The following is a 115,343-nucleotide window of genomic DNA, read 5'->3' on the forward strand; positions in this document are numbered from 1 at the left end:
TGCCCGGCCCAGAACCTGATCCACCCCACCCCACAAGAGCCATCAGAAACGACCTAGGCGGATCCGCCGGGCAGGGCCACGGTGAGATCCACCTCGACGAGCTGTCCCGTGAAGCCCAGCTGCGCGACGCCCAGGAGCGTGCTCGCGGTGGTGAACGCCGGGCCCAGGGCCGACGCGGTGAGCCGACTCCATGCGGCTCCGAGAAGGTCCCTCTCGTCGCTTCGCACGTAGATCACCGACCGCACCACATGTTCGGGCCGGGCACCCACCGCTGCCAGGGCCGTGAGCGCGTTCGCGACGACCTGGTCGACCTGCGAGTCGAGGGAACCGGGACCGACGAGGTCGCCGTTCCGGTCAAGCGGGCACTGCCCCGCCAGATAGGCGGTACGGCCCGCCTCCACCACGGTGATGTGGTGGTAGCCGGGTGTCTCGTGCAGCTGCTCGGGGTTGATGCGGGTGATCTGCTCAGTCATGTCAGCGAGTCTGACCAGCGTGGTGCCGGCCCGCACCGCATTTTCCCCACCGGCCCGGCCCCTTGGCAGCGGTCCGGGCCCGGCCCTCCGGTGCGAACCGAAGTCCCGGGCCCGGCCGACCGCGTCAGCCGCGTCCCTTACGACCCTTCGGGTCGACGAGCCCGGCCCGCCGCAACGCGTCCGCCATCGCGCTGTTCCCGGCCGGCGGCGCGGCCTGACGCGCCCCGGAGCCACCGGTGCCGCCACCACCCCCGGCACGCCCCCGCTGCTGAGGCGGCCGGCCGCCACCACCGCGCTGAGCACCGCCACCGCGCTGAGGCCGTCCGCCTGAGGCGGCCGCCCCCTCCTGCCCGGCGGCCGCCACCTCGTCGTCCAGCCGCAGCGTCAGCGAGATCCGCTTGCGCGGAATATCGATCTCGAGCACCTTCACCTTCACGATGTCGCCGGACTTCACCACGTCCCGCGGGTCCTTGACGAACGTCCTGGACATCGCGGAGACGTGCACCAGACCGTCCTGGTGCACCCCGACGTCCACGAACGCGCCGAACGCCGCCACGTTCGTGACGACCCCTTCGAGGACCATCCCGGAGACCAGGTCGGCGATCTTCTCGACGCCGTCCTTGAAGGTCGCCGTCTTGAAGGCGGGCCGCGGGTCGCGCCCCGGCTTCTCCAGCTCCCGCAGGATGTCCGACACCGTCGGCAGCCCGAACGTCTCGTCCACGAAGTCGGCCGGCCGCAGCGAGCGCAGCGCCCCCGTGTTGCCGATCAGCGAACCGACCTCGCTCCCCGCCGTCTTCACCATCCGCCGGACCACCGGGTACGCCTCGGGGTGCACGCTCGACGCGTCCAGCGGGTCGGTGCCGCCGCGGATGCGCAGGAAGCCCGCGCACTGCTCGTACGCCTTGGGGCCGAGCCTGGCCACCTTCTTCAGTGCGGTGCGCGACGTGAACGGGCCGTTCGCGTCACGGTGCGCCACGATGTTCTCGGCGAGCCCGGAGGTGATGCCGGAGACCCGGGAGAGCAGGGGCGTCGACGCCGTGTTCACGTCCACGCCGACGCCGTTCACACAGTCCTCGACGACCGCGTCGAGGGAGCGCGAGAGCTTCACCTCGGACAGGTCGTGCTGGTACTGGCCGACACCGATCGACTTCGGGTCGATCTTCACCAGCTCGGCGAGCGGGTCCTGCAGGCGGCGCGCGATGGAGACGGCGCCGCGCAGCGACACGTCCATGCCGGGCAGTTCCTGCGACGCGAACGCCGACGCCGAGTACACGGACGCGCCCGCCTCGGACACCATCACCTTGGTGAGGTTCAGCTCCGGGTGCTTGGCGATGAGCTCGCCGGCGAGCTTGTCCGTCTCGCGGGACGCCGTGCCGTTGCCGATCGCGATCAGCTCGACCGCGTGCTCCTTGGCCAGGCGCGCGAGCTTGGCGACGGCCTCGTCCCACCTGTTCGCCGGGACGTGCGGGTGGATGACGTCCGTGGCGACGGCCTTGCCGGTCGAGTCGACCACGGCCACCTTCACCCCCGTACGGAACCCGGGGTCCAGGCCCAGCGTCGAGCGGGTGCCCGCCGGGGCGGCGAGGAGCAGGTCGCGCAGGTTCGTCGCGAAGACGTCGACCGCCTCGTCCTCGGCGGTCGTGCGCAGCCGCAGCCGCAGATCGATGCCGAGGTGGACGAGCAGCCGGGTGCGCCACGCCCAGCGGACCGTGTCCGTCAGCCACTTGTCGCCGGGGCGGCCGCGCTCGGCGATCCCGAAGCGGTGCGCGACGATCCCCTCGTACGAGGACGGGCCGGGCTGCTCGGACGGCTCCTCGGGCTCCAGGACGAGGTCCAGGACCTCCTCCTTCTCGCCGCGCAGCATGGCGAGGACGCGGTGGGAGGGCAGCTCCTTGAAGGGCTCGGCGAAGTCGAAGTAGTCGGCGAACTTGGCGCCCGCCTCCTCCTTGCCCTCCTTCACCTTGGCGGCGAGCCGGCCCCGCACCCACATGCGCTCGCGCAGTTCGCCGATCAGGTCGGCGTCCTCCGAGAACCGCTCGGTGAGGATGGAGCGGGCGCCGTCCAGGGCCGCCTGCGGGTCGGCGACGCCCTTGTCGGCGTCGACGAAGGCCGTGGCGGCGGCGACCGGATCGACCGAAGGGTCTTTGAGGAGGCCCTCGGCGAGCGGCTCCAGACCGGCCTCACGCGCGATCTGCGCCTTCGTGCGCCGCTTCGGCTTGAACGGCAGGTAGATGTCCTCCAGCCGCGCCTTGGTCTCGGCGCCCCGGATCCGCTCCGCCAACTCGTCGGTGAGCTTGCCCTGCTCGCGCACCGAGTCGAGGATCGCCGAGCGCCGGTCCTCCAGCTCGCGCAGGTAGCGCAGCCGCTCCTCGAGCGTGCGCAGCTGCGCGTCGTCGAGCATCTCGGTCGCTTCCTTGCGGTAGCGGGCGATGAAGGGCACCGTCGAACCGCTGTCGAGCAGGTCGACGGCCGCCTTGACCTGCCGCTCCCGTACGCCGAGCTCCTCGGCGATCCTGGCTTCGATGGACCCTGCGAGGGGTGGCAGCTCTGTGGTCACGATTCCCGTACCGCCTTCTTGACTGAGGTTGCGCCGCAATTGTGGCAGGTGGCACCGACAACGGGGGATCAAGGGCGTCGGGACGTGCGAGAAGTCGGAAGCGTGCGGAGCCGGACACGCTCTCGGCGTGTCCGGCTCCGCACGGCACTCTTCACCGCTCGTCGGTCTTCACTCGTCGGTCTTCGGGTCCTGGGTCAGGCCCTGCGCGTCCGTCCGCCCCTGCGCGTCGAACTGGAGGCGCCGCCGAACAGCCGGGCCAGGGCCCGGAACGGAAGCGTCACCACGGTGGCGACGGCCCCGCCGATCTGTCGCAACACGTCTGCGATGGCACGGAACACGAGTTACCCCTTTCGTCTCCCGATCGGTACGGCCGGGAGAGACCCGGGTACCTCGGATCGGCCTCCCGAATCCCGTGGAGTCCCCGGGCCGTTGCGGAGGCGGGCGGTCAGCCCTTGCCGAACGCGTCCTGGGGGAACGCGCCGGCCGCCAGCGCCGCCGAGGTCAGCCCCGTGCCCAGCGCCGTGAGGCGCTCGACACCCGCGGCGCCCAGATGCTCGTACGGGGCCCGGTCGAGGTGGTCCGTGCGGGCCTCGACCTGCTTGCGGAGTGCGACCCCTTCGGGCGTCAACTCGCCCTCGGCGGTGAGCAGTCCGCGCTCGCGGAGCCGGGCGCAGGCCGCGTCCCAGTCCGTGCGGCGCCAGCCGCGGGTGGACATGACCCACTTCGGCGCCATGCCCCGGCCGGTGGCGGTGTGCGTCACCAGCGCTTCCATCGGGTCGAGCTCCGCGTCGAGCAGCACCGCGAGATGCCCGTCGCCGCGGTGCTCGCGCAGCAGCGTGGCCGCGTGCCAGAGCGCCATGTGCGGCGCCTCGGGCACCGGCAGGTCGGCGTGGGCCGCGTACAGCGGGCGGGCGGTCCTGGTGCACGCCTCGGTGGCGCGCAGCGCCAGCCCCGCGGCCTCGGCGACCTCCTCGGAGGCGATCGCCTCGTCCCCGAGGAGCCGTCGCAGCGTCGCGTCGGCGGCACGCTCGCGCGCCGCGAGCGCCACCTCGGGAGAGACGGTCCGCCACACCTCGGGCACGTGCCGCGCCACCAGCTCGTGGTGGAAGTTGTAGAACGTCGCGGTCACCGTGCCCGCGCCCACCGCGCCCATGGCCGCGGCCCGCACCGCGAAGTAGGCGGCGCTGCGGTCCGGCACCCCGACCGCGGCCAGCTCTCTGCCGAGGTCCGGCGAGAAGTACTGGCACGAGTGCAGCGGGTTGAGGACGTTGTGACATCGGCGTCCGGCGCGTTCCGGCAAGGCTGTGGTCATGGCCTGCACGTTACCGACTGGTTGGTACGTAGGGAAGCGGCGGGGAATGGCAGAGAAGGTGGGGTATTCGTCATTGCGGCCATCTCCGTACCCGCGAAGAATCGAGCGCATGGCCCACCGAACCGTCCTCGTCGTCCTCTTCGACGGCGTCCAGAGCCTCGACGTCACGGGCCCCGTGGAGGTCTTCGCGGGCGCCGACCTCCAGGCGGGTGAGCCCGGCGAGACGTACCGGATCCGCACCGCCTCCCTGGACGGCTGGCCGGTGCGTACCTCCAGCGGTCTGACCCTGGTCCCGGACCACGCCCTCGGTGAGGCCCCGGTGCCGCACACCCTGCTCGTCCCGGGCGGCCGCGGCACGCGCGGCCCCGAGCGGCGCGTGGTCGACTGGCTGCGCGAGCACGGCCCGCGCGCCGAGCGCCTGGTCTCCGTCTGCACCGGGGCGATCCTGCTGGCCGAGGCGGGCCTCCTGGACGGACACCGGGTGACGACCCACTGGGCGTACTGCGACCAGCTCGCCCGCGACCACCCGGCCGTCGAGGTGGACCCGGACCCCATCTACGTACGTGACGGCCGGGTGGCCACCTCGGCCGGGGTCACCGCCGGGATCGACCTCGCCCTGGCGCTCGTCGAGGAGGACGTCGGCCGGGAGGCGGCGCTCACCGTCGCCCGCCATCTCGTGGTCTTCCTCAGACGCCCGGGGAACCAGGCCCAGTTCAGCGCCCAGCTGTCCGCGCAGACGGCCCGGCGCGCACCTCTGAGGGACGTCCAGCAGTGGATCACCGAGCATCCGGGCGAGGACCTGTGCGTCGAGACACTCGCCGCCCGCGCCCGGCTGTCGCCCCGCCACTTCGCCCGCGCCTTCCAGGCCGAGACGGGCACGACTCCGGGTCGCTATGTCGACTCGGTACGCCTCGAACATGCCCGCCGCCTCCTGGAGGACACCGCGGACGGCATCGAACAGATCGCCAGAACCTGCGGCTACGGCACCCCGGAGGCGATGCGACGCGCCTTCGTGAAAACCCTGGGAACGGCCCCGGCGGAATACCGCCGCCGCTTCCACCCGACAACGGACACCCCGCAGGCGGCGCGGGAAACGGCACGCCGGCCCTCCACGACGCGCACGGCCCGCTGATCCGAACAGGGCTCCACGGACACCTGGCAAGGGGCGCGGGGAACGGCGCGCCCAGCCCACGACGACCGGCACGTGACCCACACCTCCGCTCCGGGCGTGGCCCGCTGATCCGAACAGGGCTCCACGGACACCTGGCAAGGGGCGCGGGGAACGGCGCGCCCAGCCCACGACGACCCGCACCCGACCCCACACCTCCGCACGCGGCACCCCGCACCCCGCACCGCAAACCCCCCGAACGAACGAAGGGTTCCCATGCAGATCGCCATCGTCATCTTCGACCGCTTCACCGCCCTGGACGCGGTAGGCCCCTACGAGACCCTCGGCCGCCTCCCCGACTCCGAGACCGTCTTCGTCGCCGAACACCGGGGACCGGTCCGCACCGAGAGCGGCAACCTCGCCATCACCGCCGACCAGGCCCTCGCAGAGATCCCGCACCCGGACATCGTGATGGTCGCGGGCGGCCCCGGCCAGACCGGGCAGATGGAGAACGAGGCGCTCCTCGACTGGCTGCGCACGGCCGACACGACGAGCACCTGGACGACGTCCGTGTGCACCGGCTCGCTCCTGCTGGCCGCCGCGGGCCTGCTCGGGGGACGCCGGGCGACCTCCCACTGGCTGGCCCTGGACCACCTGGAACGCTTCGGCGCCGAGCCGACACGGGAGCGGGTCGTGACCGACGGCAAGTACGTCACGGCCGCCGGAGTCTCGGCCGGCATCGACATGGGCCTCACCCTGCTCGGCAGGATCGCGGGCGACGAGTACGCCCAGAGCGTCCAGCTCGCGGTGGAGTACGACCCCCGGCCGCCCTACGACGCGGGCTCCCCGCAGAAGGCGCCGGCCCACGTCGTCGAGGCGCTGCGCTCCCGCAGCCGCTTCATCCTCTCCTAGCGCCCGCGGCGCCTGCGGCGCCCGAGGAGGTCCAGGTGAAGGCCGCCGGACGCCGCTCCAGGAACGCGGCGACCCCCTCGGCGGTGTCGTCGCTCTCCCGCGCCTGCCGCGCCCAGTACCCGTCCCGGTCGGTGCGGCCGTCCGCGAACTCCTTCGCCGCGGCCTGGGTCAGCTGCGAGCGCGACACGAGGACCCGGGCGAACTCCGCGACGCGCTCGTCCAGTGCGCCGCCGGACAGCACCTCGTCCACGAGACCCGTGCGCAGTGCCCGCCCCGCGTCGATCAACTCGCCCGAGAACAGCAGGTACTTCGCGGTGGCGGGCCCCACCAGGGACACCAGGCGCCGGGTGGAGGAGGCCGGGTAGACGATCCCCAGTTTCGCGGGGGTGACCCCGAACGACGCCTGCTCGTCGGCGAACCGCAGATCGCACGCCGCCGCGAGCTGGCACCCTCCGCCCACGCAGTGGCCGCGTACGGCCGCGAGCGTCGGCTTGGGGAACGCGGCGAGCGACTCCTCCGCCCGCACCGCGAGATCCTGTGTCCCTCCGGCGGAACCCCGCAGCGAGGAGATGTCGGCCCCCGCACAGAACGTCTCGCCCTCCCCGGTGAGCACGAGCACCCGTACGGCAGGGGCGGCGGCCAGCGTGTCGAGCAGCGGCGGCAGCGCCCGCCACATGTCCGCCGTCATGGCGTTGCGCTTGGCGGGGTGGTGGATGACGACGGTGGCGACCCCGTCGGCGACGCTGTGCGGCAGCTGCGGCTCCATGGCCGGATGCTATCCGTCCTCCTCGAACGTACGATCAAGGAGGGGGCGGGTAGTCGTGAGGGCACGAGGACACGGGGGCCGTCCGAGGAGGCGCCGATGGCCAGGTTCAGGCCGAGGTCCAGATCCACACCCGAGCCCGCATACGAGTCCGAACCCGAGACCGCCACCGGACCGGGACCAGGGAGCGGTCGCGGGGACGGGGACCGAAGCGACGAGGCCGCCAAACTCAGCCGCGGTTTCGGCTGGCTCGCCGCGCTGGGAGTGATCCTGGTGCTCGCGGGCCTGGTCGGCCTCGTCTACACCGGTGTCGCCACGCTGACCTCGATGCTGCTGTTCGGCTGGCTGCTGCTGATCGGCGGCGTGGTCGGACTGCTGCACGCGGTGCAGGCCCGCGCCTCCAACTTCTTCTGGCTCGGTGTCGTGGTCGCGGCCCTGAACATCGCGGCCGGTGTCGTGATCATCAGCAAGCCCGAAGCAGCCGCCGAGGCACTCACCATGTTCGCCGCGTTGCTGTTCCTGACCGGCGGTGTCTTCCGCCTGGTCGGCAGCCTGGTGGTGCGCGGCCCCCAGTTCGGCTGGTCGCTCGTGCAGGGCGCCTTCGGTCTGCTGCTGGGCATCCTCGTGCTCGCGTCCTGGCCGAGCAGCAGCAAGTACGTCATCGGTACGTTCTTCTCGCTGGCGCTGCTCTTCGACGGGCTGGGCCTCGTCGCGACCGGATACGGCGGCCGGCGCATCGTCAGTCTGGTCTCGGACCAAACCCGTACAACCCGAAGAGTTCCCAATTCGGCACGAGATCGACAAGATCGATCACACAGTTGACGATCTCCTGCGTCCGCGATCAGAAACCATCGATACTCGCTGACTTCTGTTCAGTTATCCGGTGGGGACCAGCGCGTTATCAACACTCGACGTGTGGTGACAATCGAGCGCAAGGGCGGCGACCGGACGATGGACGACCAGGGGCGGGGGCCCGGCCCACGTCCTGACGGCGGCGTGGAGGCGCCCCCGGACGGCAGACCGCACGGCCCACTGCCCTACGAGGGCGTCTGGCGGTTCACCGCTCCCGCCGTCGACGCCTCGGTGCCGCAGGCCCGGCACGCGGTGCGTGACCTGCTGGCCCGCCAGGGCGTACCCGTCTCGGACGACGTCGTGCACGGGCTGCTGCTGATCGTCTCCGAGCTGGTGACCAACGCCGTCCGGCACGCGGCGGTGGTCTCCCCGATGCTCGCCGTCGAGGTCGCCGTCGGCGCCGAGTGGGTGCGGGTCTCCGTGGAGGACGACCACCCCTACCGCCCGACGGCCCTGGAGGCCGACCACGCCCAGACCGGCGGCCGGGGCCTCCTGCTCGTGACCGAGATCACGCGAGAGGCGGGCGGTGTGTGCGACGTGGAGCACACGGCCACGGGAGGCAAGGTGATCTGGTCGGCGCTGCCCCTCGCCGTCACGCGGGCGGTCTGACCACCGACGTAGTGCACGGGCGGTCTGCAGGGGCGGTCTGACCGCCGTCGTGCGACAGGTCCGAGCCGGGCCCCAGACATTCCCCGATGACCCGTTCCGCGCCCCCGTGGGGGCGCGGAACCACGCGCGTGGCCCGCCCGCGTGGGCGGGACCCGGAGGTCACCAGCCCGCGGGGGTGCCCGTCAGTTCCCTGATCGCCGGCCGGGCCGCGTCCAGGACCGTCATGAACCACGCCGAGAACGGGTCCTTCGCGTGCCGCTCGGCGAGTTCCGCCGCGCTCACGAAGGCCGTCGACCCGACCTCCTCGGGGTCCGGCCGCAGTGTCGACTGCACCATCCCCACGAAGAGATGGTTGAACTCCTGCTCCACGAGACCCGACTCCGGGTCCGGGTGGTTGTAGCGGACCGTGCCCGCCTCGGCGAGGAGGGAGGGCGACACCCCCAGCTCCTCGAACGTCCGGCGCGCGGCCGCCGCGAAGGGCGCCTCGCCGGGGTACGGGTGGCCGCAGCACGTGTTGGACCAGACACCGGGGGAGTGGTACTTGCCCAGCGCGCGCTGCTGCAGCAGGAGCCGGCCCCGCTCGTCGAAGAGGAAGACGGAGAACGCCCGGTGCAGCTGGCCGGGTGGCTGATGGGCCGTGAGTTTCTCCGCCGTGCCGATCGTCGTGCCGTCCTCGTCGACCAGTTCGAGCAAGATGGCTTCAGCAGTGCCGTTCGACGAACTGTGCGTCGCGGTGGCAGGAGTGATCGGCATACCCGTCCTTCGCATCGGTCTTCGAGCCCCAAGTCTGCCGTACTGAACCGGCACTCCCGGCACCACGCGGGGTCCCGCACGTCCGGTTCCGTCGCGCGGCCGAACCGGACATCACGCCCAGTACCGGCCGGACGCCGAAAGGGGCCGGACACTGGATCGTTCCCACCGTTACCGGCATGGAACCGTCCAGAACGGTGGTGATCGCCACGTCCCCGGAGCGGGACACCGGGCCGTACGCCGTAGCGCGAAGTCCGTCCCCCGCGCCCGCCGACCGGACCGCACGCGGGCGCGCCCCCTCCACCACCGGGCGTACGCCCTTCCGTCCACGCCCGCCGCGGCGCGCACGTCCAGCGTGTACGCATGTCACGCGTGGTGCAACTGCCAGCCCCGCCAGGCCGACTCGACCATCTCGCGCACTCCGCGCCGCGCGCTCCAGCCCAGTTCCTCGGCGGCCGACGCGGCCGAGGCGACCGCGCGCGGGGCGTCACCCGGCCGGCGCGGCTCGACGCGCGCGGGGCGGGTGTCACCGGTGACCTCGCCGATGAGCGTGACGAGTTCACGCACCGAGACCCCCTCGCCGCGGCCGATGTTGACCGTCAGATCGCCCGGGGAATCCGCCGACACCAGTCGCCGGGCCGCCGCCAGATGTGCCTCGGCGAGGTCGGCGACATGGATGTAGTCGCGTACGCACGTGCCGTCCGGCGTCGGGTAGTCGTCGCCGAAGATCCGGGGAGCCTCGTCACGCGTGAGCCGGTCGAAGACCATCGGGACCACGTTGAAGACACCGGTGTCCGCCAGTTCCGGCGCGGCGGCGCCCGCCACGTTGAAGTAGCGCAGGCACACGGTGCCGATGCCGTGCGCGCGTCCGGCGGCCCGCACCAGCCACTCGCCCGCGAGCTTCGTCTCGCCGTAGGGGCTCATCGGGGCGCACGGGGTGTCCTCCGTGATGAGATCCACGTCCGGGTTGCCGTAGACGGCCGCGGACGAGGAGAAGAGGAAACGCCGCACACCCGCCCCGGCGACGGCGTCCAGGAGCGTCGCGAGCCCTCCGACGTTCTCCTGGTAGTAGCGCGTGGGCTGGGCCACGGACTCACCGACCTGCTTGCGCGCGGCCAGGTGCACCACACCCGTCACCGCGTGCTCGGCGAGGACCCGCTTGAGCAACTCCCCGTCGAGGGACGAACCCTGGACGAGCGGGATCCCGTCGGGCAGCCGCGAGGGAACCCCGGCCGACAGGTCGTCGAGCGCGAGCACACGCTCCCCGGCCTCGGCCATGGCCCGCGCCACATGCGCCCCGATGTATCCGGCCCCACCTGTGATCAGCCATGTCATGGGCGCCCACCCTATGCCGGTCGGCGCCCTGGGGAGGGCACCGGGGCTATGCCGTGAATTGCGCCGGAATGGGTCGCGGTTTGTGGGCCGGGCCCACCATCCACGATGATGATCGTGGCGGAAGCGATGGTCACATCGTGTTGATCGGGCCATGAACGGGCGGTGAACGGCCGCTTCCCGTCATCCGATAGCCTCTGCCGACACGCCGCCCGGCCGTACTCGGCCAGAGGCGCACCCCCACCACGCACATGCCCGGCGTCGTGCACGCCGGAACCCAGAGGAGTGAGTTCGTCTGTCGACCGCCATCCTCACCGGTCAGCCGGTCCCCGGGTCGTCGCTCGAGGGCGATCTGCGGTCGCTCGGCTTCGACGTGCGGGTCGCCACGGACGCGGCCGACGCCGAGACGCTCCTCGCCGGCGTCCCCCCGGACCAGCGGGTCGCCGTCGTCGACTCCCGTTTCGTCGGACACGTCCACGCGCTGCGGCTCGGTCTGACCGACCCCCGCTTCGAGGCCGCCGCGATCCCCGGTGCCGTCACCGCCAAGCCCGCGGCGCGCGCCGCCCTGGGCCGGGCCCTGCGCACCGCCTCCACGGACGCCTCCAACGGCTCCGTGGTGGTCGGCATCGTCACCGACCGGGTGTCGGAGGTCCTCGACACCGATCTGCACCGCCCGGTGCTGGGCGACCTCGTCGCCGAGGTACCGCGGGACCCGCAGGCCCGTAACGAGGCCCGGCAGGCCGTCTCCTCGGTGGACGAGGAGGCGATCCGGCTCCGTACGGCCGTGAAGTCCCGTGACGGCTTCTTCACCACGTACTGCATCAGCCCGTACTCCCGCTACCTCGCCCGCTGGTGCGCCCGCCGCGGTCTGACGCCGAACCAGGTCACCACGGCGTCGCTGCTCACCGCGCTGGTCGCGGCCGGCTGCGCGGCGACCGGCACCCGGGCCGGCTTCGTCGCCGCGGGCCTGCTGCTCCTCTTCTCCTTCGTCCTCGACTGCACGGACGGGCAGCTCGCCCGCTACTCCCTGCAGTACTCCACGCTCGGCGCCTGGCTCGACGCGACGTTCGACCGGGCCAAGGAGTACGCCTACTACGCGGGCCTCGCCCTCGGCGCGGCCCGCGGGGGCGACGACGTATGGGCGCTGGCCCTCGGCGCGATGATCCTGCAGACCTGCCGGCACGTGGTGGACTTCTCCTTCAACGAGGCGAACGCCGACAGCACGGCCGCCGACGGCAGCACCAGCCCCACCGCCGCCCTCTCCGGCAAGCTCGACAGCGTCGGCTGGACGGTCTGGCTGCGCCGGATGATCGTGCTGCCCATCGGCGAGCGCTGGGCGATGATCGCCGTGCTCACGGCGGTCACCACGCCCCGCGTCACCTTCTACGTGCTGCTCGTCGGCTGTGCCTTCGCCGCGCTGTACACGACGTCAGGCCGGGTGCTCAGGTCGCTGACCCGCAAGGCACGGCGCACCGACCGCGCCACGCGCGCACTGGCAGAGCTCACCGACTCCGGCCCGCTCGCCTCGCTGCTGGGAAAGCTGCCCGTGAAGCCGCCGTACGGTGCGCGTCTCCTGGTCGTGCTGCCGGGCGCCGTGCTGCTGGTCGCCGCCGCCCGGGCCGGCGGTTACGGCAGCTGGTGGCCCGTCCTCGCCGCCGCGCTGTACGTGCTGACCTCCGGCGCGGCCGTCGCGCTGCCGCTCAAGGGCGCCCTGGACTGGCTGGTCCCGCCGGTGCTGCGCGCCGCCGAGTACGGCACGGTGCTGATCCTGGCCGCCGAAGCCGATGTGAACGGCGCCCTTCCGGCAGCTTTCGGGCTGGTGGCCGCGGTCGCCTACCATCACTACGACACGGTGTACCGCATCCGCGGCGGCGCGGGCGCGCCGCCGCACTGGCTGGTGCGGGCGATCGGCGGGCACGAAGGCAGGGCGCTGCTGGTCACCGTCCTGGCCGCGCTGCTCGCCGCTGAAGATTTCAAGGTCGCGCTCGCGGTTCTCGCCGTGGCCGTGGCTCTGGTGGTGCTCTTCGAGAGCATCCGCTACTGGGTGACCGCGCACAGGCGCGGCGCACCCGCCGTACACGATGAAGGAGAACCCGCATGATCGGCCTCGTGCTGGCTGCCGGCGCCGGACGGCGTCTGCGTCCCTACACCGACGTCCTGCCCAAGGCCCTGGTGCCGGTGGGACCCGAAGGCGACGAGGACAGCATCACCGTGCTCGACCTCACCCTCGGCAACTTCGCCGAGATCGGTCTGACCGAGGTCGCGGTCATCGTCGGTTACCGCAAGGAAGCCGTCTACGAGCGCCGTGAGGCGCTGGAGCAGAAGTACGGCGTCAAGATCACCCTGATCGACAACGACAAGGCCGAGGAGTGGAACAACGCCTACTCCCTGTGGTGCGGCCGTGACGCCATCAAGCACTCGGTGATCCTCGCCAACGGCGACACCGTGCACCCGGTCTCCGTCGAGAAGACCCTGCTCGCCGCCCGCGGCGACGGCAAGAAGATCATCCTCGCCCTCGACACGGTGAAGTCGCTCGCCGACGAGGAGATGAAGGTCGTCGTCGGCCCCGAGGGCGGCATGACGAAGATCACCAAGCTGATGGACCCGGCCGAGGCGACCGGTGAGTACATCGGCGTCACCCTCATCGAGGGCGACGCGGCCGACGAGCTCGCCGACGCGTTGAAGACGGTCTTCGAGACGGACCCGCAGCAGTTCTACGAGCACGGCTACCAGGAGCTCGTGAACCGCGGCTTCCGCATCGACGTGGCCCCCATCGGCGACGTCAAGTGGGTCGAGATCGACAACCACGACGACCTCGCCAAGGGACGTGAGATCGCGTGCCAGTACTGACGAGGCTCATCCCCTCGCCGGTCGTCGTCGACATCCGTCCGGGTGCCCTGGACGACCTCGGGGCGGTCCTCGCCGACCAGCGCATCTCGCACTCCGGCAAGCTGGCCGTCGCGATCAGCGGCGGCTCGGGGGCCAAGCTGCGTGAGCGGCTGGCCCCGGCGCTGCCGGGCGCCGACTGGTTCGAGGTCGGCGGCGGCACCCTGGACGAGGCGATCAAGCTCGCCGACGCCATGAAGAAGGGCCGTTACGACGCGGTCGTGGGCCTCGGCGGCGGCAAGATCATCGACTGCGCGAAGTTCGCCGCGGCGCGTATCGGCCTCCCGCTGGTCGCCGTCGCCACGAACCTCTCGCACGACGGTCTGTGCTCGCCGGTCGCGACCCTCGACAACGACGCGGGCCGCGGCTCGTACGGTGTGCCGAACCCGATCGCCGTCGTCATCGACCTCGACGTGATCCGCGAGGCCCCGGTCCGCTTCGTGCGCTCCGGCATCGGCGACGCCCTGTCCAACATCTCCGCGATCGCGGACTGGGAGCTGGCCAACCGCGAGAAGGGCGAGCAGATCGACGGCCTGGCCGCCGCGATGGCCCGCCAGGCCGGCGAGGCCGTGCTGCGGCACCCGGGCGGCGTCGGCGACGACGCCTTCCTCCAGGTGCTCGCCGAAGGACTGGTCCTCACCGGCATCTCCATGTCGGTCGCGGGCGACTCCCGCCCCGCGTCCGGCGCCTGCCACGAGATCAACCACGCCTTCGACCTGCTCTTCCCCAAACGCGCCGCCAGCCACGGCGAGCAGTGCGGTCTGGGCGCGGCCTTCGCGATGCACCTGCGCGGTGCCCACGAGGAGTCGGCGTACATGGCCGAGGTCCTGCGGCGCCACGGACTGCCCGTGCTGCCGGAGGAGATCGGCTTCACCCTGGACGAGTTCGTCCAGGTCGTGGAGTTCGCCCCGTCGACCCGGCCGGGCCGCTACACCATCCTCGAACACCTCGCCCTCTCCACCGACCAGATCAGGGACGCATACGCCGACTATGCAAAAGCCATCGGTAGCTGAGCTCCGCCCGGTCGTCCACCCGCCGGGTGTGAAGGACCGCCGCAGCGGCGAGCACTGGGCCGGCCGGCTCTACATGCGCGAGCTCTCGCTGCGCATCGACCGGCACCTGGTGAACACACGGGTCACGCCCAACCAGCTGACCTATCTGATGACCGTCTTCGGCGTGCTCGCCGCCCCGGCCCTGCTGGTACCGGGCATCCCGGGCGCCGTGCTCGGCGTGCTGATGGTGCAGCTGTACCTGCTGTTCGACTGCGTCGACGGTGAGCTGGCCCGCTGGCGCAAGCAGTTCTCGATGGCCGGGGTCTACGTGGACCGCGTGGGTGCCTACCTGTGCGACGCCGCGGTCCTGGTCGGCTTCGGACTGCGCGCCGCCGATCTGTGGGGCACCGGGCGGATCGACTGGCTGTGGGCCTTCCTCGGCACCCTGGCCGCCCTCGGCGCCATCCTGATCAAGGCCGAGACCGACCTGGTCGGTGTCGCCCGCCACCAGACCGGCAAGGCCCCGGTCCAGGAGTCGGCGTCCGAGCCGCGCTCCTCCGGTGTGGCCCTGGCCCGCAGGGCCGCCGCCGCGCTGAAGTTCCACCGGCTGGTCCTCGGCGTCGAGGCGTCCTTGCTGATCCTGGTCCTCGCGGTCCTGGACACGGTCAGGGACGACCTGTTCTTCTCACGGCTCGGGGTCGCGGTCCTGGCCGGCATCGCGCTGCTGCAGACCCTGCTGCACCTGGTGTCCATCCTCGCTTCGAGCAGGCTGAAATGAGCGCGGCCACGAAGGTCGGCGCGGTGATCATCACCATGGGCAACCGCCCCGACGAACTCCGAGCCCTCCTCGACTCGGTCGCCAAGCAGGACGGCGACCCGGTCGAGGTGGTCGTGGTCGGCAACGGCTCGCCCGTACCGGACGTCACCGGGTCGGCGCCGGGTGTCCGCACGGTCGAGCTGCCGGAGAACCTCGGCATCCCCGGTGGGCGCAACGTCGGCATCGAGGCGTTCGGCCCCGGCGGCACCGACGTGGACGTCCTGCTCTTCCTGGACGACGACGGCCTCCTCGCCCACCACGACACGGCCGAGCTGTGCCGGCAGGCGTTCGGGGCCGACCCGTCGCTCGGCATCATCAGCTTCCGCATCGCCGACCCCGAGACGGGGGAGACCCAGCGCCGGCACGTGCCGCGGCTGCGCGCCTCCGACCCGATGCGCGACTCCCGCGTCACCACCTTCCTCGGCGGCGCCAACGCGGTCCGTACGAAGGTGCTCGCCGAGGTCGGCGCGCTGCCCGAGGAGTTCTTCTACGCCCACGAGGAGACCGACCTCGCCTGGCGGGCCATCGACGCGGGCTGGATGATCGACTACCGCTCGGACATGGTGCTCAACCATCCGACGACCGCGCCCTCGCGGCACGCGGTCTACCACCGGATGGTCGCCCGCAACCGCGTCTGGCTCGCCCGTCGCAACCTGCCCGCGCCGCTGGTCCCCGTCTACCTCGGCGTCTGGATGCTGCTCACGCTGGCGCGCCGCCCGTCCCGCCCCGCGCTGCGGGCCTGGTTCGGCGGCTTCAAGGAGGGCTGGACCAGTCCGTGCGGCCCCCGGCGCCCCATGAAGTGGCGTACGGTGTGGCGCCTGACCCGACTGGGCCGACCACCCGTCATCTGACAAGCTCGATGTCTGAGAGCATTCGGGCCGTACCCCGGTCCCTGTCTTTGGCCTACGCCCCACCAGGCCGCGCATCTTGAGGACGAAAGTTTCCACTGTGAGTGAGACAACGCATGACGGCGGCGTCGCGGTGAGCGCCCCTCCGTCCCCCGATGAAGGGCTTTCCGCGGCGGACCTCGCCGCCAAGTACGGGCTGGCCGTCAGCGGCGCCCGGCCCGGACTCGTCGAGTACGTCCACCAGCTCTGGGGGCGGCGTCACTTCATCCTCGCCTTCTCGCAGGCGAAGCTCACGGCCCAGTACAGCCAGGCCAAGCTCGGCCAGCTGTGGCAGGTGGCCACACCGCTGCTGAACGCGGCCGTGTACTTCCTGATCTTCGGCCTGATCCTGAAGGCCGGCCGTGGCATGCCCCGTGACATCTACATCCCGTTCCTGGTGACGGGGGTCTTCACCTTCACCTTCACCCAGAGCTCGGTGATGGCGGGCGTGCGGGCGATCTCCGGCAACCTCGGTCTGGTCCGGGCGCTGCACTTCCCGCGCGCCGCGCTGCCGATCTCGTTCTCGTTGCAGCAGCTCCAGCAGCTGCTCTTCTCGATGATCGTGCTGTTCGTGGTGGCCAGCGGCTTCGGCAGCTATCCGCAGCTGTCCTGGCTGCTGATCTTCCCGGTGCTCGCGCTGCAGTTCCTCTTCAACACCGGCCTCGCGATGATCATGGCCAGGCTGGGTTCGAAGACCCCGGACCTGGCCCAGCTCATGCCGTTCGTGATGCGTACGTGGATGTACGCGTCCGGTGTCATGTTCTCCATCCCCGTGATGCTCGACGAGCACCCCAAGTGGATCGCCGACGTCCTCCAGTGGAATCCGGCCGCCATCTACATGGACCTGATGCGCTTCGCGCTCATCGACGGCTACGGCTCCGAGAACCTGCCGCCGCACGTGTGGGCGGTCGCGGGCGGCTGGGCCGTGCTCGTCGCCGTCGGCGGTTTCGTGTACTTCTGGAAGGCTGAGGAGCGTTACGGCCGTGGCTGAGCAGAACACCGGGAGCCCGATCCCGACCGTCATCGCGGACGAGCTGCACATCGTCTACCGCGTCAACGGCGCCAAGACCGGCAAGGGCAGCGCCACCGCCGCCCTCAGCCGCATCATCAAGCGCGGCGAGGAGCGCGGGGTGCGCAAGGTGCACGCCGTGCGCGGCGTCTCCTTCAACGCCTACCGCGGTGAGGCCATCGGCCTCATCGGCTCCAACGGCTCCGGCAAGTCCACCCTGCTGCGGGCCATCGCCGGACTGCTCCCCGCCGAGAAGGGCCACGTCTACACCGACGGCCAGCCCTCGCTCCTCGGCGTCAACGCGGCCTTGATGAACGACCTGACGGGCGAGCGGAACGTCATCCTCGGCGGACTGGCCATGGGCATGTCCCGGGAGCAGATCAAGGAACGCTACGAGGACATCGTCGACTTCTCCGGCATCAACGAGAAGGGCGACTTCATCACGCTGCCCATGCGCACCTACTCCTCCGGCATGGCCGCCCGGCTGCGCTTCTCCATCGCGGCCGCCAAGGACCACGACGTCCTCATGATTGACGAGGCCCTCGCCACCGGCGACCGCAAGTTCCAGAAGCGTTCCGAGGCCCGGATCCGCGAGCTCCGCAAGGAGGCCGGCACGGTGTTCCTCGTCAGCCACAACAACAAGTCGATCCGTGACACGTGCGACCGCGTCCTGTGGCTGGAGCGCGGTGAGCTGCGCCTGGACGGCCCGACCGACGAGGTCATCAAGGAGTACGAGAAGTTCACGGGCAAGTAGTCCACGGCCCACGAAAACGCGTACGGTCCCGTCGGAACGGTTCGACGGGGCCCTGCGTCTGCAAAGGAAACGCCAACTCTCGGCGTCCTTAGGAATCTTGACGCCAATCGGTGTGTTCTTGTGATGTGCAGGACACCCCGCCGGGGCGTGCCGGGTTGTACAACGTAAGCTGTACCGGTGCTGATTCGCGGCAAGTGGGGCGATAATGCGCGACACCCGGCATGCGCTTCGCCGCGCGGAAGGCCGGGCGGCGTGTCCGAAATGGGCGCAATTGGGTCAGCAGTGTAGAACGGGAGATGTGACGGCAATGGCTACGGAAACTCTCCAGCTCCGCTGTGTGCGTGCCGTATCCGGTCCGGGCAGCGAGCGATGACGACAGCCGGGACGGCGCGCGCCGGTGACCCGGAGCGCGGCACCCTCGACAAGGCCGCGGACGAGAACTTTCCCGTGGCGCCGTTCTTCCTGCCCAAGGCCTGGCGCGCCGACCTCATGGCCGTCTACGGCTTCGCCCGGCTCGTCGACGACATCGGCGACGGAGACCTGGCCCCGGGCGGCCAGGACGCCCGCCTCCTGGGCGTGGGCCCCGAGGAAGCCGAGGACCGGCTCGTCCTGCTCGACGCCTTAGAGGCGGACCTGCGCCGGGTCTTCGACTCGACCCCGGGCCACCCCCTCCTGCGCCGCCTCCAGCCGACGGTCCGCCGCACCGGAGCGACCCCCGAGCCCTTCCTCGCCCTGATCGCCGCGAACCGCCAGGACCAGGCCGTCAAGAGGTACGAGACCTACGACGACCTCCTCGCCTACTGCGAGCTGTCCGCCAACCCGGTCGGCCGTCTGGTCCTCTCCGTCACCGGCACCTCGACCCCCGAGCGGGTCCGCCGCTCCGACGCGGTCTGCACGGCCCTGCAGATCGTCGAGCATCTCCAGGACGTGACCGAGGACCTCGGCCGCGACCGCATCTACCTTCCCGCCGAGGACATGGCCCGTTTCCACGTCCAGGAGGCGGATCTGGCCACGGCCACAGCAGGCGCGTCGGTGCGCGCACTGGTTGCATATGAAACAGAACGCGCCGCGCACCTCCTGAATGAAGGCACCCCCCTGGTGGGTAGCGTCCACGGCAGGCTGAAGCTGCTGCTCGCGGGGTTCGTGGCAGGGGGCAGGGCGGCGATCCGGGCGATCGCCGCCGCCGAATACGACGTACTTCCCGGCCCGCCGAAGCCCGGCAAGATCCAGTTGCTGCGCGAGGTGGGAGTGACTCTGCGAGGAGAGGGGTGATCCGGACCGTGGAGTCGGAACCACACATGTCCGCACCGGTACTCGCCGCTTACGGCTACTGCGAGGCGGTCACCGGGCAGCAGGCCCGCAATTTCGCGTACGGCATCAGGCTGCTGCCGACGCCCAAGCGACGTGCCATGTCGGCGCTGTACGCGTTCTCACGGCGCGTCGACGACATCGGTGACGGCGCGCTCGCGCCCGAGGTCAAGGCGGCACGGCTGCAGGAGACCCGGGCGCTGCTCGCCCGGGTCCGGGACCGCGCGGTGGACGAGGACGACACCGATCCGGTGGCCGTCGCCCTGCGGCACACGGCGGACCACTTCCCGGTCCCGCTCGAAGGCCTCGACGAACTCATCGACGGCGTCCTCATGGACGTCCACGGCGAGACGTACGAGACCTGGGACGATCTGAAGGTCTACTGCCGCTGCGTCGCCGGTGCCATCGGCCGGCTCTCGCTCGGCGTCTTCGGTACGGAATCGGGGGCGCGCGGCGCCGACCGGGCGCCGGAGTACGCGGACACACTCGGGCTCGCGCTGCAACTGACCAACATCCTCAGGGACGTCCGTGAGGACGCCGAGGGCGGCCGGACCTATCTGCCCGCGGACGACCTCGCGAAGTTCGGCTGCTCGGCCGGGTTCGACGGGTCCCGTCCGCCGGAGGGCTCCGACTTCGCCGGTCTCGTGCACTTCGAGGTGCGCAGGGCCCGCGCGCTCTTCGCGGAGGGCTACCGGCTGCTGCCGATGCTGGACCGCCGCAGCGGTGCCTGTGTCGCCGCGATGGCCGGCATCTACCGCCGTCTCCTGGACCGCATCGAGCGCGAGCCGGAGGCCGTCCTGCGCGGCCGGGTCTCGCTGCCCGGACGCGAGAAGGCGTACGTCGCCGTGCGGGGCCTGTCCGGCCTCGACGCCCGGCATGTCTCCCGGCGGACCATCAGGAGGCGCGCTTGATGGACACTTCTGCCCGAGATGACGCGAGTGTCTGGAAACGGCGCGCAACCCTCAGGCCCCGGACGGCGTCCCAGACTGCGACGGCCGCCCGCGCCCCGTTCCACCGGCACGGCGAGGCCGCGGGGGAAGGTGCACGATGAACGACACCACGCAGGACGAGGGGCTCGACACCGACTCATCGGACCGCCCCGCGACGGCCGTAGTGGTCGGCGGGGGGCTCGCCGGGATCACCGCGGCACTCGCGCTGGCCGACGCGGGCGTCCGCGTGACACTGCTCGAAGGACGGCCCCGCCTCGGCGGGCTCGCCTTCTCCTTCCAGCGCGACGGACTCACCGTGGACAACGGCCAGCATGTGTATCTGCGCTGCTGCACGGCCTACCGCTGGCTCCTCGACCGCCTCGACGCGACGGACCTCGCACCGCTGCAGGACCGCCTCGACGTGCCGGTCCTGGACGCGGCGGCGAAACCCGGCCGGCGGCTCGGCAGAATCGGCCGAACGGCACTGCCCGTCCCGCTCCATCTGGCGCGCAGCCTCGCGACCTACCCGCATCTGTCGCTCGCCGAGCGCGCCAAGGTCGGCCGTGCCGCACTGGCGCTCAAGGGACTCGACCTCGCCGATCCGTCACTCGACGCGCAGAGCTTCGGCGGCTGGCTGGCCAGGCACGGTCAGTCGGACCGGGCCATCGAGGCACTGTGGGACCTGGTGGGGGTCGCCACCCTCAACGCGGTGGCCGGCGACGCCTCGCTCGGGCTCGCCGCGATGGTGTTCAAGACAGGTCTGCTCTCCGCCCCGGGCGCCGCCGACATCGGCTGGGCGCGCGTCCCGCTGGGCGAACTGCACGACCGGCTGGCGCGCAAGGCGCTCGACTCCGCGGGAGTCCGTACCGAAGTCCGTACACGAGTCACCTCCATCTCCCACCACGAGAACGGGCGTTGGAGCGTATCGGTTCCCGGCGAGACGCTCGACGCGGGCACGGTCGTCCTCGCCGTACCGCAGCGCGAGGCCCACGATCTGCTGCCCGCGGGCGCGCTCGACGCCCCTGAGCGGCTGCTGGACATCGGGACGGCGCCGATCCTCAACATCCACGTCGTGTACGACCGGAAGGTGCTCAGCCGGCCGTTCTTCGCCGCGCTCGGCTCCCCGGTGCAGTGGGTCTTCGACCGGACCGAGGCCTCCGGGCTCAAGGAGGGGCAGTACCTCGCGCTGTCCCAGTCGGTCGCGCAGGACGAGATCGACGAACCCGTCTCGGTGCTGCGCGAGCGGTACCTGCCGGAGCTGGAGCGGCTGCTGCCCCGCACCCGGGAGGCGGTGGTCCAGGACTTCTTCGTGACCAGGGAGCGCACGGCGACGTTCGCTCCGACGCCCGGCGTCGGACGGCTGCGGCCCGGCGCCCGCACCAAGGCACCCGGCCTGTACCTGGCCGGCGCGTGGACCGCCACAGGGTGGCCCGCGACCATGGAGAGTGCGGTCCGCAGCGGTGTGAGCGCGGCGTCCGCCGCGCTCGGCGCCCTGGGCCGGCCCCACGACCCTCTCTTCGAACTCTTCGAGGAGGCGGCGTGACGCTCGACCGGAGCGCGGCCGAGGCCGGCTCCCGCACCCCCCACATCGCAAATAGAGGAGAGACTGTGCCCACTGTGCCCCCGGCATCGAAGGCTGCCGACGCGGTGGACGTGACCGCGCTCCTGGAGCGCGGCCGGACCCTGGCCTCACCGGTGCTGCGGGCGGCCATCAACCGCCTCGCACCCCCCATGGACACCGTCGCCGCCTACCACTTCGGCTGGATCGACGCCGAGGGCAACCCCACCGAGGGCGACGGTGGCAAGGCCGTACGGCCCGCCCTCGCCGTGCTGTCCGCCCAGGCCGCCGGAGCCGCCCCCGAGGTGGGCGTGCCGGGCGCGGTCGCCGTCGAACTGGTGCACAACTTCTCGCTCCTGCACGACGACCTGATGGACGGCGACGAGCAGCGCCGCCACCGCGACACCGTCTGGAAGGTGCACGGCCCCGCCCAGGCGATCCTCGTCGGCGACGCCCTGTTCGCGCTGGCCAACGAGCTGCTCCTGGAGCTCGGCACGGTCGAGGCGGGCCGCGCCACCCGCCGCCTCACCACCGCCACCCGCGCGCTGATCGACGGCCAGGCCCAGGACATCTCCTACGAGCACCGCGACCGCGTCAGCGTCGAGGAGTGCCTGGAGATGGAGGGCAACAAGACCGGCGCCCTGCTCGCCTGCGCCTCCTCCATCGGCGCGGTCCTCGGCGGCGCCGACGACCGCACGGCCGACACGCTGGAGAAGTACGGCTACCACCTCGGCCTCGCCTTCCAGGCCGTCGACGACCTCCTCGGCATCTGGGGCGACCCGGAGTCCACCGGCAAGCAGACCTGGAGCGATCTGCGCCAGCGCAAGAAATCCCTGCCCGTCGTGGCCGCGCTCGCGGCGGGCGGCCCGGCCTCCGAGCGCCTGGGGGAACTGCTCGCCGCGGACGCCGGGAGCAGCGACTTCGAGAACTTCTCCGAGGAGGAGTTCGCCGCGCGCGCCGCGCTCATCGAGGAGGCGGGCGGCCGCGAGTGGACCGCCCAGGAGGCACGACGGCAGCACACCGTCGCCGTCGAGGCGCTCGACACGATCCATATGCCGGACCAGGTACGGGCTCAGTTCGTGGAGCTCGCCGACTTCGTCGTCGTACGGAAGAGATGATCACTATCGGTCGAATACACCTCGCGTAGTCGCCGGCCGGTGCCGCGCAGTGACGCGCACCGGCCGACGGCGGACCCAGCAGAGACACACCACTGCACGAAGGGGAAGCCATGACAGCGACGACCGACGGAAGCACCGGGGCCATGCCGCCCCGCGCTGCCTCGGCCAGCGACATCCGGACACAGTCGACTCCCGCGGCGGCCGGGACAGCCGATATTCGAGACACCGCAGCACGCGCCATACAACGTGCCACCGACTTCCTGCTCACCACGCAGGACGCCGAGGGCTGGTGGAAGGGCGACCTCGAGACCAACGTCACGATGGACGCCGAGGACCTGCTGCTCCGCCAGTTCCTGGGTATCCAGGACGAGAAGACCACCCACGCCGCCGCCCTGTTCATCCGGGGCGAGCAGCGCGAGGACGGCACCTGGGCCTCCTTCTACGGCGGACCGGGCGAACTCTCCACCACCGTCGAGGCGTACGTGGCCCTGCGCCTCGCCGGTGACGCGCCGGACGCTCCGCACATGGCACGGGCGTCCGCCTGGATCAGGGAGCGGGGCGGCATCGCCGCGGCCCGTGTCTTCACCCGGATCTGGCTCGCCCTGTTCGGCTGGTGGAAATGGGACGACCTCCCCGAACTCCCGCCGGAGATCATCTACTTCCCGAAGTGGATGCCGCTCAACATCTACGACTTCGGCTGCTGGGCCCGGCAGACCATCGTGCCGCTCACCGTCGTCTCGGCGAAGCGCCCGGTACGGCCCGCGCCCTTCTCGCTGGACGAGCTGCACACCGACCCGCGTAACCCCCGTCAGGTCAAACCCTTCGCACCGGTGGCGAGCTGGGACGGGGCGTTCCAGCGGATCGACCGGGCCCTGCATGCCTACCGCAAGGTGGTGCCGCGCAGGCTGCGCAGGGCCGCGATGAACACCGCGGCCCGCTGGATCATCGAACGCCAGGAGAACGACGGCTGCTGGGGCGGCATCCAGCCGCCCGCCGTCTACTCGGTCATCGCCCTGTACCTGCTGGGCTACGACCTCGAACACCCCGTGATGCGCGAGGGGCTGGCCTCCCTGGACCGGTTCGCCGTGTGGCGCGAGGACGGGGCCCGGATGATCGAGGCCTGTCAGTCGCCGGTGTGGGACACCTGTCTGGCGGCCATCGCGCTCGCCGACGCGGGCGTGCCGGCCGATCATCCGCAGCTGGTGAGGGCCGCGGACTGGATGCTCGGAGAGGAGATCGTCCGCCCCGGTGACTGGGCGGTCAAACGGCCCGGACTCCAGCCCGGTGGCTGGGCGTTCGAGTTCCACAACGACAACTACCCCGACATCGACGACACCGCCGAAGTGGTCCTGGCGCTGCGCCGGATCAAGCACCACGACCCGGAGCGCCTGGAGAAGGCCATCGGACGCGGGGTGCGCTGGAACCTCGGCATGCAGTCGAAGAACGGCGCGTGGGGCGCCTTCGACGTCGACAACACCAGCCCCTTCCCCAACCGGCTGCCGTTCTGCGACTTCGGGGAGGTCATCGACCCGCCGTCCGCCGACGTCACCGCGCATGTCGTGGAGATGCTCGCGGTCGAGGGATTCGCCCACGACCCGCGCACCCGCCGGGGCATCGAGTGGCTGCTCGCCGAACAGGAGGCGAACGGCTCCTGGTTCGGCCGCTGGGGCGTCAACTACGTCTACGGAACGGGCTCGGTGGTGCCCGCGCTGGTCGCCGCCGGACTGCCGGGATCGCACCCCGCGATCCGCCGCGCCGTGGCCTGGCTGGAGACCGTACAGAACGACAACGGCGGCTGGGGCGAGGATCTGCGCTCCTACGACGACGTCGCCGAGTGGAGCGGACGCGGTGAGTCGACCGCCTCCCAGACCGCGTGGGCGCTGCTGGCGCTGCTCGCGGCCGGGGAGCGGGAGTCCAAGGCTGTCGAGCGCGGGGTCGCCTGGCTCGCCCAGACGCAGTTGCCGGACGGCTCCTGGGACGAGCCGTACTTCACCGGCACCGGGTTCCCGTGGGACTTCTCCATCAACTACCACCTCTACCGGCAGGTGTTCCCGCTCACCGCACTGGGCCGGTACGTCAACGGCGAACCCTTCGCCGACCTGCAGGGCTCCTTCGGCAAGGCGAGCTGATGAGCCCGGCACCGGACGCCGCCCCGCTGCTGATCGCCTGCGCGCTCGGCATCGAGCGGCTCGCCCTGCGCACGGGCGGCGACCGGGGCGGCGCCCGGGGACCGGTCACCGTGCTGCGTACGGGCATGGGACCGCTGGCCGCCGAACGGGCGGTCGGCACGGCACTGGCCGCACCCGCGCTGAGCGGGGCGGCCGTGCTGGCCACGGGCTTCTGTGCCGGGCTGACCCCCGGTATGCACCCCGGAGACCTGGTCGTCGCCCAGGAGACCCGGGACCCGCGCGGCAGCACGCCGTGCGTGGGCACCGACCTGCTCGTGCGGGAACTCCGACGTGTCCTGCCCGGACGCACCGTCCACACGGGGCCGCTCGCCGGCTCCGATCACGTCGTGCGCGCTCACGAACGGCCGGAGCTGCTCGCTGCCGGCGCGATCGCGGTCGACATGGAATCGGCGGCCACGCTCCGCAGCGCCGTCCGCGCGGGAGAGCGCCCCGTTGCGGCCGTACGGGTGGTCGTGGACGCTCCAGAACATGAACTCGTCCGGATCGGCACGGTACGCGGTGGAATATCAGCCTTCCGTGTTCTTCGTGTCATCCTTCCTGTTTTTTTCGAATGGCACCGTTCTTTGCTGCTCCCTCGGAGGTGAGCCAGATGGCCATGCCGCTGCGCCAGACCATCAAGGTCGCGACGTATCTCGCTGAACAGAAGCTCCGCAAGCGGGACAAGTTCCCACTGATCGTCGAACTCGAACCGCTCTACGCCTGCAACCTCGCCTGCGAGGGCTGCGGCAAGATCCAGCACCCGGCCGGCGTGCTCAAGCAGCGCATGCCGGTGGCACAGGCCGTGGGAGCGGTGCTGGAGTCCGGGGCGCCGATGGTGTCCATCGCGGGCGGCGAGCCCCTGATGCACCCTCATATCGACGAGATCGTGCGGCAGTTGGTGGCCAAGAAGAAGTACATCTTCCTGTGCACCAACGCCATGCTGCTGCGCAAGAAGATGGACAAGTTCACCCCCTCGCCGTACTTCGCGTTCGCCGTGCACATCGACGGCCTGCGGGAGCGGCACGACGAGTCCGTCGCCAAGGAGGGCGTGTTCGACGAGGCGGTGGCGGCCATCAAGGAGGCCAAGAAGCGCGGCTTCCGGGTGACCACCAACTCGACCTTCTTCAACACCGACACCCCGCAGACGATCATCGAGGTGCTCAACTTCCTCAATGACGACCTGAAGGTGGACGAGATGATGATCTCGCCCGCCTACGCCTACGAGAAGGCCCCCGACCAGGAGCACTTCCTGGGCGTGGAGCAGACCCGCGAACTCTTCAAGAAGGCCTTCGCGGGCGGCAACCGGCTGCGCTGGCGGCTCAACCACTCCCCGCTCTTCCTGGACTTCCTGGAGGGCAAGGTCGACTTCCCCTGCACGGCGTGGGCCATCCCGAACTACTCGCTCTTCGGCTGGCAGAAACCCTGCTACCTGATGAGCGACGGGTACGTCACGACGTACAAGGACCTGATCGAGAAGACCGACTGGGACGCCTACGGCCGCGGCAAGGACCCCCGGTGCGCCAACTGCATGGCGCACTGCGGCTACGAGCCGACGGCCGTCATGGCCACCATGGGCTCCCTCAAGGAGTCCCTGCGGGCCGCCCGTGAGACCGTCTCGGGAAACCGCGGGTGACGTCATGACCGCCATCTCCTTGGGCCTCCCCGAGGTACCGGTCCGGCCGATCGCGGAGCGCCGCCTCTCGCGGCAGATCCAGGTCGGACCGGTGGCGGTCGGGGGCGGGGCGCCCGTGTCGGTGCAGTCGATGACGACGACCCGTACGTCGGACATCGGCGCCACGCTCCAGCAGATCGCCGAACTCACCGCGTCCGGCTGCCAGATCGTCCGCGTCGCCTGCCCCACGCAGGACGACGCGGACGCGCTGGCCGTCATCGCGAGCAAGTCGCAGATCCCGGTGATCGCGGACATCCATTTTCAGCCGAAGTACGTCTTCGCCGCGATCGACGCGGGCTGCGCCGCGGTGCGGGTGAACCCCGGCAACATCAAGCAGTTCGACGACCAGGTGAAGGAGATCGCGCGGGCCGCGAAGGACCACGGCACCCCGATCCGGATCGGGGTCAACGCCGGTTCCCTGGACCGGCGTCTCCTTCAGAAGTACGGCAAGGCGACGCCTGAGGCGCTGGTGGAGTCGGCGCTCTGGGAGGCGTCGCTCTTCGAGGAGCACGACTTCCGTGACATCAAGATCTCGGTCAAGCACAACGACCCGGTCGTGATGGTCAACGCCTACCGGCAGTTGGCCGCCCAGTGCGACTACCCGCTGCACCTCGGGGTGACGGAGGCGGGTCCCGCCTTCCAGGGCACCATCAAGTCGGCGGTGGCCTTCGGCGCGCTGCTCAGCGAGGGCATCGGCGACACCATCCGGGTGTCCCTGAGCGCGCCGCCCGCCGAGGAGTGCAAGGTCGGCATCCAGATCCTGGAGTCGCTGGGGCTGCGGCAGCGCCGCCTGGAGATCGTCTCCTGCCCGTCCTGCGGGCGGGCCCAGGTCGACGTCTACAAGCTCGCCGACGAGGTCAGTGCCGGTCTTGAGGGCATGGAGGTGCCCCTGCGGGTCGCGGTCATGGGCTGCGTCGTCAACGGACCGGGAGAAGCGCGGGAGGCCGACCTGGGTGTCGCCTCCGGCAACGGCAAGGGCCAGATCTTCGTCAAGGGCGAGGTCATCAAGACCGTTCCCGAGTCGAAGATCGTGGAGACCCTCATCGACGAGGCGATGAAGATCGCCGAGCAGATGGAGGCGGACGGCGTCGCATCGGGCGAGCCGGAGGGCACGGCGCCGGGGAAACCCGCCGTCACTGTGAGCTAGCTACAGCACGGACCGAGAGGGGGCCCGAGCGTGACGATTCTGGAGAGCATCCGGGGACCACGCGACCTGAAGGCGCTGTCCGAGACGGAGATAGGCCGGCTGACCGACGAGATCAGGGAGTTCCTGGTGCACGCGGTCGCCAGGACCGGGGGACACCTGGGACCCAACCTGGGAGTGGTGGAACTGTCCATCGCCCTCCACCGGGTCTTCGAGTCGCCCGTCGACCGGATCCTGTGGGACACCGGCCACCAGAGCTACGTACACAAGATGTTGACGGGTCGTCAGGACTTCTCCAAGCTGCGCGGCAAGGGCGGCCTCTCCGGCTACCCGTCACGCGAGGAGTCCGAGCACGACATCATCGAGAACAGCCACGCCTCGACCGTGCTCGGCTGGGCCGACGGACTCGCCAAGGCCCGGCAGGTGCAGGGCGAGAAGGGCCACGTCGTCGCGGTCATCGGCGACGGGGCACTCACCGGCGGCATGGCGTGGGAGGCGCTCAACAACATCGCGGCCGCCAAGGACCGGCCCCTGATCATCGTCGTCAACGACAACGAACGCTCCTACGCGCCGACCATCGGCGGCCTCGCCAACCACCTGGCGACGCTGCGCACCACCGACAGCTACGAGAAGGTCCTGGCCTGGGGCAAGGACGTCCTGCTGCGCACCCCGGTCGTCGGCGGCACGCTCTACGAGTCGCTGCACGGCGCGAAGAAGGGGTTCAAGGACGCGTTCGCCCCGCAGGGCATGTTCGAGGACCTGGGGCTGAAGTACGTCGGGCCGATCGACGGACACGACGTGGGCGCGGTCGAGTCGGCGCTGCGGCGCGCGAAACGTTTCCACGGGCCCGTCGTCATCCACTGCCTGACGGAGAAGGGGCGCGGTTACGAGCCCGCGCTCGCCCACGAGGAGGACCACTTCCACACCGTCGGCGTGATGGACCCGCTCACCTGCGAGCCGCTCGCGCCCTCGAACGGACCCTCCTGGACCTCGGTGTTCGGCGACGAGATCGTGAGCATCGGCGAGGAGCGCGCGGACGTCGTGGCGATCACGGCCGCCATGCTGCACCCGGTGGGGCTCGCCAAGTTCGCCGAGCGGTTCCCCGGCCGGGTGTGGGACGTCGGCATCGCCGAGCAGCACGCCACGGTGTCCGCGGCCGGACTCGCGACCGGTGGACTGCATCCGGTCGTCGCCGTGTACGCGACCTTCCTCAACCGCGCCTTCGACCAGCTCCTCATGGATGTCGCACTGCACCGCTGCGGAGTGACCTTCGTGCTGGACCGCGCCGGCGTCACCGGAGCCGACGGGGCCTCCCACAACGGCATGTGGGACATGTCGATCCTCCAGGTCGTGCCGGGCCTCAGGATCGCCGCGCCGCGCGACGCCGACCAGCTCCGTGCCCAGCTGCGCGAGGCGGTCGCCGTGGACGACGCCCCCACGCTGATCCGCTTCCCCAAGGAGTCGGTGGGACCCGGGATCCCCGCGGTCGACCGGGTGGGCGGAGTGGACGTGCTGCACCGCGGCGAGCGGCCGGACGTGCTGCTCGTGGCCGTCGGGGTGATGGCCCCGGTGTGCCTGCACGCGGCCGAACTCCTCGCGGCCAGGGGCATCGGCTGCACCGTGGTGGACCCGCGGTGGGTCAAGCCCGTCGATCCCGCGCTGCCCGGCCTGGCCGCCGGACACCGCATGGTCGCGGTCGTCGAGGACAACAGTCGGGCCGCGGGTGTGGGCGCCGCCGTCGCGCTCGCCCTGTCGGACGCCGAGGTCGACGTGCCCGTACGGCGGTTCGGCATCCCCGAGCAGTTCCTCCCGCACGCCAAGCGGAGCGAGGTGCTCGCCGACATCGGACTGACCCCCGTCGAGATCGCGGGCCGGATCAGCGCGAGCCTGGCCGTCCGGGAGGCAGCACACGGCGGCGGCCCGGACACCTCCCGCGGCGCCGGTCCCGACATCGGCGAGCAGTCCGGCCCCGAGCCAGGGGCACAGGCTCCCGACGGGCGGGGCGCCACGCCACGCCCCCGGAAGGCGCCGGCCGCCGGGGCGCGCGGAGCCGCCGGGAAGCGGGCGCCCGCCGCGAAACCGGCCGCGAAGAAGCACGCGCCCAAGGAGAAACCGGAATGACGACCAGCAAGTCCCAGCAGCCGCAGGGGTTCGACCTCGGCGCTCTCCTCGCCGAGCGCGGCGCCGAACGCTACGAGCTGCACGCGAAGTACCTGAACCACCAGCTGCCGCGCATGCTGCGCACCATCGGCTTCGACAAGGTCTACGAGCGGGCCGAGGGCGCGTACTTCTGGGACGCGGACGGCAACGACTACCTGGACATGCTCGCCGGGTTCGGGGTGATGGGCCTGGGCCGCCACCACCCCGTCGTCCGCAAGGCGCTGCACGACGTCCTCGACGCCGGCCTCGCCGACCTCACCCGCTTCGACTGCCAGCCGCTGCCCGGACTGCTGGCGGAGAGGCTGCTCACCCACAGCCCGCACCTGGACCGGGTGTTCTTCGGCAACAGCGGTACGGAGGCCGTCGAGACCGCGCTGAAGTTCGCCCGGTACGCCACCGGGAAGCCGCGCGTCCTGTACTGCGCGCACGCCTTCCACGGCCTGACCACCGGGTCCCTGTCCGTCAACGGCGAGGACGGTTTCCGGGACGGCTTCGCCCCGCTGCTGCCCGACACGGCGGTCCCGCTCGGCGACCTCGACGCGCTGGCGGCGGAGCTGCGCAAGGGCGACGTGGCCGCGCTGATCGTCGAGCCGATCCAGGGCAAGGGCGTGCACGAGTCGCCGCCGGGCTATCTGCGCGCCGCCCAGGAGCTGCTGCACCGGCACAAGGCGCTGCTCATCGCGGACGAGGTGCAGACCGGGCTCGGCCGGACCGGGGACTTCTACGCCTACCAGCACGAGGAGGGCGTGGAGCCGGACCTGGTCTGTGTGGCGAAGGCGCTGTCCGGCGGCTATGTACCCGTGGGCGCGACCCTCGGCAAGGACTGGATCTTCAAGAAGGTCTACTCGTCCATGGACCGGGTCCTCGTGCACTCCGCGAGCTTCGGGGCCAACGCGCAGGCCATGGCGGCCGGGCTCGCCGTCCTCGCGGTCATGGAGAACGAGCAGACCGTGGCGAACGCCCGTGCCACCGGAGAGCTGCTCAAGTCCCGGCTTGCGGCGCTCGTCGACAAGTACGAGCTGCTCAGCGACGTACGCGGCCGCGGTCTGATGATCGGTATCGAGTTCGGGCGACCCACGTCGCTGAAGCTGCGCAGTCGCTGGGCGATGCTCCAGGCCGCGCGCAAGGGGCTGTTCGCGCAGATGGTGGTCGTACCGCTGCTGCAGCGGCACCGGATTCTCACCCAGGTCTCCGGCGACCACCTGGAAGTGATCAAGCTGATCCCGCCGTTGGTGGTCGGCGAGGCGGACGTGGACCGGTTCGTCGAGGCCTTCACCGCCGTCATGGACGACGCGCACAGCGGCGGCGGGCTGATGTGGGACTTCGGGAAGACCCTGGTCAAGCAGGCGGTGGCCAACCGGTAGGGCTCGGCAGAGTCGCCGACCGCCGCGCTTTTTGCCTCTGAGGCAAGGGATTTGCCTCAGAGGCAAGACTGCGGCTCAATGGAACGTATGAACCCAGGCAAGGGTACGAGCCCTTCCGGGACTCCCGAGCCCGAGACGGCCGAGGAGCAGTCCCCGGAGCACCTGCCGGCCGTCGCTCCCCAGCTGCGCGCGCTCCGGCGCCGCGCGGCACTCACCCTGGAGTCCGCGGCCCGCGCCGCCGGACTCTCGCCCGCCCATCTCTCCCGGCTGGAGACCGGGCAGCGCCAGCCCTCGCTGCCGATGCTGCTCGCGCTGGCCCGGATCTACGGCACGACCGTGTCCGAGCTGCTCGGTGAGACGGTCACCGAGCGGGACGCCGTCGTGCGCTCCACCGACATGGAGCCCACGCGCGCGGGCGGCTGGACCTACTGGCAGGCCGGTGCGGCGGGACGCGGTATGCAGTCCCTGCGTGTGCACGTCCCGTACGGGGCGCAGGGCGACATCGTGCGGGTCCACCCCGGTGAGGAGTGGCTGTACGTCCTCCAGGGGCGGCTCCGGCTCCGGCTCGGCGACACCGCGCACGTGCTCGCGCCCGGTGACAGCGCGCACTTCGACTCGCTGACCCCGCACCGGATCGCCGCCGCCGACCGGGACGGCGCCGAGCTCCTCTTCGTGCACACCCTGCTGCAGAGCCCGACGGCCGCCCTGTGCCTCGGACCGACGACGACCCCAGGAGAAGGCTCATGAAGGACATGGAGGAGAAGCTCCCGCGCGCGCTGTGGGTGCGGCTCATCATCTACGTGGCGGTCGGGCATGTCTTCGCGGCCTTCATCTACCTGCTGTTCACGCTCGGCGCCCAGAACCAGTAGCCCGCCGGGCCGAGCCGAGCCCACTCAGTCGAGGAAGCGCTCCCGCAGCCGCTCCCGTATCTCCGGGGTCACGCCGAGCGCCTGCTCCAGATACGCGTCGACGCCGCCCCACGTCTCCTCGATCGTCCCGAACGCCGCCGCCAGGTACTCGGCGCGCGCGTCGAAGAGCGGGCTGAGCAGTTCCATCACCTCGGGTGTGTACACGGAGGCGGCGGAACCGGTGCGCTGGACCTTGTACCGCCGGTGCGCCGCGTTCGACTCCAGGTAGTCCGCCACGATGGCCTCGCGCTCCACGCCGACGGCGAGCAGCGTCACGGCGACGGAGAGGCCGGCCCGGTCCTTGCCGGCCGCGCAGTGCATCAGGGCCGGGACGCTGTCCTGCGCCATCGCGTGCAGCACCTGCCGGTGCTCGGCCGTGCGCTCCTTGATGATCGTGCGGTAGGACCTGATCATGCGGTTCGCCGCCCGGCCGTCCGAGAGCAGCTCGCGCAGCTGGTCCAGGTCGCCGTCGCGGACCATCTTCCAGAACTCGGCGCCGTCGGCCGGGTCCGTCAGCGGCAGATTAACGTTCCGCACGCCGGGCAGCTCGACGTCGGCGCCCTCCAGCTTCTGGTCCGCCGCGTTGCGGAAGTCGAAGATCGTGTGGAGGCCGAGCGAGGCGAGGAACGCGGCGTCCGACGCCGTCGCGTGCGCGAGGTGGCCGCTGCGGAACAGGCGCCCCTGCGCCACCCGGCGTCCGTCCACGGTCGGCAGGCCGCCCACATCGCGGAAATTGCGCACTCCGGCCAGTTCGGGCTCGGTCGACGGGACCTGCTGCGTCACGAGGGCTCCTCCCATCCACCGCCGACGCGACTCGTCGGCGAGGCGCTTCCGACGATACGACATGGGTTCGGGGGCCGATGAGTTGTCCACAGGCGTTGCCCGAAGGGTGGGCGGCCCCTGATGATGTTGTGACTTGAGCGTGCCTGTTCGAATATGTGAGGGCTTGATGGTAGAGATCGGCGCAGACGGTCGTACGTGGCTCCTTTCGGGGCTCACGAGCAGCTACGGCCTGCGGCTCGGGGACGAGGACGAGCTGCTCCATCTCCACTGGGGCCCGAGGATCGCGCTCGCCGACGCCGAGGCGCTCGCCGCGGGCCCGGGGCCCGAGTACTGGGCGTTCGAGGCCACCCTCGACGGCCACGAGGAGTATCCGGTCGAGGGCGGCCCCCGCTTCGTACGGCCCGCCCTTTCGGTGCGCACGCAGGAGCGGCGCGGCACCGAATGGCGCTTCGAGGCGTACGAGACGGGTGGGGCCGACGCCGACGAGCTGCGGCTGCGGTTCTCCGACTCCGGGCTCGGCATCACCCTGCACTACCGGATGCGGGCCGCCACCGACGTCGTCGAGCGGTGGGTGACGCTCACCAACGAAGGGCCCGCCCTTGAGGTGCTGCGCGCCGACTCCGCGACCTGGACGCTGCCACCGCGCGACGGGTGGCGGCTGTCCCAGCTGCACGGGCGCTGGGCTGCCGAGTCCCGTCTGGTGCGCTCCGAACTCACCTACGGCGAGAAGATCATCGGCAGCCGGCGCGGACACACCGGGCACCAGCACCTGCCGTGGGTCGCCCTGGACCCGGAGGGCACGGCGACCGAGGAGCTGGGCGAGGTCTACGGGTGCGCGCTCGCCTGGTCGGGCACCTGGCGGATCGCGGTGGCCCAGCTGCCGGACGCGCGCGTGCAGATCACCGGCGGCGCCGGGTACGACGACTCGGGGCTGCTCCGCCTGGAGCCGGGGGAGACCTTCGTCACCCCCGTCTTCGCGGGACTGTGGAGCGACGGCGGCTTCGGCGGGGCCAGCCGGGCCTGGCACGCGTACCAGCGCGCGTACGTGATCCCGGACGCTGACCGGGACCGGCCCGTGCTCTACAACTCCTGGGAGGCGACGGAGTTCGACATCTCCGAGGAGCAGCAGCGGGCGCTCGCCCGCCGGGCCGCCGACATGGGGGTCGAGCTGTTCGTGGTCGACGACGGCTGGTTCGGGGAGCGCACCAGCGACCGGGCCGGCCTCGGCGACTGGACGCCCAACCGGGACCGCTTCCCCGGCGGCCTCAAGCCGCTGGGCGACCACGTGCACGGGCTCGGGATGCGGTTCGGGATCTGGGTCGAGCCCGAGATGGTCAACCCGGACAGCGAGCTGTACCGCGCGCACCCGGAGTGGGCGCAGTTCCAGCCGGGACGAAAGCGGACGGAGCTGCGCAATCAGCTCGTCCTGAACCTCGCCCGCGAGGACGTCCGGGAGTACCTGTGGGAACAGCTCGACACGCTGCTCTCCAGCGCGCCGATCGACTACGTGAAATGGGACTTCAACCGCTGCTTCACCGACGCGGGATGGCCGGGTGAGGCCTACCCCCAGCGGCTGTGGGTGGACCATGTGCACGCCCTCTACGACCTGTTGGACCGGTTGCGGGCGGCCCACCCGACCGTCGCCTTCGAGTCCTGCTCCGGTGGCGGCGGCCGGATCGACCTGGGGATCATGGCGCGTACGGACCAGGTGTGGACCTCGGACAACACGGACCCGCTGGACCGGCTGGCCATCCAGCACGGGTTCAGCCAGGTGCATCCCGCGCGGGCCATGGCCGCCTGGGTCACGGACAGCCCGAACACGCAGCTGAACGGACGGGTCAGCTCGCTGCGGTTCCGCTTCGTGAGCGCGATGGCCGGGGTCCTCGGCGTCGGCGGCGACCTCACCCGGTGGACCGAGGAGGAACTGGCGGAGGCCCGGACCTGGGTGGAGCTCTACAAGGAGATCCGGCCGGTGGTGCAGGGCGGCGACCTCCATCGGCTGCGGGCGCCGGAGGGCGGACTGAGCGCCGTCCAGTACGTCAGGGGCGGCGAGGTCGTCGTCCTCGCCTGGCTCCAGGCCCAGCACTACGGCGAACCGGCTCCGGCGGTGAGGCTGAAGGGGCTCGACCCGTCGGCGTCGTACGAATGCCGCGAAACGGGTGAAGTCCACCGTGGTGCCGTGCTGCTGCACCACGGGATGCGGACGGGGCTGCGCGGAGATCTGGATGCGACGGTTATCCGCTTGCGTCGCATCTGACTGTTGTGTCCGTAATGGAGCCTTGGTTCCAACTCGCCAGGGAATAAAGGCTCCTGGAACACCGGTCCGTGAGCAGCGTCATATCCGTGACGTTCCGCTGTCGCCATGCTCACGCAATTCGGCCCCGCCCTATGGGATTTAACAATCGAGAAGATCCCCGGTCGACGCAGGGTGACCGGTATTTCGGTCGAGGATCAAGAAAACGGGACACACAGGAAACCCCCGAGGTTGTTTCCGCGTCTTCATGTCGCTTACGTTCGCCTCCAATCCGGACGGACGCCCAATCCTGCCGCCGCCCGGAATCCGCACTCACCCGTACGAGGCAGGAGCGGGGGACCCACAGGTAAGACGCCTGTTCCGGTCTCCGGAACGGCTTGGGGTTAAGCCGTGCGAAAGCACGGCCGGGCATCTCCAGCTCGCACCCGACAGCTCACCTCGCAGGCGCCGGAGAGGAATTCGTCATGCCCGCGAAGGGTAAGCACCGCCGTACCAAGACCCAGCGTTTCACTCGTTCCATAGCGGTCGCCGGAACCGGGGGCGCCGCACTGGCCCTCCCGCTTCTCGGCGCGGCCGGAGCGCACGCGGCCACACCGCAGTCCGCGGCCGATTCCGTGGCGAGCGCCTCGAATGTCGCGAAGGGGACCGTCGTCTCCGCGCCCGCCGCGGAGAAGAAGGCCGAAACGAAGAAGGCCGAAGCGAAGAAGGCCGGCACCAGGACGTACGCCGTGCGGTCGGGTGACTCCCTCTCGAAGATCGCCGACACGCAGGACGTCAGCGGCGGCTGGAAGAAGCTGTACTCGGACAACCGTAAGTCCATCGGCGGTGACCCGGCCCTCATCCACCCGGGCCTGAAGCTCACGATCGGCGGCAAGGCCGCGGCCACGCCGAGCTCCGACACCACCGCGTCGAAGTCCGGCAAGACCGACAACGCCGAGAAGCCCGCTGCGAAGAAGTCGACGACCACGGCGTCCAAGGCCGCGGACACCGCGCCCGCCACCGGCTTCACGCTGCCGGTCGACGGCGCGACGATCGGCACCGCGTACAAGATGTCGGGCAGCATGTGGTCCAGCGGCTACCACACCGGTGTCGACTTCGTGGTTCCCACCGGCACCGCGCTCAAGTCCGTCGGGGCCGGCACGGTCGTCTCCGCCGGCTGGGGCGGCGCGTACGGCAACCAGGTCGTCATCCAGCTCGCCGACGGCCACTACGCCCAGTACGCCCACCTGTCCTCCCTCGGTGTCACGGCCGGACAGACCGTGACCGGGGGCCAGCAGGTCGGCCTCTCCGGTGCGACGGGCAACGTCACGGGCCCGCACCTGCACTTCGAGATCCGCACCACCCCGGACTACGGCTCGGACGTGGACCCGCTGGCCTACCTGCGCGCCAACGGCGTCTCCGTCTGACCGGAGCCGTCCGAGCCCGCGCCCGCGGGCCGTACCGCCCGGCTCGTCTCCGAAGGCCGGACCCTGTGATCCCCGGGGTCCGGCCTTCGGTGCGCCAGGGCAACTCCCGGGCGGCTCCCCGCAACTGCCCGGTGAGCGGAACGTGTTCGGCGCGTTGCGGTCGTGTTGCGTGGCCGGGAGAAGCGTCGACACGGGTGCTCCGGGGCGCCACAGTGATCTCCGCAAGCGCTCTCCGCGACCAGCGAGATCACGACGCCCGAAGGAACCGCATCATGACGACCACACGCAGAGCGTTCGGAGCCCTGGCCGCCGGGGCCGGACTCGCCGCGCTCGTTCCCGGACCGTGGGCGAGCGCCTCGGACCGCCGGCGGCGGGGCCGGCTCGTCGCCCATGACGACTTCCGGCACGGCCTCGGCCGGTGGGCGGCCGAACTGCAGGACGGCGGCAGCGTCACCGCCGACCGCGGTGTCCTGGACATCGACGTGCCCAGCGGCGCGACGCTCTGGTTCCGCCGCGCGCTGCGCGGGCCGTACGTCATCGAGTACACCGCCACACCGGTCTCGGCGGGCGGCGCCAACGACCGCGTGTCGGACCTCAACAACTTCTGGAACGCCACCGACGCGCGCTCACCGCACGACCTCTTCGCCACGCCCCGCGGCGGTGCGCTGGAGGAGTACGACCACCTCAGGACGTACTACGTCGGCTACGGCGCGAACACGAACACCACGACCAGGCTGCGCCGTTACGTCGGCGAGGCGGGCGTACGGCCGTTGATCCTCGACTACACCGAACCCCTGCTCACGGCCAATCGGCCGCACCGGGTGCGGATCGTCTCGAACGGCTCGACGGTCCAGTGGTGGAACAACGGACGGCTCGTCCTCGACTACGCCGACCCGGAGCCGTACACGAGCGGGCACTTCGCCTTCCGGACCACCTGGAGTCACTTCGCCATCAGCGATTTCCGGGTCTGGGAGCTGCGGTAACGTCCCGGAACTCGACCCTTATTCCGCGGTTGACCAACACTTGACGAGTGGCTTATCTCACCGCGAGTCAACCCCTTCCTACGGTCGCGTAGCTCACACCTCCGGGTGAATCATGGGCCGATGTGGCAGACGATTCGAAGAACGACAACAGATCAGTGATCGGGTCGTACGTGGCGGTGGGTGACAGTTTCACCGAGGGCGTCGGCGACCCCGGCCCGGACGGAGCGTACGTCGGCTGGGCCGACCGGTTCGCGGTGCTGCTCGCGGACCGACGGCCCGAGGGCGACTTCGACTACACCAACCTCGCGGTACGCGGGAAGCTGCTCGACCAGATCGTCGAGGACCAGGTGCGGCGGGCCAAGGAGCTCCGGCCGGACCTGGTCTCCTTCTGCGCGGGCGGCAACGACATCATCCGGCCGGGCACCGACCCCGACGAGGTCGCGGAGCGCTACGAGCGCGCCGTCGCGGACCTCACGTCCGTCGTCGGCACGGTCCTCGTGGCCACCGGCTTCGACACCCGTGGCGTACCCGTTCTCAAGCACATGCGCGGCAAGATCGCCACGTACAACCTGCATCTGCGGGCCATCGCCGACCGGTACAACTGTCCGGTGCTCGACCTGTGGTCCCTCAGGACCATCCAGGACCGGCGGGCCTGGGACGGCGACCGGCTCCATCTGTCGCCCGAGGGGCACACCCGGGTCGCCCTGCGCGCCGGACAGATCCTGGGCCTCGAAGTGCCCGCGGACCCGGACCAGCCGTGGCCGCCGCTGCCGCCGCGCGGCACGATGGAGGTGCGGCGGGACAACATCCACTGGGCACGCGAGTACCTGGTGCCCTGGATCGGCCGGCGGCTGCGCGGGGAGTCCTCGGGCGACCGCGTGGAGGCGAAGGGGAATCTGTCGCTCCACGACATCAAGTCGTGGATCGAAGCCGTGGCCTGACGGTCCGGAAGGTCTGCGGCCGAGGGGTGGCCGGCGTGGCTCGACACATGTGTCGAGCCACGCCGGCCACCCCTCGTTCTTGTCCCGGACGGGTGTCCCGTCCCGGCCGCGTCCCGTGAACCCGTTCCAGGCTGTCGGTGTCCGTGCAGGTCAGAGGAGGTTCCAGCGTTCCAGCGTCCCGTAGTGATCGTCAGGTGTGGCGGACGGGACGGATCACGGAACAAGCTCTGGGTGTCCGAGCGGCCCGCCGGACGAACCGCTTCCACAGCATGGAGATCCCAATGCGTTCGCGTCTTGCCACCCGTTCCGCCCGCCTCGCCCTCGCCGTGGTCGCCGCGGCGGCCCTCACCGCCACCGCGGTCACGACCGCCACCGCCGTCAGCGGTGGCACGGGCCGCGCCGTGCAGGCCTGCGCAACGGACGACCTGGACTTCACGGTCGGCTCCGAGACGCAGGCGGGCGGCTACCTCCTCGTCACCGCCACGGCCAAGTCCGGCGTCACCTGCTACCTGGAGGGCGTCTTCCCCTCCGCGTCCTTCGGCTCCGCCGCCGACACCGAGGTGTCGCCCGCCGAGCAGAGCGTCAGCGACGACGTCATTCTCTCCGGCTCCACCGCCGCCTACGCCGGAATCAACCCCAAGAGCACCAACGACAACAACGGCAGGCAGTTCGACCTGCTCCACCTCGCCGTCACGGGCGACGAGCTCAACGCCGTCACCCTGGAACTCCCCGAGACGGTCACGGTCGACCGCCCCATCGCCACCAACTGGCACGCCGACCCGGCCGACGCGGTGCCCTTCTCCAGCTGACCCACGACCCCGGGCGACTCCCCCCTCGCCCGCGGCCCCGGCCGGCGGACACCCCGTCGGCCGGGGGTGGGGGCGAGGGGCCCAGGGCCTCGTCTCACTCCTTCGGCGACCTCACGGTCTCGCTGTCGAGGCCCAGCTCGCGGGCCAGCGCCTCGTCCACCCACTGCTGGGTGCGGGCGCGCGACACCGCGCCCGGGTACGCCGTCATCTGCACGGCGAGCCCGTCCAGCAGGGCGGTGAGGCGCAGCGCCGTGGCCGTCGGGTCCGGGCACCGGAACTCGCCCTGCGCCACCCCCTCGGCGATGACCTCGGTGAGCGTGGCCTTCCACCGCCGGTCCAGATCACGGGTGACGTCCCGCAGCGCGGGCTCGCGCAGTGCCACCGCCCAGCCCTCGATCCACAGCCGCCAGCCCTTGGCCTGCCCGGTCGGCGCGTACCACCGTACGGCGGCCCGCAGCCGTCGCAGGGCGGTCGTACGCCGGGTCAGCAGCTTGCGCAGATGGGCGAGGTCGTCCTCGGCCGCGTACGTGAACGCGGCGGCGACCAGCTTCTCCTTCGTGGAGAAGTGATAGAGCACCAGGGCGTTGCTCACCCCGAGGGCGTTCGCCACATCGGAGATCCGCACGGCGGACACACCGCGCTCCTCGATCTGCCCGATCGCGGCCCGCAGCAACTCCTCGCGCCGCTGCGCCACGCTCAACCGCACTCTCGCCACCGGGCAACCCTATGGCGCGACCGCGGGCGGCGTCGCCCGAAAGCGGGTGGCAGGCCGCACCGGGCCCGTCACCGGTACCAGCCGAACCGCTCCGCGATCGCCGGCAGCCGCTCCGCGGCGATGGCGTGCGCGGCCGCCCTCGGTGTCGAACCGTCGGCCTCCGCGCGCGCGAGCGTCCGGTCGACCAGGGCGCGCATCGAGCGCCGGACGTACGCGAACGCCTCGTCCGCGTCGGCCCCGATGTCACCGAACAGGGTCCACCACCACCAGGCGTTGGTCCCGGAGTTGACCACCACGTCCGGCAGGACGACGATCCCGCGCGCGGCGAGCAGTTCCTCCGCCTCCGGCAGGACCGGCATGTTGGCCGCCTCGACGACCCAGCGCGCCGTGATCCGCTCCTGGTCGGCGGTCCCGATGGCGTACGAGACCGCGGCCGGCACCAGCACGTCGGCCCCGGCGGACAGCCAGGCGCCGGCGGGCAGCTCCTGGTCGGCTGGGCGCAGGGCCGAGCGGTCGACCGTGCCGTACGCGTCACGCGCGGCGAGCAGCGCGTCGACGTCCAGCCCCTCGGGGTTGGCGATCGTGCCCGCCACGTCGGCGACCGCCACCAGGCTCAGCCCCGCGCGCGTGAGGAACCGGGCGGTGGCCCCGCCCATGGTGCCCAGACCCTGTACGGCGACACGTGTGCCCTGGTACGCCTTCCCGGCCCGGTCGAGGGCCGCGAGCACCGACTCGGCCACCCCGCAGCCGCCGACCAGTTCGTCGAGACCGATCCCGTCCACCTCGACCGCGAAGGCGTCCGCGAGGCGCCGGCGGGCCGCCCCCTCGTCGTCGAGCAGCGGATACACCGCCTGGATGGACGACACGAGCCCGGCCTCCACCATGGCCCGGTCGACGAGGTCCTGGCTGAGGCCCAGGTCCTCCCCGGTGGTCCAGTGGTTCTCGATGTACGGGCGCATGGCACGCAGGTAGCGCACGAGCAGGCCGTACGCACCGGGGTCCCGGGGATCGCAGTCGATGCCGCCCTTGGCGCCGCCCAGCGGGATGTAGCGGCCCTCCGGGTTGTAGTGCAGTGCCTCCTTCATGGTCATTCCCCTGGCCAGCCCCGTGACCTCGGCCAGCGTGCACCCGGCCCGCATCCGCAGCCCGCCGCTGGAGACACCGCGCACCAGCCGGTCCACGACCAAGTGCCCCTGACGGCCGGTGACATGGTCGGTCCAGGTGAGCGACATGAGGGGGACGCCGTGCGGATCGATCACAGGGGCTCCTCGGGAACAGGGATCGTCCTTGGAACGTTTGACCGGCTGGGAACCGGGTTCCAGAGACGTACTGGACGGATCTTGAGTGTGGGCGACGACGTACAGGGTGATCTCCGCCGTGTCCGGAGCGGTCACCGCGCTGTCACGCGCCCGACCCGGCATTGTCGGAGGCGGCGACCATAATGGATATTCAGACCGACCTTTCTGGAGGTGCCGTGACCGGCTCTCGTTCTCTGAGCTCCGGGCTCCGTGCTCTGCGCCCCGCCGCGTTCGGCGCGGATCCGACCGGTGAGCGCATGCAGCGCATCCGCAGATCTCCGAACTACGCGGACGGCGTCTTTCGCAACCCCGAGGGCGCCCCCCGTCCCGACGGGGCCATGCTCGAAGTCGCGAAGATCTACTTCCGCAAGGAGGAGCGCGTCCGGCGGGCCCCGGCAGGCGTCGTACCGGTGCACGCCACGACCCTCGCCGACCTCGCCTCGCCCCCGGCCGAGGGGCTGCGGCTGACCTGGATGGGCCACTCCAGCGTTCTCGCCGAGATCGACGGACACCGGGTGCTCTTCGACCCCGTCTGGGGCGAGCGGTGCTCGCCGTTCGCCTTCGCCGGGCCCAAGCGGCTGCACCCCGTGCCCGTGCCGCTGGCGGCGCTCGGCCCGGTCGACGTGGTCGTCATCTCCCACGACCACTACGACCACCTCGACCTGCCCACGATCAAGGCCCTGGCCGACACGGACACGGTGTTCGCGGTGCCCCTCGGCGTCGGCGCCCATCTGGAGCACTGGGGCGTATCGGCGGACCGGCTGCGCGAGCTGGACTGGCACGAGACGACGAAGGTCGGCGGCATCTCCCTGACCGCCACACCGGCCCGGCACTTCTGCGGCCGCGGCCTGCGCAACACCCAGCACACCCTCTGGGCCTCCTGGGTGGTGGCGGGCGACGAGCACCGGATCTACCACAGCGGCGACACCGGGTACTTCACCGGCTTCAAGGACATCGGCACCGAGTACGGCCCCTTCGACGCCACGATGATCCAGATCGGCGCGTACAGCGAGTACTGGCCGGACATCCACATGACGCCCGAGGAGGGCATGCGGGCCCACCTCGACCTCCAGGGCAGCAAGCCCTCCGGCGTGATGATGCCGATCCACTGGGCCACGTTCAACCTCGCCACGCACCCCTGGGCCGAGCCCGGCGAGGGCACCGTCACCGCCGCCCGCGCGGTCGGCGCCAGGATCGCGCTGCCCCGCCCCGGCGAACCCTTCGAGCCCACGGCCGAGACGGTTCCGGCCGAGCCCTGGTGGCGCGGTGTGGCCCTGGCGCCGCAGGGCGGCTGGCCCACTGCCGAGGAGACGGTCCACGACGCACCGCGTGACCGTGCGGAGGGCACCGGGGACCCGGAATCGGTACCGGCCGGATGAGCCGGATGAGCCGGCAGGTGAGCCACCGGGGGATCACCCGGTGATTCATCGGGTGGCTCACCTGATGAGGTGAAGCTGCCCAGGGCGGTCGGCGAGGGCCGAGGAGCACCGTGCTCCTCGGCCCTCGCTCTTTTTGTTGACCGCATCTGACCAGGTCTGATCGATTCACCGGGTGATGCGGGCACGTGTTCGATGGGCTTATCGGTCTGCTGTGCGAACGCTCATACCAGAGGGGCAAGTGAGCCGTCGGACTTTGTCAACTGCCCACCACACGTGACGCGGTGACAACTACTGTGAGTGGCCGCTGGGCGACACAGAGCCGTTTTTCTCGGCTCTGCCGACCGGCGCAGCGATGGCGTATGCCCCAGTCGGCGTAGGCCGTGGTCGCAGACCGGGGGAGCCCCCACAGCCCCGACACACCAGTACGAGGACGTCGATGTCTCACCTTCGCGCACCGGCCGGACGCGCAGACCGCCGCGAGGGCGGGCGACACGGGCGGCCCGTCGCCCGCACCACCCCCACGCTGCCCGAGACCCACATACGGCCCCAACTGCTCCGGATCGCGGTCCTGCCGCCCGTCGCGGTGGCGCTCAGCGCGAGTGCCGCCGTGATCTTCACGGTCCGCTCGACCGCCGCGCGCCCCGACCCCACGCTGTGGATCGTGCTGTCCGGAGCCCTCGCGGTCGCTCTCGCGGGCATCGTGATCGCCGCGGTGGCCGCCGGCCGTGCCGCCAGGTCCGTGCACGACCGCGTCGGGACGCTGCGCCGCACCACCGCACGCGGGCAGGCCGAACTGCAGACCCTCGTCGAGTCGCTGCGCCGCGGTGACGCGCCGCCGGCCCGCCGGATGCGGGGCGGGCCCGCCCCGGACGCCGACGACTTCGACCTGCTCGCCGACGATCTGGCGACCGCCCACGACGGCGCTGTCGGCGCGGTCGTCCAGGCCTCGCAGCTCTCCAGCCACGCGGGCAGCGAGCAGAAGGTCGAGGTCTTCGTCAATCTGGCCCGGCGCCTCCAGTCCCTCGTGCACCGCGAGATCTCGATCCTCGACGAGCTGGAGAACGAGATCGAGGACCCCGACCTCCTCAAGGGCCTCTTCCACGTCGACCACCTCGCCACCCGGATCCGGCGCCACGCGGAGAACCTCGCGGTGCTCGGCGGTGCCGTCTCGCGCCGGCAGTGGAGCAATCCGGTCTCGATGACCGAGGTGCTGCGTTCCGCGATCGCGGAGGTCGAGCAGTACTCACGGGTCAAGCTCGTACCGCCGGTCGACGGCACCGTGCGCGGGCACGCCGTGGCCGACGTGATCCATCTGCTGGCCGAACTCGTCGAGAACGCCACGGTGTTCTCGGCGCCGCACACCCAGGTGCTGCTGCGGGCCAACGTGGTCACGTCGGGCCTCGCCGTCGAGGTGGAGGACCGCGGTCTCGGCATGCCGCTGGCCGAGCAGCACAAGATGAACGCGCTCCTCGCCGACCCGGACCAGGTGAACGTCGCGAGCCTGCTGCAGGACGGCCGGATCGGGCTGTTCGTGGTCTCGCAGCTCGCCCGGCGGCACGGGATCGCGGTCCGGCTGCAGACCAACATCTACGGCGGCGTGCAGGCCGTCCTGGTCGTGCCGCAGGCTGTGCTGGGGGCGCCCGACGCGACGCCCCCGCACGGGACGGTCGTCCAGGACGTGCCGGGTCAGGGCATATCGGGGCAGCAACCCCGGTCGCAGCCCCCGTCCCAACCTCAGCTCCAGTCCCAACCCCAGTTCCCGTCCCAACCCCAACCTCAGCTCCAGCACCAGCCGTTGCCGCAGCGCGCCGGTTCGTCCGCCGGGCTGACGGTGGTGAACGGCGGAGGCGGCCCGGCCCCGCTTCCGGTACGCGGCGGCGGGACGAGGGCCAACCCCGCGGAGGCCGTTCCCGGTGTCCGGTACGACGACAGGCGGACCGTCGACAGGAACGTCCAGAACGCTCAGCACGCGGAGGGCGCGGAGGGCGCGGAGGGCGCGGAGGGTGGCGAGAGCACGGGCGTGTCGCCCACCACCCCGCGCAACGGCGCCGTGCACAGCGGTATGAGCCGGCCCCGACTGCCCAAGCGGCGGGCCCAGGAGCACATCGCGCCCGAACTGCGCGGCGGGCCCGCGCCCCGGCAGGAGTCCGAGTTCCCCGTGGCCCACGACCCCGGTCTGATGGCGGCGTTCCAGCGTGGCATCGGACTCGCCGAGGACGCGGAGCCGACGCCCACCGCACGTCCGGTGCCCGAACCGCCTGAACCACCCGAGGCGCCCGCCCCGCGTGAGAGCGCGCCCGCGCCCGGTCACGACCTCATCGCCCGGCACGACGGGAGCACACCAGCCGGATGAATCACGCCACCCCCACCCACGCGACGCCCACCCACTCGCCCCCCACCCACACCTCCGCTCCCGCAGACCTTCGTACTTCAAGGAGTCGATCCCCCATGGCGAGCGATGTGCCGACCGGCCATGCATCCGATCTCGACTGGCTGATGAGCGGCCTGGTGCAGCGCGTACCGCACACCAGAAGCGCGGTGCTGCTCTCCTGCGACGGCCTGGTCAAGTCGGTCCACGGCCTCGACCCCGACAGCGCCGACCACATGGCGGCCCTGGCCTCCGGGCTCTACTCCCTGGGGCGCAGCGCCGGCGTCCGCTTCGGCGACGGCGGCGAGGTGCGCCAGGTCGTCGTCGAACTGGACTCCACGCTGCTGTTCGTGTCCACCGCGGGCTCCGGCACGTGTCTGGCCGTGCTCGCCGGACGTGACGCCGACGCCGCCGTACTCGGTTACGAGATGGCGATGCTGGTCAAGAGCGTCCGCCCGTACCTGATGACCGCGCCGAGGCAGCACTCCGTCGAACCGTCGGCGATGAGGCCTTGAACGTGGCCGCGGCCGGCGACGGGCCCTGGCTCGACGGCGCTGCCGGACGCCTGGTCCGTCCCTACCAGGTCAGCAACGGCCGGACCCGGCCGAGCACCGAGCTCGACCTGCTGTCCCAGGTGATGGCTTCGGGTGTCACCCCGCTCGGCTACCTCGGCCCCGAGCACTCCCAGGCACTCGACCTGTGCCGGGAGCCCGTCTCGGTGGCCGAGGTCGCCGCGCAGCTGAAACTGCCGGCGGTGGTGACCAAGGTGTTGCTGTCCGACCTCGTCGACTGCGGGGCGCTGTCCACGAAGCCCCCTACGTTCCACCACAACCCCACTGACCGGTCTCTTCTGGAGGCAGTGCTCGATGGACTACGACGACAGCTCTGACCCTTTCCCCACCGCGCTGAAGATCCTGGTGGCGGGAGGCTTCGGGGTGGGCAAGACCACCTTCGTCGGCGCGGTGAGCGAGATCGCGCCGCTCAGCACGGAGGAACTACTGACCACGGTCAGCGCCGCGACCGACAATCTCGACGGCATCGAGAACAAGGTCGAGACGACCGTCGCGATGGACTTCGGGCGCATCACCCTCGACCCGGAACATGTGCTGTACCTGTTCGGCACACCCGGACAGGAACGGTTCTGGTTCATGTGGGACGAACTCTGCGAAGGCGCCCTCGGCGCGGTCGTCCTCGCGGACACCCGCCGTCTTGAGGACTGCTTCGCGGCCGTCGACTTCTTCGAGCAGCGTGGCCTCGGTTTCATCGTCGCCGTCAACGAGTTCGACGGCGGCTTCCGTTACGACCCCGAGGAGGTGCGGGCCGCCATCGACCTCGACCCGGACGTGCCGGTGGTCCGCTGCGACGCGCGGATCTCCAGCTCGGGAGTGCAGACGCTGCTCACCCTCGTCCGCCACCTGCTCGCCCACGCGCCCTCGCGCACCCCGAGCCACGGAGCACACACATGAGGTACGACCCGCCGAGCCCGGCCGGTCGGCTGCTGCTCACGCCCGAGGACAAGGAAGCCCCCGCCCGTACGAACCGACTGCGTGTGCTGGGGCTGGGGGAGCACGCGGAACCGTCCCTCGACGCGTTCGCCGCGCGGCTCGCCGAGGTGGCCGCGGCGCCGTACGCGATGGTCAACTTCGTCGGCGAGGAGCGGCAGTTCTTCGCGGGACTGCACACCCGACCCCGGCACGGCCACGGCGGTCGCAACGGCAACGGCAACGGCAACGGCAGCAGCGGCAACGGTCCGGCGGGGCCGCGGGCCGGCGGCGTCCGGCACCTGGCCCGCGACTACGGCTTCTGTCCCCATGTGGTGGTCCGGCGCAAGGCGCTCGTCCTGGAGGACGTCCGGGACTATCCGCGCTTCGCCGGGAACCCGGTGGTCGACGAGTTCGGCATCCGCTCCTACCTCGGCGCGCCTCTCCTGGACCGTACGGGGATCGCCCTCGGCACGGTGTGCGTCGCCGATGTCGAGCCCAGGCCGTGGGGCAGACCGGGCCTGGACACGATCAAGGCGATGGCGGCGGAGCTGGTCGAGCAGATCGAGCTGCGGGAGGGCGGCTTCTGACCGAGGCCGGCCGGTGAGCGGCCGGGCCCGGGGCGCGGTCGGCCGGTGGATCGGCCCGTCGGCATGTGGCCATACAGGGTCGTGCAGGGTCATATGTGGTCATGCGGAGACCGTGTCGCCCTCCGGGAAGGTGATCCGGACCGCGTCGCCTTCGACCTCGCAGGACACCGACTCCCGTAACGCCTGGGGGTGCACCCGGTCGCCGGTCAGCGCGAGCAGGGTGACGTACACACCGTGGTCGCCCGGATGGCCCGCCGCGCACCGCAGGTACGGTGTCGCCGAGTGCGGGCCGAAGGCGTTGGCCTCGACCTCGCGGGCGATGCCGGTGCCCTCGTCCCAGCCGTGGAGGGCGACGACCACGCTGGTCAGTCCGTCGTCGGTACGGGCCAGCGCCCACCCGTACCCCCGTTCGGTGCTGGGCCGGGTCCCGGCCGCGACCGCGTAGCCGCCCTCCCGGACCGTCACACCGGACGGTGCGAACACCCGGTGCACGCGTATCTCCCAGGGGCCGCGCAGCACACTGGTCGTCTCGATGGTGAACCCCTCCTCCCCGCCGGGCAGCCGGGCCTCGTGGCGGGAGGCCGCCGTCCGTCCGGAACAGCGCAGCGGAACGATCCCCCCTCTGCGTGAGGCGGTGCCGTCCGGGGCCACCAGGGCGACATGCCCGTCGGTGGCCCGCTGCCACGCGTGCGTCCCCGCCTCGGGGGCCGTCGCCGTCGAGTAGCCGAACTTCGCGGAGTGCGGATCGTCCTCGGCGGGCCCGGACGGCGAGACGTGCGGGCCGCCGTGGTTGATCAGGCGCACGATGCCGTCGTGCTTCGTACCGTGCAGCAGCCAGCCCGGGACGGGGAGCGCGGTGTACTGGTCCGACTCCTCGACCGGCAGGGGCAGTTCACGCGCGGTCCACACCGGGTGCTCAGCAGGAAGCAGCAGGCCCAGGAAGGCCGTGCTCGCCCAGTACGGCGAGGCCGGACCCGAGTGCGGCCGTGTCACCGGCAGGAACGTGTCGTACCAGCCGAGCGGCAGCAGCCCCCGCTCGTCGGGCACCCCGCGCTCGACGAAGTGCCGTACCGCGCCCGACGCCAGCCGACGGGTGAGGCCCGGCGCCAGCGGCGTACAGCCCGCGAGGGCGCCCAGCCACACGGGAGCGGTGGTGGCGAAACGGTACGTCAGGGAGCGGCCGTGGTGCACGGGAGCGCCGTCCGCGCCGAAGAACAGCGGGTGCACGGCGAGGAACCGGGAGAGCCGGTCCCGGTACGCGTGACCCCGGCCGCCGCCGTCGCCACCGGTCATCCGGGACCACAGCAGCGGGTACAGGTGCAGGGCCCAGGCGTTGTGGTAGTCGAAGGTCCGGCCCGCGCCGTCGTCGTACCAGCCGTCGCCGGCGTACCGGTCCTCCAGCCGGTCGAGCCCGGCGTCGATGTCGTCCTGCCGGTACGGCGCGCCGACCGAGGCGAGGAACTGCTCGGTCACCACCTGGTGGAGGCGCCCGTGGTCGTCCCGGGTGCGGCGGCCCACCAGTCCCCACAGCCAGTCCACGATCCGCTCCCGTGTCCCGGAGTCCAGGCGGTTCCAGACCCAGGGGCGGCTCTCGTGCAGACCGACGGCGATCGAGGCGGCCTCCGCCATCTGCCGGGAGCAGTCGGTCAGTTCCGGCCAGGCCTCGCCGCTGTCGCGGTCGGTGCCCGCTGTCAGACCCCGCGCGTAGCGTTCCACCAGACGAGGATCGACATCGCCCTGTGCTCCGGTGATCCGGAAGGAGGCCAGCAGGAAGGACCGCGCGAACCCCGCGAGGCCGTCCGCCACCACGCCCGAGGAGGAGGTCCGGCCGGGCAGCCGGTACTGCGCGCCGTGCGGCGTCGCGTACGGGACCAGGGCCTCCAACTGCCGGTCGGCGAGCGTCTCCCAGTGCGCCCGTGTCCAGCCGGTGTGCGGCGACAGGACGTGGTCGGTGGGCGGCAGGGACACGTGCGGTGCGGGCATGGCGGGGTTCTGACTCCTCGGTTGCCGGTGCGGCGTCCGCTTTCTGACGCGGTTTCCGAGGAGGGATACGGCTGTCGGGCGTCGGGAGATCAATGAGAAGGCGGTGAGGTGCGGGCCTCGGTGGTCCCGGTGGCCCGGCGTGAAGGAAAGCTGCGGCAGAGCTTAAGAAAACCTCGATGGACCCGGGACGCCCGCGTGCGGCAGATTGCTGATCGAATCCACTCCTCTCCCCGGTGCGGGTGCCCTTCGGCATGCCCGCATCCGGGACCTCACTCACGGGAGCCCCGTTGAAGGCGCTGGTCAAGGAGAAGGCGGAGCCCGGACTTCGGCTCATGGACGTACCGGAGCCGGTCGTCGGCCCCGGCGAGGTGCTGATCAAGGTCCTGCGGACCGGGATCTGCGGCACCGACCTGCACATCCGCAACTGGGACGGCTGGGCGCGGCAGACCGTCGAGGCCCCGCTCGTGCTCGGTCACGAGTTCGTCGGAGAGGTCGTGGAGACCGCCGGTGGCGTCGGTGACATCGCCGTGGGCGACCGGGTCAGCGGCGAGGGCCACCTCGTCTGCGGGAAGTGCCGCAACTGCCAGGCAGGACGGCGCCATCTGTGCCGCGCGACGGTGGGGCTGGGGGTCGGCCGCGACGGCGCGTTCGCCGAGTACGTCGTGCTGCCCGCGTCCAACGTCTGGGTGCACCGCGTCCCGGTCGACCTCGACATCGCCGCGATCTTCGACCCGTTCGGCAACGCGGTGCACACCGCGCTGTCGTTCCCGCTGGTCGGGGAGGACGTACTGATCACCGGCGCGGGCCCCATCGGCCTGATGGCGGCCGCCGTCGCCCAGCACGCCGGCGCCCGGCACGTCGTCGTCACCGACGTCAGCGAGGACCGCCTGGAACTGGCGCGCAAGATCGGCGTCACCCTCGCGCTGAACGTCGCCGAGTCGGACGTCGCCGACGGACAGCGCGCCCTGGGCCTGCGCGAGGGCTTCGACGTGGGCCTGGAGATGTCCGGCAACCCCGCCGCACTGCGGGACATGCTCGCCAACATGACGCACGGCGGGAAGATCGCCATGCTCGGACTGCCGTCCGAGGAGTTCCCCGTCGACTGGTCCCGGATCGTCACCTCCATGATCACGATCAAGGGCGTCTACGGCCGCGAGATGTTCGAGACCTGGTACGCGATGTCGGTCCTCCTCGAAGGCGGCCTCGACCTCGCGCCCGTCATCACCGGCCGCTACGGCCACCGTGACTTCGAGGCGGCCTTCGAGGACGCGGCGAGCGGCCGCGGCGGCAAGGTCATCCTCGACTGGACTCAGTAAGGCCCTGGGTAAAGGTTCCGGACTTTCTAAGGAAGACGATGTTCGACTCCGTACGCGACGACCTCCGCACCACCCTCGACGAGATCCGCGCCGCGGGACTGCACAAGCCCGAGCGTGTCATCGGCACCCCGCAGTCCGCGACCGTGACCGTCACCGCGGGCGGCCGCCCCGGTGAGGTCCTCAACTTCTGCGCCAACAACTACCTCGGCCTCGCCGACCACCCGGAGGTCGTCGCCGCCGCCCACGAGGCGCTCGACCGCTGGGGCTACGGCATGGCGTCCGTACGCTTCATCTGCGGTACGCAGGAGGTGCACAAGGAGCTGGAGAGCCGGCTCTCCGCGTTCCTCGGCCAGGAGGACACGGTCCTCTACTCGTCGTGCTTCGACGCCAACGGCGGAGTGTTCGAGACGCTGCTCGGCCCGGAGGACGCGGTGATCTCCGACGCCCTCAACCACGCGTCGATCATCGACGGCATCCGCCTGTCGAAGGCCCGCAGGTACCGATACGCGAACCGTGATCTCGCCGATCTGGAACAGCGGTTGAAGGACACGGCGGACGCCCGCCGCAGGCTGATCGTCACCGACGGCGTCTTCTCCATGGACGGCTACGTGGCCCCGCTGCGCGAGATCTGCGACCTCGCCGACCGTTACGACGCGATGGTCATGGTCGACGACTCGCACGCCGTCGGCTTCGTCGGCCCCGGCGGCCGGGGCACCCCCGAACTGCACGGCGTGATGGACCGCGTCGACATCGTCACGGGCACGCTCGGCAAGGCCCTCGGCGGCGCGTCGGGCGGTTACGTCGCCGCCCGCGCCGAGATCGTCGCGCTGCTGCGCCAGCGGTCACGCCCGTACCTCTTCTCGAACACCCTGGCGCCGGTGATCGCCGCCGCCTCGCTCAAGGTGCTCGACCTGCTGGAGGCGGCGGACGACCTGCGGGAGCGGCTGGCCGCGAACACCGCGCTGTTCCGGTCCCGGATGACGGAGGAGGGCTTCGACATCCTCCCCGGTGACCACGCCATCGCCCCGGTGATGATCGGCGACGCGACCGTCGCCGGACGGATGGCCGAGCTGCTCCTGGAACGCGGGGTGTATGTGATCGGCTTCTCCTACCCCGTGGTCCCGCAGGACCGGGCCAGGATCCGTGTCCAGCTGTCCGCCGCGCACTCCACGCAGGACGTCGACCGCGCGGTGGACGCGTTCGTGGCGGCGCGCGCGGAGCTGGCGGGCGAGGCGGGCGCCTGAGGGCGGGCAGGGCAGAGCAGGGCTGGGCCGAGTCGGGGCTGGGGCTGGGGCTGAAGGAGGCTGTTCGGGGAGGGGCAGCGGGCGGGGCCGGCGGGTGTGAACCTTTGAGAGAATCCGTCGTGTGATCGAAGCACGGCGGCTCCATATCCTCCGGGCGGTGGCGGACCACCGTACGGTGACGGCCGCTGCAGCCGCGCTCTACCTCACCCCCTCCGCGGTCTCCCAGCAGCTGACGGCGCTGGAACAGGAGACGGGCCACCGCCTGGTCGAGCGTGGGGCCCGGGGCGTACGGCTGACCCCCGCGGGCGAGATCCTGCTCAGCCACACCAACGCGGTCCTCGCCCAGCTGGAGCGGGCCGAGGCGGAGCTCGCCGCGTACAGCTCGGGTTCGGCAGGCACCGTCACCGTCGCCGCCTTCGCGACCGGTATCGGCCTCGTCGTCGCACCAGCGCTGGCCCGGCTGGCGCGAACGGCGCCCGGCATACACGTACGCGTCCAGGACGCCGAGGGTGACGCCAGCCTGCCGATGGTGCTCGACCGGCAGGTCGACGTGGCGGTCGCCGTCGAGTACCGGGGAGCCCCGGACGCCGATGACCCCAGGCTCGCGCACTTCCCGCTGTACGCCGAGCCGTTCGACGCGGTCGTGCCGCGGACCCACCGGCTCGCCGACCGTACGGAGGTGCCGCTCGCCGAGCTGGCCAAGGACCCGTGGATCGGCCCGTACCCGGGAAACCCCTGCCACGACGTGGTGGTCCTGGCCTGCGAGCACGCGGGCTTCCAGCCCCGGCTCGAACACTCCTCGGACGACTTCCGCGCGGTCGTCGCGCTCGCCTCGGCGGACGCGGGGGTCGCCCTCGTGCCGCGCTCGGCCCTGCACGGCATGGACCTCGCGGGCGTGGTCGTACGCCCCGTCGACGGCGCCGCCCCCACCCGCCGGGTCTTCGCCGCGGTACGCCGGGGAGCCGAGGCCCACCCGCTGATCCGGCCGGTGCTGGAGGCACTGGCGGACGTGGCGTCCGTGGGGTGAGGCCCCGGCGTCAGCCCGGCTCGCTCACGAACGAGTGAAGATCCACTCGTGGTTGTTCTGGCCCTCCGGAGCGCAGGGCCAGATGATCAGGTCGCGGGTGGCGTCGTCGTTCCCGTAGGAGTCGAGGCACTGGTTGTTGCTGGCGGCGTTGCGTATCCAGAACCTGCCGTCGGACTGCTTGTCCAGCCACCACAGCTGGTTGTCCGCGGTGGTGCCGTTGCACGGGAACTCCGTGACCTTGGTGGCCCCGCCGACGCCCTTGTAGCCGGGCAGGTCGAGGCACATGCTGTCCATGACGTTGCGGATCTGGAAGAGCGGTACTCCGCCGGGGCCTGCCGTCGCGTAACGCTTCTCGACGTTCCACAGCTGGTTGTCGTCCGTGTTGCTGTTGCACGTCGCGTGCGTGATCGGCCCGTCCTGCCGGCCGCTGGAGAAGCCGGGGATGTCCACGCAGGTGTGGTTGGTGTTGTTCTTGATCAGCACCCTGGTCAGGACGGCCGGCAGCGTGCTCGTCGCCTTCTTCGCGACGGCGGCCTTCTTCTTCTTGCTCGGCGAAGGGCTGGGCTTCGGGGCGGGGGCGACGGCCTCCTCGGCGACCGGCGGCGCGGCCACCGCCTTCTTCTCCTTTTTCTTCTCCGGCTCCGTCTTCGTGGGGGAGGGGGCCTGGGTCGCGAAGACGTCGGCCGGGTCGGTGGCGCTGTTCAGCACGGTGTCGGCGGACGCGTTGTCGACGTTCTTCTTGTCGTCGTCCTTGTCCGTCACCGTGATCAGCAGCGGCACGGCGACCAGAAGGGCACCCGCCAGGGCGGCACCGGCGAGCACCGGCTTGCGGGGCCGGCCGACCGCGGTCCGGGTCGAGGTGGCCGAGCCCTTGCCTGCCGCGGCGACCGCGATGGCCTCGTGCTGCTCCCTGGTGGCAGCGGCGGAGAGCGCTCGCGCGCTGTTCCCCTCCGCGGCGCCCTCGGCCGGGGGAGTCGGGGGCGGCTCGGAGGGGCTCGCCCCGTTCTCGCCGGCTGCGGCTGCGGCTGTACCTGTGGCTGAGGCTTCGGGGCCGGCTCCGGATTCGGGTTCGGCCTTGCCGGCCGCCGCCTCGGCGTTGCCGTTCTCGGCCTTGTCGCCCTCGGCGCCCTGAGTCTCCTTGGCGGCCTTTTCGGACGCTGCCCCGGTGCCGGCGGTGTCCCCGTCCCCGCTCTCGGCACCGTCATCGGCCGCCGATCGGCTCGCGGCGGCCTTTCCCGCGTCGGCGCCCTTCGGCTCGGAGGCGGTCCGGGGCTTCCCGGAGCCGGTCAGCTGGGCCTCGACGGACTCGGCGTCGGGTGAGGTGGCTGCCGCTTCGCGGGCGGAGGACTCTCCCGTCGCCTGCTGCTGGTCGGACATGTGTTTTTGTGCCTTTCCTCTGGGCCACCGGAAGCTGTTCCCGTAGGACTTTCATACCGGTCGGCTGCTCGCAGAAGCCTTGGGGGGAAGAGAGGAAACTGTTGTGTGGGTGGGGTCGGACCCGGGATGCGGGGCCACGGGTCGTACGGCTGAGGTCAGAGTAGTTGGTGTTTCGTCGGTGCCGGGGTCCCCCAGGAGGTGAATTCCTGGGAATCGGCCGCCGGTTGCGGTACCGGCTCGTGCGGCGGACCGCTCCGAACGTCGTTGTCAGTGGCATTGGCTACGGTGCGTTCCATGCAGGATGCCGATGACGTACGCCGAATCTGTCTCTCTCTGCCGGACACGGTGGAGAAGACCGCCTGGAGCATGCCCACCTTCAGGGTGGCGGGGAAGATGTTCGTCACGCTGCCCGAGGAGGAGACCTCCATGGCTGTGCGCTGTCCGAAGGTGGAGCGCGACGAACTGGTCCTCGCGGAACCGGAGAAGTTCTGGGTCGCCGATCACGAGGCCGGATCCGCCTGGGTGCGTGTGCGGCTCGCCGCGCTGGAGAGCCCGGACGAGCTGCGTGACATCCTCGCGGACTCCTGGCGGCAGGCGGCTCCGCCCCGGTTGCTGGATTCCTACCCGGAGTTGGGCCTCCCGGCGGGCGGTTGAGGGGCGTTCGCACGGGCGATCGAGGACGTTCTCGATGGTCAGGGGGCGTTGTCAGTGGCGGGTGGCATGATCCGAGGCAGGTGGGAGCGCGGCACACGGGGGTCGTGATCCCACCGAAGTCACCGGGGGCGGCCGGGGGCGCTCGGGGGAGCGGGTGGGTGATGGCGGGGCGGGCGGGTGACGGTGTGACCGTCCGCCCCGCCGTCACACCGTCACCCGCCCGTCCGTCACACCGCCGCCCTCCCGTTCAGGAACCCGCTGATCCGCGACCGCAGGGTCGCCGAGTCCAGTCCGTGCGCGGCCACATGTTCCTCGACGAGGCCGTAGCGGCGCAGCTCACGGCGGCCGACACCGAGGCCGAGCACGCGGTGCGGCAGGTCCACGAGGGCGTCGTTCACGGCGGCCGCCGAGGTCCCGGCCAGATAGGGCTCGACCAGCACCACGTCGGTGCCGGCTGTTTCCGTGGCACGGCGCAGCGCGGCCGAGTCGAAGGGGCGCACGGTGGTCGCGTACAGCACGGTGACATCGAGCCCCTCCGCGGCGTCGAGCACCGCGTCGAGCATGGGCCCGACCGCCACGACCACACCGGCCCGCCCCTCGCGGAGCGTGTGGAACCGGCTGCCGTCGACGGGGAGAGCGTGGGTGTTGGCCTGCTCGGACAGGCGTACGTACACCTTGTCGTCGCCCGCCGCGACGGCGTGCCGCAGCAGGGTCTCGGCCTCGTCCGGGTGCCCCGGCACGTGCACGGTCCAGCCGTCCAGGGTGCCGAGCAGGGCGACGTCGCCGGGAGACATATGGGTGTAGCCGCCCGCCGGCCAGTCGAACGACGCGGCGGCGCTGACCAGCACCGCGCCCACGTCCTGGTGCCCGAGATCGAGCTTCACCTGCTCGAAGGGCCGCTCGACGAGGAAGCTGGCGAACGTGTGCACCACGGGCCGAAGACCGGCGAGCGCCAGGCCCGCGCCCGCTCCGATCAGCAGCTGCTCGCGGATACCGACGTTGATCACACGGTCCGGATGCCGGTGCCGGGTCTCCTCGAAGCCGGCCAGTCCGATCTCGGCGAGCACGACGGCGACGCGCGGGTCCTCGTCGAGCAGTCGCGACACGACGGGGGCGAACCGTTCACGCATCGAGTCCATGGGCGAAGGCCTTTCAGGAGAGAAGAGATCAGGAGAGAAGAGCAGGAGAGAAGCGGACGGACGGGTGTGATGTCTCAGAGGTCCTTCGGCTCGACCCGGGCGACGACCGCATGGGGCCGCCCCGGGTGAGGCGCGGTGAACGCGGCGTACAGCGCCTCGTGGTCCCGGCCGTCGACGGTCGCGGTGGACCAGCCCGCGGCCTCGAACCGCGCGGCGATCCCGCCGGGCAGCGCCCAGCTCGCGGAGGAGTTGTCGATCACGACGGTGTGCAGCCGGTCGAGACCGGCGGGCCCGGCGTAGGCGATGGCCTCGTGGTTGCTGCCCTCGTCCAGCTCGGCGTCCCCGACGAGCACCCACACCCGCGGGTCGTGGAGTCCTTGGGCCCGCAGTCCCAGTGCCGTGCCGACTGCGATCGGCAGCCCGTGTCCCAGCGAACCGCTGCCGATCTCGGCGCCGGGCACGAGCACGCGGTCCGGATGGTGGCCGAGCGGGGAGTCGTACGACCCGAATCCCGGCAGCAGTCCGACCGGTACGAACCCCTTGGCGGCGAGCACCGCGTAGTACGCCATCGGCCCATGGCCCTTGGAGAGCAGGAACCTGTCCCGCCCCGGGTCGTCCGTCCGCTCGGGGCCGACCCGCAGGACCCGGTCGTAGAGCACCCAGAGCGCGTCGAGTGTGGATGTCGCCGCGGGCCCGTGCTTCTCGTCCCCGCTCATCAGCCGCATCAGACCGGGCAGCTCCTCGTACCGGTGCCCGTGGGGGTGTTCCTCCGCTGTTGTCGTCATACGGACGATCGTGCAACCTCAAGGAAGGTTGAGGTCAAGCGACGGCTGCGGGACGCTGCGCGGAGCACTGCGCGGAACAAAAGGTGTGCGCGACCACCGACCCGAGTGCGGTATTGTTTCGATGCACGTTCAGCCAGGGGAAACCCCAGGTCACAACGGGCATCGGGACGTGGCGCAGCTTGGTAGCGCACTTGACTGGGGGTCAAGGGGTCGCAGGTTCAAATCCTGTCGTCCCGACTGGAGACAGTCGTAGTCGAGGGCCGGTTTCGGGAGTATCCGAAACCGGCCCTCGGTCGTTGCCGGGGTTTTCCGCAGGGCTCCGGCGGTCGAGGCAGTGGCCGAGTGGTGACGGAGAATGCCTCGATTTGAGTGTGTGTCCGCTGTGTCCCGTACGCAGACTGTGTGTCATGAATCCACTGATGCTCCGTCATGCCGCTGTTGGTGCAGGACGCGTCGGCGGCCCGGTCCGTCGCGTCGCGACCGTGCTGCTGACCTTGCTCTTCCTGTCCGCGCTCCTCGTCGGCGGTGGGGGAGCCGCGCAGGCGGCCGACCCGGACACCCACCGGGTGGCGACCTGGAACATGCAGGTCGGCAGTGACCGCTGGCAGGGCGCCGCGGCGATCGCACGGGACAACACCGTGCTGGCCCTGCAGGAAGTGCCCAACGTGGCCCCCGCCTCGGCGACCTATTTAGGCACCACGGGCAACATCGACAGATACTTCTGGGACATCGGGGGCGGCAACTTCCGCAACCTCTACATCCTGCGCCAGGCATCGCGCAATCTGGCCATCGCCACCACCTTCGACCCCGGTGAAGTGGTGGAGGTGCCCGGCTACTACCGCTCGGCGCTGATGGTCACCGACCCCGCCGACGACGTCGTGTTCGCCTCCATCCACGCCGCCTCGGGAACCGGTTTCGACGTCCGCGCACTCGTGCAGGACGTCGCCGACGAGGCCGTCGGCCGCGGCATCAACCACTGGGCGGTACTGGGCGACTTCAACCTCCCGCCGGCGCTCGCCGCCGCTCTCAACCTCCCCCCGGACGCCCGGGTCTACAACGCCGGCCAGGCCACCCACCAGGGCGGCGGCGAACTCGACTACCTCGTCACGAACGTGGAGACCGACAACTGGCAGGCCACGGTCGGTATCAACCGCGGCAGCGACCACTGGCCGGTCTACTTCCTGGCCATGCGCGCCGGTGCCGAACCCGCGCAACTCACCGTCCACGCGGACAACAGCGAACGGCTCCTGGACGTCTACGAGGCCCAGGACGCCAATGGCACCCATGTGATCCAGTACCACGCGAACGGCGGGACCAACCAGCGCTGGCGGCTCCAGCCGATCGGCACGTCCACCAGTACCGGGCACATCATGTACCGCTTCATGAGCGTCGACAACGACAAGTGCCTCGACGTGGCGAACGGCCAGTCCTCCGGCGCGGGCGACTACCTCAACATCTGGGACTGCCACGACATCGACGGCCTGCCCGACCCCGGCGGCAACCAGCGCGACACCCAGAACTTCACTCTCGAACACCCGGTGCCGCGGATGCCGAACCTGACCCTGATCCGCAACAACGCCACCGGCCTGTACGCCAACATCCGCGGCAACGACAACGGTGACGGCACCTGGGTCATCCAGTGGCCCGACCAACTGTCGAACCTGCCCGTCGCGAACGAGACCTTCTACCTCCACCCCGTCGTGGCGGAGCAGTAGGCCCGCGGCGGCCGGCCGTCGTTCCGGCAGCGCGAAGGGGCTTCGCGGGCGAGAGCCTGTGGAGCCCCTTTCGCGGAGTGCCCGTCCGATGTCATTCCGCCGGGAGGGCCGAGGCCCACTCGGTCAGCAGCTTCACGTAGAGCGCCGGGTCGAAGCGGTGCATCATGTGGTGCGCGTCGGGATACGACGCGTAGTGGACCTCGACGCCCGCGGACTCCATGAGGTCCTGAGCCTTCCGGGCCTGCTCGTCGGAGAGCGACCCGACGACATCGCCCGTCTGCGGATCGACGGCCCGGTGGTGATGGGTGATCAGGACGGGTGTCCTGACCTGCGCCAGCATCCGGTCGTGGGGGGAGTTCAGGCCGACGGTCCCCTCGAAGAACGCCCGTGCCCATTCGGGGTCGTATTCCTTGAGGTTCTGGGGCGGCTCCGCGTCCGCCGGGAAGAAGCGCGCGAGTTGCGACGACGAGGCCTCGGCGGCGGCGCCGAAGGCGGCCCAGTCGCCGACGGACCACTGATCGCCGAGGTGTCTGCTGAGCAGCTCGAAGAGCGGGCCCGCCCCCTGACGTATGTTGTGCCCCACCGCGGGGACGAGCTCGGAGGCGAAGAACGGCGCGTCCTCGCAGAGCGCGCCGCGGATCTGGCCGGGGAGCGAATACGCCGACAGCCAGGCGGCCAGGACCCCACCGGACGAGTTCCCCGACACGATGACCGGACGCCGGATCACCAGCGAGATGAAGCGCACCAGGTCGTTCCCGAAGTTGTCGAGGCTGTACCGCTTCGGCGTCCAGGTGCTCCGTCCCTGCCCGCGCAGGTCGACGGCGAACACGTGGAAGTCCTCGGCGAGGAGCTCGATCGCCGGCTCGTAGCTCCACCAGGAGCCCGTCTGCTCGGGAACGAGCAGGAGCGCCGGCTTGTCGGGTGACCCCGCTTCCGCGTAGTTCATCACGATCTCCCCGAGGTCCACCTGCTGCTCGGGACAGGCGTGGGAAACGAAGACGTCGCGGTGCGCGGGCCGGGGAACGGTGACCACCTTGTCGGTCATGCATGGCTCCTCGTATCAGGGCATGGCGCTTCCGCGCCGTGATCGCCTGGCGGCTGCTTGATATCCCTTGTATACCTAGTAGCAGAAGTACACTGCAACGAAATCAGGTATCGCCGAGGAGACCGACGTGAACCCAGCAGAGCTCGATGACGACGGCCGCCGTCTGCTCAACCAGTTGTTCGGCAAGTGGTCTCTGCTGGTGCTGGACGCGTTGTGCGAGCGCCCCCGGCGCTTCAACGAACTTCGGCAGCAACTCCCGGCCGTCACACCGAAGTCCCTGACGGCGTGCCTGCGGCGGCTGGAGCGCGACGGCATGGTCGAGCGCGTGGTCGTGTCCACGGAGCCGGTGGCGATCGAGTACGGGGTCACCCGCCTGGGCCGGACACTGAGGCCCCCGCTGGAAGCCATGATGGAGTGGTTCGTCGACCACCTCGGAGATGTCGAAGCCGCCCGCTCCGGCTACGACGAGCAGCGCCCGTCCAGCTGACACGTCCGTCCGCAGGTGCGGGGTCGGGTCACGCCGCCCACGCCGATCGCGTGCACGCATGCCCATCTGAACGCACGCCTGCCCGAACGCAAACCGCCCGAACGCACGCCCCGGTGGCGCACGTCCGGGCAGCGGACAGCGGGGCGGCGCCCGCCAGGGTTCAGAACAGGCAGCCCACATGGGCGAGGGCCTGCTTGAGCAGGGCGCCGTGGCCGCCGTTCATCTCGTTGAGGACCATGGCGGACGAAGCCTCCTCGGGGCTGAACCAGACCAGGTCGAGCGCGTCCTGACGAGGGCGGCAGTCGCCGGTCACCGGGACGATGTAGGCGAGGGACACCGCGTGCTGGCGGGGGTCGTGGAACGGCGTGTCGCCCAGTGTGGGGAAGTACTCGGCGACGGTGAAGGGCTGCAGCGAGGCCGGGACCCGGGGCAGTGCGACCGGTCCGAGGTCCTTCTCCAGATGGCGCAGCAGTGCGTCCCTGACCCGCTCGTGGTGCAGCACCCGGCCCGAGACGAGTGCGCGGCTGACGCCACCGCCCGAGCCCATGCGGAGCAGTAGTCCGATGCTGGTCACCGCGCCACTGTCGTCGACGCGCACCGGCACGGCCTCGACGTACAGGATCGGCATGCGGGCGCGGGCCTGCTCCAGGTCGTCGCGAGTCAGCCAGCCGGGCGTGGTTTCGGTCATGTCAGACATTGGTTGATCATACTTTCAGCGTCTGGTGTCGCGAGCGTGTCGCCCGACACAACGGGGTCCGGGGGCGGACGTCCGGGCCGGACGTCCGTGGTCCGGGGTCGAGGTCCGGGGCCACGGAAGGTCCGTGCCCCCGGATCTTGTATCCGCTGGTCCCCGCCGTAACCGCGAGGTGACCTTAGGAAGTCGGTTCGGTCACCTTCGTGGCGGTGTCGCCGTCCACGGCCGCGGCCAGCTGCGGGACCAGGCGCTCCAGCATGTACGGCAGGCTCAGCACGGAGACGAAGGACACCGAGTTGCCGTAGTCGCTGGACTCCTCGACCAGCACCTCACGGCCCTGCTTCACCACGTCGAGATCGGCGTAGAGCGCGTTCTTGTGGAGTTTGGCCTCGTCCTTCGCCCGGTCCGTGACGATCCAGACGACGGCGTCGGTGTCCAGCAGGTCGGTGCGTTCCTTGCTGATGTTGGCGCCGAACTTGTCCCCGATGACCTTGTCGAGGTCCGTCGGCAGTTCGAAGCCGAGGTCCGTCAGGACCCGCGAGCGGGAGTCCTGGCTGCCGAAGACGAAGGTGCCCTCGTACGGCGTCGCCATCACGGCGCTGGCCCCCGCGAAGTCCGGATGGTCCTTGGCGGCGGTCGCGAAGTCGGACTGGACGCCCTTCACCAGGTCCTTCGCCTCGGACTCCTTGCCGAGCGCCTTGCCGATGATCTCGGTCTGCTGCTGCCACGGCACCCCGAAGTCGTTGTACTGCTTCGGCTGGGCCACGACCGGGGCGAACTTCGAGAGGGTCGTGTACTGGTCCTTCGTGAGACCGCCGTAGACGGCGAGAATCAGGTCGGGCCTGAGCTCGGCGATCTTCTCGGTCTGCGGACCCGTGCCGGTGTCCTTGAGCACGGTCGGGACCTTCCCGCTGCCCAGTTTGTCGGTGGCCCAGGGGCCGATGGCGCCCTTGTAGCCGCCGAGCCACTCGGTGGTCCCCACGGGCACCTTGCCGAGAGCCAGTACGGCGTCCTGGTCGGTCAGCCCGACCGTGACGATCCGCTTCGGCTCGGACTTGACGGTGGTACTGCCGTATTTGTGGGCCAGGGTCACCGGGAAGGCGCTGTTCGAGGACACGGACTTGTCCGAACCGGCCGCGTCGGAGTCGTCGTCATCGGAGCCGCAGGCCGCTGCGGTGCTGAACAGGAGGAGCGCGGAGGCGAGCGCCGCGACAAGGCGTGCGCCTCTGGAGGAGCCGGGCATCAGTGGTCCTTCACGGTGGTGGTGTCAGGGCTGGTGGTGTCGGGGCGGTGATGGTGCGTGGGGGTCCGGTCGGCCGGGCCGCGGGTCCCGGACCACGCCGCCCACAGGGAGGCGTAGGGGCCGGCCGCGGCGCACAGCTCGTCATGGGTGCCGCTCTCCACGATCCGGCCGTCGTGCATGACGACGATCCGGTCCGCGGTGGCGGCCTGGGTGAGGCGGTGCGCGACGATCAGCGCCGTGCGGCCCTCGACCGCCCGGTCGGCGGCCTGCTCCAGGAGGCGGGCGCCGGTGCTTCCCGCTTCCGCCGTGGCCTCGTCCAGTACGGCCACCGGCGGGTCGGCGAGGACCAGGCGTGCCAGGGCGAGCTGCTGGACCTGGGCGGAGGTGAGGCGGTGCCCGCCGTCGCCGACGACCGTGTCCAGGCCCTCGGGCAGCGCGTCGGCCCAGTCGAGGGCGTCCACCGTGGCCAGCGCCGTACGCAGCTCGTCGTCACCGGCGTCGGACCGCGCGAGACGCAGATCGTCCGCGAGCGGTCCGGCGAAGACATGCGTCTCCTGGGTGACGAGGGCGACGGGCAGGCCCTTCCCGGACGCGCCCTTCCCGGACGCGCCCTTCCCGGACGCGCCCTTCCCGGACGCGCCGGTGCCGGTGCCGGTGTCGGAGTTGGTCTCGGGGCCGGTGGTCACGTGTACCGCGCCGGATGTCGGACGGTGCACGCCCGCGATGAGCTTGGCCAGTGTGGTCTTGCCCGCGCCGCTCACGCCGACCAGGGCGACCCGTTCGCCCGCCCGGAGTGTGAGGTCCACGTCGTGCAGGACGGGGCGGCCGGGCTCGTAGGAGTGGTGGATGCCCGTCACGGTGACGGTGCCGGGGCCGTCACCGGCGGCGGTGGCAGGGGCGGTGGTTTGCGCGTCCGTGGACGACGGCTCGTGCGACGGCTGATCGGCCACCCCGACGAGCCGGGCGAGTGCCGCGGTGGCCGACTGCGCGTCGTCCAGGAGGACCAGCGCCGAGTTGACCGGCGTGAACAGGCTGTGGAAGTAGAGCGCGGCGGCGGTGGCCGTGCCGATGGACACCGACCCGCCGCGCACCAGCAGGAACCCGGTGACGAGGACCGCCGCGAGTCCTGCGTACTCGGCCACGTGCAGCCGGTTGTAGAAGTCGAGCACCAGCCGTACGCCACGCAGTGTCAGCTCGACCGCCGCCGCCGACCGCCGGGTCACCCGCGCGGTGTGCTCCTCCTCCAGGCGGAACGCCCGTACGGTGCCGGCGCCCGCGACGGTGTCCAGCAACTGCTGCTGCTGTGCCCCCGTCGCGATCCGCTGCTCGGCGTAGAGGGGCACGGCGTTGCGTACGTACCAGCGGGCGGTAGTGGCCTGGACGGGCACCGCGACGAGCGCCGCGAGGAAGAACCGCCAGTCCAGCGCGGCCATCGCCACCAGGGTCAGCGCGATGGCCAGCAGCGAGCGGGCCAGTTCGGGCAGGGCCGAGCGCACCGCCTCGCCCACCACCGAGACGTCCCGGGTGACCCGGGCGGTGAGGTCGCCGGCGCCCGCCTTCTCCACCTGTTCCAGGGGCAGCCGCAGGGCCTTCTCGACGAACCGCTCGCGCAGTTGGGCGAGGACGGTCTCGCCGAGCCGGGACACGAGGGACAGCCCCAGCACGGTGGTGCCGCCCTGCGCGAGGGCGACGAGGACCAGCAGGACGACCGGCAGGGTGATGCTGCCCGGCGGACGGTGGTCGGCGACCAGGTCCACGATGCGGCCCAGCAGCGGCTGGACCAGCAGGCCGACGGCGGTCGCCACGACCATCATGGCGAAGCCGCCGAGGGCCGACCTCCGGTGCGGGCCCATCAGTTCACGTACCGCCGCACGGGTACGGGCCTGGGTCGCCGTGGGCAGCAACTCCCGCCGGTCGGCGCCCTGTTCGCGGGAGGCCGGAAAGTCGTGGGTGGTGCCGCTCATGACAGTACCGCCGCTCGGTAGGTCTCGTGACGGGCCGTCAGCTCCGCGTGCGGGGCCGTGTCGGTGATCCGGCCGTCGACGAGCAGCACCACCCGGTCGGTCACGGAGAGCAGCGCGGGGCTGGTGGTCACCAGCACGGTGGTGCGGCCCTTGCGGGCCTCGCGCAGTCCGGCCGCGATGCCCGCCTCGGTCACCGCGTCGACCGCCGTGGTCGGATCGTGGACCACCAGGACGGCCCGGTCGGCCGCCAACGCGCGGGCGAGGGCCACCCGTTGGCGCTGACCGCCCGAGAGGGAGCGGCCGCGCTCGCTGACCGCGGTGTCCTCGCCCTCGGGCAGGGTCTGCGCGACCTGGGCCACCCCGGCCGCCGTCATGGCGGGTTCGGGGTCGCCCGACTCGGGGGCGGCGGCTGTGACGTTGTCGCGGACGGTGCCTTCGAAGAGGTCCGCGTCGTGCTCGGCCACCAGCATCACCGTACGCATCTCGGCCGGGTCCAGGTCCCGCAGGGACACGCCGTCCAGTTCCACCGTGCCGGCGTCGGGGTCGCAGCGCCGGGCCAGACAGCGCAGCAGATCGATGGCGTGGGCGGGGTCGGTCGCGACCACGCCCAGCAGTTCGCCGGGCTCGATGTCCAGGTCCACCTCGCGCAGCCCGCCATGGCTGAGGCCGGCCAGTCGCACGGCGCCGCGCACCGGCTGGGGCAGGCCGCGGCCGCCGGCCGTGACGCCGTGCGCGGTGGCCAGGACCTCCGCGACCCGCCCGGCCGAGGCGCGGCCCTGGGCGAGTTCGGCGTTGACCCAGGCGAGCACTTCGAGCGGGCCGACCAGGAAGAGCGCGAGCCCGACCGCCGACACCAACTGGCCCAGGCTGATGGTTCCTTCGGCGGCCAGCCGTCCGCCGACCAGTGCGACGACGGCGATCAGGCAGCCGGTCAAGGACAGCACCATGCCGCTCTGGAAGGCCTGTGCGCGGGCGGCCTTCAGCGTGGCCTGCAGGGAGTCGCGGCTGGTGGTGCGGTAGCGGGCGATGGCCGCCGACTCGCCGCCGATGCCCTTGAGGATCCTGAGGCCGGCCACCAGATCGGCGGCCACAGCGGAGGCGTGAGCAGCCCGCTCCTGCTCGGCCTCGCTGCGGGTCTCCAGGGGCTTGCTCAGCAGGTGTCCGAGCCAGAGCAGTACGGGCGTGCCCAGCAGGACCACGAGGCCGAGCAGGACCGACGTGCGCAGCAGGACGAAGGCGCAGGTGAGGATGCCCACCAGGGAGGCGATCCCGTACATCACGGCCGTGTTGACGCTGCCGACCCGCTTGGCGTCCTCGGTCGCGATGTTGGCGAGGGCCCCGGGCAGCCGGCCGTCCTCGGCGCCACCGCCGGGGTGCAGGACCCGTCGTACGAGGGCGATGCGCAGGGAGTGTTCGGCCCGTGCCGCGGACCGGTCGCCGGCCCAGGCGCCGAGGCGGAAGGAGAGCGCCAGGGCGACGTAGACCACGGCGAGTACACCGAGCCAGAGGAACAGGGCGCCGGTGTCGGAGCCGGTGACGGCCCGGTCGATCACGACCCCGATCAGGACGGGGACGAGGGCTTCCCCTACTTGGTGTCCGGAGCCGAGCAGCGAGCCGAGAGCGACATCGCGGCGCTGCTCCCTGACGGACTCCCGCAGGACGTCACGTCCCGACGGATATGTAGGACTCACCCGCAACCCCTCCGGGATCGGACGAAGAAAACTTAGGTGAGGCTACTCTAAGTTGCTGACCATGGCACTGCCCAGTGAGGGCCGCGGTGTACGTGTGCGGTGGTGCGGGAGCCGCCCGCCCGGGGCGACGGCACGTGGATCCGTGACGCCGCACCCGGGCCGGGCGATCGACCCCCGTGGCCGATCCCCGTGGCCGGCCTGTGTCGACCGGTCGGTGTCAGCCGGTCCGCGCCGCCAAGTCGTCCGTGCGGTGGGCGATCAGGGAGTCGAGGATCTCCCCGGACCGCACCGCCGTGGTGGACAGCAGGGTCGAGGTGAGACCGTGCGTGTGCTCGGTCGCACCTTGCAGATAGATGCCCGCGGAGATGTCCGGAGTGAGCTCGACACGGTGGTCGCGCCCGACGCGTACGGCGTCCTTGTCGTCCCGCAGGCAGAGCTTCGCGGTTCTCCCCAGGAGGCTGTCGAGGTCTCTGGGGCGGTAGCCGGTCGCGTGGACCAGCACGTCCGCGGAGATCACCTCCCGTTCCCCGGTGGGGAGATACTCGACGGTGACCTCCAGATGGTCGTCGAAACCGCGTACGTCCCTGATGCGGGACACGTTGCGCAGCTGGAGCCGCTCCCTGCCCTGGACCTTCTCGCGGTACATCGTCGCGTACAGCGACTCGATGAGGTCCATGTCGACCACCGAGTAGTTGGTGGAGCGGTGGTAGTCGACCAGGGACTGTTTCACCTCCGGCGTGGACCGGAAGTACACGTCCACGGCCTCCGGGTCGAAGATCCGGTTGGCGAACGGGCTGTCGTCGGCCGGCGTGTACCCGTACTTGGCGAAGATCGCGCAGATCTCCGCCTCGGGGAAGGAGCGGTGCAGGTGGTCGAGCGCCTCGGCGGCGCTCTGGCCCGCGCCGAGCACCAGGACGCGGCCGACCGAATCGCCGGAGGCGTTCAACTCCTTCACGCGTGGGACGAGTTGGCTGTTGTGCCAGATGCGGTCCGACAGGGCGGTGTCGGGCGGCAGGTGCGGCTCCAGGCCGACGGCCACCGAGATGTTCCGGGCCCGTCGGGTGATGGTCCGCCCGGGTGTGCCGGGTGCCCCGGGTACGCGGCTGACGACGTCCAGCCAGCGGATCTCGCCGTCCGGCCCCGTCACCGGCTCGACGGACACGACCTCGTCGGAGTAGTCGACGAGATGCGCGACCCTGGCGGCGGCCCACTCGAAGTACTCGTGGAACTCGATCCGCAGCGGGAACAGCGTCTTCGCGTTGAGGAAGTCCACCATCCTGCCCCGCTCCCGCAGGAAGCACAGGAAGCTGAAGTCGCTGGTCGGGTCGCGCATGGTGACCAGGTCCTTGAGAAAGGAGACCTGCATCGTGGCGTCTTCGATGAGCATTCCCCGGTGCCAGCCGAAGGACGGCTGACGCTCCAGGAATCCCGCGCGGATCCGCTCCTCCGGTGCGGCTTGGGCGTTGTGTTCCTCAACCGCGATGGCCAGTGCGAGATTTGACGGCCCGAACCCTATACCGAGCACGTCAAGGACGGCGTCCGGCTCGTCGTGCAGTGCGTTCACCGCAACTTTTCCTTCCCCTAGACGCCACTGATGTTAAATAAGGTTAGCCTTACCTTGCAATGGTGTGTCCTAAGAGAGGATCGACTATGCGGGTCGTCATGTTCGGGTACCAGACCTGGGGGCATCGCACCCTCCAGGCTCTGCTGGAGTCGGACCACGAAGTGGTCCTGGCCGTCACCCACCCCAAGAGCGACCACGTGTACGAGAAGATCTGGGACGACTCGGTGGCCGACCTGGCCGCGAAGCACGGTGTGCCGGTGCTGCTGCGCAACCGGCCCGACGACGCCGAGCTGCTCACCGCTCTCAAGGACGCGGAGCCGGACCTGATCGTCGCCAACAACTGGCGTACCGTGCTGCCCCCGGAGGTCTTCGACCTGCCGCCGCACGGCACGCTCAACATCCATGACTCGCTGCTCCCGGCGTACGCGGGCTTCTCCCCGCTGATCTGGGCGCTGATCAACGGCGAGCGGGAGGTCGGTGTCACCGCCCACCGGATGAACGCCGAACTCGACGCGGGTGACGTCCTGTTGCAGCGCGCCGTGCCGGTCGGCGCGGCCGACACCGTCGCCGACCTGTTCCACCGCACGGTCGACCTGATCGGCCCGGTCGTGAACGAGTCGCTCGACCTCATCGCCTCGGGCCGCGCCCGGTGGATACCGCAGGACCGCAGCAGGGCCAGCTTCTTCCACAAGCGGTCCCTGGAGGACAGCCGGATCGACTGGACCTGGCCGGCCGAGGACATCGAGCGGCTCGTACGGGCCCAGTGCGACCCGTACCCGAACGCGTTCACCCACCACCGCGGGCAGCGGATCAGGATCGTCGAGTCCGCGGTGTCCGAGGGCCGTTACGGCGGTACACCGGGGCGGATCTTCATCCGGGAGGGCGACGGAGTGGTCATCGTCGCGGGCGCGGAGGCGAGGAACGGCCGGCTGCGCGGGCTGGTCGTCAGGCGCGTACGCACCGAGGACGGGGCGGAGCACGCGGCGACCGACTACTTCCGCACGATGGGCGGCTACTTGACGGCCCGCGCGTGAGCGACACGGCGGTGAGCGAGGCCGCCGTCGCCTCGGCGGACCTGACCGACGCGCCCGGCGCGGCCGAGCGCCTCGCGTCGTTGGAGCCCCTGCGCGGTCACACGGTCGTCGTCAAGTACGGCGGCCACGCGATGACCGACGACACGCTCCGGCGGGCCTTCGCGCAGGACGTCCTCACCCTGCGCGGAGCGGGAGTCCGGCCGGTCGTGGTGCACGGCGGCGGCCCGCAGATCGCCGCCCACCTGGACCGGCTGGGGCTCACGTCCCGCTTCCTGAACGGGCTGCGGGTCACCACTCCCGAGACCATGGAGGTCGTACGGATGGTGCTGTCGGGCAAGGTCCAGAAGGACCTGGTCGGCCTGCTGAACGAGCACGGGCCGCACGCGGTCGGTCTCAGCGGCGAGGACGGACACACCCTCACCGCCGTCAAGCGGTACGCCGAAGTGGCCGGTGAGCGCGTGGACATCGGGCTGGTCGGGGATGTGGTGAAGGTCAACACCGCGGTCGTACGCGTCCTGTTGGAGAGCGGCCACATCCCGGTGGTCTCCTCCGTCGGCCGGGGCGAGGACGGGCAGGTCTACAACGTCAACGCGGACACGGCGGCCGGCGCGCTGGCCGCCGCGCTGGGGACGCGCGCCCTGGTCGTCCTCACCGACGTACCGGGGCTGTACGCCGACTGGCCGGGCAGCGAGCGGGTCGTCGACCGGATCGGTGCGGGGGAGCTGGCGCGGCTGCTGCCGGGGCTGAACGGCGGTATGGGTCCCAAGATGGAGGCGTGTCTGCGGGCCGTGCGGGGCGGGGTGGGGGTGGCCCGGGTGCTCGACGGACGGGCGCCGCACGCGCTCCTCGACGGGCTGGTCGGCGGCGGGACCGGCACGACGGTCCTGCCGGATGCCGGCGCCTGCGGCGGCTGAACGGTCCTCGTTCGTCTGCGGGTGCGTCGTGGCTGGGCGCGCGGTTCCTCGCGCCCCTTTGGGGGGCGCCCCTTTCGGGGCGGCCCCCGAATTCAGTCGGTTGCCGCCACTTCCAGCGGGGCGCCGTGGTGGCGGCCCATCGGGATGACCAGGGGGGTGCCGCTGACCGGGTCCATCGTGATGCGGCAGGTCAGGTCGAAGACGTCCGCGACCGTCTCGGCGGTGATGACCTCGGCCGGGCTCCCCTCGGCGACGACCTTCCCCGCCTTCATGGCGACGACGTGATCGGCGTACCGGCAGGCCTGGTTGAGGTCGTGGAGCACCATGACGACCGTACGGTTCTCTCGGCGGTTGAGGTCGGTGACCAGGTCCAGGACGTCGATCTGATGGGCCAGGTCGAGATATGTCGTCGGCTCGTCGAGGAGCAGGACGGGCGTGCCCTGGGCGACGGCCATGGCGATCCAGGCGCGCTGGCGCTGACCGCCGGAGAGTTCGTCCACGGGCCGGTCGGCGAGGTCCGTCATGTTGGTGGCGGCCAGCGCCTCGTGCACGGCCTGCTCGTCGGCCTTCGACCACTGCCGCCACCAGGTCTGGTGCGGTGAGCGCCCGCGGTTCACCAGGTCGACCACGGTCAGGCCCTCGGGCGCGACCGGACTCTGCGGCAGGATGCCGAGACGCTGGGCGAGTTCCCTGCTCGGGATGGACTGCAGGGCCCGGCCGTCGAGGTGGACGGCGCCCGCCTTCGGCGCAAGGAGCCGGGCCAGCGCCCGCAACAGGGTGGACTTCCCACAGGCGTTGGCGCCGACTATCGCGGTGATCCGGCCGGGCGGGACCGCCAGGTCGAGGCCGTCGACCACCACGCGGTTGTCGTACGCCAGCCGCAGCCCGCTCGCCCGCAGATCGGGGTCCGGGTCGGGGGCCGACAGGGGGCCGGGGGACACGGGGTCGTCCGACGCGCGGTCGGTCGACAGGGGCTCGGCCGACGTGGGATCTGCCGACATGGGATCAACCTCCTGAGCCCGCGCGGTTGGCGCGGACGAGCAGCCAGAGCAGGACCGGTGCGCCGAGCACGCCGGTGACGATGCCGACCGGCAGTTCCGTGCCGGAGACGAGGGTACGGGCGATGAGGTCGCCGCCCAGGACCACGAGCGCCCCGGTCAGTCCGGAGGCGACGGTGGGCGGCCAGGCCGTGCCGGCCAGCCGTTGCGCGATCTGCGGTGCGGCGAGCGCCACGAAGGCGACGGGCCCCGCGGACGCGGTGGCGAAGGCGATCAGACCGACACCGGTGAGCAGGATGGCGAGGCGTACGGGCTGTACGCGCGTCCCGAGGCCGGTGGCCACGTCGTCGCCGAGCTGGAGGGTGCGCAGCAGCCGGCCGAGCAGCAGTGCCGTCGGCAGCAGCACGAGCAGCGCGAAGGCGAGCGGGCCGACCTGCCCCCAGGTGCGGTTGTTGAGGTTGCCGACCAGCCAGCCGAGCGCCGCCTGCGCCTGGAAGCGGCCGCCCCTGGCCACGAGGAAGTCGGTGGCGCTGGTACAGATCCAGGCCACGCCGATGCCGACCAGGATGATGCGGTAGCCGGTGGTGCCGCGCCGCCAGGCCAGCGCGTACACGGTCAGGGCCGTGACCAGGGCGCCGAAGAGGCCGAGGGCCTGGGTGCCCAGGCCGCCGTCCCAGCCGAGGACGATGCCCGCGACCACCGCGGTGCCCGCGCCCTGGGTGAGTCCGATCATGTCGGGGCTGGCCAGCGGATTGCGGGTCATGGTCTGGAACAGCGCGCCGGAGACCCCGAACGCGATGCCGGCGAGCAGCCCCACCAGGGCGCGGGGCAGGCGCAGTTCGCGCACCACGAGGACGGTGCCGGGGTCGCCGGAGCCCACCAGGGCCCGTACGACGTCGCTGAAGCCGATCGGGTAGTCACCGGTGGTCAGGCCCCAGCAGAACAGGACGAACGCACCGGCGGCGAGCACCAGGGACAGGGCCACCAGCCGGGGCCGGAAGACCCCGGAGACGGGCGGCAGGGTCATCCGGAAGGTGCGGAAGCGCACGGAGCCGGCCGTACGCACCGTGCCGGAGACGCCGGTGGGGCCGGTGGAAGGGGACTTGAGGGGGGTCTCGGGGTTCGGCACGCTCATACCTCCGCCAGGTTGCGCCGGCGGACCATGGCGATGAAGAACGGACCGCCGATGAAGGCGACCAGCACGCCCGCCTGGATCTCGGTGGGCCGGGCCACCAGGCGTCCCAGGATGTCCGCGGTGAGCAGCAGGATGGGCGCGAGCACCGCCGACAGGGGCAGCAGCCAGCGCTGGTCGGGGCCGATGCCCGCCGACTGGGCGAGCACCCGGGCCACATGGGGCACCACCAGGCCGATGAAGACGACCGGGCCGATGACCGCGACGGCGCCCCCCGTCAGCAGGGTGATCGCGGCGACGCCGGCCAGCCTGACCAGTCCCAGGCGTCGGCCGAGCGAGGCCGCGACGTCGTCGCCGAGGGCCAGGCTGTTGAGGGCCGGGGCGCAGGCCAGCGCCAGCACCGCGCCGACGACGAGGAACGGCAGCACCCGCGCGACCATGCCGTTGTCCGCCTCCGCGAGCGAACCGGCGGACCAGAAGCGGTACTTGTTCAGCGCGTCCACATCGGTGAGCACGATGGCCTGGGTGAACGACCACAGCATCGAGGTGACGGCGATCCCCGCGAGCGCCAGTTTGACCGGGGTCATCCCGGACCGCCCGAGACCGCCCAGCAGATAGACGGCCACCGTGGCGATCAGCGCTCCGGCGAACGCGAACCACACATACCCGTACAACGAGTTGACGCCGAGCACGCCGACGGCCAGCACGATGGCGAAGGACGCGCCGGCGCTGACCCCGAGGACTCCGGGGTCGGCGAGCGGATTGCGGGTCAGGGCCTGCATCAGTGCCCCGGCCAGCCCGAGCGCCGCGCCCGCGGTGAGCCCGAGCGCGGTGCGGGGCATCCGCGCCGACCAGACGACGTTGTCCACGAAGCGGCTGGGCGCGTCACCGAACAGGGCCCGGATCACCTGGTCCGGCGGGACGTTGGCCGCGCCGAGCGCCAGTGAGAGCAGGCAGAGCACGGCCAGGACGGCGCCCAGCAGTGTCACGAGAAGGACAGGGCGCACTCTCTTGCCCGTCACCTTGCGGTCTCCAACGGCCAGCTCCCTTAGGTTAGGCAGACCTTAATCGTAGTGCGGAGGGCGAGTCCGCAGAGACGGGGCCTTTTGGTTAGGTAATCCTTACCTTAGTATGACCTGCGGTCCTCCGGCTGAGCCGGTTCCGCACACTCTGGAGGCACGGTCAGCTGTGTCCGGTTCTGAAACGCGTGTGTCCGGTGTCGACGACGGTGACGTGACGGCGTACTGGCGTCGACGGCTCGACCCCCTCCCGCAGGAGGCGGTCCTGCCCGTCGACTTCCCCTACCCGCCCGAGCCCGGCGGCGAGCCGCGCACGATCAGTCGCCCCCTGGACGCGACGGCCGACGAGGTCACCCTCCTGTCCGCCTTCGTGGCGCTGCTGCACCGCTACGGCGGCGCGCACGACATCACCGTCGGGTACGGCGGGCTCCCGGTCCGCGTGGCTCTCGACGGCGGCACCGGGTTCACCGAACTGGTCCGCCGGGTCGGTGAGGCGTGCGCGGCCGCCGAGGCGCATCGGGTCGAACCGGCCGTACTGGCCGCCCAGTTGCGACCGGAACCGACCCGGGGCGGCGGGCTGCTGTTCAACACGGCCTTCGGGGCGGCGGGCGACGACACGGCGGCCGGTTCGCTGGACCTCGCTCTCGAAGTCCGCGCCGGGACCGTCCGGGTGACGTACCGGCAGGACCTCTTCCAGGACGACACCGCGCTGCGGACGGCGGGCCACTACGCCACCCTCCTGGCCGACGCGCTCGCCCGGCCGCACACCCCCGTCGGTGAACTGGACCTGCTGGACGCCGAGGAACTGCACCGCGTCCTGACCCGGTGGAACGACACCGACCACGGCGTCCCCCCGCGGACCTGGCCGGAGATGTTCGCCGAGCAGGTGAGGCAGCGGCCCGACGAGATCGCGCTGGTCTTCGAGGACACCCGGCTGACCTACGCCGAACTGGACGCCCGCGCGGACCGGTTGGCCCACGCCCTCGTCGCGCGCGGCGCCGGACCCGAACGCGTGGTGGCCCTCGCGGTGCCCCGCTCCGCCGAACTCGTCGTGGCGGAGGTGGCCGTGCTGAAGTCCGGCGCCGCCTATCTGCCGGTGGACACCGACTACCCGGCCGACCGCATCTCGTACATGCTCGCCGACGCGCGACCCGCCTGCCTCGTCACCACCGTCGAGGTCGCGGGGGACATCCCGCCGTGCGAGGGCATGGACGTGGTGGTGCTCGACGCGCCCGAGACGGTACGGGAGCTGACGGAGCGTCCGCACTCCGCCGACACGTCCGGGTCCGCGCCCGGCCGCGGCCCCGGCCCGCTCTCCGTCGGCAACGCCGCCTATGTCATCTACACCTCCGGCTCCACCGGCCGCCCCAAGGGCGTGGTGCTCTCCCACGCGGGCGTCGCCAAGCTGGTCGCCACGCAGAGCGAACGGTTCGGCATCGGGCCGCACAGCCGGGTCCTGCAGTTCGCCTCGCCGAGCTTCGACGTGGCCTTCTGGGACCTGTGCCTCGGACTGCTCTCCGGCGGCCGACTCGTCGTCGTGCCCTCCGAGTTGAGGGTGCCCGGGGCGCCGCTCGCCGACTACGCACACGCCCACGGCATCACCTTCATGATCCTCCCGCCGGCGCTGCTCGCGGCCATGCCCGAGGACGTCGAGCTGCCGCCCGCGACCCTGCTCGCCGGCACCGAGAGGGTCTCACCCGAACTGGTCGGCCGGTACGCGCGCGGCCGGATGATGTTCAACGCGTACGGTCCCACCGAGGCGACCACCAACTCCACCCTCGGCCTGTGCGACCCGGACACCCCCGCCGGCACGATCGTGCCGATCGGCGTCCCCGACCCCGGCACCCGGGCCTATGTGCTCGACGCCCGGCTGCGGCCCGTACCGGCCGGTGTCCCGGGCGAGCTGTACCTCGGCGGGGCCGGCCTGGCCCGCGGCTACCTCGGGCGGCCCGACCTGACGGCGGAGCGGTTCGTCGCCGACCCGTTCGGCGCGCCGGGCGAGCGGCTGTACCGCACCGGCGACCTGGTGCGCTGGAAGGCCGACGGGAGGCTGGAGTTCCTGGGCCGCGCCGACGCACAGGTGAAGATCCGCGGCTTCCGCATCGAACCCGGCGAGATCGAGTCCGTGCTGCGCGCCCACCCGGCCGTGGAACAGGCCGCGGTCCTGGTCCGCGAGGACCGGCCGGGCGACCGCAGGCTCGCCGCCTACGTGGTCCCCTCGCTGGACGCGGACGGCGACTTCGGCGAGCAGGTCCAGGAGTGGAAGGACCTGCACGAACTACTCTACTCGGCGGCGGGAGCCGAGGGCGGACGGGACGAGTCCCCCGGGTTCCGGAACGGGTCCGAGGGGTTCCGGAACGGGTCCGTGGGGTTCCGTGAGAACTTCGCCGGCTGGAACAGCATGTACGACGGACTGCCCATCCCCGTCGCGGAGATGCGGGAGTGGCGCGAGGCGACCGTAGCCCGCATCGAGGAACTCGCTCCGCGCCGCGTGCTGGAGATCGGTGTCGGCAGCGGTCTGATCCTCTCCAGGATCGCCCCCGGCTGTGAGACGTACTGGGGCACCGACCTCTCCGAGGAGGCGGTACGGGCCCTGCGCGCCCAGGTCGACCGGGTGCCGGAACTGGCCGGCCGGGTCCACCTGAGCGCCCGCCCCGCCCACGACACCGCCGGGCTGCCCCGTGCCCACTTCGACACGGTCGTCCTCAACTCCGTCGCCCAGTACTTCCCCGACGCCGGCTACCTCACCGACGTGATCGAGGCCGCCACCGGGCTACTGGCCCCCGGGGGACGGCTGTTCATCGGCGACGTGCGCAACGCCCGTCTGCTGCGCTGCCTGCGCGCCGCCGTGGAGACGCGCCGCGCGGCCGACCCGGAGGACAAGCAGGCACTGCGGGCGGCCGTGGAGCGATCCGTCGCCTGGGAGGGCGAACTCCTCCTGGACCCGGACTACTTCGCGGCCCTGGACGGCTTCGACGTCGACATCCGCGTCAAGCGCGGCGGCCACCACAACGAACTGACCCGCTACCGCTACGACGTGGTGCTGCGCCGCCGGACACCGGCCACGGCCCGGGTCGACGGCGACGAGATCGCCTGGGCCGACCTGGCCGGCGGCGGCACGCTCACGGACGCCCCTCACGGCACTCAAGGTCTACAAGGTCTACAAGGTCCTCAGGATCCTCGACATCCGCAGGACCCTCGCGGTTCGGCAGCCCTCGACGCCCTGCTCGCCGGGCGTCGGACCCCGCTCCGGGTCACCGGTCTGCCCAACACCCGGCTCGCCGAGGACCTGGCGGCGCTGTCCGCCCTCGACGACAGCAGCCGCACCGCGGTGTCGGCCGACGCGCCCGACCCGGAGGCCCTCCACGCCCTCGCCGCCCACCACGGCATGACGGCCGCAGTCACCTGGAACGGGCTCGCCGACGACGGCAGCCTCGACGTGGTCTTCGGCCCCGGCGGCACCGTGCCCGACGCGTCGCGCCTGCTGTACCGCCCGGCCGGCACCGTCCCGCACGCCAACCGCCCCGCGCCCTTCCGTGACGTGAACTCCCTCATGAAAGCCCTGCGTTCGTACGCGGCCGAGCACCTGCCGGAGTACATGGTCCCGTCCGCCGTCGTCCCCCTGGACCGGCTGCCGGTCACCCCCAGCGGAAAGCTCGACGGCGCCGCGCTGCCGGTCCCCGACCACGGCGCCCTCAGCTCGGGCCGCCCGCCGCGCGACGCCCGTGAGGACGTGCTCTGCGCGGCCTACGCCGAGGTGCTCGGTCTGCGCTCGGCGACCATCGACGACGACTTCTTCGCCCTCGGCGGCGACAGCATCACCGCCATCCAACTGCTCGTCCACGCCCGCAGGGCCGGTCTGCGGCTCAGCTCCCGCGACGTCTTCCGGCACCGCACGGTCGCCGCCCTCGCCGAGGCCGCGGACGTGCGCACCGACACGGGCACCGGTACGGGGCCGTCCGCCCCGGAGGCCCCGCTCGTGCGGCTCACCGAGGCCGAACTCGCCGAGATCCAGGGCGACCACCCGGTCACCGTGCGGGAACTGCTGCCGCTGAGCCCTCTCCAGGAGGGCTTCTACTTCCACTCCCTCGTGGACGGCGCCGACCGCGACGCCTACGTGGTCCAGCAGGCCCTCGAACTGTCCGGGCCCGTCGACGCCGAGGCACTGCGCCGGGCGGCCCAGCACGTCCTCGACCGGCACGCCCCGCTGCGGGCCTGCTTCCGCCCGCTCTCCGACGGGCGCCCCGTACAGATCATCACCGAGGGGCTCGAACTGCCCTGGCGAGAGGTTGATCTCTCCGCGCAGGACGGCCGGGCGACCGAGGGCGGTCTGCTGCCCGCCGCCGACGCGGTCGCCGCCGAGGAGCGCGCCCGCCGCTTCGACCTCGCCCGCCCGCCGCTGCTGCGCTGCGCGTTCCTACGGCTCGACGAGCACCGCAGCCGGCTGCTGCTGACGTTCCATCACAGCGTCGCCGACGGCTGGTCGTTGCCGGTCCTGCACCGCGAACTGCTCGCCTCCTACGGCCTCGACGGTGGCGACGGCCTCGACGGGCAGAGCCGGTCCCCGCTGCCCGACGTCGCCCCGTACAGCTCGTACCTGCGCGGCCTGGCCGCCCGTGACCGGGACGCCGCACGTGAGACCTGGCGCGGCGCGCTCGCCGGGATCGAGGAGCCCACCCGGCTGGTCGAGACGCCCGCCGACGGCACGCCGATCACCCCCGCCCAGGTCCGCATCGAGCTGTCCGAGCAGGTCACCGCCCGGCTCTCGGCCCGTGCCCGCGAGCTGGGCGTGACGCTGGGAACGGTCGTCCAGAGCGCCTGGGGCCTGCTGATCGGCCGGCTGACCGCCCGCCAGGACGTGGTGTTCGGCACCACCGTCTCCGGCCGGGACGCCGAGGTCGAGGGCATCGAGTCCATGGTCGGGCTGTTCATCAACACCCTGCCGACCCGCTTCCGTTGGGAGCCCGCCGACACCCTCGCCGGTCTCCTGGGACGACTCCAGGAGGAGCAGGCCGCACTCCTCGACCACCAGCACCTCGGCCTCGCCGAGATCCAGCGCGTCGCCGGACTCGCGGGCGGCGGCGAACTCTTCGACACGCTCGTCGTCTTCGAGAACTACCCGGCCGCCACCGGCCTCGCCGACCCCTCCGGCCGTATCAGGGTCACGGGCCACGAGTTCCACGACGCCGTCCACTACCCGCTCGCCCTGATCGTGAAGCCGGGCCGCCGCCTCGACCTGCGTCTGAAGCACCACGCCCAGCGCCTCGACGCCGACGCCGTACGCCACATAGCCGACCGCCTCACCCGGATCCTGCACGCCCTGGCAGCGGACCCCGGGCAGCGGGCCGCCGCCCTGGACCTGCTCTCACCGGCGGAGCTGTCGGACGCCCACCCGGCCGGCGAACGGCGGGAGGTGCCCGGGACCACCCTCGCCGCGGCCTTCGAGGCCCAGGCCGCCCGCACGCCGAGCGCCACGGCGGTCGTGTACGAGGACGAGACCCTCACCTACGAGCAACTCGACGCCCGAGCCGAGGAGATGGCGCGGCGGATCCGTCGGCGCGGTGCCGGGCCCGGCACGGTCGTCGCGGTCGCCGTACCGCGCTCGGCCCACCTCATGGCCGCCCTGCTCGGTGTGCTGAAGTCCGGCGCCGCCTACCTCCCCGTCGACGTGGACTACCCCGCCGACCGGGTGGCCCACATGCTCACCGACTCCGGGGCGACCACGGTCGTCACCACCTCAGGCGCCGCGCACCGGCTGCCGGAGGTCCCGGGCCTCTCCCACCTGCTGGTGGACGACCCCGCCGAGGAACAGCCCGAAGCCGGCGGCGCCTCCGCGGGCCCCGACGACCCCGCCTACCTGATCTACACCTCCGGTTCCACCGGCCGCCCCAAGGGCGTCGTCGTCACCCATCGCGCCCTCGTCAACCGGCTGGCCTGGATGCAGGGCGAGTACCGGCTGGCCGCCGACGACCGGGTGCTGCAGAAGACCCCGGCCAGCTTCGACGTCAGCGTCTGGGAGTTCTTCTGGGCGCTCTGCGAGGGTGCCACGGTCGTGCTCGCCCGCCCGGACGGACACCGCGACCCCGCCTACCTCGCCGGTCTGATCCGCGCACAGGGCGTCACCACCGTGCACTTCGTCCCGTCGATGCTCGAAGCCTTCCTCCAGTCGCAGGACATCACCGCGGACCCCTCATGGGCCGCCTCCCTGCGGCGCGTCTTCAGCAGCGGCGAGGCACTGGCCACCGCCGCGGCCGCCCAGTGGCACGACCTCACCGGGGTGCCGCTGCACAATCTGTACGGGCCCACCGAGGCCGCCGTCGACGTCACCCACCACCGGTTCGACGTGGCTGCCGCGCCCGGCGGCAGCACCGTGCCCATCGGCCGCCCGGTCTGGAACACCGGCCTGCGCGTCCTGGACTCCTGCCTGCGCCCGGCACCCGAAGGAGTGCCCGGCGAGCTGTACCTGACGGGTGTTCAGCTCGCCCGCGGTTATCACGCGAGGCCCGGTCTGACCGCCGAGCGGTTCGTCGCCGACCCGTACGGCGGGCCCGGCGAGCGCATGTACCGCACGGGCGACCTCGTACGCCGCCGCGCCGACGGAGTCGTCGAGTACCTGGGCCGCACCGACCGACAGGTCAAGATCCGCGGCAACCGCGTCGAACTCGGCGAGATCGAGGCCGCGTTGGCCCGTCAGACGTCCGTGGCCCAGGCCGCCGTGACGGTGAGCGGGGCCGGCGGCGCGCTGGTGGCGTACGTGGTCCCCGCCCGCGACGCCCGCCCGGAGCCCGCCGAACTCCAGGCAGCCCTCACCGCGGCGCTGCCCGCTCCCATGGTGCCCGGCGCCTATGTCGTCCTGGACGCACTCCCGCTGACCCCCAGCGGCAAGCTCGACCGGGCCGCGCTCCCCGCCGAGCAGGCGGTACGGGCCGAGCCGCGCGCACCCCGCGACGACCGGGAGAGCACGCTCACCGGGATCTTCGCCGCGGTGCTGAAGCTCGACGAGGTCGGCATCGACGACGACTTCTTCATGCTCGGCGGCGACAGCATCACCTCCATCGGTGTCTCCAGCCGTGCCCGGCGCGCGGGCCTGGACCTGAACCCCCGTGACGTCTTCGAGCACCGCACACCCGCGGCCCTGGCGGCGGCGGCCACCCCGGTCACCGCCGTACACGCCCCGCGCTCCGGCTTCAGCCTCACCGCCGAGGAGACCGAGCGTGTGCACCGCCTCAGCCCCGGCCCCGTGGACGACATCTGGCCCCTCGCCCCGCTCCAGGAAGGCCTGTTCTTCCACTCCACGTACGACGACGGCACCCTGGACGTCTACACCGTCCACGAGTCGTTCGACATCGCCACCCCGCTCGACACGGACCGGCTCCGCACCGCCGTACGGGTACTGCTGGAGCGCACTCCCAGCCTGCGCGCCGGCTTCACCAGTGAAGGGCTGCGCCAGCCGGTGCAGTTCATCGTCCGCGACCCGCACATCCCCCTCGAAGAGGTCGACCTCTCCGGCCTGCCCGCCGCCGAACAGGACGCGCGACTCCGCGAGTTGACCGACGCCGAGCGCTCCCGCCGCTTCGACCTGACCCGGCCCCTGCTCTTCCGCATCCTGGTCGTCCGGCTCGGCGCGGAGCGCGGCGACCGCCTGATCGTCGGCCGGCACCTCCTCCTGTGGGACGGCTGGTCCGCCTGGCTCTTCCTCGACCAGCTCTTCGCCCTGTACGAGTCCGGCGGCGACGCCGGTGGCCTGGTCGCCCCCGGCTCCTACCGCGACTACCTGACCTGGCTGGAGGTCCAGGACACGGCCGTCGCCACCGACGCCTGGCGCACCGCCCTCGCCGGACTCGACGAACCCACCCTGCTCGCCGCCGCCGACCTGGGCCTGCAACCCGACATCCCCGAGAGCCTCGACGCGTTCGTCCCGGACGAGGTGGGGGAGCGGCTGCGCGACATCGGCCGCCGCCACGGACTGACCCTCAACACCGTGCTCAACGCCGCCTGGGGCCTGACCCTGGCGAGCGCCACCGGCCGCGGCGACGTCGTCTTCGGCACGACCGTCGCGGGCCGGCCGAGCGAGGTGCCGGAGATCGAGAACGTCATCGGCATGTTCCTCAACACCGTCCCCGCCCGGATCGCCTACGACCCGGCCGAACCCGTCCTCCAACTGCTGCGCCGTGTCCAGGACGAACGGCTGGCCGTCATGCCCTACGAGTACCTGGGCCTCGGAGTGCTGCAGGCCGAGACCGGACACCGGCGGCTGTTCGACACCCTCTTCGTGCTGCGCAACAGCGACACCGAGGAGCGGCTCGCCGAACTGAGCGAGAAGCACGGCGCCACCGCCGTCGCCAACGTCGACGCCACGCACTACCCCGTCAACCTCGTCGTCACCCCGGGACGCCGCATCCAGGTCACCCTGACCCACCGGACCGACATCGTCGCGCGCCCCCGGGCCCAGGAACTGCTCGACCGGTTCACCCTGCTCCTGGCCCGGCTCACCCACGACCTCGACGCCCCGGTCGGCCGCCTCGACCCGCAACTGCCCACCGAGCAGGCGAGGCTGGAGCGCGAGCGGACCGAGGGACGGGTGCCCGACCCCGAGGACACCATCGCCGACCTGCTGGCCGAGCGGGCCGCGGCCGCACCCGACACCACCGCGCTGGTCTTCGGCGCCGAGACCCTCACGTACGCCGAACTCGACGCCCGCATCAACCGCATGGCGCGCCTGCTGCTCGACCGCGGCGCCGCGCCCGAGCGGGTCGTCGCGCTCGGGCTGCCCCGCTCCCTGGACATGGTGGTCGCGCTCTTCGCCGTGCTGCGCACCGGCGCCGCGTACCTCCCCCTGGAACTGGACCACCCGGACGACCGGCTGGTGGGGATGCTCCACGACGCCCGGCCCACACTGCTGCTGTCCACCTCGGCCGTCTCCGCACGGCTGGCGGCGGCCGACACCCCCCGGGCGCTGCTCGACGATCCGGCGGTCGTCACCGAACTCGCCTCGCTCCCGGCCGACCTGGAGCGGCAGGTCTTCAGCCTTGAGCACCCCGCGTACGTCATCTACACGTCCGGGTCCACCGGCCGGCCCAAGGGTGTCGTCACGCCCTACCGCGGTCTGACCAACATGCAGCTCAACCACCAGCGGGAGATCTTCGGACCGGCCGTCGCCTCGGCGGGCGGGCGCGCACTGCGCATCGCGCACACGGTGTCGTTCGCCTTCGACATGTCCTGGGAAGAGCTGCTGTGGCTCGTCGAGGGCCACGAGGTGCACATCTGCGACGAAGAGCTGCGGCGCGACGCCGAGGCGCTGGTCGCGTACTGCGAGACCCACCGCGTCGACGTGATCAACGTGACCCCCACCTACGCCCATCTGCTCATCGAGCAGGGCCTGTTGGAGGGCCACCGGCCGCCGCTCGTCCTGCTCGGCGGCGAGGCCGTCTCCGAGACCGTGTGGAACCGGCTCCGGGACACCGAGGGCACGTACGGCTACAACCTCTACGGCCCGACCGAGTACACCATCAACACCCTCGGCGGCGGCACCCTCGACAGCGCCACCCCGACCGTCGGGCGTCCGATCCGCGGGACCCGCGCCCACATCCTGGACGCCTGGCTGCGCCCGGTGCCCGAGGGCGTGCCGGGCGAGCTGTACATCGCGGGCATCGGCCTGGCCCGCGGCTATCTCGACCGCCCCGCCCTGACCGCCGAGCGGTTCGTCGCCGACCCGTTCGGCGAACCCGGCGAGCGCATGTACCGCACCGGAGACCTCGTACGCCGCGGCCCCGACGGCAACCTCGACTTCCTCGGCCGCACCGACGACCAGGTCAAGATCCGCGGCTACCGCGTGGAGCTGGGCGAGATCGAGACCGCGCTCTCCCGGCACCCCCAGGTCGCGCACGCCGCCGTGGTCGTCCGCGACGAACGGCTCGTCGGATACGTGGTCCCGGCCGCGCTCACCGGCGACGACCGTGACGGCGCCGAACGCGAACAGGTCGGCGAGTGGCAGGAGATCTACTCCGACGAGTACGAGGAGATCAGTACCGCCGTCTTCACCGAGGAGTACGCGGGCTGGGACTCCTCGTACGACGGACAGCCCATTGCCTTCGAGGAGATGCGGGAGTGGCGCGAGGCCACCGTCGCGCGGATCCGCTCACTGCGGCCGCGCCGCATCCTGGAGATCGGTGTCGGCTCCGGTCTGCTGCTGTCCAGGCTCGCGCCGGAGGCGGAGGCGTACTGGGCGACCGACTTCGCCGCCCCCGTCATCCGCAAGATCGGCGAAGAGCTGGCCCAGGACCCGGAGCTGGCCGCCAGGGTCACCCTGCGCGCCCAGCCCGCCGACGACCTGACCGGCCTGCCCGCCGACGGCTACTTCGACACGATCGTCATCAACTCCGTCATCCAGTACTTCCCCAGCGTCGACTACCTGACGTCGGTGATCGAGGGAGCGATGCGGCTCCTGGCACCGGGCGGCGCGCTGTTCGTCGGCGACGTACGCAATCTGCGCCTCGCCCGGACCTTCCAGACGGAGATCCAGCAGGCCAGGGGCGTCACGGAGGAGGGCCTTGAGCGCGCCGTCGAACGCGGTCTGCGCCTGGAGAAGGAACTCCTCGTCGACCCCGACTACTTCACCACGCTGGGCCACCGCGTCGACCTGCGCACCAAGCGGGCCCGCCACCACAACGAGCTCTCCCGCCACCGCTACGACGCCGTCCTGTACGCCGGGGAGGCGGACCTCGCCCTGGCACGCGTCCCGTCGGTCGGCTACACCGACGGCCTCGACCTGGCCGACCTCGTGCGCGCGGTCACACCCCTGCGGTTCACCGGCATTCCCGACGCGCGCGTGGGCGCCGACCGGGGAGTGGACCCCGAGACGCTGCACGACCTCGGCGCCGGGCTGGGCCGCCGAGTCCTGACGACCTGGTCCCGCGAACCCGGCACGTACGACGCCGTGTTCGTCACCGACACCGACACCGACACGGGCTCGGACGCCGGTGGCCACGGGCCCGGACGCACCGCCGGGCTGTACCTCCCCGGCGGCGGCGAGGCCCCGTACGCCAACGAGCCCACCGCCGCGCGCGGCGCGAACAGCCTGGTACGGCGGCTGCGCGACGACCTCAAGCAGCAGCTGCCCGAGTACATGGTCCCGGCCGCCTTCGTGACCCTCGACCGGCTGCCCATGAACGACAACGGCAAGCTGGACGTGCGCGCCCTGCCCGACGCCGAGCCCGCCGTCGCCCTCGGTACGGGACGCGGACCGCGCACCCCGCAGGAGGAGGTGCTCTGCCGGCTCTTCGCCGAGGTGCTCGGCCTGCCCGAAGTCGGCGCGGAGGACGGCTTCTTCGACCTGGGCGGCCACTCGCTGCTCGCCACCCGGCTGATCAGCCGGGCCCGCACGGAGCTGGGCGCCGAACTGGCCATCCGTGACCTCTTCGAGGCGCCGACCCCGGAACTGCTCGCCGCACGGGCCGACACCGGCCGCCCCGCGCGCCCGGCCGTCGCCCCCGCCGAACGGCCCGACCGCATCCCGCTCTCCCCGGCCCAGCGCAGGCTGTGGCTGGTGGAACGGATCACCGGCAGCGGTGTCGCGTACAACTTCCCGCTGGTCTTCCGGCTGCGCGGGGAACTGGATCTCGACGCGTTGCGGTCCGCCCTGAGCGACGTGGCGGGGCGGCACGAAACGCTGCGTACGGTCTTCCAGGAGCAGGACGGCGAGCCGTACCAGGTCGTCGTCCCGGCCGGTGAGGCCGTGCCCGAGTTCACCGTGCGGGACTGCGCCGAGGACGCCCTGGGCGGGCTGATCGAGTCGGCACAGCGCCGCCCCTTCGACCTGGCGCGCGAACTCCCGTTGCGCTGCGAGGTGTTCCGGGTCGGACCGGCCGACCACGTGGTGGCCGTGGTGCTGCACCACATCACCACCGACGAATGGTCCGACCGGCCGTTCCTCACCGACCTGAACACCGCGTACGCGGCCCGGACGACGGGCGGGGAACCCGGCTGGGCCCCGCTGCCGGTGCAGTACGCCGACTACACGCTGTGGCAGGAGCGGTTGCTCGCCCAGGTGGGCGACGAACAGCTCGCGCACTGGACACGGACGCTGAACGGACTGCCCGAGGAACTGACGCTTCCGCTGGACCGGCCGCGGCCCGCCGAACCCACCGGGGCCGGCGGCCGGGTCCGCCTCGTGGTGCCCGCCGAGGTCGGCCGGACCCTGCGCGACCTGTCCGGCGAGACCGGCACCAGCATGTTCATGCTTCTCCAGGCGGCCACGGCCACACTGCTGCACCGACTGGGCGCGGGCGACGACATCCCGCTCGGCGCGCCCATCGCGGGCCGCACCGACAGCGCCCTGGACGACCTGGTCGGCTTCTTCGTCAACACACTGGTCCTTCGCACCGACCTGTCCGGCGACGGCCTGACGTTCCGCCAACTCGTCGGCCGGGTACGCGAGTCGGCGCTCGCGGCCTTCGAGCACCAGGATCTGCCCTTCGACCGGGTCGTGGAGGCCGTCAACCCGGCGCGGGTGGCGGGCCGCAACCCGCTGTTCCAGGTGATGCTGGGCTACCACTACCGCCCCGACGGGGACGCCGACCTGCTGGGCCTGTCCACCGAGTGGTCCGAGATGGACACCGGCAGGGCCAAGTTCGACCTCCACTTCACCTTCGTGGACGAGCCGGACCAGCTGGTCCTGCTGCTCGACTACGCGGCCGACCTGTGCGACGAGCCGACGGCGGACCGCCTCGCCGGGCGCCTGGTCCGGCTCCTCGAACAGGTCACCGGCACCCCGGATCTGCCGGTGCGCGACGTGCAGGTCCTGGCACCGGAGGAGCGCGCACGCGTCCTCACGGACTGGAACGACACGGCTCACGACGCGGCCGTCACCACCCTGCCCGAGCTGTTCCGTGCCCAGGCGGCCCGCACACCCGACGCGCTCGCCCTGGTCTTCGGTGAACAGCGCCTGACCTACGCAGAGTTGGACACGCGCGTCGAACACACCGCACGCGTGCTGGCCGGCCTGGGTGTGGGGCCCGAGCGCACCGTGGCCGTCGCGCTGCCGCGCTCGGCGGACCTCGTCGTCGCCCTGCTCGCGGTCCATCGCGCGGGCGGCGCCTATCTGCCGCTGGACTCCGACTATCCGCGGGAGCGCCTCGCGTTCATGCTGGAGGACGCCCGTCCGGTCTGCGTGATCCGTGACGCACTTCCCGAGGGCCCGCAGGGCGTACTCCCAGACATGTACGACCCGTCGAGTCCCGCCTACGTCATCTACACCTCCGGTTCCACGGGTCGGCCGAAGGGTGTGGTCGTACCGCAGTCGGGCATCGTCAACCGTCTGCTGTGGATGCAGGACACGTACGCGCTGACCGACGAGGACCGGGTGCTGCAGAAGACCCCGTCCAGCTTCGACGTCTCCGTGTGGGAGTTCTTCTGGCCGCTGATCACCGGGGCCGCCCTGGTGGTCGCCAGGCCGGACGGGCACAAGGACCCCCACTACCTGGCTGGACTGATCCGTGGGCAGGCCGTCACCGTCGCGCACTTCGTACCGTCGATGCTCCAGCTGTTCCTGGAGGAGCCGGAGGCGGCCCGGTGCACGGGCCTGCGCCGGGTGATGTGCAGCGGCGAGGCCCTGCCCGCCGCGCTCGCGGACCGCTTCCACCGGACGCTCGCCCCCGTCGAGCTGCACAACCTGTACGGGCCGACCGAGGCCGCCGTCGACGTCACCGCCGCTCAGGTGCGCCCCGGCGCCACCTCGGTGCCCATCGGCCGGCCGGTGTGGAACACCCGCGCGTACGTCCTGGACGCCGCGCTGCGGCCGGTGCCGCCGGGTGTCGCGGGGGAGCTGTACCTGGCGGGCGCGCAACTCGCCCGTGGCTATCTCGACCGGCCGGGGCTGACCGCCGAGCGGTTCGTCGCCGACCCGTACGGCGCGCCCGGCGAGCGCATGTACCGCACGGGCGACCTCGCCCGCTGGACGTCGGACGGGGAGGTCGAGTACCTGGGCCGCGCCGACGACCAGGTCAAGATCCGCGGCTTCCGGGTAGAACTCGGCGAGATCGAGAGCGTCCTCGGACGGCACGACAGCGTCGCCCAGGCCGTCGTCGTGCCGCACGGACAGCAGTTGGTGGCCTACGTCGTCCCGGCCACGACCACGATCATGGCGACGACCTCGACCTCGACCTCGGCACCGGTGTCGGCACGTGCCGCCGACCCCGCCGTGCTGCGCCGCCACGCCGCCGCCGAACTGCCCGAGCACATGGTCCCCGCGGCCTTCGTGCCCCTGGACGCCCTGCCGCTGACCCCGAACGGCAAGCTCGACCGCAGGGCGCTCCCCGCGCCCGACTTCGCCGCCGGGACCACCACGACCCTGCCGCGCACCCCGCGCGAGGAGATCCTCTGCGGCCTCTTCGCCGACGTCCTGGGGCTGGACCGGGTCGGTGTCCACGACGACTTCTTCGCCCTCGGCGGTCACTCCCTCGTGGCCATGCGGCTCGCGGCCCGCGTCCGGACGGTGCTCGGCGCCGAGGCCTCGCTGCGCACGCTCTTCGAGGCCCCGACGGTCGCCCGTCTCGCCGAGGCACTCGGCGCCGGAGCCACGGACGGGGGCCGCGCGGACCTGCCCGTCCTCGCCCCGGCGGACCGGCCGGAACGGCTGCCGCTTTCCTTCGCCCAGCAGCGGCTGTGGGTCCTGTACCAGGTGGAGGGCCCCAGCCCCACGTACAACATCCCGCTCGCCCGGCGGCTCACCGGGGCGCTCGACGCCGACGCGCTCCAGCAGGCCGTCGACGACCTGGTCGTCCGCCACGAACCGCTGCGCACCGTCTTCCCCGAGGAGGACGGACGGGCGTACCAGCTCGTCCTGGACCCGGAGCGGGCCGGTGTCGCCGTGCGGACCGCCACCGTGGCCGACGAGGGCGAACTGGCCGAACGGCTCACCGAGGCCGCCGCGTACGGCTTCGAGCTGGACCGGGAAGCACCGCTGCGCGTGCACCTCTTCCGTACCGCCGAGGGCGAGCACGTCCTGCTGCTCCTGCTCCACCACATCGCGGGCGACGAGTGGTCGGACCGCCCGCTCACCCGTGACCTGGCCGTCGCCTACGAGGCACGCGCGGCGGGCCGGGCGCCCGAGTGGGCACCGCTGCCCGTCCAGTACGCCGACTACAGCCTGTGGCAGCGTGCGGTGCTCGGCGACGAGAAGGACCCCGACAGCCTGGCCTCCCGTCAGCTGGAGTTCTGGAAGCGGACGTTGGACGGCGTCCCCGAGGAGACCGCGCTGCCCGCCGACCGGCCCCGTCCACTGGAGGCCAGCTACCGCGGTGGCGTGGTCGACATAGCCCTGGATCCCGAACTGACGGCGGGGCTGCGTGCGTTGGCCCGGTCGGGCAACGTCAGTATGTTCATGATCGTGCAGGCGGCGGTGGCGGCACTGCTCACCCGGCTGGGCGCCGGCACCGACATCCCGCTCGGCAGCCCGATCGCCGGGCGCACCGAAGAGGTCCTGGAGGATCTGGTCGGGTTCTTCCTCAACACGCTGGTGCTGCGCACCGACACCTCGGGCGACCCCGCCTTCCGTGAACTGCTCGCCCGGGTACGGGAGACCGACCTGGCCGCCTTCGACCACCAGGACGTGCCGTTCGAGCGGGTGGTGGACGTGCTCAGCCCCGCCCGCTCACTGTCCCGGCACCCGCTGTTCCAGGTCATGGTCGTGTACCTCGCGGCAGGCGGTGACACGGACGTCCTCGCCGGACTGGACGCCCGTCGCGAGGAAGTCGGCGCGACCGGAGCCAAGTTCGACCTCTCCTTCGACTTCGTGGAGCGGGCACGGGAGCGCGGTGACGGATCCGACGGCGATCACGGAGTCGACGGTGTGCTGGAGTACAGCACCGACCTGTTCGACCGCTCCACCGCAGAAGCCGTCGCCGCACGGCTCGTACGCCTCCTGCGCGCCGTGGTCGCCGCCCCCGACACCCCGATCAGCCGGATCGACATCCTCGGCGACACCGAACGCCGACGGATCCTCACCGAGTGGAACGACCGCCCCTTGCTCGCCGGACCGACCACCGTGCCCGCCCTCTTCGAACGGCAGACAGCACTCTCACCGGACGCGCCGGCCGTCGCATCCGACGGGATCAGGCTGACGTTCGCCCAGCTCAACGCCAAGGCGAACCGGCTCGCCAGGCTGCTGGTCGCCCAGGGCGCCGGCCCCGAGCGGCTGGTGGCACTCGCCCTGCCCCGCACCGCCCGCACCCTGCTGGCCATCCTCGCGGTGCACAAGGCGGGCGCCGCCTACCTCCCGCTCGACCCGGACGCGCCGACCGGCCACCTGAGCGACACACTGGCCGACGCACGCCCGATCCTGACGCTCACCACACAACAACTCGCGCCCCTGCTGCCCGCCGACGGCCCGCCGGTGCTGGAACTGGACGCTCCGGCGACCACCGAACTGCTCGCCGCCCAGGCCGCGAGCGACCTCACCGACACGGACCGCACCGCGCCGCTGACCCCGCGCCACCCCGCGTACGTCATCTACACCTCCGGCTCGACCGGCCGCCCCAAGGGTGTCGTCGTCACCCACGAGACGGTCGGCAACCTCTTCCACAGCCACCGCGAGACGCTGTACGAGCCAGCGCAGGCGGCCACCGGCCGACGCCATCTGCGCGCCGGGCACGCCTGGGCGTTCTCCTTCGACGCCTCCTGGCAGCCTCAGCTGTGGCTGCTCGACGGGCACTGCGTCCATGTCGTCTCGGACGAGACCCGCCGCGACCCGGACCTGCTCGCGGCGGCCGTCGTCGAGCACGGCTTCGACTTCCTGGAGGTCACGCCGTCGTTCTTCGCGCAGATGGCCGAGACGGGCCTCGTACGCGACGACGGCAGCAGCCCCCTCGCGGTCGTGGGCGTCGGCGGCGAAGCCGTACCGAGCGCGCTGTGGGAGCGGCTCGGAGGGCTGACCGGCACCGAGGCGTTCAACCTGTACGGGCCCACCGAGTCCACCGTCGACGCGCTGGTGGCCCGGGTCCGCGACAGCGACCGGCCCCTCGTCGGCCGCCCGGTCGCGGGCACCCGCGCGTACGTCCTCGACGACCGGCTGCAGCCCGTACCGCCCGGGGTGACCGGCGAGCTGTACCTGGCGGGTGGCGGCCTCGCCCGCGGCTACCTGGGCCGGCCCGCGCTGACCGCAGAACGGTTCGTCGCCGACCCGTTCGGCGGTCCCGGCTCCCGGCTCTACCGGACCGGTGACCTCGCCCGCTGGACGTCCGACGGATACCTCGACTACCTGGGCCGCGCCGACGACCAGGTCAAGATCCGCGGGTTCCGTATCGAACCCGGCGAGATCGAATCCGTACTGGCCGCCCATCAGGACGTCGCCCAGAGTGTGGTGACGGTACGTCAGGAGGGCGCGCGGAAACTGCTCGTGGCGTACGTGGTCCCCGTGCCCGGAGCGCGGCCCGACCCGGGACGACTGCGCGCCCACGTCGGCGGACACCTGCCCGACCACATGGTCCCGGCCGCCGTGGTCCTCCTGGACCGGCTGCCCGAGCTCGCCAACGGCAAGCTGGACCGGGCCGCCCTGCCCGCCCCGGACTTCTCCGCGCTCTCCACCGGCCGGGCCCCCGGCACCGAGCTGGAGAAGACCTTGTGCGCCGTGTTCGCCGACGTACTCGGGCTGGCCGAGGTCGGCGTCGACGACGACTTCTTCGCCCTCGGCGGCGACAGCATCATGGCGATGCAGCTCGTCAGCAGAGCCCGCGCGGCGGACGTGCGGATCACTCCGCGCCTGGTCCTGCGGCACCGTACGGTCACCGCGCTCGCGGAGGTGGCGACCGCCACCGGGGCCGCCGACGCCCGGCCGGCCGACGACGGAACCGGCGTCGTGCCGCTCGTCCCGGTCATGCACTGGCTGCGCGAACTGGGCGGCCCCTTCCAGGGCTACCACCAGTCGGCCCTGGTCCGGACCCCCGCCGCGCTGGACCAGCCCAGGCTCGCGGCCGTACTGCGGGCGCTCGCGGACCGTCACGCCATGCTGCGCGGCACGCTGGTCCGCGGCGGCGAGGGCGACGCGGGCAGCGCGGGGGACGGCGCCGACTGGAGCATCGTGGTGCCGCCCGCGGGCACGGTGGACACGCGGACGTGGATCGAGCGTGTCGACGTCGCAGGTCTGGACGCACAGGAGTTGCGGACGGCCGTCCTCGACGGCGCCCACGCCGCCCGCTCGGCGCTCGACCCCGCCGCCGGTGTCATGGTGCGGGCGGTGTGGTTCGACGCGGGAGCCGAACCCGGCAGGCTGCTCCTGATGGCCCACCACCTCGTGACCGACGGGGTGTCCTGGCGCGTCCTGCTGCCGGACCTGGAGACCGCCTGGCGGGCCGTCGAGGCGGGACGCCCCGCCGAACTCCCGCCCGTCGACACGTCCTTCCGCACCTGGGCGCGCCGGCTGGCGGAGCTGGCCCAGGACCCGGCCAGGGAGGCCGAACTCCCCTTCTGGACCGGCGTGCTGGAAGGTGCCGCGCCCCTGCCGCTGAAGAGCCCGCTCGACCCCGTACGCGACACGGTCGGCACCGTACGCAGGCTGGAGCTGCGGCTGCCCGCCGAGCACACGGGTCCGCTGCTGTCCACGGTGCCCTCCGCCTTCACCGCGAACGTCAACGACGTCCTGCTCACCGGCCTCTCCCTCGCCGTGGCCGACTGGCGGCGGCGCCATGACGGCGGGCGGCCCGGGGGAGCGGTCCTGGTCGACCTCGAAGGCCACGGGCGCGACGAGGAAGTGGCGGGGCAGGCGGCGGGGCAGACGGCAGGACAGACTGCAGGGGACGTCGATCTGTCCCGTACCGTCGGCTGGTTCACCAGCGTCTTCCCCGTCCTCCTCGACCCCGGTCCGGTCGACCTGGACGCGGCCCTCGACGGCGGCCCGGCCGTCGAGGAGGCCCTCGACCGGACCCGGCAGCACCTCGCCTCACTGCCCGCGAACGGCGTCGGCTACGGCATGCTCCGCCACCTCAACCCCCGCACGGCACCGGTCCTCGCCGGCTTCGCGGCGCCGTCGATCGAGTTCAACTACCTCGGCCGCTTCGGCATCCCCGAGGCCACGGACTGGTCGTACGCGCCCGAGGAGGACGTCTCGGACATCGGACCCGAGCCGGACATGCGGGAGGGACACGCCCTCGGCATCAACGTGGTGACCGAGGACCGCGCCGACGGGCCGGTCCTGGCCGCCCACTGGTCCTGGCCCGAGGCGGTCCTGGACGAGGAGGCGGTCCACGACCTGGCGCGGACGTGGTTCCACGCGCTCAAAGCCCTGGTGGCCCGCGCCGCGACCCGTGACTAGCCCCTGACCAAGTCCGCATCCCCCTGGAAAACCAACCGAGTCGGAGGACCACCATGAGCACCAACCCGTTTGAGAACCCCGAGGGCACCTACTCCGTGCTCGTCAACGACGAGGGCCAGTACAGCCTGTGGCCCGACTTCGCGGACGTGCCGGCCGGCTGGACCGTCGCGCACGGCCCGGCCGCCCGCCAGGAGTGCCTGGACCACATCGAGGCCCACTGGACCGACATGCGCCCCAAGAGCCTGGCGGAGCGGATGACGGCGGACCGGACCTGAGACGGCGGGGAACCGCACGGTGAGTACGCGCACGGACACCATGGAGACGTACGCCCATCTGTGGCAGGGGCCGCCCTACCCCCGCCGGTGGGTGCTGTGGGACACCGCCGGGGACGTCCTGGTGTTCGACCGGGACGCCAACTGCCCGGTGGACATCGACGACCGGGCCGTGCGGGGCGAGGTCCTGCGCAGGATGCGCGCGGCGGGCGTGCCGGAGAGCGACGACTATCCGGGGCGCCCCTGCGCGTGACCGGCTCTGTGAGAGGTACGCCGCCCGGCGGGTGTCACCTGCTCTGTGCCGCCCTGCCGTGCAGCAGGTGACGGATCAGCTGGTCGGTGGTGCAGACGACGCCGGTACGCGCGATCCAGCGCAGGGCCATGGAGTGGTCCTCGGCGGAGAGGTCGGCCACCGCGTCGGCCACCACGAACGGCTGGAGGTCGTGCATGAAGGCGTCCGCGGCCGTGAGCAGGATGCCGAGGTGCGCCCGCACTCCGCAGAGGATCAGCTGGTCGCGCCCCTCGGAGCGCAGCAGCCTGCCGAGATGGCTGCGGAGGAACGCGTTGTGCCGGACGTTGACCATCAGGTGTTCCCCGACCCGGGGCGTGAGTGACGCCACGACCGAGGCGTCCCCGTCCGGCTCCGGGCCGATGCCGGGACCCCGGACGTCGGTCAGCGGGCCCCGCCGCCCGGGGCGTTGCCCCGCCGGTTCGGCGCTGAAGACGATCGGCATCCCGAGGGTGCCCGCGAGTTCGCGCAGGGTGGCGATGTTGTCGACCAGCTCCACGACGGGGGAGCAGTCCGGCGGGAAGGCCTGGACGAAGTGGTTCTGCATGTCGTGGACCAGCAGCGCGGCCCGTGCCGGGTCGATCGTCCAGGACGGGCCGGACGCGGGGACCATGGAACGGTCGGGCATGGGATAGGAGCTGACGACTGGCAGGACCATGGGCGGACTCCTCCCTGACGGCGTGGATGTCCGAGCCCGATTCGGGAAAGTTAGCTTAGCCTAAGCTAACTTGACGAGTGTATGGCGTGAGGTGATCTGTCAGGTGTTTCCGGACGGACCTCCCCCGCGGGCCGGCTTCCCTGTTCAATGAAGGTGAACGCGCATGAGCGGCCCGGGAGATCCCGGGACCCGGTGCGTTCGGAGAGGAGCCGCCCCGTGTCCCCCGTCGTGGTGCCACCGGTCGGCGCGCGCATCCGCCGGGCGCGTACGGCTCAGGGGATGAGCCTGCGCGGTCTGGCCCGGGAGATCGGGGTGTCCGCGAGCCTCATCTCGCAGATCGAGACGGGCAAGAGCCAGCCCTCGGTGAGCACCCTGTACGCGATCACCACCGCGCTCGCCGTTCCGGTCGAGTCGCTCTTCGACGCCGCGGAAGACCTGGCTCCGGGCCCGGGTCCGGCCCTCACCCCGGTGGCCCCGATGAACTCGGTGGACCCGGTGGCCGTTGTGGCGCCCACGGCCCCCGCGGCGCCGGTGGGGGCGCCGGCCGGCACCGTGCTGCAGGCGCTCGCCGCCTTCGCCGCCGACCCCGGCCACCGGATCGGCCCCCTGGTCAAAGGCGGTGAACGGGAAGTGCTCGAACTGGACTCGGGCGTGGTGTGGGAGCGCCTCGGCCGTGTTCCCGGAGCGGAGGTCGACTTCCTGCTCGTGACCTACCGCCCCGGCGGGGCCTCCTCGGGCACGGGCGGTCTGATGCGGCACTCCGGGACCGAGTACGGCTATCTGACCTCCGGCGAACTGGTGCTCACCCTCGGCTTCGACGAGTACGTGATCCGGCCGGGCGACGCGGTCTCCTTCGAGTCGAGCACCCCGCACCGGTACCGCAACGACGGCGCCGAACCGGCCGTCGGAGTCTGGTTCGTGTTCAGTATGCCTTGACACTTTCCCCGGACGGTCGTTCACTCCGGATGAGGGTGGTGGTCGTCATGGCAATCCGTACCTTCGGACCGAACGCCGTCGACTGGGAACAGCGCATCGACCTCGACCGGCTCCGCGGGGAGCGGTTGGGACGGCTCCACGAGGCCCTGAACCGCTCCGAGTTGGGCGCGTTGCTGAGCTTCGACTTCGCCAACATCCGCTACATGTCGTCCACCCACATCGGTACCTGGGCGATGGACAAGCTGATCCGCTTCGCGCTCCTCGTGCGCGGCGGCGAACCGGTCGTCTGGGACTTCGGCTCCGCCGCCCGCCACCATCAGCTCCAGAACCCGTGGCTCGACTACAGCGACGGCAAGGGAGGCCCGCCCACCGGTGCCCGCGCGGGCATCTCCACCCTGCGCGGCGCCTTCCACCCGGACGCCCGGATCGGCGCGGACGTCGCCGCGAAGGTCGCCGCCGAACTGCGCGAACACGGCCTGGCGGGCGAGCCGCTGGGTGTCGACCTCGCCGAGATGCCGGTCCTGCACGCCCTCAAGGAACAGGGCATCGACGTCGTCGACGGCCAGCAGGTGTTCCTGGAGGCCCGCAGGGTCAAGACGGCCGACGAGATCTCCCTGCTCACCCAGGCGTGCTCCATGGTCGACGCCGCGTACGAGGAGCTGTACGGCTACCTCCGGCCCGGCGTGCGCGAGAACGAGTGCGTCGGACTCGTCAGCAAGGTCCTCTACGACCTGGGCAGCGAGTACGTCGAAGGCGTCAACGCGATCTCCGGGGAACGCTGTTCACCGCATCCGCACGTCTACAGCGACCGGCTGATCCGCCCCGGCGACCCCGCCTTCTTCGACATCCTGCACAGCCACCTCGGATACCGCACCTGCTACTACCGCACGTTCGCGGTCGGCAGCGCCTCACCCGCGCAGCGCGACGCGTACGTCCGCTGCCGTGCGTACATGGACGAGGCCGTCGCGCTGGTCCGGCCGGGCGCCACGACCGCCGACATCGTCGAAGTCTGGCCGCGCGCCGAGGCGTTCGGCTTCCCCGACGAGACCGCCGCGTTCGCCCTGCAGTACGGACACGGAGTGGGCCTGTCCATCTGGGAGAAGCCCATCTTCAGCCGCCTGGTCTCGCTCGACCATCCCGAAGTCCTCCAGGAGGGCATGGTGTTCGCGCTGGAGACCTACTGGCCGGCCAAGGACGGCTGGTCGGCGGCGCGCATCGAGGAGGAGGTCGTCGTCACCGCCGACGGGTGCGAGGTGATCACCAAGTTCCCCGCGGAGGAACTCCTCGTCGCGGGCCGCAAGTACTGGACCGTCGGCGGCGCTCTGGACACCCGCCGCGAGTCCCAGTCCCACCTCAACACCCGCGAGGGCAGGGGGGAACGATGACCCGCACCCCACAGCCGGGAGCGGGCCCGGACACCGGCGTCTCGGACGCCCCGAGCGGCGCGGGTCAACTCCTGCACCTGTACGAGGAGATGGCCGTCATCCGGCGCACGGAGAAGGCCGCCCACGACCTGTTCCTGTCCGGCCTCGTCAAGGGCACCACCCATCTCGCCGCCGGACACGAGGCCGTCGCGGTCGGCGCGAGCGCGGCCCTGCGCGACGACGACTACGTTTTCGCCACCTACCGCGGCCACCACCACGCCCTGGCCCGCGGCGCGACCCCCGAGGAGTGCCTCGCCGAACTGATGAGCCGCGCGAGCGGCCTGTGCGGGGCCAAGGGCGGCTCGATGCACCTCACCAAGGCCTCGGTCAACATGCTCGGCTCGTACGCCATCGTGGGCGCCCATCTCCCGCTGGCCGTCGGCGCCGCCTGGTCGGCCCGGCTGCGGGGGACCGAGCAGATCGCCGTGGCCTTCTTCGGCGACGGGGCGACCAACATCGGCGCCTTCCACGAGGCGCTCAACCTGGCCGCCGTGTGGAAACTGCCCGTGCTGTTCGTCTGCGAGAACAACCTCTACATGGAGTACACCCCGATCGCCGACGTGACCGCCGTCGCCAACCCCGCGGCCGACCGGGCGCCCGCCTACGGCATCCCCGGCGAGCTCGTCGACGGCAACGACGTGCTCGCCGTGCGCGAGGCCGTGGCCCGCCTCGCGGACCGGGCCCGCGCGGGGGACGGGCCCAGCCTGCTGGAGGCCCGCACCTACCGGCACTTCGGCCACAGCCGCGCCGACCCGGCGGCGTACCGCCCGGCCGAGGAGGTGGCGCGCTGGCTCAAGCACGACCCGCTCGACGTGGCACGCGGCCGGCTCGTCGAACTCGGCGTGCCCGCCGAGGAGTTGGCCGGGGCCGACGAGCGCGCCGCGATCCTCGTACAGGAGGCGGTGGAGGCGGCGAAGAACGCGCCCGCGCCCGATCCCCGGGAGGCGCTGACCGACGTATGGGCCGACGGAGGTGCGCGGTGGCGGACGTGATCACCTACCGGCAGGCGGTCGCCGAGGGCATCGCGCGGGAGATGCGGCGCGATCCCACCGTGGTGTGCCTCGGTGAGGACATCGGCGCGGCGGGCGGGGTGTTCAAGACGACGGCCGGGCTGTACGAGGAGTTCGGCTCCGGGCGGGTGTGGGACACACCGATCTCCGAACAGGCCATCGTCGGCGCGGCGATGGGCGCCGCGATGACCGGCATGCGGCCCGTCGCGGAGATCATGTTCTCGGACTTCCTCGCCTGTTGCTGGGACTACCTGGCCAACGAGATACCCAAGGTGCGGTACATGACGGGCGGTCAGGTCACCGTGCCGCTGGTGGTGCGCACGGCCAACGGCGGCGGACTGGGCTTCGGCGCCCAGCACTCCCAGGCCACCGAGAACTGGGCGCTGACCGTACCCGGACTGAAGATCGCGGCGCCGGCCACCCCCGCCGACGTCATCGGCATGATGGCGGCGGCCGTCCGCAGCGACGACCCCGTGGTCTTCTTCGAACACAAGGGACTGTTCGCGGCCAAGGGGCCGCCCGCGCCACCGGACCACGTCGTCGAGCTGGGACGGGCGGCCGTCGTGCGCGAGGGCGCCGACGTCACCCTCGTGGCCCTCGCCTCGATGGTGCCGGTGGCGCTCACCGCCGCCGAGCGGCTGGCCGAGGAGGGCATCGGCGCCGAAGTGATCGACCTGCGCTGCCTCGTACCGCTCGACGTGCGGACCGTGCTCGGCTCGCTCGCGAAGACCTCACGGCTCGTGACCGTCGAGGAGAACCCCTACCAGGGCGGCTGGGGCGGCACGCTCGTGTCGGTCGTCGCCGACGAGGGGTTCGGCCTCCTCGACGCGCCCGTCCGCAGGGTCGCGGCCGCCTGTGTGCCGCTGCCCTTCGCGGACGCGCTCGAACAGGAGGTCGTCCCGAGCGTCGACAAGGTCGTGGCGAAGGTCCGCGACCTCAGCGCGTACTGAACCGGATCCGGCCGCACCGGATCACCCCCGGCTCCGGATCACCCCCGGCTCCTTATCGAACTCGGCATGGAGAGAGGCGAGTAGGGCGATGACCAACCGAATGCTCCTGCGCTCGGGCCACGTGCTCTCGATGGACCCCGCCATCGGGGACCTGCCCGATGGCGACGTACTCATCGAGGACGGCAGGATCGCCGCGGTCGCACGCGACATCAGCGCGGACGCGGAGGTGCTCGACATGACGGGCCGCATCCTCGTGCCGGGCTTCGTCGACACCCACCGGCACACCTGGGAGGCGCCCATCCGCGGCTGCGCGCCCGACGCCACCCTCGACGACTACTTCGTCGAGGTCCTGGACACCTTCGCGCCCGTCTACACCCCCGAGGACGTGTACGCGGGCAACCTGGCGGGCTCCCTGGAGTGCCTCAACGCCGGGATCACCACCCTGGTCGACTGGTCCCACATCAACAACACCCCCGAACATCCCGACGCCGCCGTCCAGGCGCTCGGCGAGAGCGGTATCCGGGCCCAGTACGCCTACGGCAGTGCCAACACCTCGCTCGCCGACTACTGGTACGAGAGCAAGATCGCGCTGCCCGGGGACGACGTCCGCAGGGTGAAGGAGCGTCACTTCGCCTCTGACGACGGCCTGTTGACCATGGGACTCGCCACCCGCGGACCCGGCTTCTGCATCAACGACGTCGTCGAGGCCGACTGGCGGCTCGCGCGCGAACTCGACATCCCTCTCACCGTGCACGTCGGCATGGGGCGGCTAGCCGGCCGCTTCGGGATGGTCAAACAGCTGCACGAACTCGGGCTGCTCGGCTCCGACACCACCTACGTGCACTGCTGCTACTTCAGCGAGGAGGAGTGGCGGATGGTCGCCGACAGCGGCGGCACGGTCTCCATCTCCCCGCAGGTCGAGACACAGATGGGGCACGGCTGGCCGCCCGTGATGAAGGCGATCGAGTACGGCCTGCGGCCCTCCCTGAGCATCGACGTCGTCACCACCGTGCCCGGCGACATGTTCACCCAGATCCGCGCGGCCTTCGGCGCCGAACGGGCCCGCGTCAACGCCGCCTGCTGGCAGGCCGACAGCCCCGTCCCCGACACGATGCTGACGGCACGCCGGATGCTGGAGCTGGCGACCGTCAACGGCGCGCACGTCGCGGGCCTCGAACACCGCACCGGTTCGCTGACCCCCGGCAAGCGCGCCGACATCGTGGCGATCGACGCGACGGCGCTCAACGTCGCGCCCGTCATCGACCCGGTGGCCGCCGTGACCCTGAGCGCGGACGTCTCCAACGTCGAGACCGTCATCGTCGACGGGGTCGTCCGCAAGCGCGACGGCAGGCTCCTCGCCGACGTCGGACGGGCCCGGCGCCTGGTCGAGGAGTCCCGTGACCGCATCGTGGCGGCCGCCGAGGCGCGAGGGAAGCGGAAGGCATGACCCACCACGTGATCCGGCGGGCGGCGGACGCCACGTTCACCGCCCCGGTCCAACTGCCCCATAGGAGCACGGGGTTCACCCGAAGGACGGTGGTCGGCGAGGCGGACGGCACCGTACACACCGGCTTCGGCGTGTGCGAACTGGCGCCGGACGGGACGGTCGGGGCCCACGTCCACTCGTACGAGGAGTCCTTCCACCTGCTCTCCGGGACCGTGGTCCTCGATACGCCCGAGGGCTCGTACCTCCTGGAGGAAGGCGACTACGGGCTGCTGCCGACGGGCGTCCCGCACGCCTGGCGCGGCGCCGGGGACACCGTCGCGCGCTGGGCGGACATGCTCGCGCCGGTGCCGAGGGCGCGCTACGGGTACGACACCCGGGCCGTGCCCGCGCTGCCCGTCACCGCGCCCGCCCGGATCGACGTACGCGACCCGCGCACCCGCTCCTTCGGCCACTTCGAACCCGCGCAGATGGACCCCGGGAAGCAGTCCCAGGACCTCCTCGCGGTGTCGGCCGGCATGCGCACCGCGCTGCTCGTCTACAGCGGGATCACCGTGAAGACGATGGTGGACGCGGACCTGGGCGCGGTCGCCTCGACGATGTTCATGGTCCAGTACGCGGCCGACGGCGTCGCGGGCGCGCACGACCACCCCTTCGAGGAGACGTATCTGATCGTCGAGGGCGCGGTGGACGCCACCTTCGACGGCGAGCGGTACCGGCTCGACGTGGGCGACGCCGCCTGGGCGGGCGCCGGTTGCGTACACGGCTTCACCAACGCCGGTACGGGGCCCGTGCGTTGGCTGGAGACACAGGCACCGCAGCCGCCGTCGCGCCACTCCTACCGGTTCGCCCGTGACTGGGACCACCTGAGTGACAAGCTGGCGCAGAACCCTGAGCCGGGATGAGCTTGAGGACGTGCTGGAGGAGAAGACATGAGCAGTGTTGTCGTCATCGGTGGTACGGCCGGTATCGGCCGCGCGTTCGCCCGCAGCCGGGTGGAGCGCGGCGACGAGGTCGTTCTCACCGGCCGCGACGCCCACCGCACCGACACGGTGGCCAAGGAGACGGGTGCGCGCGGGCTCGCCCTGGATCTCTCCCGGCCCCGGGAGATCGCGGCCGCGCTGGCCGGTGTGGAGCGGGTCGACCATCTCGTCGTCGCGGGCATCTCCCGCGACCAGAACTCCGTCACCGACTACGACCTGGACGCCGCGCTGAACCTCGTCACCCTCAAGCTCGTCGGCTACACCGAGGTCGTCCACACACTGCTGCCGCGGATGACCGGGGAGAGCGCCGTCGTGCTCTTCGGCGGCCAGGCCAAGGAGCGCCCCTACCCGGGTGCCACCACGGTCGCGACGGTGAACGCGGGCGTCACGGGCCTGGTGCGCGCCCTGGCCACCGAACTGGCCCCGATCCGCGTCAACGCCGTCCATCCGGGCATCGTCGGCGACAGCCCGGCCTGGGCGGACAAGCCCGCCGAAGTACTGGAGACGGTCCGCGCGCGAACCCCCTCCGGCCGGCTCGCGCGCATGGGGGACGTCGTGGAGGCGGTCGACTTCCTGCTGCACAACAAGGCGGTCAACGGGGTGGACCTCGCGGTGGACGGCGGATGGCTGCTGCGCTGAGAGCGCGGCGCGGCCTCCGGCGGGCGCGGGTGACCGCAGGGGTCACCTGGCGAGACGCTCCTGACACGACCGGATAGGTGGGCATAGCATCGGTCCCCGCATGGACACGATGACGCTCTGGCACGTAACCCCCTGGGAGTTCGCCGCTCTCGCCGCCGCGGCACTGCTCGTCGGCTTCTCGAAGACCGCCGTGAGCGGGGCCAACACGGTCAGCCTCGCGATCTTCGCGGCGGTCCTGCCGGCCAGGGCGTCCACGGGGGTGCTGCTGCCCATCCTGATCGTCGGGGACGTGCTCGCGGTGCTCACCTACCGTCGGCACGCCCACTGGCCGACGCTGTGGCGGCTGTTCCCGGCGGTCGCCGCCGGAGTGATCGTCGGCACGGTGTTCCTGGTGTGGGCCGACGACGCGATGGTACGGACGTCGATCGGCGCCATCCTGCTGCTGATGGCCGGAGTCACCGTGTGGCGCCGCCGGAAGGCCGAGGCGGCGCAGGCGGCCGAGGAACCCGACTCGGTGGCGACCAGGACCGGCCGGATCAAGGCCCGCTCCTACGGCGTCCTGGGCGGCTTCACCACGATGGTCGCCAACGCGGGCGGCCCCGTGATGTCGATGTATCTCCTCTCTGCGGGCTTCCGCAAGCTCGGCTTCCTGGGCACCTCCGCGTTCTTCTTCCTGATCGTCAACGTCTCCAAGGTCCCCTTCAGCGTCGGCCTCGGCCTGATCGACGGCCGCTCGCTGCTGCTGGACGCGGCCCTCGCGGCCTTCGTCCTGCCGGGCGCCCTCATCGGCCGATGGGCGGTCGACCGGATCAACCAGCGGCTCTTCGAACGCCTGGTGATCGCCGCGACGGTCCTGGGCGGCCTGCAACTGCTTCTGCGCTGACGCCGCGTTCACGACGACGCGGCCCCGGCGGAGCACCTACGCTGGGAGGAGTCCGAAGCGAGTTCCCCAGGGCAGGGAGGCTGCGGTCATGTCCGAGGCGTCCGCTCACCAGAACCCACCGGCCCCGTCGGCGTCCGCCCGCTATCTGCCGATCGCCGACCACGGTCTCATCGGTGATCTGCGCAGCGTCGCCCTGGTCGGCACCGACGGCACGATCGACTGGTACTGCTGTCCGTCCTTCGACGCCCCCAGCGTCTTCGCCTCGATCCTCGACGCCGACCGGGGCGGCTCGTTCCGGCTGACGGCGGCCGTACCGGCCCGGACCAAGCAGTTCTACTTCCCGGACACCAACGTCCTGCTCACCCGCTTCTTCACCGAGGACGGAGTGGGCGAGATCCAGGACTTCATGCCGGTGAACGGCGACACGGCCGAGGACGGGGCGACCGGGAGCGGGGGGCCGGCGGGCGGGGCGACCGAGGAGGACCGGCACCGGCTGATCCGGCGCGTGCTGTGCGTACGCGGCTCGATCCCCTTCCACGCGCGCGTGGCGCCCCGGTTCGACTACGCGGCGCAGCCGCACACCGCGCGGGCGCACGACGACATGGTGATCTTCGAGTCGGCGAACCTGTCCCTCGCCCTCACCTCGACCGAGCCGCTCGCCTGCGACGGGCTCGACGCGACGGTCGACTTCAAACTCCACGAGGGCCAGTCGGCGGTGTTCGCCCTCGACCAGGTGAGCGGCGACATCGAGCCCCGCCGCTGCCCGCGCGCCGAGGCCGAGGAACTGTTCGGCGCCACCGTGGCGTTCTGGCGGCGCTGGCTGTCCGCCTCCCACTACCGCGGCCGGTGGCGGGAGATGGTGCACCGCTCCGCGCTCACCCTCAAACTGCTCACCTACGCGCCGACCGGCGCGATCGTGGCCGCGGCGACGACCAGCCTGCCCGAGCAGCTCGGCGGCGAGCGCAACTGGGACTACCGGTACGTGTGGGTACGCGACGCGGCCTTCTGCGTGTACGCGCTGCTGAGGCTGGGCTTCACCAGCGAGGCCGAGTCGTTCATGGCGTTCGCGGCCCGGCACATCAGCCCCGGCGACGGCCGGCCCGCGGGCCCCCTGCAGATCATGTACGGCATCGACGGGCGCACCGACCTGCACGAACGGGAACTGCCCCACCTGGAGGGGTACCAGGGCTCCGCCCCCGTCCGTATCGGCAACGCCGCGGCTGACCAGCTCCAGCTGGACATCTACGGAGCCCTGATCGACTCGATCTACCTCTACGACAAATGGGCCCACCCGATCTCCAGCGACCAGTGGGACGACGTCTGCGCGCTGGTCGACTGGGTCTGCGACCACTGGGACCAGCCCGACGAGGGGGTCTGGGAGACCCGCGGCGGCCGGAAGAACTTCCTCTACTCCAAGCTCATGTGCTGGGTGGCGATCGAGCGCGCCATCAGGCTCGCCACCCGCCGCGGCCTGCCGGCGGACATCGTGCGCTGGCGCGGCGCCCGCGACACGATCTACCGGCGGATCATGAAACGCTGCTGGTCACCGACGCGGCAGGCGTTCGTCCAGCACGAGGACGACGACGTCCTCGACGCCGCGGTGCTGATGATGCCGCTGGCCAAGTTCATCTCGCCCACCGACCCCAAGTGGCTCTCGACGCTCGACGCGCTCACCGAGGACCTGGTCTCCGACTCGCTGGTCTACCGCTACGACCCGAAGGCCAGCCCCGACGGCCTGCGCGGCGAGGAGGGCACCTTCTCGATCTGTTCCTTCTGGTACGTGGAGGCGCTGACCCGGGCCGGCCGGCTCGACGAGGCACGGCTGGCCTTCGAGAAGATGCTCACGTACGCCAACCACCTCGGCCTGTACGCGGAGGAGATCAGCCACACCGGCGAACAGCAGGGCAACTTCCCCCAGGCCTTCACCCACCTGGCGCTGATCAGCGCGGCCTTCAACCTGGACCGCGCGCTGGGCTGACGGCGTCCTGCGCGGGGCGGAGGACGCTCAACGGCCGCCCTCCGACGTGCCCGCGCCCGCGGTCGTGGCCAGAGCTCCTGGGCGGTGCTCCGCCGAGATGCCGTTGTCGAGGTCCTCGACCAGCAGCCGTTTGGCGATGCTGTCGACGGCGACGCGGAGGTCCTGGCCCGAGGGCCGGCCGAGGTCCTGTTCGACCCGGTCCGCCAGCCAGCCGGCCCAGGTGTCACCGATGACGCGGGCCTCGCGGGCACCGGCCTCGGTGTGGGAGAAGAGCGAGCCCGTCCGGGTGAGGTAACCCTCGTCGACCATGCGCTGGAAGACCGGCACCAGCGCCTCCGGGGGCATGTGGCGGCGGGCGGCGATCAGGGAGAGGTTCGCGTGGCCGACCATCCGGGTGAACAGCTCCACCTGCATGACGGCCCAGGCACCCGCGATGTCCAGCCGGGTGTCCGCCTCGACGACGAGCCGGCGCATGGTGTCGGGGCGCGTATCGCCGATGATCTTTCCGACCGTGGCCTCCAGACGCTGCCGGCTGTCGGCCGAGGACGGGGTGGCGAAGCCCTCGCCCAGGTCGGTGGAGCCCAGCCGGGCGCTGTCGCGCAACTGCACCTGCTTGAGGAAGAGGGACACCAGGAAACCGAGCAGCGCCACGGGCACGGTCCACAGGAAGACGGTCTGGAGGGTCTCCGCGTACGCCTTCACCAGGGGCGCGGCGGCTCCCGACGGCAGGTTGTGCAGCCCCTCCGGACTGGTCGCCGCCCTGGTGATGGCCGCCGGGTCCCGCCCGCTGCTGCGGGCCGCCGCGGCCACCCCTTCCGAGAGGTTCGGCTTCAGGGTGTTGGCGTAGATCGTCCCGAAGACCGCCGTGCCGAACGAACTGCCCAGCGTACGGAAGAAGGTCACGCCGGACGTGGCGGTGCCCAAATCGGCGTACTCGACGGTGTTCTGCACGGCGATGGTCAGGACCTGCATGCACAGCCCGATCCCCGCACCGAGCACGAACATGTAGAGAGAGGAGAGCCAGATGCTGGTGCCGCTGCTCATCAGGGAGAGCAGATAGAGACCCACGCCCATGACCAGGGAGCCGACGATGGGGAAGGTCCGGTAGTGACCGGTCTTGCTGATCACGCTGCCGCTGAAGACCGACGCGATGAGCAGGCCGACGACCATGGGCAGGGTGCGCACGCCGGAGACCGTGGCAGAGTCGCCGTCCACGTACTGCAGATACGTCGGCAGGAACGTCATCGCGCCGAGCATCGCGAAGCCCACGATGAAGCTGAGGATCGAGCAGACCGTGAAGACGGGGTTGGCGAACAGGCGCATCGGCAGCATGGGTTCGGCAGCGCGGGTCTCGACCAGGCAGAAGGCCGCGAGGGCGAGGAGACCGCCCGCGAAGAGCCCGATGACGGTGGGCGAGCCCCAGGCGTACTCGTTGCCGCCCCAGCTCGTCGCCAGGATCAGGGCGCTGGCGCCGACCGCCACCAGGGCGATGCCGAGGTAGTCGATGACCGGCCGGGACGGCGACTTCACCACCGGGATCGTGCGGGCCGCGGCCACCACGACGAGGATCGCGATGGGGACGTTGACGTAGAACGCCCAGCGCCAGGTCAGGTGGTCGGTGAAGAGGCCGCCGAGCAGCGGGCCGATCACGGTGGCGACACCGAACACCGCGCCGATCGCACCCTGGTACTTGCCGCGCTCCCGCAGCGGGATCACGTCGGCGATCAGGGCCATGGCGGTGACCATCAGACCGCCCGCGCCGATGCCCTGCATGGCCCGCCAGGTGATCAGCAGCATCATGTTCGAGGAGAGGCCGCACAGGAACGAGCCGGTGATGAAGATGATCGCCGACGCCTGGAAGACGACCTTGCGGCCGAACAGGTCACCGAACTTGCCGACGAGCACCGTGGCGACGGTCTCCGCCAGCAGATAGCTGGTGACCACCCACGACATGTGCTCCGCGCCACCGAGGTCCGACACGATCGTCGGCAGTGCCGTGCCGACGATCGTCTGGTCCAGCGCGGCCAGCAGCATACCGAGCATGATCGTCACGAAGACGACGTTGCGGCGGCGCTTGTCGAGCACGGGAGGCTGTGTGGCGGGTGTCTCGGCGGTGGGCGGCCCTGCGGTGTCGATGGTCGTCACACCGGTCAGCTTCACATCGGCCGGTGGGGTGTGCATGTGGGGCCGTCCGCACGGGTGCGCGCCGAGGCCGCGCTCGCGTGGGGCGGTGTTCCAGGCGCTTCAGGGGGCGTCGGGTCGCTCCGGGGCGGTCCGGAGGCTCGGGGCTTCCGGGTTCTGGGGGCCTGGGGCTTCCGGGCCCGGGGCCTCGGGTTCTGGGATTCCGTGCCCTCGGATCCCGGCGCTTCCGTGTCCTTGAGGCATTGGACTTCCGGGCCTCCGGGCCTCGGGATCTCCGGGCCGGCGGGCTTGCGGGCCTCCAGGCCCTCGGGATCTCCGGGCCTCCGCGGATCTCCGGGCCTCCGGATCCTCGGGTCCTCGGGATCTCCGGGGAAGCGGGATCTCCGGGCCCCGGGATCTCCGGGGGAGCGGGCCCCGCGGGACCGGGGGAGTGGCACCCGTGGTGGTCTAGGTGCCGCTTCCGCGCAACCGCGGCGCCCATGCCCGTGCGTCGACGGGTTCCGCGTCCCGTTCCACCGCGTCCGCCAACTCGCGGGCCCAGGCGGCTAGTTCATCCAGCGCGAGCTCGTACGGCCGGACAGGGCCGGGATCCGCGGCCCACTCCTCGACCGCGCCGGCGCCCCGCCGCAGCAACCGGGCGCCGCCCGTCACGTTGCCCCGGGCCGCGTGGGTGAGGCCCACCGCGAGCTGCGCGAGCCCTCGCCACAGCGCGCGCTCCTCGGCGGGGCCCGACTTCCAGGCGTCCTCGAAGACCTCGTGCGCGTGGAACGGCTTGCCCGCCGTCAGCAGTGCCTGGGCCTCGGTGACCGTGTCCCGCGGGGCGCGCACCACCCCTTCGGGCTGCCGCTCGACCCCGTCCACCCCGTACGGCAGGGGCCGCCCGAGCCCGTCCCGGGGCCGGGCATTGCGCGCCCGCCCCTCCGTGTCCCGGTCGCGCCTGCCGTCAGAAGCATTGCTCATGCGCTGATTGTCCCTCTTCCTCGTTCCCTGCCAGCCCCCTCCCGGCCCTTTCCTCGCGCCTTCCTCGCGCCTTCCTCGTGGTTTTCGAAGCAGTCCCCCGGTTGCGGTAAGGTTCTGTTCGCGCGATCACGCAGTTCACTGCGGCGAAGCGCATCGGGACGTGGCGCAGCTTGGTAGCGCACTTGACTGGGGGTCAAGGGGTCGCAGGTTCAAATCCTGTCGTCCCGACTGGAGACAGTTGCAGTTCAGGGCCGGTTTCGGAGTGATCCGAAACCGGCCCTGTGCCGTTGGTGGGGACCAGTTGAGGACCGGCGTCCCGGTGGCGGCGGCGATCACCGTCGCCCGGTCGGCCTCCGGTCAGCCGTCCACACCGGCGCCCGAGTAGGCGGGTACGTCGGCGAGCATCCCCGCGACCTCGGGGTTGAGCTCGTTGCGGCGTCGGTGCAGCTCCTGGATCTTGGCGTTCAGCTCGGGATCGTCGTCGTCGCTGATGTCGAAGATCGCGAGTCGCTCGACCAGGTCCAGACCGAGATGGTCTGTCTGGTAGGTCGTCGGGTGGGTGAGATAGGCGAAGAGGCCGTCCAGGTCCTCCACCGCGAACACCGCGCTGTACTCGTAGTCGCCACCGTGGTCGCGACCGACGACGTAGGACTTGATCGCGGGGTTCGAACGGCCCTGCTCACGCCAGCTCGCCAGCGCCGCCTCGATCTGTTCAGGGGTCGCGGTGGCCTTCATCGTGGCCCGGTTGATGTGGTAGATCATTGTCCACACTCCAAGTTAACGGCGTTAGATTTCCTAACGCCGTTAAGTTAGCAACGTCCTGACAACGCCGTCAAGGGCGGCGGATAGGGTGCGGAAGAGACCGAGAGCGAAGTGACGGGACATGCCCCACAGCACACGAAGGGCCCGTGAACGGGCGAGTACCCGCGAGAAGATCATCGAGGCCGCGCTGCGTCTGCTGGAGACCGAGGGTCCCGCAGCGCTCACCATCCGGCGGATCGCGACCGACGTCGAATACTCCGCGCCCGTCGTCTACCAGCACTTCGCCAACAAGGACGCGCTCGTACTGGAGCTGGTCGCCCACGGCCACCGGCTGATGCTGGCCGAATTCCAGCAGGCCGTCGCGGAGCCCGACATCGACCGGCGCATGGTGCGGATCGCCTCCGAATACGTCCGGTTCGCCGGCGATCATCCGCACCTCTTCCACGTCATGAACGGCACCGCGGTGAGCGCGGACGAACGCCGCCGCGCCGCCGAGCCGGCCGTCGACGTCCTCCAGGAACTGCTCACCGCCTGGTCCGACACCCACGGCGTGGTCCTCGCCGACCGTGACGAAGCCTGCGAGATCGTCTGGGGCGCGCTGTACGGCATCGCCTCCCTCGGCCACCTCGGCACCGTCGGCAACGAGCGGGCCCGGCGGCTCGCGGAGCAGGGCCTACGCGCACTCCTCCTCGGCTGGCAGGCCGGGACGCCGGGGTACCGGGAGATCCCGGCCTGACGTCCGGGGCTGCCAGGCCGGGTTCTTCAGGCGAGGAGGACGGTGAGAAGGCCGGCCAGGGCGACGGTCTGGAGGAGGGCGCGGGGCCAGATGACGCTGTCCCAGCGTTGTTGGAGTCGCCTGGTGTCGGCCGGGACGGTGTGCCCGGCCGCGGCCGCGCGCAGCCTCTTGTTGATGGGCGCGCTGATACGCAGGTAGACGGCGAGCCACCCGAGGAGCGCGAGTAGCGCGACGCCTCCGCCGACGCGCCCCGGGGTGCCGTCACCGGCGGCGGTGGCGACAGCCGTACCGATGATCGAGAGGACGCCCGGCAGGGGCAGCCGGCGGTCTCCGTATTCGTGGACCCTGCCGAGCAGGTCGGCCACGGAGGAGTCGGCCGCGCCGCTCGCGGCCGGGCGCAGGACGAGTGCGCAGAACAGATCGGTGCCGTAGATGAGTGCGGCGCTGAAGACGGCGACCAGTGCGGCGATGTCGGCGAGAGTGTTCATGTCGACCGGGGTGTCCCTTGCGTCCGGCCGGGGGTGGTCCCGGATGTCTCCGCTCCGGGCAGGACGCGGGTGAGGCAGTCGGTCAGCGCGTCCTCGAACAGGGCGTGCAGCCCGTCCGCTCCCACGCCTACACGGCCGACGACCCGCAGCGCGATCAGTCCGTGGGCCGTTGCCCACAGCCGCAGTACGTGCCGCTCGGGCTCGGTGCCGCCCGCGCCGGCGATGAGGCCGATCAGGAGATCGCCGACCGCCTGCCCTTCGTCCCAGGCGTCGGTGGCGGGCACCCGTACTCCGCCCAAGCCGTACATGAGCTGATACAGATCGGGTTCGGTCAGGGCGAAGTCGAGGTAGGCGTGCCCCGCCCGCCGCACAGCGGCGGCGGCCGAGTCCGAGATGCCCGAGGTGCCCGAGGTGCCCGAAGCGGGGGTGGCGGCGGTGGCCATGGAGTCCCGTAGCCGGGCGAACCCCTCGCGGACCAGCGCGAGCAGGATTTCGTCACGGCCGGGGAAGTAGCGGTAGGCGAAGTTGGCGGAGTACTCGATCTCGTCGGCGAGCCGGCGCATGGTCACCGCGTCCCACCCGTCGCGGCGGGCCACGTCGAGGGCCGCGGACAGGATCGACTCCCGCGCGGCGGCCCTCTCCCGTTCCCTGCGTCGCTGCGCCGGGGTCGGCTCGGGCCGGTCCCGCTCGTCGCGCGTCACCGGGCGTCCTCGCCGGCCAGTTGCGCGAAGAACGCCTGCCCGTCCAGTTGGTCCCAGTGCTCGACGGCCATCCCGTCGACGACGCGCCAGATGTCGATCGAGTGCATCACCACCGGGCGGCCGGTGGGCGGCAGCCCCATGAAGGGCCCCTGGAAGGTCGCCCGGTAGGTGAAGCGGCCGGCGACCCGGTCGCCGTCGACCAGCACGTCGTCCAGGCTCACCTCGGTGTCGGGGAACGCCGCGAACCACTGCGCCCAGAACGCCCTGTTCGCCTCGCGGCCGTCGTCGACGTAGGCGTTGTGGTTGACGTAGTCCTCGGCGACGAACCCGTCGACCGCGTCGGGGTCGTGCCCGTTCATCAGGCCCGCGAACGCATGGGCGACGGTCTCTGTACTGCCCTGCGTGGTGGTACTGCCCCGCGTGGTGCTCGTGCTCATGACCCACCTCCGATTGTGGTTACGTTGTAACCATAGTGTACGGCGTAACCAAGTGGGTCAAGCAGTCGGCAATCGGCGGTCGGGCAATCGGTGGTCGGCGGTCGGCATTCGGCTGGCGGGCGGTGGGCCTCAGCCGCGGAGCGCGGTGGTTTCGCGGATGAACTGGCGGTGGCCGATCAGCTTGAAGGCCAGCCGCGCTGGGGCGGGTATGACCCGCATGAACCTCTGGCGTTCCGCGTCGTCGGCCTCCTCGGTGATGTGGCCGAGGATGACCAGTCGCCGGGTGAGCGGGATCGCGCTCATGCCGTGCTTGCCGAGCGCGTCCCATTCGCTCTGCGTCAGGGTGACGGCGACGACCGGGAGCAGCTTCTCCTCCTCCTCGGCCAGGTGGTCGATCAGTGTCGGCATCATGGCTTCGATCCGGGCGGCCATCCGCTCGCCGGTGGCCGCGTCGGCGGTCGCCGTCCACGCCGGCAGCTCCGCTTCGAGGGCTGTGACGGTGTCGTCGACCTGGGTGTGCTGCGCGTCCATCCGGTCCATCAGGTCCTGGTCGAGCGTGGTCCGCTCCCGCAGCAAGGGGAAGAGCAGTTCGTCCTCGCCGGTGTGGTGCGTGTGCAGGAAGTCGAGCATCTCCCGGGCGTGCGCGCCGATGGCCTTCGACCGTGCGCGGTCGTGGGCCGCGGAGCGGAACAGCCGGGGGAGCCGGCCGAACTCGCGCCGGAGGACACGGTGGATCAGCACCATCTCGTGGGTGTCGACCCCGGAGCCGGGGGCCGTCACCGTGACTCCTCGACGGCTGCGGCGTTCTGAGCGGCTTCGGGAGCGGGGAACTCGTCGCGGTGGGTCCGTGCCCAGTCGGCGAAGCTGCGTGCCGGGCGGCCGGTGACCGCGGCGATGTCACCTGCCGGCGTGGAGTTGTACGGCTCCGTGGTGGAGCGGAAGAGCTCGACGACGGCGTGCGCGTGCTCCTCGGTCATGCCGTAGGACACCATCTGCGTGAGCATGCCGTCCGGGTCGGCTTCGACGTAGCGCAGGTCGCGGCCCAGCACCTGGCCGAGGATCGCGACCTGGTCGGAGGGGCTGAGCGGTGCGGGGCCGGTGAGCACGTAGACGCGGTGGTTGTGGCCGTCCTCGGTGAGGCAGGCCGCGGCGACCGCTGCGATGTCCGCCGGGTCGACGACGGGGGCCCGGCCGGCGGCGAACGGGGCGTACACGACCTGACCGGCCGCGGTCATTCCCGCCCAGTTGAGCGCGTTGGACATGAACGCGGTGGGCCGCAGGAACGTCCAGCCGATGCCGCTGTCGCGGATCGCCTCCTCGCCGGTGCGGTGCAAGGTGCTGATCGGGTCGGTGGCGTCGTGTCCGACGTTGCGTACGGACAGCTTGACGATCCGCTCCACGCCCGCTCGCTGCGCCGCGGCGATGAGCCGGTGATCGTGTGCGGCGATGTGCAGCCCGTCGGTCAGCAGGAACACCGCGTGGACGCCGTCCAGCACGGGTGCCAGATCGCTGTCCCCGAGATCGGCCACGACTTTCTGGACGCCGTCGGGGAAAACCGCGCCGGGGTCGCGGGTGAGAGCCCTTATGCGACCTGCCTGAGCGGGGAGGAGCGCTGTGATGACTTCCGAACCGACAGTGCCGGTGGCTCCGGTGATCAAAATCATGAGTTCTGGTCCTTCGTCGGAGATGGGGTTTCGGGGTGATTCGAGAGCGGGTGAATGTCTCGTGGGACAGACACCGCCACCGCCCCGCGATGGCGCGATGGGCCGGCTGATCCTCGTTCGGGTCTCGGCCGCGGAGTGACTGGCTGCCATGAGGTCCGAACTAGTCAGCTTTCATGACGACTATAGTCACGCATACGAACCGATGGCAACAGCGGCCGGTGTGACGTCACCGAGGGGCGGGTGGTGCATACGGAGCGCGGCGTGCGGGGCGCCGCGACACGCGCCGCCGCCGTCGACGAATCGGCCGCGGCGTAGGGTGTGAACCGCGCGGGACCAGGTGGACGACGGAGCGGGGAGCGGTATGGGCGACGAGCAGCGGGTTGATCTGGGGACGTCATTGTTCATCCCGTACCGGTACACGGAGGACCGGATATTCCAGACTCTGCGGGATGCCGGGTTCGACGACTGGACCCTCGCGCAGTGCCGGGTGTTCCAGCGCGTCGCCCAGGACGGTTCGCGCCTCACGGACCTCGCTGACCAGGCGCAGATGACCAAACAGAGCGCCAGTGTGATGGTCGATCAGCTGGAGAGCCTGGGCTACGTCCGCCGGATCCCCGACCCCGCGGACGGCCGCGCCCGGCTGATCGTGATGGAGCGGCGCGGCCTGCGGGCGGTCGAGGTGGCCATGGCGACGCGCGACGAGATCCTCGCGGAGTGGAAGGAGTACCTGGGTACCCGCAACTTCGCGCTGCTGCAGCAGATCCTGGATCAGCTCCGCGAGATCACCGACCCCTACGCGCGGTAGGGCTGGTCGCGCCGGCCCGTCCGTGCCGATTCCCGCAGGCCCCCGATCCGCCGGGCCCGGCGGACGTCGTCAGGTCTCGACCCATCTTTTGACATAGTCAGTTTCATTGACTACCTTGGTTGATGAGCCTGACCATGTCCGGTGATGAGCGGCTGATCGCCGCGGTGCGCAGTGCCCAGGCGAACCGGACCGCTGCCGCACAGACGGCCGCCACGGGCAGAGGTGTGAGCGCGAGCGCCCACTCATCCTTTCGATAGGGAGCGAAGATCGTGAAGTTTCTTGTTCTTGGAGCAACCGGACGCACCGGCGTCCTCTTCATGGAAAAGGCACTGGACCAGGGACACCAGGTCACCGCCGTCGTGCGGCGGGCCGGCTCCGCCGTCGACCCGCGCGCCCAGACCGTCACCGGCGACGTCACCGACGCCGCCGTGCTCGCGACGGCGGCCCGAGGCCACGACGCGATCGTCAGCACGCTCGGAGTGAAGAGCGCCCGCGAGACCCCGACGCTGATCACCGACACCGTCCGCGCGGTCATCGCATCCGCGAAGACATCGGGCGTCGACCGTTTCGTCCTCCTGTCCGCGTTCGGGGTCGGCGACTCCCTCGCCAAGGCCTCGTTCGTCGTCTCCCCGATCTTCCGAACGGTGCTTCGGAAGGTCTACGCGGACAAGGCCGCGTCCGAGGTGCTCCTGAGGGCCAGCGATCTGAAGTGGACCCTCGAATACCCCGGAGCGCTGAACAACGGTGACAGCACCCGCTACGACGCCGCCGCGCTCGCGGACGTCAAGAAGCTGCCGCTCTTCCCGTCGACCTCGCGCACGAACGTCGCCGAATTCCTCCTCCGCTCCGCCGTGGAAGACACCTTCATCCGCCAGATCGCCGTGGTCACGGACGCCAAATAGACCACCGGCGCAGGCCGGGAAGCACCGATCGCCGGCCTGGCACTGGTGCTTGAGCGCCTACTCCCGGTCTGCCTCACGTCGCGCCGGCGGGCCGGGCCCCGACGTCGACCGGCGGCACCCGTCGCACCCGGCGTACCGTCACCCGCGTGAACGCCGGACTCAGGGCGGCGTCGTCATGCGGTCGGTGCCGATGACGCGCAGGATGTCGAGCGCCGAGGCCTCCGCCGTGCCCGGTGCGGCGGAGTAGACGATCAACGACTGGTCGGTGTCCGGGAGCAACAGCGTGTCGCAGTCCAGGACGAGGCGGCCCACCTCGGGGTGTTCGATCGTCTTGTGCATCGACCGGTGCACCGTCGAGCGCCCCTCCTCCCAGATGCTCCGGAAGCGCTCACTGCCGGTGGTCAGTTCCGCGATCAAGCCGCTGAGCGCCGAGTCGGCCGGGTAGCGCGACAGCGCCGTACGCAGCAGACCGACCGCTTGCCGCGCCCACATCGCGTCCTGGTCCGGGGCGAGGACCACGCGAGCGTGGCCGGTGCCCAGGAACCCCTGCCAGATGATGTTGTGAGGTCCCTCGGGACTCTCGCTGAGGTCTCCCAGGAGCGCGCACCCCATCGGGTTCTGCGCCAGGACGTCGCCCTTGGCCGACAACACCACCGCGGGGAGGTCGGTCAGCCGCTGGAGCAGCCGCAGCACGCTCGGCCGGATCGACATCTCGATCACCCCGACGAGCGGTGGCGCGCTGCCGGCGAGGCGGAAGACCTGGTCGCGTTCGTCGGGCTCAAGCAGAAGAGCCTGAGTCAGTGCCTCGAGCACCTGGGTGGAGGGCCGCGGTCCGCGACCCTGCTCCAGCCGGACCACGTACTCCACGCTCACCCCCGCGAGCAGGGCCACCTCCTCGCGGCGCAGTCCGGCCACCCGCCGTCGGGGGCCGGCGGTGAGACCGACCTCCCAGGGTGCGACGCGTGCCCGTGCGGCCCTGAGCACACGGGCGAGTTCGAGACGGTCCATGCGGCCATTGTCGCCCCGGCGGTGCCGGACATCCTGGTACGGCCACTCCTACTCACAGGCGTACCTGTATCGCGTACCGGCTCCGGCACATCATGAAGACGACGCCGCACCTTGGCGCCGTCGACGAAGGAGCACTTGCCATGACCACGATTCTGATCACCGGCGGCCACTCGGGTATCGGTCTCGCCGCGGCGCGCGTACTCGCCGCACGGAACATCGACATCGTCCTGGCGGGACGCAGTCCGGAGCGCATGCGGCAGGTCGCGGACGAACTGCGCGCGGCGCACGGCGTGACCGTGACCACGCTGACGCTCGACACGTCGTCACTCGCGTCGGTCCGGGCCGGCGCCGCACAGGTCCGTACGGCGGTCGAGACCGGCGAGATCGGATCGCTCGGCGCGATTCTCTGCAACGCGGGCGGCCGTTTCGACGGCAAGGTCTCCTACAGCCCCGACGGGTATGAGACGACCTTCGCGACGAACTGCCTCGGGCACTTCCTGTTCGTCGAGCTGCTGCTTCCGAGCCTGGCCGAACAGGGTCGCGTCGTGTACACCGCCAGCGGTACCCACGACCCGGATTCACGGGACGGGAAGATGGTCGGCGCCGCCGTGGAGCCTGACGCCGTCGCGCTGGCGAACGACGGCAAGAGCGGCGGCAAGGCGCTGTCCGCGGGAAAGCGTTACTCCACCTCGAAAATGTGCACGGTGATGTACGCCTACGAGTTGGACCGCAGGCTCCGCCGGGCCGGCAGTTCGGTCGTCTCGATCGCCTACGACCCGGGAGCCGTGCCGGGGACCGGATTTCTCCGTGGAATGCCGAAGCCGGTCCAGTGGTTCTCGGGGACAGGCGTGATGAATTGGATGAGCAGGCGCATAGGTGTCACCACGTCCGACGTCGAATTCTCCGGCGCGTCCTTGGCCGCCCTTGCGGCGGATCCCGGCCACGCGGGCCATTCCGGCCTGTACTTGCAGGCGCACGACGGAACCCTCTCGGCCGTGCGATCCGCGCGGATGTCCTACGACGAGCAGAGGGCGGCGAAGTTGTGGGACGACTCCAGGCGACTCGTCCACCTGACCGACGAGGAAGAGCCTGCGCAACTGCGATGACCACAGGGGTGGCACGGGCCCGGGGGAGTGGCAAAAGGCTCACAAATGCAGTGAACTCGACCCTGCCGACGAATGGTGGAATGAGCTAATCAATATTAGCACCTTGTGAACTCGAACCGAGGCTGCTTTCCTTTCGTCACAGGGCCGGATGGAGCGGAACACTTCGGCCCGGAAGAGGAAATGTTCGCACCGAAGTTGACGAATCCGGGACCGGCGGCGCGGATTCATCTCCCAGGAAAGGACGACGGATGCAAGGGAACTCCATTCCTCCTGCCAGGCGCACCGTACTGGCGGGCGCTCTGGGCGCGCTCGGCACGCTGGCCGCCGGGAATTCACCCGCCTGGGCCGTGGGCCGCAAGCCGGCGTCGGGCGACGCCGCCGCATCATCGGTGGACTGGTCCCGCGCCGTGATCGACTCGACGATGCAGCGGTATTCGCCGACGACGCTGCGGGGATGGGACTACACGATCGGTCTCTACCTCTACGGGC

The 115,343-nt window shown here is 71.4% G+C and carries 93 protein-coding genes, 2 tRNA genes and 1 riboswitch (1 of these 96 running past the window's edge); of the genes, 62 read left to right on the forward strand and 33 right to left on the reverse strand.

Translation table 11 applies throughout. The annotated features are described in order from the left end of the window. Window positions 1-53: 53 nt before the first annotated feature. From ACLVWQ_RS25990 to ACLVWQ_RS26005, 4 genes are all read right to left on the reverse strand, one after another. Window positions 54-473 (reverse strand): RidA family protein, encoded by a 420-nt coding sequence (locus ACLVWQ_RS25990; protein WP_414111591.1) that lies wholly within the window; start codon window positions 471-473, stop codon window positions 54-56. A gap of 124 nt (window positions 474-597) precedes the next feature. Further along, window positions 598-3,030 carry a Tex family protein gene (locus tag ACLVWQ_RS25995; RefSeq protein ID WP_414111592.1) on the reverse strand — a complete coding sequence of 811 codons (2,433 nt, stop codon included), beginning with the start codon at window positions 3,028-3,030 and terminating at the stop codon, window positions 598-600. 194 nt (window positions 3,031-3,224) lie between these two features. Beyond that, window positions 3,225-3,368, reverse strand: a complete 144-nt coding sequence (locus ACLVWQ_RS26000; protein ID WP_307130397.1) for an LPFR motif small protein — start codon at window positions 3,366-3,368, stop codon at window positions 3,225-3,227. Between the two features lie 107 nt (window positions 3,369-3,475). Beyond that, entirely contained in the window at window positions 3,476-4,342 is an 867-nt protein-coding gene (locus tag ACLVWQ_RS26005; protein WP_414111593.1) for an SCO6745 family protein, read from the reverse strand. A gap of 109 nt (window positions 4,343-4,451) precedes the next feature. Here ACLVWQ_RS26005 and ACLVWQ_RS26010 point away from each other — a divergent pair, with 109 nt between their 5' ends. Beyond that, window positions 4,452-5,474: a GlxA family transcriptional regulator gene (locus ACLVWQ_RS26010; RefSeq protein WP_414111594.1), complete on the forward strand. Its 1,023-nt coding sequence runs from the start codon at window positions 4,452-4,454 to the stop codon at window positions 5,472-5,474. 252 nt (window positions 5,475-5,726) lie between these two features. Then, complete coding sequence (locus ACLVWQ_RS26015) at window positions 5,727-6,362, forward strand: DJ-1/PfpI family protein (protein WP_414111595.1); 636 nt, start codon at window positions 5,727-5,729, stop codon at window positions 6,360-6,362. Here ACLVWQ_RS26015 and ACLVWQ_RS26020 read toward each other — a convergent pair. Then, window positions 6,349-7,128, reverse strand: a complete 780-nt coding sequence (locus ACLVWQ_RS26020) for an enoyl-CoA hydratase/isomerase family protein (protein ID WP_414111596.1) — start codon at window positions 7,126-7,128, stop codon at window positions 6,349-6,351. The genes ACLVWQ_RS26015 and ACLVWQ_RS26020 overlap by 14 nt on opposite strands. Window positions 7,129-7,224: 96 nt before the next feature. On the opposite strand from ACLVWQ_RS26020, the gene ACLVWQ_RS26025 reads away from it, so the two are divergent. Both ACLVWQ_RS26025 and ACLVWQ_RS26030 read left to right on the forward strand, forming a co-directional pair. After that, window positions 7,225-7,947: an HdeD family acid-resistance protein gene (locus ACLVWQ_RS26025; RefSeq protein WP_414111597.1), complete on the forward strand. Its 723-nt coding sequence runs from the start codon at window positions 7,225-7,227 to the stop codon at window positions 7,945-7,947. A 129-nt stretch (window positions 7,948-8,076) separates the two neighbouring features. Beyond that, window positions 8,077-8,586 carry an ATP-binding protein gene (locus ACLVWQ_RS26030; RefSeq protein ID WP_414111718.1) on the forward strand — a complete coding sequence of 170 codons (510 nt, stop codon included), beginning with the start codon at window positions 8,077-8,079 and terminating at the stop codon, window positions 8,584-8,586. A 159-nt stretch (window positions 8,587-8,745) separates the two neighbouring features. Here ACLVWQ_RS26030 and idi read toward each other — a convergent pair whose 3' ends face one another. Both idi and galE read right to left on the reverse strand, forming a co-directional pair. Continuing rightward, complete coding sequence (gene idi, locus ACLVWQ_RS26035; RefSeq protein ID WP_414111598.1) at window positions 8,746-9,339, reverse strand: isopentenyl-diphosphate Delta-isomerase; 594 nt, start codon at window positions 9,337-9,339, stop codon at window positions 8,746-8,748. A gap of 363 nt (window positions 9,340-9,702) precedes the next feature. Then, the gene (gene galE / locus ACLVWQ_RS26040) at window positions 9,703-10,671 is read right to left on the reverse strand and encodes a UDP-glucose 4-epimerase GalE (protein ID WP_414111599.1); all 969 of its coding nucleotides are present in this window, start codon (window positions 10,669-10,671) and stop codon (window positions 9,703-9,705) included. 292 nt (window positions 10,672-10,963) lie between these two features. Here galE and ACLVWQ_RS26045 point away from each other — a divergent pair, with 292 nt between their 5' ends. From ACLVWQ_RS26045 to ACLVWQ_RS26140, 20 genes are all read left to right on the forward strand, one after another. Further along, window positions 10,964-12,769, forward strand: a complete 1,806-nt coding sequence (locus ACLVWQ_RS26045) for a DUF5941 domain-containing protein (RefSeq protein WP_414111719.1) — start codon at window positions 10,964-10,966, stop codon at window positions 12,767-12,769. Beyond that, the gene (locus ACLVWQ_RS26050) at window positions 12,766-13,518 is read left to right on the forward strand and encodes a sugar phosphate nucleotidyltransferase (RefSeq protein ID WP_414111600.1); all 753 of its coding nucleotides are present in this window, start codon (window positions 12,766-12,768) and stop codon (window positions 13,516-13,518) included. The genes ACLVWQ_RS26045 and ACLVWQ_RS26050 overlap by 4 nt, the downstream gene beginning before the upstream one ends. Further along, window positions 13,506-14,567: an iron-containing alcohol dehydrogenase family protein gene (locus tag ACLVWQ_RS26055; RefSeq protein WP_414111601.1), complete on the forward strand. Its 1,062-nt coding sequence runs from the start codon at window positions 13,506-13,508 to the stop codon at window positions 14,565-14,567. The genes ACLVWQ_RS26050 and ACLVWQ_RS26055 overlap by 13 nt, the downstream gene beginning before the upstream one ends. Then, complete coding sequence (locus ACLVWQ_RS26060; RefSeq protein WP_414111602.1) at window positions 14,545-15,324, forward strand: CDP-alcohol phosphatidyltransferase family protein; 780 nt, start codon at window positions 14,545-14,547, stop codon at window positions 15,322-15,324. Before ACLVWQ_RS26055 ends, ACLVWQ_RS26060 begins: the two co-directional genes overlap by 23 nt. Next, window positions 15,321-16,214, forward strand: coding sequence for a glycosyltransferase family 2 protein (locus ACLVWQ_RS26065; protein ID WP_414111603.1), 894 nt, complete (start codon window positions 15,321-15,323; stop codon window positions 16,212-16,214). Before ACLVWQ_RS26060 ends, ACLVWQ_RS26065 begins: the two co-directional genes overlap by 4 nt. 97 nt (window positions 16,215-16,311) lie before the next feature. Continuing rightward, window positions 16,312-17,241 carry an ABC transporter permease gene (locus ACLVWQ_RS26070; RefSeq protein ID WP_414111605.1) on the forward strand — a complete coding sequence of 310 codons (930 nt, stop codon included), beginning with the start codon at window positions 16,312-16,314 and terminating at the stop codon, window positions 17,239-17,241. Further along, a complete protein-coding gene (locus ACLVWQ_RS26075) occupies window positions 17,234-18,013 on the forward strand; it encodes an ABC transporter ATP-binding protein (protein WP_414111606.1) in 780 nt (259 codons plus the stop codon). The genes ACLVWQ_RS26070 and ACLVWQ_RS26075 overlap by 8 nt, the downstream gene beginning before the upstream one ends. A 369-nt stretch (window positions 18,014-18,382) precedes the next feature. Continuing rightward, window positions 18,383-19,285, forward strand: coding sequence for a squalene synthase HpnC (gene hpnC, locus ACLVWQ_RS26080; protein WP_414111607.1), 903 nt, complete (start codon window positions 18,383-18,385; stop codon window positions 19,283-19,285). Beyond that, entirely contained in the window at window positions 19,282-20,232 is a 951-nt protein-coding gene (gene hpnD / locus ACLVWQ_RS26085; RefSeq protein WP_414111608.1) for a presqualene diphosphate synthase HpnD, read from the forward strand. Before hpnC ends, hpnD begins: the two co-directional genes overlap by 4 nt. After that, window positions 20,232-20,372, forward strand: a complete 141-nt coding sequence (locus ACLVWQ_RS26090; RefSeq protein ID WP_414111720.1) for a DUF6380 family protein — start codon at window positions 20,232-20,234, stop codon at window positions 20,370-20,372. Before hpnD ends, ACLVWQ_RS26090 begins: the two co-directional genes overlap by 1 nt. Beyond that, window positions 20,369-21,793 carry a hydroxysqualene dehydroxylase HpnE gene (gene hpnE, locus ACLVWQ_RS26095; protein ID WP_414111610.1) on the forward strand — a complete coding sequence of 475 codons (1,425 nt, stop codon included), beginning with the start codon at window positions 20,369-20,371 and terminating at the stop codon, window positions 21,791-21,793. The genes ACLVWQ_RS26090 and hpnE overlap by 4 nt, the downstream gene beginning before the upstream one ends. Before the next feature lie 65 nt (window positions 21,794-21,858). Beyond that, complete coding sequence (locus ACLVWQ_RS26100) at window positions 21,859-22,926, forward strand: polyprenyl synthetase family protein (RefSeq protein WP_414111611.1); 1,068 nt, start codon at window positions 21,859-21,861, stop codon at window positions 22,924-22,926. A gap of 110 nt (window positions 22,927-23,036) precedes the next feature. Next, window positions 23,037-25,055 (forward strand): squalene--hopene cyclase, encoded by a 2,019-nt coding sequence (shc, locus tag ACLVWQ_RS26105; RefSeq protein ID WP_414111612.1) that lies wholly within the window; start codon window positions 23,037-23,039, stop codon window positions 25,053-25,055. Next, window positions 25,055-25,699: a 1-hydroxy-2-methyl-2-butenyl 4-diphosphate reductase gene (locus ACLVWQ_RS26110; protein ID WP_414111613.1), complete on the forward strand. Its 645-nt coding sequence runs from the start codon at window positions 25,055-25,057 to the stop codon at window positions 25,697-25,699. The genes shc and ACLVWQ_RS26110 overlap by 1 nt, the downstream gene beginning before the upstream one ends. A gap of 5 nt (window positions 25,700-25,704) precedes the next feature. Continuing rightward, window positions 25,705-26,727: an adenosyl-hopene transferase HpnH gene (hpnH, locus tag ACLVWQ_RS26115; protein ID WP_414111614.1), complete on the forward strand. Its 1,023-nt coding sequence runs from the start codon at window positions 25,705-25,707 to the stop codon at window positions 26,725-26,727. Window positions 26,728-26,731: 4 nt separating this feature from the next. Then, on the forward strand, window positions 26,732-27,913 hold the full coding sequence (gene ispG, locus ACLVWQ_RS26120; protein WP_414111615.1) for a flavodoxin-dependent (E)-4-hydroxy-3-methylbut-2-enyl-diphosphate synthase: 1,182 nt from the start codon (window positions 26,732-26,734) through the stop codon (window positions 27,911-27,913). Window positions 27,914-27,943: 30 nt separating this feature from the next. Continuing rightward, on the forward strand, window positions 27,944-30,031 hold the full coding sequence (dxs, locus tag ACLVWQ_RS26125; protein WP_414111616.1) for a 1-deoxy-D-xylulose-5-phosphate synthase: 2,088 nt from the start codon (window positions 27,944-27,946) through the stop codon (window positions 30,029-30,031). Then, the gene (locus ACLVWQ_RS26130; protein WP_414111617.1) at window positions 30,028-31,434 is read left to right on the forward strand and encodes an aspartate aminotransferase family protein; all 1,407 of its coding nucleotides are present in this window, start codon (window positions 30,028-30,030) and stop codon (window positions 31,432-31,434) included. The genes dxs and ACLVWQ_RS26130 overlap by 4 nt, the downstream gene beginning before the upstream one ends. A gap of 87 nt (window positions 31,435-31,521) precedes the next feature. Continuing rightward, entirely contained in the window at window positions 31,522-32,181 is a 660-nt protein-coding gene (locus ACLVWQ_RS26135) for a helix-turn-helix domain-containing protein (RefSeq protein WP_414111618.1), read from the forward strand. Continuing rightward, a complete protein-coding gene (locus ACLVWQ_RS26140; RefSeq protein ID WP_414111619.1) occupies window positions 32,178-32,303 on the forward strand; it encodes a DUF6126 family protein in 126 nt (41 codons plus the stop codon). The genes ACLVWQ_RS26135 and ACLVWQ_RS26140 overlap by 4 nt, the downstream gene beginning before the upstream one ends. A gap of 24 nt (window positions 32,304-32,327) precedes the next feature. Here the strand turns inward: ACLVWQ_RS26140 and ACLVWQ_RS26145 are convergent, their stop codons facing one another. Further along, complete coding sequence (locus tag ACLVWQ_RS26145) at window positions 32,328-33,125, reverse strand: tyrosine-protein phosphatase (RefSeq protein ID WP_414111620.1); 798 nt, start codon at window positions 33,123-33,125, stop codon at window positions 32,328-32,330. Between the two features lie 166 nt (window positions 33,126-33,291). Between ACLVWQ_RS26145 and ACLVWQ_RS26150 the strand changes: the two genes are divergently transcribed. The 5 genes from ACLVWQ_RS26150 (at window position 33,292) to ACLVWQ_RS26170 (ending at window position 39,518) form a co-directional block, all read left to right on the forward strand. Continuing rightward, window positions 33,292-35,382 carry an alpha-galactosidase gene (locus tag ACLVWQ_RS26150; RefSeq protein ID WP_414111721.1) on the forward strand — a complete coding sequence of 697 codons (2,091 nt, stop codon included), beginning with the start codon at window positions 33,292-33,294 and terminating at the stop codon, window positions 35,380-35,382. A 300-nt stretch (window positions 35,383-35,682) separates the two neighbouring features. Further along, window positions 35,683-35,839, forward strand: a riboswitch (cyclic di-AMP (ydaO/yuaA leader). A 4-nt stretch (window positions 35,840-35,843) separates the two neighbouring features. Continuing rightward, window positions 35,844-36,785 (forward strand): peptidoglycan DD-metalloendopeptidase family protein, encoded by a 942-nt coding sequence (locus ACLVWQ_RS26155; protein ID WP_414111621.1) that lies wholly within the window; start codon window positions 35,844-35,846, stop codon window positions 36,783-36,785. 272 nt (window positions 36,786-37,057) lie between these two features. Beyond that, window positions 37,058-37,768 carry a DUF6250 domain-containing protein gene (locus ACLVWQ_RS26160; protein ID WP_414111622.1) on the forward strand — a complete coding sequence of 237 codons (711 nt, stop codon included), beginning with the start codon at window positions 37,058-37,060 and terminating at the stop codon, window positions 37,766-37,768. Between the two features lie 155 nt (window positions 37,769-37,923). After that, window positions 37,924-38,709 (forward strand): SGNH/GDSL hydrolase family protein, encoded by a 786-nt coding sequence (locus ACLVWQ_RS26165; RefSeq protein ID WP_414111722.1) that lies wholly within the window; start codon window positions 37,924-37,926, stop codon window positions 38,707-38,709. Window positions 38,710-38,990: 281 nt separating this feature from the next. Beyond that, entirely contained in the window at window positions 38,991-39,518 is a 528-nt protein-coding gene (locus ACLVWQ_RS26170) for a DUF4232 domain-containing protein (RefSeq protein WP_414111623.1), read from the forward strand. Window positions 39,519-39,612: 94 nt separating this feature from the next. Here the strand turns inward: ACLVWQ_RS26170 and ACLVWQ_RS26175 are convergent, their stop codons facing one another. Further along, a complete protein-coding gene (locus ACLVWQ_RS26175) occupies window positions 39,613-40,233 on the reverse strand; it encodes a TetR/AcrR family transcriptional regulator (protein WP_414111624.1) in 621 nt (206 codons plus the stop codon). Between the two features lie 68 nt (window positions 40,234-40,301). Beyond that, the gene (locus ACLVWQ_RS26180) at window positions 40,302-41,465 is read right to left on the reverse strand and encodes a Glu/Leu/Phe/Val dehydrogenase dimerization domain-containing protein (protein WP_414111723.1); all 1,164 of its coding nucleotides are present in this window, start codon (window positions 41,463-41,465) and stop codon (window positions 40,302-40,304) included. A gap of 242 nt (window positions 41,466-41,707) precedes the next feature. Between ACLVWQ_RS26180 and ACLVWQ_RS26185 the strand changes: the two genes are divergently transcribed. The 6 genes from ACLVWQ_RS26185 to ACLVWQ_RS26210 all read left to right on the forward strand — a co-directional run bounded on the left by ACLVWQ_RS26185 (window position 41,708) and on the right by ACLVWQ_RS26210 (window position 47,349). Further along, on the forward strand, window positions 41,708-42,910 hold the full coding sequence (locus ACLVWQ_RS26185; protein ID WP_414111626.1) for an MBL fold metallo-hydrolase: 1,203 nt from the start codon (window positions 41,708-41,710) through the stop codon (window positions 42,908-42,910). A 436-nt stretch (window positions 42,911-43,346) separates the two neighbouring features. Beyond that, window positions 43,347-45,263 (forward strand): sensor histidine kinase, encoded by a 1,917-nt coding sequence (locus tag ACLVWQ_RS26190; RefSeq protein ID WP_414111627.1) that lies wholly within the window; start codon window positions 43,347-43,349, stop codon window positions 45,261-45,263. Between the two features lie 95 nt (window positions 45,264-45,358). Next, window positions 45,359-45,793, forward strand: coding sequence for a roadblock/LC7 domain-containing protein (locus tag ACLVWQ_RS26195; RefSeq protein WP_414111628.1), 435 nt, complete (start codon window positions 45,359-45,361; stop codon window positions 45,791-45,793). A 2-nt stretch (window positions 45,794-45,795) separates the two neighbouring features. After that, window positions 45,796-46,167 (forward strand): DUF742 domain-containing protein, encoded by a 372-nt coding sequence (locus ACLVWQ_RS26200; protein WP_414111629.1) that lies wholly within the window; start codon window positions 45,796-45,798, stop codon window positions 46,165-46,167. After that, the gene (locus tag ACLVWQ_RS26205) at window positions 46,145-46,744 is read left to right on the forward strand and encodes a GTP-binding protein (RefSeq protein ID WP_414111630.1); all 600 of its coding nucleotides are present in this window, start codon (window positions 46,145-46,147) and stop codon (window positions 46,742-46,744) included. Before ACLVWQ_RS26200 ends, ACLVWQ_RS26205 begins: the two co-directional genes overlap by 23 nt. Beyond that, window positions 46,741-47,349 (forward strand): GAF domain-containing protein, encoded by a 609-nt coding sequence (locus tag ACLVWQ_RS26210; protein ID WP_414111631.1) that lies wholly within the window; start codon window positions 46,741-46,743, stop codon window positions 47,347-47,349. Before ACLVWQ_RS26205 ends, ACLVWQ_RS26210 begins: the two co-directional genes overlap by 4 nt. A gap of 99 nt (window positions 47,350-47,448) precedes the next feature. Here the strand turns inward: ACLVWQ_RS26210 and ACLVWQ_RS26215 are convergent, their stop codons facing one another. Continuing rightward, entirely contained in the window at window positions 47,449-49,332 is a 1,884-nt protein-coding gene (locus ACLVWQ_RS26215) for a DUF2264 domain-containing protein (RefSeq protein WP_414111632.1), read from the reverse strand. Window positions 49,333-49,619: 287 nt separating this feature from the next. Here ACLVWQ_RS26215 and tdh point away from each other — a divergent pair, with 287 nt between their 5' ends. The 3 genes from tdh to ACLVWQ_RS26230 all read left to right on the forward strand — a co-directional run bounded on the left by tdh (window position 49,620) and on the right by ACLVWQ_RS26230 (window position 52,919). After that, a complete protein-coding gene (gene tdh, locus ACLVWQ_RS26220) occupies window positions 49,620-50,648 on the forward strand; it encodes an L-threonine 3-dehydrogenase (protein WP_414111724.1) in 1,029 nt (342 codons plus the stop codon). A 38-nt stretch (window positions 50,649-50,686) separates the two neighbouring features. Beyond that, complete coding sequence (locus tag ACLVWQ_RS26225; protein ID WP_414111633.1) at window positions 50,687-51,892, forward strand: glycine C-acetyltransferase; 1,206 nt, start codon at window positions 50,687-50,689, stop codon at window positions 51,890-51,892. Between the two features lie 121 nt (window positions 51,893-52,013). Beyond that, entirely contained in the window at window positions 52,014-52,919 is a 906-nt protein-coding gene (locus ACLVWQ_RS26230) for a LysR substrate-binding domain-containing protein (protein ID WP_414111634.1), read from the forward strand. Between the two features lie 24 nt (window positions 52,920-52,943). Here the strand turns inward: ACLVWQ_RS26230 and ACLVWQ_RS26235 are convergent, their stop codons facing one another. Next, window positions 52,944-54,296: an RICIN domain-containing protein gene (locus ACLVWQ_RS26235; RefSeq protein ID WP_414111635.1), complete on the reverse strand. Its 1,353-nt coding sequence runs from the start codon at window positions 54,294-54,296 to the stop codon at window positions 52,944-52,946. Between the two features lie 294 nt (window positions 54,297-54,590). Here ACLVWQ_RS26235 and ACLVWQ_RS26240 point away from each other — a divergent pair, with 294 nt between their 5' ends. Beyond that, the gene (locus tag ACLVWQ_RS26240; RefSeq protein ID WP_414111636.1) at window positions 54,591-54,950 is read left to right on the forward strand and encodes an MmcQ/YjbR family DNA-binding protein; all 360 of its coding nucleotides are present in this window, start codon (window positions 54,591-54,593) and stop codon (window positions 54,948-54,950) included. Between the two features lie 227 nt (window positions 54,951-55,177). Here the strand turns inward: ACLVWQ_RS26240 and ACLVWQ_RS26245 are convergent, their stop codons facing one another. Both ACLVWQ_RS26245 and ACLVWQ_RS26250 read right to left on the reverse strand, forming a co-directional pair. Beyond that, complete coding sequence (locus ACLVWQ_RS26245) at window positions 55,178-56,089, reverse strand: transketolase family protein (protein ID WP_414111637.1); 912 nt, start codon at window positions 56,087-56,089, stop codon at window positions 55,178-55,180. A 74-nt stretch (window positions 56,090-56,163) separates the two neighbouring features. After that, complete coding sequence (locus ACLVWQ_RS26250; protein ID WP_414111638.1) at window positions 56,164-56,874, reverse strand: transketolase; 711 nt, start codon at window positions 56,872-56,874, stop codon at window positions 56,164-56,166. Between the two features lie 163 nt (window positions 56,875-57,037). Between ACLVWQ_RS26250 and ACLVWQ_RS26255 the strand changes: the two genes are divergently transcribed. Continuing rightward, a tRNA-Pro gene (locus ACLVWQ_RS26255) sits at window positions 57,038-57,111 on the forward strand. 170 nt (window positions 57,112-57,281) lie between these two features. Further along, window positions 57,282-58,589: an RICIN domain-containing protein gene (locus tag ACLVWQ_RS26260; protein ID WP_414111639.1), complete on the forward strand. Its 1,308-nt coding sequence runs from the start codon at window positions 57,282-57,284 to the stop codon at window positions 58,587-58,589. 91 nt (window positions 58,590-58,680) lie between these two features. Here the strand turns inward: ACLVWQ_RS26260 and ACLVWQ_RS26265 are convergent, their stop codons facing one another. Further along, a complete protein-coding gene (locus ACLVWQ_RS26265) occupies window positions 58,681-59,634 on the reverse strand; it encodes an alpha/beta fold hydrolase (protein WP_414111640.1) in 954 nt (317 codons plus the stop codon). A gap of 127 nt (window positions 59,635-59,761) precedes the next feature. Here ACLVWQ_RS26265 and ACLVWQ_RS26270 point away from each other — a divergent pair, with 127 nt between their 5' ends. After that, a complete protein-coding gene (locus ACLVWQ_RS26270) occupies window positions 59,762-60,121 on the forward strand; it encodes a winged helix-turn-helix transcriptional regulator (RefSeq protein WP_414111641.1) in 360 nt (119 codons plus the stop codon). A gap of 160 nt (window positions 60,122-60,281) precedes the next feature. Here the strand turns inward: ACLVWQ_RS26270 and ACLVWQ_RS26275 are convergent, their stop codons facing one another. From ACLVWQ_RS26275 to ACLVWQ_RS26295, 5 genes are all read right to left on the reverse strand, one after another. Continuing rightward, on the reverse strand, window positions 60,282-60,809 hold the full coding sequence (locus ACLVWQ_RS26275) for an NUDIX hydrolase family protein (protein WP_414111725.1): 528 nt from the start codon (window positions 60,807-60,809) through the stop codon (window positions 60,282-60,284). 184 nt (window positions 60,810-60,993) lie between these two features. Continuing rightward, window positions 60,994-62,058 (reverse strand): iron-siderophore ABC transporter substrate-binding protein, encoded by a 1,065-nt coding sequence (locus tag ACLVWQ_RS26280; RefSeq protein ID WP_414111642.1) that lies wholly within the window; start codon window positions 62,056-62,058, stop codon window positions 60,994-60,996. Next, a complete protein-coding gene (locus ACLVWQ_RS26285; protein ID WP_414111643.1) occupies window positions 62,058-64,022 on the reverse strand; it encodes an ABC transporter ATP-binding protein in 1,965 nt (654 codons plus the stop codon). Before ACLVWQ_RS26285 ends, ACLVWQ_RS26280 begins: the two co-directional genes overlap by 1 nt. Then, complete coding sequence (locus tag ACLVWQ_RS26290; RefSeq protein WP_414111644.1) at window positions 64,019-65,713, reverse strand: ABC transporter ATP-binding protein; 1,695 nt, start codon at window positions 65,711-65,713, stop codon at window positions 64,019-64,021. The genes ACLVWQ_RS26285 and ACLVWQ_RS26290 overlap by 4 nt, the downstream gene beginning before the upstream one ends. A gap of 217 nt (window positions 65,714-65,930) precedes the next feature. Further along, a complete protein-coding gene (locus ACLVWQ_RS26295) occupies window positions 65,931-67,277 on the reverse strand; it encodes a lysine N(6)-hydroxylase/L-ornithine N(5)-oxygenase family protein (protein WP_414111646.1) in 1,347 nt (448 codons plus the stop codon). Between the two features lie 86 nt (window positions 67,278-67,363). On the opposite strand from ACLVWQ_RS26295, the gene ACLVWQ_RS26300 reads away from it, so the two are divergent. After that, entirely contained in the window at window positions 67,364-68,311 is a 948-nt protein-coding gene (locus ACLVWQ_RS26300; RefSeq protein ID WP_414111647.1) for a methionyl-tRNA formyltransferase, read from the forward strand. Between the two features lie 41 nt (window positions 68,312-68,352). Then, complete coding sequence (argB, locus tag ACLVWQ_RS26305; protein ID WP_414111726.1) at window positions 68,353-69,225, forward strand: acetylglutamate kinase; 873 nt, start codon at window positions 68,353-68,355, stop codon at window positions 69,223-69,225. A gap of 92 nt (window positions 69,226-69,317) precedes the next feature. On the opposite strand, the gene ACLVWQ_RS26310 is transcribed toward argB, so the two are convergent. The 3 genes from ACLVWQ_RS26310 to ACLVWQ_RS26320 all read right to left on the reverse strand — a co-directional run bounded on the left by ACLVWQ_RS26310 (window position 69,318) and on the right by ACLVWQ_RS26320 (window position 72,362). Next, a complete protein-coding gene (locus ACLVWQ_RS26310; protein WP_414111648.1) occupies window positions 69,318-70,226 on the reverse strand; it encodes an ABC transporter ATP-binding protein in 909 nt (302 codons plus the stop codon). A 4-nt stretch (window positions 70,227-70,230) separates the two neighbouring features. Continuing rightward, window positions 70,231-71,250, reverse strand: a complete 1,020-nt coding sequence (locus tag ACLVWQ_RS26315) for a FecCD family ABC transporter permease (RefSeq protein ID WP_414111727.1) — start codon at window positions 71,248-71,250, stop codon at window positions 70,231-70,233. Window positions 71,251-71,354: 104 nt separating this feature from the next. After that, a complete protein-coding gene (locus ACLVWQ_RS26320) occupies window positions 71,355-72,362 on the reverse strand; it encodes a FecCD family ABC transporter permease (RefSeq protein WP_414111649.1) in 1,008 nt (335 codons plus the stop codon). A gap of 181 nt (window positions 72,363-72,543) precedes the next feature. On the opposite strand from ACLVWQ_RS26320, the gene ACLVWQ_RS26325 reads away from it, so the two are divergent. From ACLVWQ_RS26325 to ACLVWQ_RS26335, 3 genes are read left to right on the forward strand one after another with little or no spacing between them, the layout of a single operon-like run. Further along, window positions 72,544-91,677 carry an amino acid adenylation domain-containing protein gene (locus ACLVWQ_RS26325; RefSeq protein ID WP_414111650.1) on the forward strand — a complete coding sequence of 6,378 codons (19,134 nt, stop codon included), beginning with the start codon at window positions 72,544-72,546 and terminating at the stop codon, window positions 91,675-91,677. A 53-nt stretch (window positions 91,678-91,730) separates the two neighbouring features. Continuing rightward, window positions 91,731-91,952 carry an MbtH family protein gene (locus ACLVWQ_RS26330; RefSeq protein WP_414111651.1) on the forward strand — a complete coding sequence of 74 codons (222 nt, stop codon included), beginning with the start codon at window positions 91,731-91,733 and terminating at the stop codon, window positions 91,950-91,952. Between the two features lie 19 nt (window positions 91,953-91,971). Next, complete coding sequence (locus ACLVWQ_RS26335) at window positions 91,972-92,202, forward strand: hypothetical protein (RefSeq protein WP_414111652.1); 231 nt, start codon at window positions 91,972-91,974, stop codon at window positions 92,200-92,202. Between the two features lie 34 nt (window positions 92,203-92,236). Here the strand turns inward: ACLVWQ_RS26335 and ACLVWQ_RS26340 are convergent, their stop codons facing one another. Beyond that, window positions 92,237-92,896, reverse strand: a complete 660-nt coding sequence (locus ACLVWQ_RS26340; RefSeq protein WP_414111653.1) for an isochorismatase family protein — start codon at window positions 92,894-92,896, stop codon at window positions 92,237-92,239. A 216-nt stretch (window positions 92,897-93,112) separates the two neighbouring features. On the opposite strand from ACLVWQ_RS26340, the gene ACLVWQ_RS26345 reads away from it, so the two are divergent. The 9 genes from ACLVWQ_RS26345 to ACLVWQ_RS26385 all read left to right on the forward strand — a co-directional run bounded on the left by ACLVWQ_RS26345 (window position 93,113) and on the right by ACLVWQ_RS26385 (window position 103,143). Next, window positions 93,113-93,832 (forward strand): helix-turn-helix domain-containing protein, encoded by a 720-nt coding sequence (locus ACLVWQ_RS26345; RefSeq protein ID WP_414111654.1) that lies wholly within the window; start codon window positions 93,113-93,115, stop codon window positions 93,830-93,832. A 47-nt stretch (window positions 93,833-93,879) separates the two neighbouring features. After that, window positions 93,880-95,217 (forward strand): M24 family metallopeptidase, encoded by a 1,338-nt coding sequence (locus tag ACLVWQ_RS26350; protein WP_414111655.1) that lies wholly within the window; start codon window positions 93,880-93,882, stop codon window positions 95,215-95,217. Window positions 95,218-95,306: 89 nt separating this feature from the next. Next, the gene (locus ACLVWQ_RS26355; RefSeq protein WP_414111728.1) at window positions 95,307-96,248 is read left to right on the forward strand and encodes a thiamine pyrophosphate-dependent dehydrogenase E1 component subunit alpha; all 942 of its coding nucleotides are present in this window, start codon (window positions 95,307-95,309) and stop codon (window positions 96,246-96,248) included. Continuing rightward, the gene (locus tag ACLVWQ_RS26360; RefSeq protein ID WP_414111656.1) at window positions 96,236-97,216 is read left to right on the forward strand and encodes an alpha-ketoacid dehydrogenase subunit beta; all 981 of its coding nucleotides are present in this window, start codon (window positions 96,236-96,238) and stop codon (window positions 97,214-97,216) included. Before ACLVWQ_RS26355 ends, ACLVWQ_RS26360 begins: the two co-directional genes overlap by 13 nt. Before the next feature lie 88 nt (window positions 97,217-97,304). Next, window positions 97,305-98,663, forward strand: coding sequence for an amidohydrolase family protein (locus ACLVWQ_RS26365; RefSeq protein ID WP_414111657.1), 1,359 nt, complete (start codon window positions 97,305-97,307; stop codon window positions 98,661-98,663). Then, a complete protein-coding gene (locus tag ACLVWQ_RS26370; RefSeq protein WP_414111658.1) occupies window positions 98,660-99,565 on the forward strand; it encodes a cupin domain-containing protein in 906 nt (301 codons plus the stop codon). The genes ACLVWQ_RS26365 and ACLVWQ_RS26370 overlap by 4 nt, the downstream gene beginning before the upstream one ends. Window positions 99,566-99,592: 27 nt before the next feature. Further along, on the forward strand, window positions 99,593-100,282 hold the full coding sequence (locus ACLVWQ_RS26375) for an SDR family NAD(P)-dependent oxidoreductase (protein ID WP_414111659.1): 690 nt from the start codon (window positions 99,593-99,595) through the stop codon (window positions 100,280-100,282). Window positions 100,283-100,382: 100 nt separating this feature from the next. Next, on the forward strand, window positions 100,383-101,165 hold the full coding sequence (locus ACLVWQ_RS26380) for a sulfite exporter TauE/SafE family protein (protein WP_414111660.1): 783 nt from the start codon (window positions 100,383-100,385) through the stop codon (window positions 101,163-101,165). Window positions 101,166-101,253: 88 nt separating this feature from the next. Then, window positions 101,254-103,143, forward strand: coding sequence for a glycoside hydrolase family 15 protein (locus ACLVWQ_RS26385; RefSeq protein WP_414111661.1), 1,890 nt, complete (start codon window positions 101,254-101,256; stop codon window positions 103,141-103,143). A 27-nt stretch (window positions 103,144-103,170) separates the two neighbouring features. Here the strand turns inward: ACLVWQ_RS26385 and ACLVWQ_RS26390 are convergent, their stop codons facing one another. Both ACLVWQ_RS26390 and ACLVWQ_RS26395 read right to left on the reverse strand, forming a co-directional pair. After that, window positions 103,171-105,324 carry an MDR family MFS transporter gene (locus ACLVWQ_RS26390; RefSeq protein WP_414111662.1) on the reverse strand — a complete coding sequence of 718 codons (2,154 nt, stop codon included), beginning with the start codon at window positions 105,322-105,324 and terminating at the stop codon, window positions 103,171-103,173. Window positions 105,325-105,732: 408 nt separating this feature from the next. Further along, on the reverse strand, window positions 105,733-106,245 hold the full coding sequence (locus ACLVWQ_RS26395; RefSeq protein ID WP_414111663.1) for a DUF309 domain-containing protein: 513 nt from the start codon (window positions 106,243-106,245) through the stop codon (window positions 105,733-105,735). A 154-nt stretch (window positions 106,246-106,399) separates the two neighbouring features. Between ACLVWQ_RS26395 and ACLVWQ_RS26400 the strand changes: the two genes are divergently transcribed. Next, a tRNA-Pro gene (locus ACLVWQ_RS26400) sits at window positions 106,400-106,473 on the forward strand. Between the two features lie 129 nt (window positions 106,474-106,602). On the opposite strand, the gene ACLVWQ_RS26405 is transcribed toward ACLVWQ_RS26400, so the two are convergent. Further along, window positions 106,603-107,007, reverse strand: a complete 405-nt coding sequence (locus ACLVWQ_RS26405; protein WP_414111664.1) for a Dabb family protein — start codon at window positions 107,005-107,007, stop codon at window positions 106,603-106,605. Between the two features lie 121 nt (window positions 107,008-107,128). On the opposite strand from ACLVWQ_RS26405, the gene ACLVWQ_RS26410 reads away from it, so the two are divergent. Continuing rightward, window positions 107,129-107,743 (forward strand): TetR/AcrR family transcriptional regulator, encoded by a 615-nt coding sequence (locus ACLVWQ_RS26410; RefSeq protein ID WP_414111665.1) that lies wholly within the window; start codon window positions 107,129-107,131, stop codon window positions 107,741-107,743. Window positions 107,744-107,769: 26 nt separating this feature from the next. Here ACLVWQ_RS26410 and ACLVWQ_RS26415 read toward each other — a convergent pair whose 3' ends face one another. From ACLVWQ_RS26415 to ACLVWQ_RS26435, 5 genes are all read right to left on the reverse strand, one after another. Continuing rightward, window positions 107,770-108,231 (reverse strand): DUF1772 domain-containing protein, encoded by a 462-nt coding sequence (locus ACLVWQ_RS26415; RefSeq protein ID WP_414111666.1) that lies wholly within the window; start codon window positions 108,229-108,231, stop codon window positions 107,770-107,772. Beyond that, window positions 108,228-108,932, reverse strand: coding sequence for a TetR/AcrR family transcriptional regulator (locus ACLVWQ_RS26420; RefSeq protein ID WP_414111667.1), 705 nt, complete (start codon window positions 108,930-108,932; stop codon window positions 108,228-108,230). The genes ACLVWQ_RS26415 and ACLVWQ_RS26420 overlap by 4 nt, the downstream gene beginning before the upstream one ends. After that, on the reverse strand, window positions 108,929-109,369 hold the full coding sequence (locus ACLVWQ_RS26425) for an ester cyclase (protein WP_414111668.1): 441 nt from the start codon (window positions 109,367-109,369) through the stop codon (window positions 108,929-108,931). Before ACLVWQ_RS26425 ends, ACLVWQ_RS26420 begins: the two co-directional genes overlap by 4 nt. Window positions 109,370-109,498: 129 nt before the next feature. Continuing rightward, window positions 109,499-110,149 (reverse strand): hemerythrin domain-containing protein, encoded by a 651-nt coding sequence (locus tag ACLVWQ_RS26430; protein ID WP_414111669.1) that lies wholly within the window; start codon window positions 110,147-110,149, stop codon window positions 109,499-109,501. Further along, entirely contained in the window at window positions 110,146-111,033 is an 888-nt protein-coding gene (locus tag ACLVWQ_RS26435; protein WP_414111670.1) for an NmrA family NAD(P)-binding protein, read from the reverse strand. Before ACLVWQ_RS26435 ends, ACLVWQ_RS26430 begins: the two co-directional genes overlap by 4 nt. Window positions 111,034-111,394: 361 nt before the next feature. On the opposite strand from ACLVWQ_RS26435, the gene ACLVWQ_RS26440 reads away from it, so the two are divergent. Further along, window positions 111,395-111,838 carry a MarR family winged helix-turn-helix transcriptional regulator gene (locus ACLVWQ_RS26440; RefSeq protein WP_414111671.1) on the forward strand — a complete coding sequence of 148 codons (444 nt, stop codon included), beginning with the start codon at window positions 111,395-111,397 and terminating at the stop codon, window positions 111,836-111,838. Between the two features lie 269 nt (window positions 111,839-112,107). Continuing rightward, window positions 112,108-112,740: an NAD(P)-dependent oxidoreductase gene (locus ACLVWQ_RS26445; protein ID WP_414111672.1), complete on the forward strand. Its 633-nt coding sequence runs from the start codon at window positions 112,108-112,110 to the stop codon at window positions 112,738-112,740. A 159-nt stretch (window positions 112,741-112,899) separates the two neighbouring features. On the opposite strand, the gene ACLVWQ_RS26450 is transcribed toward ACLVWQ_RS26445, so the two are convergent. Further along, window positions 112,900-113,748: a helix-turn-helix transcriptional regulator gene (locus ACLVWQ_RS26450; protein WP_414111673.1), complete on the reverse strand. Its 849-nt coding sequence runs from the start codon at window positions 113,746-113,748 to the stop codon at window positions 112,900-112,902. A gap of 140 nt (window positions 113,749-113,888) precedes the next feature. Between ACLVWQ_RS26450 and ACLVWQ_RS26455 the strand changes: the two genes are divergently transcribed. Both ACLVWQ_RS26455 and ACLVWQ_RS26460 read left to right on the forward strand, forming a co-directional pair. Further along, window positions 113,889-114,854 carry an SDR family NAD(P)-dependent oxidoreductase gene (locus ACLVWQ_RS26455; protein WP_414111674.1) on the forward strand — a complete coding sequence of 322 codons (966 nt, stop codon included), beginning with the start codon at window positions 113,889-113,891 and terminating at the stop codon, window positions 114,852-114,854. Between the two features lie 248 nt (window positions 114,855-115,102). Continuing rightward, on the forward strand, window positions 115,103-115,343 hold the start of the coding sequence (locus ACLVWQ_RS26460) for a glycoside hydrolase family 88/105 protein (protein ID WP_414111675.1). 962 nt of this gene lie beyond the right edge of the window; 241 of the gene's 1,203 nt are visible here — the first part of the coding sequence; its start codon is at window positions 115,103-115,105; its stop codon lies off the right edge, out of view.

Origin of the sequence: Streptomyces sp. CWNU-52B (assembly GCF_047444975.1) — a bacterium.
GTDB lineage: Bacteria > Actinomycetota > Actinomycetes > Streptomycetales > Streptomycetaceae > Streptomyces.

Bases quoted from the DNA above. Each gene is read 5' to 3' on its own strand.
- ACLVWQ_RS26060 (WP_414111602.1), top strand. From the start codon at position 14,545: ATGCAAAAGCCATCGGTAGCTGAGCTCCGCCCGGTCGTCCACCCGCCG.
- ACLVWQ_RS26025 (WP_414111597.1), top strand. From the start codon at position 7,225: ATGGCCAGGTTCAGGCCGAGGTCCAGATCCACACCCGAGCCCGCATAC.
- ACLVWQ_RS26440 (WP_414111671.1), top strand. From the start codon at position 111,395: ATGGGCGACGAGCAGCGGGTTGATCTGGGGACGTCATTGTTCATCCCG.
- ACLVWQ_RS26065 (WP_414111603.1), top strand. From the start codon at position 15,321: ATGAGCGCGGCCACGAAGGTCGGCGCGGTGATCATCACCATGGGCAAC.
- ACLVWQ_RS26265 (WP_414111640.1), bottom strand. From the start codon at position 59,634: ATGACCGACAAGGTGGTCACCGTTCCCCGGCCCGCGCACCGCGACGTC.
- ACLVWQ_RS26215 (WP_414111632.1), bottom strand. From the start codon at position 49,332: ATGCCCGCACCGCACGTGTCCCTGCCGCCCACCGACCACGTCCTGTCG.
- ACLVWQ_RS26190 (WP_414111627.1), top strand. From the start codon at position 43,347: ATGTCTCACCTTCGCGCACCGGCCGGACGCGCAGACCGCCGCGAGGGC.
- ACLVWQ_RS26130 (WP_414111617.1), top strand. From the start codon at position 30,028: ATGACGACCAGCAAGTCCCAGCAGCCGCAGGGGTTCGACCTCGGCGCT.
- idi (WP_414111598.1), bottom strand. From the start codon at position 9,339: ATGCCGATCACTCCTGCCACCGCGACGCACAGTTCGTCGAACGGCACT.
- ispG (WP_414111615.1), top strand. From the start codon at position 26,732: ATGACCGCCATCTCCTTGGGCCTCCCCGAGGTACCGGTCCGGCCGATC.
- ACLVWQ_RS26340 (WP_414111653.1), bottom strand. From the start codon at position 92,896: ATGGTCCTGCCAGTCGTCAGCTCCTATCCCATGCCCGACCGTTCCATG.
- ACLVWQ_RS26205 (WP_414111630.1), top strand. From the start codon at position 46,145: ATGGACTACGACGACAGCTCTGACCCTTTCCCCACCGCGCTGAAGATC.
- ACLVWQ_RS26150 (WP_414111721.1), top strand. From the start codon at position 33,292: ATGGTAGAGATCGGCGCAGACGGTCGTACGTGGCTCCTTTCGGGGCTC.
- ACLVWQ_RS26250 (WP_414111638.1), bottom strand. From the start codon at position 56,874: ATGACGACAACAGCGGAGGAACACCCCCACGGGCACCGGTACGAGGAG.
- ACLVWQ_RS26240 (WP_414111636.1), top strand. From the start codon at position 54,591: ATGCAGGATGCCGATGACGTACGCCGAATCTGTCTCTCTCTGCCGGAC.
- hpnE (WP_414111610.1), top strand. From the start codon at position 20,369: ATGAACGACACCACGCAGGACGAGGGGCTCGACACCGACTCATCGGAC.
- ACLVWQ_RS26180 (WP_414111723.1), bottom strand. From the start codon at position 41,465: ATGTCGCTCACCTGGACCGACCATGTCACCGGCCGTCAGGGGCACTTG.
- ACLVWQ_RS26330 (WP_414111651.1), top strand. From the start codon at position 91,731: ATGAGCACCAACCCGTTTGAGAACCCCGAGGGCACCTACTCCGTGCTC.
- ACLVWQ_RS26385 (WP_414111661.1), top strand. From the start codon at position 101,254: ATGTCCGAGGCGTCCGCTCACCAGAACCCACCGGCCCCGTCGGCGTCC.
- ACLVWQ_RS26370 (WP_414111658.1), top strand. From the start codon at position 98,660: ATGACCCACCACGTGATCCGGCGGGCGGCGGACGCCACGTTCACCGCC.
- ACLVWQ_RS26415 (WP_414111666.1), bottom strand. From the start codon at position 108,231: ATGAACACTCTCGCCGACATCGCCGCACTGGTCGCCGTCTTCAGCGCC.
- ACLVWQ_RS26005 (WP_414111593.1), bottom strand. From the start codon at position 4,342: ATGACCACAGCCTTGCCGGAACGCGCCGGACGCCGATGTCACAACGTC.
- ACLVWQ_RS26315 (WP_414111727.1), bottom strand. From the start codon at position 71,250: ATGACCCTGCCGCCCGTCTCCGGGGTCTTCCGGCCCCGGCTGGTGGCC.
- ACLVWQ_RS26050 (WP_414111600.1), top strand. From the start codon at position 12,766: ATGATCGGCCTCGTGCTGGCTGCCGGCGCCGGACGGCGTCTGCGTCCC.
- ACLVWQ_RS26140 (WP_414111619.1), top strand. From the start codon at position 32,178: ATGAAGGACATGGAGGAGAAGCTCCCGCGCGCGCTGTGGGTGCGGCTC.
- ACLVWQ_RS26225 (WP_414111633.1), top strand. From the start codon at position 50,687: ATGTTCGACTCCGTACGCGACGACCTCCGCACCACCCTCGACGAGATC.
- ACLVWQ_RS26455 (WP_414111674.1), top strand. From the start codon at position 113,889: ATGACCACGATTCTGATCACCGGCGGCCACTCGGGTATCGGTCTCGCC.
- ACLVWQ_RS26260 (WP_414111639.1), top strand. From the start codon at position 57,282: ATGAATCCACTGATGCTCCGTCATGCCGCTGTTGGTGCAGGACGCGTC.
- ACLVWQ_RS26210 (WP_414111631.1), top strand. From the start codon at position 46,741: ATGAGGTACGACCCGCCGAGCCCGGCCGGTCGGCTGCTGCTCACGCCC.
- ACLVWQ_RS26235 (WP_414111635.1), bottom strand. From the start codon at position 54,296: ATGTCCGACCAGCAGCAGGCGACGGGAGAGTCCTCCGCCCGCGAAGCG.
- ACLVWQ_RS26170 (WP_414111623.1), top strand. From the start codon at position 38,991: ATGCGTTCGCGTCTTGCCACCCGTTCCGCCCGCCTCGCCCTCGCCGTG.
- ACLVWQ_RS26375 (WP_414111659.1), top strand. From the start codon at position 99,593: ATGAGCAGTGTTGTCGTCATCGGTGGTACGGCCGGTATCGGCCGCGCG.
- ACLVWQ_RS26275 (WP_414111725.1), bottom strand. From the start codon at position 60,809: ATGACCGAAACCACGCCCGGCTGGCTGACTCGCGACGACCTGGAGCAG.
- ACLVWQ_RS26010 (WP_414111594.1), top strand. From the start codon at position 4,452: ATGGCCCACCGAACCGTCCTCGTCGTCCTCTTCGACGGCGTCCAGAGC.
- galE (WP_414111599.1), bottom strand. From the start codon at position 10,671: ATGACATGGCTGATCACAGGTGGGGCCGGATACATCGGGGCGCATGTG.
- ACLVWQ_RS26300 (WP_414111647.1), top strand. From the start codon at position 67,364: ATGCGGGTCGTCATGTTCGGGTACCAGACCTGGGGGCATCGCACCCTC.
- ACLVWQ_RS26090 (WP_414111720.1), top strand. From the start codon at position 20,232: ATGGACACTTCTGCCCGAGATGACGCGAGTGTCTGGAAACGGCGCGCA.
- ACLVWQ_RS26310 (WP_414111648.1), bottom strand. From the start codon at position 70,226: ATGTCGGCAGATCCCACGTCGGCCGAGCCCCTGTCGACCGACCGCGCG.
- ACLVWQ_RS26030 (WP_414111718.1), top strand. From the start codon at position 8,077: ATGGACGACCAGGGGCGGGGGCCCGGCCCACGTCCTGACGGCGGCGTG.
- ACLVWQ_RS26435 (WP_414111670.1), bottom strand. From the start codon at position 111,033: ATGATTTTGATCACCGGAGCCACCGGCACTGTCGGTTCGGAAGTCATC.
- hpnC (WP_414111607.1), top strand. From the start codon at position 18,383: ATGACGACAGCCGGGACGGCGCGCGCCGGTGACCCGGAGCGCGGCACC.
- ACLVWQ_RS26390 (WP_414111662.1), bottom strand. From the start codon at position 105,324: ATGCACACCCCACCGGCCGATGTGAAGCTGACCGGTGTGACGACCATC.
- ACLVWQ_RS26380 (WP_414111660.1), top strand. From the start codon at position 100,383: ATGGACACGATGACGCTCTGGCACGTAACCCCCTGGGAGTTCGCCGCT.
- ACLVWQ_RS26245 (WP_414111637.1), bottom strand. From the start codon at position 56,089: ATGGACTCGATGCGTGAACGGTTCGCCCCCGTCGTGTCGCGACTGCTC.
- ACLVWQ_RS25990 (WP_414111591.1), bottom strand. From the start codon at position 473: ATGACTGAGCAGATCACCCGCATCAACCCCGAGCAGCTGCACGAGACA.
- ACLVWQ_RS26405 (WP_414111664.1), bottom strand. From the start codon at position 107,007: ATGATCTACCACATCAACCGGGCCACGATGAAGGCCACCGCGACCCCT.
- ACLVWQ_RS26020 (WP_414111596.1), bottom strand. From the start codon at position 7,128: ATGGAGCCGCAGCTGCCGCACAGCGTCGCCGACGGGGTCGCCACCGTC.
- hpnH (WP_414111614.1), top strand. From the start codon at position 25,705: ATGGCCATGCCGCTGCGCCAGACCATCAAGGTCGCGACGTATCTCGCT.
- ACLVWQ_RS26135 (WP_414111618.1), top strand. From the start codon at position 31,522: ATGAACCCAGGCAAGGGTACGAGCCCTTCCGGGACTCCCGAGCCCGAG.
- ACLVWQ_RS26195 (WP_414111628.1), top strand. From the start codon at position 45,359: ATGGCGAGCGATGTGCCGACCGGCCATGCATCCGATCTCGACTGGCTG.
- ACLVWQ_RS26285 (WP_414111643.1), bottom strand. From the start codon at position 64,022: ATGAGCGGCACCACCCACGACTTTCCGGCCTCCCGCGAACAGGGCGCC.
- ACLVWQ_RS26450 (WP_414111673.1), bottom strand. From the start codon at position 113,748: ATGGACCGTCTCGAACTCGCCCGTGTGCTCAGGGCCGCACGGGCACGC.
- ACLVWQ_RS26350 (WP_414111655.1), top strand. From the start codon at position 93,880: ATGGCAATCCGTACCTTCGGACCGAACGCCGTCGACTGGGAACAGCGC.
- ACLVWQ_RS26015 (WP_414111595.1), top strand. From the start codon at position 5,727: ATGCAGATCGCCATCGTCATCTTCGACCGCTTCACCGCCCTGGACGCG.
- shc (WP_414111612.1), top strand. From the start codon at position 23,037: ATGACAGCGACGACCGACGGAAGCACCGGGGCCATGCCGCCCCGCGCT.
- ACLVWQ_RS26425 (WP_414111668.1), bottom strand. From the start codon at position 109,369: ATGAGCACGAGCACCACGCGGGGCAGTACCACCACGCAGGGCAGTACA.
- ACLVWQ_RS26160 (WP_414111622.1), top strand. From the start codon at position 37,058: ATGACGACCACACGCAGAGCGTTCGGAGCCCTGGCCGCCGGGGCCGGA.
- ACLVWQ_RS26110 (WP_414111613.1), top strand. From the start codon at position 25,055: ATGAGCCCGGCACCGGACGCCGCCCCGCTGCTGATCGCCTGCGCGCTC.
- ACLVWQ_RS26410 (WP_414111665.1), top strand. From the start codon at position 107,129: ATGCCCCACAGCACACGAAGGGCCCGTGAACGGGCGAGTACCCGCGAG.
- ACLVWQ_RS26395 (WP_414111663.1), bottom strand. From the start codon at position 106,245: ATGAGCAATGCTTCTGACGGCAGGCGCGACCGGGACACGGAGGGGCGG.
- ACLVWQ_RS26155 (WP_414111621.1), top strand. From the start codon at position 35,844: ATGCCCGCGAAGGGTAAGCACCGCCGTACCAAGACCCAGCGTTTCACT.
- ACLVWQ_RS26280 (WP_414111642.1), bottom strand. From the start codon at position 62,058: ATGCCCGGCTCCTCCAGAGGCGCACGCCTTGTCGCGGCGCTCGCCTCC.
- ACLVWQ_RS26355 (WP_414111728.1), top strand. From the start codon at position 95,307: ATGGCCGTCATCCGGCGCACGGAGAAGGCCGCCCACGACCTGTTCCTG.
- ACLVWQ_RS26365 (WP_414111657.1), top strand. From the start codon at position 97,305: ATGACCAACCGAATGCTCCTGCGCTCGGGCCACGTGCTCTCGATGGAC.